A 115343-nucleotide genomic window follows, 5' to 3' on the forward strand; every position below is an offset into this window, starting at 1 on the left:
GGAAACCAAAGAAAATACCGCAGTGAATACCGTGATGAGCAACAGCTTTGGTTTTGGTGGCACTAACGCCTCATTGGTTCTGCGCCGCTGGCAAGCCTAAGCTAGGATTCGCACTGCCAACCAAAAAGCGCCTAAGGTAATTAGCCTTAGGCGCTTTTTTTATTCACTCAGTAACAGCAAACGATTACAGAGTTAATTCACGCGCTGAAGCCTTGATAAAGGCTTGCTTCAGATCATCAAAGGTATGTACCGCGGGGAACTGCGGAAACTCAGCAATCACATTCTCGGGGGCATGGAATAAAATACCTGCATGCGCTTCGGACAGCATGGTGGTGTCATTGTATGAGTCACCCGCAGCGATCACGCGATAATAGAGGCTTTTTAAGGCCACCACCGACTGACGTTTCGGATCTTTTTGGCGTAACTGGTAATCCACTACGCGCCCTGTTTCATCGGTAATCAGCTTATGGCAAAGCAAGGTGGGAAAGCCTAGCTGGCGCATTAATGGCTGAGAAAACTCATAAAAGGTATCGGATAAAATAATCACCTGAAAGCGCTCACGCAACCAGTTAACAAACTCCACCGCACCTTCTAGTGGTTTTAAGGTAGCAATCACTTGCTGGATATCATCCAACTTGAGGCCATGCTCATCTAAAATGCGTAAACGCTGTTTCATCAAAACATCATAGTCAGGAATATCACGGGTCGTTGCGCGTAATTCTTCAATTCCTGTTTTTTCCGCAAACGCAATCCAGATTTCTGGAACCAAAACCCCTTCAAGGTCTAAGCAAGCAATTTCCACAAATAATTCCTCATTAATGGTTTGAGTAAAATAGCGCATCAAGCAAACAGCCACCTGCGTGCTGCCAAGGATTATACAGAATCTGCCATGGACCACCATAAGGCCAACCGCTTTAAGCACTAAGCCAACCAATAATTAACAGCAGACGGCCCTTAGCAATGCTAAACTAATGGCCTGTTTCAACACTGTTATGCTGGATTTTGCTAGGAATAGTTATGAATTTTTATACTCGCAAATGGGTCAAGCCAGAAGATTTAAACCCTAACGGCACTTTATTTGGTGGCAGCTTATTACGCTGGATTGACGAAGAAGCCGCAATCTATGCGATTGTGCAGCTGGATAACTCCCATGTTGTGACCAAACTCATTTCTGAGATCAACTTTGTCAGCTCGGCTAAACAAAGCGATATTATCGAGCTGGGCATTCAAGCCACCGCCTTTGGCCGCACCTCAATCACTTTAAGCTGCATTGTGCGCAATAAGATTACTCAAAAAGAGATCTTAACCATTGACCGCATGGTGTTCGTTAATATGGGCCCGGATGGTAAGCCTGCACCGCATGGTAAAACTGAGATTACCTACACCGATCCACGTCTGGCACTGCCTAAGCAGCAATAAGCCAAACTTTCGAGAACCTGTTGTGATTTCTGAGCTGCTACTGAGCCACTCAACCTTAATTGTCTGCTGGTTACTCTATGCGGCGCTGTTAGGCAGCGCTGCTTGGTGCACCTTATGGGTCGAGCTAATCAGTGACTCACGCAAACAACACCTGCTATTTGGCACCGTATTTACCCTGTGTTTATTATGGTTGGTGCGGCGCGATTTTCCATCAGGGGTTTCTTTTCACTTTATCGGCATGACCGCAGTGACTTTGCTGCTCGGCTGGCCCTTGGCCGTTCTAGCGGGCTTAGCCGCTCAGCTCACCCTGGTCATCTTAGGCAAGCAAGCCTTACTGGCTGTAGGTGCCAATGGCTTACTATTGGTTGCATTACCGATCCTCATCGCTGAGCTTTGCGCCCGCGCTATTGAACGGCGGCAACCCGATAATCTATTTGTCTATATTTTTGGCAGCGGCTTTTTCCCCGCCGCCCTCACCGCTATCTGCTGCACCCTAGCCGGCAGCTTACTGCTTTGGTTTGAGGGCATTTACCAGTTTCCGCCTTGGCTAAGTGAGTACTTTGGTATGGTATTTTTAGTGGCCTTTCCAGAGGCCTTTATCAATGGCATGGTAATCAGTGCCTTTGTGGTATTTAAGCCAGAATGGTTAGAAACCTTTAATCGCTCGCGCTACTTGCAAGCCCCATGGAATCACCCCGATGACCCAGGCGATTAATCACTGCCAAGTTAATTTTTGCTAACAACTCCTACTCATTATTTATCCCAACCAAGGCTTTATGCGATGCAGCAACTGATGTGGTTTCGCCAAGATTTACGCACTGAAGATAACCATGCCTTAGCCAAAGCTACCGCCCAAGGCCCTGTGGTGGGTGTATTTATCATCTCACCGAAACAATGGCGCACCCATCACGAAGCGCCCTGCAAACTGGACTTCTGGCTACGTAATCTGCTGGCGCTCCAGCAGCAGCTGGCATTACGCAACATTCCCTTGGTGACCCTTACCTGCGATGACTGGCAGACTGTCCCCCAAGCCCTATTGCAGCTAGCCAAACAGTGCAAAGCCACCCAACTGCACTTTAATCAACAGTTTGGAGTTAACGAAAATCAGCGCGATGCCAAAGTCCAAAGCACTTTCCAGCAGGCTGGCATTGTCTGTCATAGTTATCAAGATTTTACTCTGCTGGCGCCTGGCAGCATTCATAACCAGTCGCAGCAACCCTATAAAGTGTTTACCGCATTTAAAAAGGCCTGTGCCAAGCGCTTGGAGTATCAAGCCCAGCCGTATTATTCATTAGCGCCAATTCAACCAAAACTGGCCATTGCCTCGAGCAATATTGCACAAGCCTTTCAACATGCAGGAATCCCCGTTGCCGCAGCACACTTTAGTCAACTCTGGCCAGCAGGTGAAACCGAAGCAACCCAGCGGCTGGAGGATTTTTTGGCCAGTGCAGTGTTAGCTTACCAACAACAGCGAGACTTCCCTGCTCTCAGCGGTACTAGTAGCCTCTCGCCTTACCTCGCGGCTGGAGTTATCTCAATTCGCCGCTGCTTTAATGCAGCCCTGCAACTGAATCAAGGTGAACTGCTCAGCGGTCAGCCAGGCCTTAGTACCTGGCTCAATGAATTGCTCTGGCGTGAGTTTTATTTACACCTAATGGCGGCTTACCCCAAGCTTTCCAAACAGCAACCCTTTCAAGCCCAAACTGAACAGGTACAATGGCGGCATGCGCCCGCAGACTTTGCTGCCTGGTGCCAAGGCCAAACGGGAATGCCAATCGTCGATGCAGCGATGCGCCAATTACTGGCTACTGGCTGGATGCATAATCGCCTGCGAATGATTAGCGCCTCTTTTTTAACCAAAAATCTACTCATTGATTGGCGTTTAGGTGAAGCATGGTTTATGCAGCACTTAATCGATGGTGAGTTAGCAGCCAATAATGGGGGTTGGCAGTGGTGCGCTTCAACCGGTACCGATGCAGCGCCTTATTTTCGTGTATTTAATCCCGTGACCCAAGCCGAGCGCTTTGATCCTGAGGCGCGTTTTATCCAACACTGGCTGCCTGAATTAACAGGATTAAGCAGCAAAGCCTGTTATCTACCAAAGCAAGAGCCGCAGCAGTTAGCGGCTCTGAACTACCCCAAGTTAATTGTGGAGTTAAAAATGAGCCGCCTGCGCGCTATTGAAGCTTTTCAGGATCTCAAAACAAAAACGACATTGTAGTTCATCTTTCCTATTGACATCCTCCCCGACCTAAAGGGCGGGGATTCCTACAGCTAGACGGCCATGCCCGACCGCGAGAATGTTCTTGGCCGCGTTTACATCGCGGTCGCTGTGCGTGACACCACACGCACTGCACATCCATTCTCTTATTCCAAGCCCTGCGATACCTCTCGGCCTGCTATCGGGCAGTGCGCCACAACAGCTACAGGTTTGGGTGGTGTATGCCTCGTTCACTTCCTTAAAAACAATGCCAGCGTGATCGCTTTTATACTTCAGCATTGTTTTTAATTGACCCCAGCCAGCGTCCAACACTGACTTGGCCATCTTGGTTTTAACGAGTTTTAAACTACTGACATTGCCGACATAGATTTCACCGCAGCGGTTGACCAACGTGCGACTGAACTTGTGCAGCGTATCTTTTCTACGGTTAGCAATCTTGGCGTGAATGGTTTTGACTTGAGTTTTATTTCTAGCCCGTTGTGCTATGGCTAATTTTTCCTCAAGACCGCGATAGAAGCGACCCGCCTCCAGCTTTGTGCCGTCCGAGCAGGTGGCTGTGTCGGTTAAGCCAAGATCAATACCGATACAGTCTTGTCCCTTGGGCATCACTACATCAACTTCAACCACCACATTGAAGTACCAGCGGCCACGGGCATCCTCGTTGAACGAGGCAGACTTGAACGTATACTGTGACAGACCGTAGCTGTCCCATACGTTGAAGTAGTGGCCGTTGTGATAAACCTGACCATTCTTCCATTTGGCCATGCCTGTATTGATCGGTATCCAGCCCAGTGAGCGGCGTACACCGCCAGACTTGCGCCAACTAAGGCGTGATTTCTTGAACTGTCTGCGGCGCGTAGCGTACTCAGCACCTACCTTCTGCACCGTGTGACTATGCAATCCCAGCTCTTTGTGCACACCCTGCGTGTACTTCTGGATAGTGTAGGCAGACAAAAACACGCCACGCTCTTTGATTGAGCGGTGACTAAGTTCGTTCACATAGTTCCAGACAAAGTTCACCGACCGCGCCATGTTATTTAGCAGTGGTCGGTGCTTATCTTTAACTCGAACTTTTAAAGTCTTGGTCTGCTTCATGCTTTCGATTATATTTGGTCTATGAGAAAAAACAATACATATAGAACAGGCTGACACTGCGTTTTTGATCTTCATGCTCACTTGGTCTTTATTACGAAGTACCGTGGCGCTGTGTTTGCCGATAATCATCTTAGGTCGCTGGAAAGTATCTTTCGCAGCGTGTGTACGGACTTTGAAACGGAGTTAGTGGAATTCAATGACGAAGCCGACCACGTTCACCTGCTGGTGAACTTTCCACCGAAAGTATCGGTATCGAAACTGGTGAATAGTTTGAAAGGGGTGTCGAGCCGGAGGCTCAAACTGTTACACCCTGAGCTGGTTAAACCTGCATACATGAAAAACGCGCTCTGGAGTCCCAGCTACTACGCGGGAAGTGTGGGTGGTGCTCCTATTTCAGTGATTAGACAATACATTGAGCAACAAGCCCGACCGCATTAAGGGAGGCTAACGCCTCCCAGCGCTATCCTTCCCTGCACTAGAAGTACGGGGCTTGTCACGCATTTTGGTCATAGACAGTTTTGGACTTAACGGGTGGCCGAACACCTATTTCTATTTTCAGCTGCTGGATAACACCTTGCTTTAAAACCTCCATGACCACTGTTTCGCCCGGACGGATTCTCGCTACCTGGTTCATAGATACTCGACCATCATTAGCTACTACACCGTCTATGCTCAAAATAATATCGCCTTGCTCTAAACCGCCCTTCGCTGCTGGACTGTTATCATAAACACGACTAACGATGACGCCCTCTCCCTGTCGTAACTGACGATCATTTTGAGTTTCTAGCGGAATATTTTTTACCTCTAAGCCCATCCAGCCACGCACCATACGACCGTGTTGAATAATCGACTCCATCACCTCTAAAGCCAGTTTGGCTGGAATCGCAAACCCTATCCCTTGTGAGCCACTGCCCCGAGAAAAAATAGCGGTATTAATCCCCACTAAGTGCCCTTGCATATCAACCAAGGCACCACCAGAGTTCCCTGGGTTAATTGCTGCGTCCGTTTGAATAAAGTCCTCGTAGGTATTAAGCCCTAGATGATGGCGCCCCGTGCCACTGACAATCCCATAGGTGACGGTTTGTCCCACACCATAAGGGTTACCAATGGCCAATACCCCATCGCCGGTACGCAGCTTTTCTGAGTCGCCAAAAACAATAGCTGGCAGCCCTGTGGCCTCTACTTTGATCACCGCCAAATCAGTTTCCGGATCACTGCCAATAATCTTGGCCTGCAAGGTTCGGCCATCTTTTAACGCCACAATAATACCTTGCTTGTTTGCCACCACATGATTATTAGTCAGCATAATGCCATTTTCGCTAATCAATACCGCAGAACCTAAACTGGATTTTGGTTGCTTAGTAGGAGGCATAGGCGCTTCTTGGCCATGCAAGTGCTTGAGCTCTTCATCTGGCACTTGCAGCTCTATCGCCTGCGCCTCACTGTTATGATCGCTACTAAATAAATTCACCACCGCAGGTGAGGCAATTTCCACTGCATCGGCAAATGAAAAGGCATTACTCTGCACTGACTGTGCGGCCACCTGCTTAACAGTCACCCGCGAGGTCGGTAAGCCAACCCACTCGGGAAAGAGTTCGATTAGTAACAGCGCGCCCAACAACCCCACCGCCACTGGCCAACCATAGGGACTGATTGCCTTATGCATTGCAAATACCTGCTAAGATTCTGCTAATAGAGAAAACCCACGCATTATAGAGTCAATCACAAAAGTTCCTAGTGTTAAAACTTCTTGTTACTTATGTCTATTTATGGAGAGCCTATGGCTATTTCACGCGATTCTTTACTTAAACGCACCGACGAGTTTCTCAACAGCGCCCGCATTTCCGACTACTGCCCTAATGGCTTACAAGTCGAAGGCCGCGCACAGATTAAAAAAGTCGTCTCAGGAGTAACGGCCTCGCAGGAATTAATTGAGCGCGCCATCGCCGAGCACGCTGATTTACTCTTAGTGCACCACGGCTATTTCTGGAAAGGCGAAGATCCGCGGGTGATAGGTATGAAGCAACGCCGGCTTAAAGCCTTACTCATCCACGACCTTAACTTAGTCGGCTATCACCTGCCCTTAGACATTCACCCGGAAGTAGGCAATAACGTGCAACTGGCTCAACGCCTAGGGATAACAATTGACGCCGGATTAGAGCCAGACAACCCCAACAGTGTTGGCTTAGTTGGTCATTTTCCCCAGGCGCTGAGCACTGCAGAACTTAGCGCCCGCATCTCAGAGCAATTACAGCGTGAGCCACTGGTGATTGATACCCAACGCCCAATCCAGCGAATTGGCTGGTGTACCGGCTCGGCGCAAAGTTATATTGAAAAAGCTTTAGCCCAGGGCTGCGACGCCTACATCACAGGCGAAGTCTCTGAGCCCACCGTGCACTTTGCTCGGGAGAATCACATCACCTTCTTCGCCGCCGGCCACCACGCCACCGAGCGTTATGGCGTACAGGCGCTTGGGCAGTGGATGAGTCAAGAATTTGATCTCGAGCATGTGTTTATTGATTGCGACAATCCAGTTTAAGGCCTGCTTACTTGGCTCGCGCAGCTGCTTCTTTAGCCAGTAGCTGCTGCTTGAGTGTTATGCCCCAGCGATATCCCGATAGACTGCCATCACTGCGCACCACCCGATGACAAGGTACTAACCAAGCGATCGAATTAGCGCCGCAGGCATTGGCTACCGCACGGTAAGCCCGTGGCCGTTGCAACTGCACAGCCAGCTGCTGATAACTACGGGTTTCACCAGGTGGGATGCTAAGTAGGGCTTGCCAGACCTGCTGCTGAAAAGCACTGCCCTGCCAAATAAAATCAGCCACCGTTAGTTGCTGTTGTTGCCAGCGTTTAATCAGTGCCTGCAAGTCAGCGTCTGGCTCAGTGATTAAGCGCTCAAGCACTGCAGTAGGAGAACAAGCTAAGTGCTCGGCTAATAATTGCTGCGCTGTCTCTGACGTTTGCGCCAGTGCCGCATAACTGACCTGTTGATCTTGTAACTCAAGGGCTAAGTAAAGTCCCTGAGCTGAATAGATAAAGTATTTAGTTTTCATCTGCCTGCCTTAACACCCTAAACGCTCGCTGCACGGTTTTTCCCTGGCTATCCATAACCCGTAACTGATGCCGTCCCGGCTGGGTAAAGTGTAACTCTTGCGGCGCATTGGCCAAGGTTTGCCCCAAATACTGGCCATCCAGGTACCAGTAGGCGCTATCGACTGCGCCTAGTAACTCTAGGCGTAAGGTTAACTGGGACTGCCCTGCCAATAAATAAACCCGCTCATGCTGCTCTAGCCCGTTAATCTGTAAATCTGCCGCTCCACTTGCAACCGCACTGCTGTGCTGCTTAACACAGCGGGGATCAAAGCTTGGCAGGCGTTGCTGGCGAGTTTCAGCCGGATCTAACCATGGCTCAAGCGCCGCAGGCCAGCCTATATAATTAACTACCCGCATCGCTTGGCATTCTGCTGTTGGCTCTGCAGCGAATTTGTTAGCAGGCACCCTCAAACCTTGCTCATTAAGCCAGAGCATTTCTTGAGCCGGCAGATCAAGACTCGGTGGCGCGGTATTGTCTAATAGCCATGCCAAATGGCGCACCCGACACATTTCCGGCTGCTCATCTTGCTCGCGCAAACCACTGGGCCAACAAATTCGCTGCCGACTCACGCTTGCTGGCGGCACTGACGCCTTTGCCACGCTGGCCGAAGAATGATGCTGCAGTAATTGATCTACTTGGCGTAGCAGTGGCATAGCCGAAGACACACCTACCTGATTTGGCACTGGCGTGCCATCGGGACGACCTAGCCAAACACCAATCACATATTGCTGATTAATCCCCAGCGACCACGCATCACGAAAACCATAGCTAGTCCCGGTTTTCCAAGCAAGCTTGCCCAAACTCAGCGGCTCATGCGCAGGATAGCGCTGTAACAACGTGCGGATAATCCAAGCCGCGCCCTCAGATAATAAGGGCCGATCTTGCAATGGCTGCTCTGGCAAATAACGTAAACGCCCTAGTCGCCCCTTGCGCGCCAAGCTGGTATAAGCAGCCACCAGTGACTCTAAGTTAGTCCCGGTACCGCCTAAGATTAAACTGAGATTAGGTTCACTGCCACTAGGAAATAGCAGCTGCCAACCGGCTGAACGTAAACGACTGGTAAAATGTTTCGCCCCATAATGACTCAGCAATTGCACCACCGGAACATTTAGCGATGCTTGCAAGGCTTGCTCAGCGGTTACTGCCCCAGTAAACGCTTGGTTAAAGTTTTGTGGCTGATAGGCCATGCCGGTGCGCGGAATATCTTGCAATAAGGACGCAGAATGAATCAGCCCCTGATCCAACGCCAGTCCATATAAAAAGGGTTTTACAGTAGAGCCTGGTGAACGTATGGCTTGCACCATATCAACATGGGCAAATCGCTCAGCATCATTAAAATCAAGCGAACCTAAGTAGGCCACTACTTCTAAAGTTTGATGGTCCACTACTAAGATTGCCGCTGAAGTCTTTTGCGGCAAACGGTGCTTCCAACCGGCTAACAAGGCTTCTAAACGTTGTTGCAACTCAATATTAATCGTGCTGCGAATAATCGGCTGCTTGTGGCGTTGGCTTAAACGCCGCGCCAATAACGGCGCCAACTGCGGTGCTTCGCGCGGGGCGATATACAGGGGTTCTGCGGCGGCTTCCTGTACTACTCGCTCTGGCCAAATACCTTGCTGCTGTAAGCGCTGTAACAGCTTATTACGAGCCTGCTCTGCCCGCTGCGGATGTCGGTCGGGGCGTAAACGACTAGGCGCCTGGGGTAAAACGGCCAGTAAAGCAGCCTCAGCATAGGTCAGCTGCTGCGGCCCTTTGCCTAAATACGCCCAACTGGCAGCAGCCACTCCTTCTAAAGTCCCGCCAAAAGGCGCTTGATTCAGGTACAGCGTCAGAATCTGCTCTTTTGAGTAATACCACTCCAGCTGTAAAGTACGCCCAATTTGCTTCAACTTGCCCGCCACTGTGCGTGAATGGGGATCAATTAACCGCGCCACCTGCATCGACAAGGTGCTGCCGCCTGAAACGACTCGCCCATACCGCAGGTTCAGCCACGCTGCACGCAGCAAAGCCAAAGGATTGATACCTGGGTGCTGATAGAACCAGCGATCCTCATAATTCAATAGCGCCTCTAGGTAACGCGGTGAAACCTCGGTCAGCTGCACAGGATAGCGCCATACTCCCTCGGCATCGGCAAAGCGCCAAAGTGGTACTCCCTCTTTGGAAACCACTACCTGCGCCTGCTGTTTATCCAGCACCGGCAGTGGAAAAGCAGCATTTAAAGCTATTAGACCCAACAGCCCACTCAGCACCAGGCTGCCCATTAGCTTTAGCCACGTCTTAGGCTGCATGCCTGTTACCCTGGATAGAAAATTGCATCGACACTCTTTAGCCGCCAGCCTTTTGATTAGGTACACTAAGTGCAAATTGATTTTGGAGTTTAGCGCAATGTTAATGGTGATTTCGCCGGCAAAAACCTTAGACTACAGCACCGCCCCGAGTACTCAGAGCTATACCTTACCTGAGCATTTAGAGCATGCCGAGCTATTGATTGAGCAATTAAAGCAGCTGACGCCGCAAGCTATTGCCCAGCTTATGAAAATTTCTGACAAGTTAGCTGGCTTAAATGCCGCACGCTTCAGTGACTGGCAGCCAAAGTTTACTCCGGAAAATGCCAAACAAGCTATTTTGGCCTTTAAAGGGGATGTTTATAGTGGATTAGATGCTGATTCCTTTAGCCAAACAGATTTTAACTTTGCCCAGCAACATTTGCGGATTCTGTCTGGCTTGTATGGCCTACTCAAGCCATTAGATTTAATGCAGCCGTATCGCCTCGAAATGGGCACTCGACTCGAAAATGCTCGCGGTAAAAACCTCTATGAGTTTTGGGGCGAGCGTATTACCCAATGGCTTAATCAAGCCATGGCTGAACAGTCCAGCGATATCTTGCTCAATCTTGCCTCGAACGAATACTTTAGTGCGGTTAAGCCTAAGCAATTACAAGGACGTGTAATTGACGTAGAGTTTCGTGATCAAAAAAATGGCGAGTATAAAATTATTAGTTTTTACGCCAAAAAAGCCCGCGGCTTGATGGCTCGTTACGTGATTCAACAACAGCTCACCGAGGTCGAGCAACTTAAGCAGTTTGATAGCGAAGGCTATTACTTTGTCGCTGAGCGCTCCACTGCCAGCAAGCTGGTCTTTTTACGCGACCACCCAGAGTCCTAAGCGCTAGCTTGATACAGTATCCGCCCGCCACTTAAAAGCAGCGGGCGAGATTCAACTAGTTTAAGCCAGCATCTGACTTAGCTTAACAGCTGCTGCAAACCTTTAATCAAGGCCGCATTTTCAGTATCCGTGCCAATACTGATGCGTAAGAACTGATCAATCCGTGGCTGATTAAAGTAGCGCACAATGATATTTTGCTCACGCAAGCCTTGGGCCAAGGCTGCAGCATCTTGGCTGCTATGGCGAGCAAATACAAAGTTAGCTGCCGAGGGTAAAACTTCAAAGCCAAGCCCTAACAAGGCCTCAGTGACTTGCTCGCGGCTCTCGATTACTTTGTTACAGGTTTGCTGAAAGTACTCAACATCTGCAAACGCCGCTGCCGCTCCAGCAATCGCAGCACGATCCAATGGATAGGAGTTAAAGCTATTTTTAATGCGCTCTAAGCCCTCAATTAGCTCAGGCTGACCAATGGCTAAACCGACCCGTAATCCGGCCAACGAGCGCGACTTAGATAAGGTTTGGCAGACCAGCAAGTTGGGGTACTGCGCCACCAAGCTCACCGCACTTTCACCGCCAAAGTCAATATAAGCTTCATCGACTAACACCACTGATTGTGGGTTGGCCTGCAAAATTTGCTCCACTGCCGTCAAAGGCAATAAGCAGCCGGTTGGCGCATTGGGGTTGGGGAAAATAATGCCGCCATTGTCCTGGCGATAATCTTCAGGATTAATCTGAAACTCTTCGTCCAGTGCCACAGGCTTTGGCTCAATGCCATACAGCCCACAATACACAGGATAAAAACTATAGCTAATATCGGGAAACAGCAGCGGCTTACCCTGCCGAAAAAAAGCATTAAAGGCATGGGCTAGCACTTCATCTGAGCCATTACCCACAAACACCTGACTCACTGGCACTTGGTAATACTCAGCAATCGCCTGCTTTAACTGATCACAATTAGGGTCAGGGTATAAACGCAGATTATCACCGATTTCTGCCTGCATCGCTGCCAGCGCTTTAGGTGATGGTCCATAAGGATTTTCATTAGTATTGAGCTTAACTAACTGAGTAACCTTGGGCTGTTCGCCTGGCACATAAGGCACCAGATTGTTAACAAAAGGACTCCAAAACTGGCTCATGTTATTGCTCCTGATCTGGTTGAATGCGGTACTCGGCAGACCGTGCGTGGGCGGTAAGGGATTCGCCACGGGCCAAAACCGAGGCAATTTTGCCTAATTCCGACGCCCCTTGCGGCGAGCAGTTAATAATTGATGAGCGTTTCTGGAAATCATAAACCCCTAACGGCGAAGAGAAACGCGCCGTGCCTGAGGTGGGTAATACGTGGTTAGGGCCAGCGCAATAATCCCCTAGCGCTTCAGCGGTGTAACGCCCCATAAAGATCGCGCCAGCGTGGCGAATCTGTGGCAATAAGCTTTCGGGGTCAGCAACCGATAACTCAAGGTGCTCTGGGGCAATTTGGTTAGCCACCTCAATCGCTTGTTGCATATCTTCAACCACAATCAACGCGCCACGCTCACGCACTGAAGTCCGTGCAATTTCTTCACGCTCTAGTGTTGGCAGCAAACGCGCCATGCTTTGAGCTACTTGTTCGATAAAGTCAGCATCAGGTGAAACTAAAATAGCCTGAGCATCTTCATCGTGTTCAGCTTGGGAAAATAAATCCATCGCAATCCAATCAGGATCGGTTTGACCGTCACATACCACTAAAATCTCTGAAGGTCCGGCAATCATATCAATGCCCACCTTGCCAAATACGTGGCGTTTGGCGGTGGCAACATAAATATTTCCTGGCCCAACAATTTTATCAACCGCAGGCACGCTCTCAGTACCGTAAGCCAGTGCAGCTACCGCTTGGGCGCCGCCAATGGTAAATACTCGATCCACGCCTGCCACGGCAGCAGCCGCAAGGACTAACTCGTTAATCTCACCACGGGGTGTGGGTACCACCATAACCACTTCAGGCACTCCAGCAACTTTCGCCGGAATCGCATTCATTAATACCGAGGACGGATAAGAGGCTTTACCACCAGGCACATAGAGACCCGCACGATCTAATGGAGTAACCTTTTGCCCCAGCACCGTGCCATTGGCTTCAGTGTATTGCCATGAGTCTTGCTGCTGATGCTCATGGTAACTGCGTACACGTTCCGCCGCTGCCTCTAACGCTTGACGTTGCTCTGGAGTGATTTTATCTAGGGCTGCCTCTAGACGCTCGCGGGGCAGAATCAAATCACCCATCTCGGCCACCTCTAAGCCATCAAACTGGCGAGTAAACTCTACCAGTGCGGCATCGCCCTGTTGGCGTACGGCAGCAATAATATCCAGCACGCGCTGGTTAACAGAATCATCAGAAACACTTTCCCAACTCAAAAGTTGCTCAAGCTGCTGAGAAAAGTCGGCATCGCTGGCATTCAAGCGACGAATAAATGCGGTATCGGTCATAGCTGGCCTCAGGTTATGGACTAACACTCAGGCGCCACACAAGCACTAACCTTCTGCGCGGGCACCCGAGTGATTTCGGCTATAACGCAGTAAGGCAGTGCGTACACAACGAGGTACGCACTGGATCAGTTAGTTGCAGTGTCGCTGATTAACCGCTTGTTCAAGCACCTTAAGCAGAGCCTGAATTTCAGCGTGTTTGATCTTCATTGAGGCGCGGTTGACAATCAAGCGTGAGCTAATATGAGCAATCAGCTCTTGCGGCTCTAAACCGTTGGCACGCAGCGTGTTACCGGTATCCACAACGTCAATGATTTTATCGGCTAGCCCCACTAACGGCGCTAACTCCATAGAGCCATACAGCTTAATGACTTCAACTTGACGCCCTTGTTCGGCGTAATAGCGCTTTGCTACATTGACGAACTTAGTCGCCACTCGCAGTCTACCACGTGGCTCAGGTGCACCGGTGACGCCAGCTGTCATCAACTTACATTTAGCAATTTGTAAGTCCAACGGCTCGTATAGGCCTTGGCCACCATACTCCAGCAATACGTCTTTACCGGCTACGCCTAAGTCTGCTGCGCCCTGCTCAACATAGGTCGGCACATCAGTGGCGCGTACGATTAGTAAACGCACATCATCACGGGTGGTGGGAATGATTAATTTACGACTTTTTTCAGGGTTTTCAGTGGGCACGATGCCGGCTTGTTCAAGCAATGGCAAGGTGTCATCTAAGATACGCCCTTTGGATAATGCAATAGTTAACATGTTCTACTAGCCCGGTACTCGACGGATTTTTGCACCTAACAACTGCATTTTTTCTTCAATGCACTCATAACCACGGTCAATGTGGTAAATACGATCAATTAATGTTTCACCATCTGCCATTAATGCGGCAATCACTAAACTGGCCGAGGCGCGTAAGTCAGTGGCCATTACCGGCGCTGCTTTTAAGCGCTCAACACCTTGTGAGATGGCAGTATTGCCTTCAATTTGAATTTTAGCGCCCATGCGTTGCATTTCTAATACATGCATAAAGCGGTTTTCAAAGATTGTTTCAATCACCGTGCCGGTGCCTTCAGCAACCGCATTCATCGCAATAAACTGCGCCTGCATATCGGTCGGAAATGCAGGATAAGGTGCGGTACGTAGGTTCACAGCCTTTGGCCGCTTACCTTCCATATCCAGCTCAATCCAGTCATCACCAGTGGTAATTTTTGCGCCAGCTTCTTGTAGCTTGACCAAGACGGCCTCTAGGATCGTCGGATCAGTATCTTTTAACTTAACACGGCCACCGGTTGCAGCTGCTGCCACTAGAAAGGTTCCGGTCTCGATACGGTCTGGCATGACCTGATAGGTAGCACTATGTAAACGCTCTACCCCTTCAATCACAATGGTATCGGTACCTGCGCCACTTACTTTAGCACCCATGGCGTTTAAGCAGTTGGCCAGATCGACAATTTCTGGCTCACGGGCAGTATTTTCCAGCACCGTGCGCCCTTTAGCCAAGGTGGCTGCCATCATGATATTTTCGGTTCCGGTCACGCTGACAATATCAAAGAAGAAGTTACCACCACGCAAGCCTTCTTTGGGCGCCTTAGCTTTGATATAGCCGTCCTCTACAACAATCTCAGCACCTAGCGCCTCTAGACCCCGGATGTGCAAATCTACTGGGCGCGAACCAATCGCGCAACCACCTGGTAGTGCCACTTCAGCCTGACCGAAATGAGCCACCATCGGGCCTAACACCAAAATCGAAGCACGCATGGTTTTAACCAGCTCGTAAGGCGCTACCAACGTAGTGATGCTGCGCGGATCAATTTCCACACTGAGCTTTTCATCAATCACAGGCTCAATACCCATGCGACCAAACAGCTCAATCATGGTGGTGATGTCATGTAGATGCGGCAGATTGCCAATGGTGACTGGCTCATCAGCCAACAGCGTTGCAGCTAGAATCGGTAAGGCCGCATTTTTTGCGCCAGAAATACGAATTTCACCATCAAGGCGACCACCGCCTGTAATCAGTAATTTGTCCATCAGGGTCTCATCTATGCCTTAGGCTCGGGATGCCCAAGCGTCTTTACTAAAAAATTTCATACTGACCGCGTGAACTCGGCCATCCGCAATCCATGGATTAATTACCGCATATACCGCTTGCTGACGTTTAACCGGACTTAATGCCGCCAATTCATCACTAATAATATTTAAGCAAAAATCACAGCCTGAACCATCTAGCACAACCTCTACGTTGTCGAGCTGCTGTTCAATGGCTTGTTTAACTTCTTGTGAGTACATGCGTTCCTCTACAGATCACTTAGTTGTTGCAGCCAATAATGGCGATAACTGACACACTTCGGCAATTTGTTGCATGTCTTTGGGTAAGCCGACAATCGACAACTGTTTATTGCCGCGTAGCCCTTCACGCATAAATGCCAACACCAAAGCCAATCCCACACTACTGGACTTACTAACCTCGGTGCAGTTGATTTCAAGGGTAGCACCTTCTGCCGAGGCAATCAGTGCTTTACCTTGGCGCAGCAGCGCTGGCGCCGTGCTATAATCTAGCACACCTCGCAAGCTAAGCTGCTGATTTTGCAAATTAATTTCTGCCGCTGCCATAGTTATTTGTGCTCTTCACGGGTTTTACCAATGATTTCAACCCAATCATCAATCACCTTATCAAGGTTGCCACCGTTTTTTTGCATCGCTTCAGCAAATTGATCACGGAACAACTTACCCACGTTAATTCCATTAATAATTACGTTGCGCATCATCCACTGATTATTTTTAATTACCATGGTGTAAGACAGCGGATAAACCACGCCTTTATTATCGGTTACTTCCATTTTCACTTCAGCACGCTTAGGGTCACGCTGCACTCCCATTGGCAATACTTTGATGTCTTGGTTGTCGTATTCAAGCAAGGCATTGCCATAGAACTGCATTAAACCTTGCTTAAAGTTTTCCTGAAATTTAGCCATCTGTGTAGGACTGGCCTGACGTGAATAGCGCACTGTCATTACACTGCGTGAAATTCCATCGGCATCCACTACTGGCCCTAAAATATTATCCATTGCCTGATAAAAAGCTTGCGGGCTATTTCTGTAGTGCTCTTTATTCGCTTTCAAATCCTGTAGCAATTTAGAGGTAGTTTCTTGTACTACTTGCTGCGGGCTTAATGGGGCGGCAGCAATGGCCAACAACGGCAAGCTAAGTAGCAAGACTAAAAAGCCACGACGCATCATCGTTATCATTGTTTTACTCACTCTTTATCCGATGAATTAACTGAGTTTAATAAAAATTTACCGATTAGTTCTTCTAGCACCAATGAAGACTGGGTATCAGTGATCACCGACTGATCTTCTAAGACCTCATCTTCACCACCGACACTGAGGCTAATGTACTTTTCACCGAGCAATCCTGCGGTCAAAATCGAAGCGGTTGTATCTAGCGGCAAGTTGTTGACCTTGCTATCAAGATCCAAGCTGACTTTACTACTAAAGCCCTCATGATCCAGCTCAATCGCAGCTACTTTTCCCACTGTGACTCCAGCCATAGTGACCTTAGCTCGAGTGGTTAACCCCGAGGTGTTATCAAAATAAGCATACACTCGGTAAGTGTCTGTATGACCATGAAAGGATAAACCACTGACCCGCAACGCCAATAACACCAGCGCCAGCACCCCAGCCAATAAAAATAAACCTACTGTAATTTCAAGCGTACGGCTGCGCATTAGAAATCTCCAAACATTAATGCAGTCAAAATAAAGTCAAAACCCAGTACCGCCAGCGAGGCGTACACCACGGTTCGTGTGGTTGCACGGCTAATCCCCTCCGAGGTGGGCTCGCAGTCATAGCCTTGGAATACCGCAATCCAGGTGACTAAAAAAGCAAAAACCACACTTTTAATCACCCCGTTTAATACATCTTTTTGAAACTCAACGCTGTTTTGCATATTGCCCCAGTAGGAGCCGTCATACACGCCCAGCCAATCCACTGCCACCATGGCACCACCCCAGATACCAACCACGGTAAAAATCGCAGACAGCAAAGGCATGGAAATAAACCCAGCCCATAGACGTGGCGCAATGATGTACTTTAGCGGATCGACCCCGATCATTTCTAAACTAGATAACTGCTCAGTGGATTTCATATTGCCAATTTCCGCGGTTAATGCCGAACCGGCACGCCCGGCAAATAGTAAAGCTGTGACCACTGGGCCTAGTTCGCGCAGCAAGGTCAGAGACACCATTTGCCCAACCGCCTGCTCTGAGCCGAAATCAACCAAGATGCTATAGCCTTGTAACGCTAACACCATGCCAATAAATAAGCCCGAAACCACAATAATGGCTAAGGATAAAACACCTACCGAATACAGTTGTTTCACTAGCAAGCGCCAACTGCTGCCAGCGCCCTTACGCCCTAGTAAGGCGTGCATTAAAAATACCGTAGAACGCCCTAACGCTTGAACCACATCGAGTCCAGAGCGCCCAAATAGCGCAATACGATCAAGCCAAGATTTTGCCGCCATGGATTATTTGCTCCCTAAGAATGCACTACGCAAGTCAGGCGCATTAAAGTGAAATGGCACTGGCCCATCCGGAATTCCCTGCATAAATTGTTTAACCTTAGGGTCCTCTGATTGCATTAGCTCTGCTGGGGTTCCCTGAGCCAACACTTGGGTATCTCCTACTAAATAGAGGTAATCCGAAATACTGGCGGTTTCAGCTAAGTCATGGGAGACTAAAATACTGGTAATGCCTAAGGCATCATTCAGTAAGCGAATTAATCGCACCAACACCCCTTTAGCAATTGGATCCTGACCAACAAAGGGTTCATCATAAATTAAAATATCTGGATCCAACGCAATCGCCCGAGCTAAGGCTACTCGCCGCTTCATTCCACCTGATAGCTCATCAGGCATTAAGTCCACCGCACCTCGTAAACCAACCGCTTGCAACTTCATTAATACCACATCATGAATCAACTCTTCAGACAGTGTGGTGTGCACGCGTAACGGAAAGGCTACGTTTTCAAAGACGTTCAGATCAGTAAACAGCGCCCCGCTTTGAAACAGCACCCCAAACTCTTTACGCATATCAAATAAATCTGCACGCGATAAGGTTGGCAGGTTTTTACCATTAACCCACACCTCACCCGCGGCAGGCTTTAATTGTGCAGCGATTAAGCGCATCAGCGTAGTTTTACCACAGCCTGATGGTCCCATGATGCCGGTAACCTTACCGCGCGGAATACTCAAATCGATATCTTTGAAGATATAGCGATCGCCGCGTTTAAAGCTGAGATTTTTTAGCTCTACGGCATATTCAGTCGATAACGACATCCAATCTCCTACTGCTTAAACAGTGTTTGAGGCAACCCAAATTAACGAATCACCCATAAATAAAAACGGCTCAATATACCATTGCCCAGCCTAACTTCCCAAGACAGCAGCTGAACAGTTATGAGTTCAGTGACAATTTTGCGTATAATCGGTTTTATTTTCTTCATTAAAAATAGAGAGCCAGCAATGTCGACCGCCTCTTCTTTGATTCAATCCGCAACCCAAGCCATCGCCTTAGAGGTGGAGGCCATTAATCACCTTAAACAACGGATTGATCAACGCTTCGCCGAAGCCTGCCAGCTTATTCTTAATTGCAGTGGGCGTGTAGTTGTGGTGGGGATGGGCAAGTCTGGACATATCGGGCGCAAAATTGCTGCCACCTTAGCTAGCACCGGCACCCCCTCGTTTTTTGTACACCCTGCAGAAGCCAGCCATGGCGATATGGGCATGATTACTGCCAATGATGTAGTGCTGGCCCTTTCTAACTCAGGCTCGACCCATGAAATTGTCACCTTATTGCCACTGATTAAACGCCTTGGGATTACCTTGATCAGTATGACCGGTAACGTAGAATCCCCTCTCGCTCAAGCCGCTGCGGTAAATTTAGATGCCAGCGTAGAACAAGAAGCTTGCCCCCTGAATCTTGCCCCTACCTCTTCCACCACTGTGGCTTTGGTATTAGGCGATGCATTGGCTATTGCCCTATTGGAAGCTAAAGGCTTTACCCCTGAGCAGTTTGCTTTTTCACATCCCGGCGGCGCTTTAGGTCGACGCTTACTACTTAAAGTCGAGCATGTAATGCACAGCGGCGAGGAACTGCCGTGCGTGGCCAAAGGTGTTGAACTGCGTCATGCCCTGTTAGAAATGACCCAAAAAGGCTTAGGCATGACACTGATTTTAGATCACCAAGGCCATTTAGCTGGCGTGTTTACCGATGGAGATTTACGCCGTGCTCTAGATAAAGGCATTGATGTGCGCACCGCTACCATTGATCAACTCATGACTACCCACCCTAAATCAGCACATCCTGAGATGTTGGCGGCCGAAGCCTTAAAAATTATGGAAGACCATAAAATCAGCTCACTGCCAGTGATTGATCAACAGGGATTAGCCATTGGCGCACTAAATATGCATGACCTATTACGCGCGGGAGTTATTTAATGTTTAGTCACCTACCACAAGATTTTGCCGAACGTGCACAACAAATTAAACTGGCCGTGTTTGACGTAGATGGCGTGCTTAGTGATGGCCAGCTTTATTTTATGGCCGATGGCAGTGAAGCCAAAGCCTTTAGCACGCTCGATGGCCAAGGAATGAAACTGTTACAGCAGTCAGGAGTCGAATTGGCGATTATTACAGGCCGCGCCTCGAAAGCAGTGGAGCATCGGGTAAAAAACCTAGGGATTAACTACCTTTATCAAGCCCGTGAAGATAAAATAACCGCCCTTAACGAACTGCTGGCTGATCTTGGTTTAAGTTACGCTCAGGTAGCTTATCTAGGAGATGACCTGCCAGACTTAGCAGTTATTCGCCGAGTAGGCATTGGCGCTGCGGTAAATAACGCGCACTTTTTCGTTAAACAGCATGCTTATTTCACCACCCATGCTAACGGCGGTTTTGGTGCTGCCCGTGAGTTTTGTGATGCACTGATGTATGGCCAAGGCACCTTAGATGCTGTACTGCAGCGCTATTTATAAACTCGCTGGCCTAACTCGACAGCTTAAAAGGTAACTGTTTGTGAAATTAACTCTGCCCAATTACTTACGGACTTTCTTGCTCGCAGTACTTATAATTGCTGTCTTTTTAGCCGTGGGTTACTGGAACTTTGAGCGCCGCCCTGAAGCAACCGTGGATCGTCCACTGGCGGTTGCCGCTGAGCAAACCATTGATTTTTTTGTAACAAATTCCCACACCTTACAGTTTCAAGAGGATGGCTCGGTTCGCTATGAACTGCGCTCAAAACAACTCGACCACCTTCAGCACAGTGATCAAACTTTACTGACTCAGCCTGATTTATTGTTAGTGCGCGGCACTGAATACCCTTGGCATATCACTGGCGACAAAGGTGAAGTGGCTGCCGAAGGTAAAGAAATCGAGCTGATTGATAATGTGCGGGTTGCCCGCACGGATGCTAAACAGCGTCCTACCATATTACAAACCACGCGTCTGACTTATTTTCCAGACGATGAAATTGCACAAACTCAACAACCAGTAGAAATTGAAGCAGCTAACGGCATCACTCACGCTACCGGTATGAAAATTTATTTTAAAGACAGTGTGATGCACTTACACTCAAACGTACGAGGCCAACATGAAGTTCGCTAGCCCTTCATCCATTTTTCTCGCTCTATCCCTTGCCTGCGCCAGTAGTGCTGCTGTAGCTTTACCTTCAGATCGTGAGCAACCAATCCGTATCCAAGCCGACAGCGCAGAGCTCGATGATAAACAAGGAGTTGCTGTGTATCGCGGCAATGTCATCATCACCCAAGGCAGCATGGTGGTTAAAGGCAATACCGTTACCATTACCCAAACCGCAGATGGCGAGATTGAAACCTTTACCTCAGTTGGTCGCCCAGCGTACTACGAGCAAAAACCAGAGCAAAACAAAGGTCTCGTTAAGGCCTATGGCTTAACTATTCAATACTTTGTAGCAAAAGACCGTATCGTTCTTACCGATCAGGCTAAAGTCACCCAAGACGGCAACACCTTTGAGGGTGAGAAAATTGTCTACGACACTCAACGCCAAATCGTAAATGCTGGCCGTGCTACCGACTCTAAGATCACCACACCACGTCCGCGGATTGATATGGTGATTCAACCGAAGAAGAAATAACGCCCATGAGCATACTTAAAGCCCAGCACTTGGCTAAAAGTTACAAAGGCCGCCAAGTGGTTAAAGACGTTAGCCTCAGCATTGAAAGCGGACAAATTGTTGGCTTACTCGGCCCCAATGGCGCAGGAAAAACCACCTGCTTCTATATGATTGTCGGCTTAGTTAAGGCCGATAAGGGCCAAGTCATGATTGACGATCAAGATCTTAGCTTTGCACCCATGCACGGCCGAGCTAAAGCGGGCCTTGGCTACCTGCCTCAAGAGGCTTCAATTTTTCGCAAGCTAACCGTAACCGACAATATTCTGGCCATTCTAGAAACCCGTAAAGAGCTTAATCAACAACAGCGCTTAACGGCCCTAGAAGAGCTATTGCAAGAGTTTAATATCACCCATATCCGTGACAGTCTCGGCATGAGTTTATCTGGCGGCGAGCGTCGCCGGGTTGAAATTGCCCGCGCCCTAGCCACCAATCCTAAGTTTATTTTATTGGATGAACCCTTTGCTGGGGTTGACCCAATTTCGGTGGGTGATATCAAACAAATTATTAAGCACCTCAAAAGCAAAGGCATTGGCGTACTGATCACCGATCACAACGTACGTGAAACCTTGGATATTTGTGAGCTGGCGTATATCGTCAGTGAAGGCACCATTATTGAAGCCGGAGATGCGGAGAAAGTGCTGTCGAATCAGCGCGTTAAAGAAGTTTATCTCGGCCATGAGTTTAGGCTGTAAGGAAGCGCCATGAGTAAAGTAGAGCAAATTGTCCGCCAAACCCGCGCCGAGCGTGAACGAGGCTACCGAGAAAAAGCCCTGCGCATGTACCCGCATTTTTGCGGACGCTGTGGCCGTGAGTTTAGTGGCAAGCGCTTAAGCGAACTCACCGTCCATCATCGTGACCATAATCATGACAACAACCCTGAGGACGGCTCAAACTGGGAGCTACTTTGCCTGTACTGCCACGACAATGAGCATCAGCGTCAAGTTGATTTGCATTACCAACGTGAAGAAGCGGCCGGACAAAAAGCTCCACAACAAACCTTTAAAGCCTTTGCCGGACTGGCTGATCTGCTCAATAAAGAGCATTAATCCCCAAAAGAGATATAAGCCCGACTAATGATGCCAACTGCCAACGCAACCACCCGCCTCCTCTATGTGATGGACCCTATGTGTTCTTGGTGCTGGGGGTTTGCCCCGGTGATCGCGCGGTTGGTTGAGTTAGCCGCTGACTATGGCGTTGACACTGAGATTCGAGTGGGTGGCCTGCGCCAAGAGTATCAACCTCTAAGCCCAGACAAACGGCGCTATATTTTGCAGCACTGGCAAACAGTCGCTGCTACCACCAAGCAACCATTTAACTTTGCCCAAGGCTTGGGGCCGGACTTTATCTACGATACCGAACCGGCTTGCCGTGCCCTACTTGCCGCACAACAGCTAGATCAAGCCAACAACACAGCTCAACGCTGGCACTACCTTAAGACCTTACAAACTGCCTTTTACTGCCAAGCTCAAACACTGACAGAAGCGGTGCTGATTCAGCTAGCCCAGCACTGCGGCTACCCCGCTGCTGAGTTTGCCACGTTATTCACCAGCGATTGCCTAAAACAGCGCACCGAACAACAATTTGCCTGGGTCAAGCAGCTGCCCGCTAGCGGCTTTCCTAGCGTGTTTATCAGCCATCAACAGCAATTATTGCTATTGACCAATGGCTACCAACCGGCAGAGCAGCTCGCTCCTCAATTACGCGCTTGGTTAATGGCCCATGCCTAATTTCGCACAAGATAAACTGCAGTGGCGCTACATTAAAGACTTAGCCTGGAAACAAAAAAAGTTTCTTGTGGTAGCGAACCTACTGGCGATTTTGGCCGCACTCTGCGCGGTTCCTATTCCGCTACTCTTACCACTTCTGGTCGACGAGGTATTGCTCGATCAACCAGCACAGGCCGTCAGTCTGATGCAAAGTGTGCTACCCAGCGCTTGGCAACAGCCCATCGGCTATATCGGCTGCATCCTGCTGGCAACCTTGGTGCTGCGCTTAGCCGCCTTACTGTTTAACGCGGGACAAGCTAGGCTGTTTGCTCAGCTGGCACAAAATATTATTTTTGCCATTCGTCAGCGCTTACTGCAACGCCTGCAGCGAATTTCGATGGCCGAATATGAAACCCTAGGCTCAGGCACGGTCACTACCCACCTAGTGACTGATATGAACACCTTGGATCAGTTTATTGGGGAAACCCTGAGTCGCCTGCTAGTTTCAGTACTGACCCTGGCCGGCACTGCCTCAATCTTATTTTGGATGCACTGGCAGCTAGCATTACTGATTTTAGTGTTTAACCCATTCGTGGTGTTTCTCACCATTAAATTGGGGAAAAAAGTCCGCCACCTAAAACGCTTAGAAAATGACAGCACCGCTATCTTTACCCAGGCTTTAAGCGAGTCACTGGACGCCATTCATGAACTACGGGCGAGCAATCGCCAAGCTTACTTTTTTCAAGGACTGACCGACAAAGCTCGCACTATTCGTGACCGCACCACCGCTTCGCAATGGCGCACCAATCTTGCCTCACGCCTGAGCGGCTTATTATTTCAGTTCGGCATCGACATTTTTCGCGCCGCCGCCATGTTGACCGTGCTCTTTTCTGATCTGTCGATCGGACAAATGCTCGCCGTTTTTAGTTACCTATGGTTTATCATTGGCCCCGTTGAACAGCTACTTAATTTGCAATATGCCTACTACGCTGCCGATGGCGCGCTAGCCCGGGTTAACCAGCTATTAGCTAAAGCCGATGAACCACAAGCAGCCAGTCAGCCCCTGCCAACTATTAATTGGCAGTCGCCACACATTAGTTTTGAGCAAGTCAGTTTTCAATACGCCAATCAACCACTTCTCAATAACCTTAGCTTTAGCATTAATCCTGGTGAAACCGTGGCCTTAGTTGGAGCCAGTGGCGGTGGTAAAAGCACTATTGCCCAATTACTGTTAGGCCTTTATCAACCAGACAGTGGACGCATTACCCTCAACCAGCAACCCATTGCCGCCCTTGGTTATTCGGCCATTCGCCAACACATTGCAATGGTAATGCAGCAACCAGCCCTGTTTAATAGTAGCGTGCGTGATAACTTGCTACTGGGTCGTCAAGCCACTGACAGCGACTGCTGGCAAGCACTTCGCATTGCACAATTGGCCGATACCGTAGAGCAGATGCCCGAACAACTGGATACCTTAATTGGCCGCTCTGGAATTAAGTTATCTGGCGGCCAAAAACAGCGTCTTGCCATCGCACGAATGATTATGAGCAATCCGGAAATGATCATTTTAGATGAGGCCACCTCTGCGGTAGACACGCTCACCGAACAGGCACTGCATCAGCAACTGAATCAATTTTTACAAGGTAAAACCACCTTAATTATCGCCCACCGATTAAGTGCTGTGCTGCAAGCCGATCGGGTATTGGTGTTAGCTGACGGGCAAATTGTGCAGCAAGGAACCCATCAGCAATTACTCCAACAACCAGGGCTGTATCAGCAGCTGTATGGCAGTTTGCAGCTCTAAAGCCGGCAATCTATAAAATAAATCAGCTAAAGGCTTGACAGCTAAGCGGCAAATCTCTATTATTCGCTCCGTCCTTAAATGGGGCTATAGCTCAGCTGGGAGAGCGCTTGCATGGCATGCAAGAGGTCAACGGTTCGATCCCGTTTAGCTCCACCAAATTCTTAGTTTTAAGTTAAGAATTGTATAATCGAAAGATTAAAGAAGGGTTTTGCGTCCCCTTCGTCTAGAGGCCTAGGACACCGCCCTTTCACGGCGGTAACAGGGGTTCGAACCCCCTAGGGGACGCCACATTTTTCTAGCTTTTTTATTAAAAAGTTAGTACCAGCTGTTGGGGCTATAGCTCAGCTGGGAGAGCGCTTGCATGGCATGCAAGAGGTCAACGGTTCGATCCCGTTTAGCTCCACCAATTCTCTGATAAGCACTGCTTATCAACGAAGGTTATGTCCCCTTCGTCTAGAGGCCTAGGACACCGCCCTTTCACGGCGGTAACAGGGGTTCGAACCCCCTAGGGGACGCCAATAAAAAAGCCAGCTTACCAAGCTGGCTTTTTTTTTAACTCGACACTGTGCTTATCACGCTCACGTACGCAGGCCTTTTGATGTTTCCACTTGAACTCGCCATTGATCCTAGCATTATACTCGCTTTAGCTGCGGTCGCTTTTATTGCCGGCTTTATTGATGCCATTGCTGGCGGCGGTGGACTCCTCACCATTCCAGCCTTACTAATGGCAGGCCTCCCCCCACACTTGGTATTAGGTACCAATAAGCTCAGTGCCACCTTTGGCTCTGCTACTGCAGCCCTGACCTTTTACCGCCGCAAACTCTTTAAGCCGGCCAAATGGCCCACCGGCCTACTCTTTACCTTTATTGGTGCAATTACTGGCGCAGTCATCGCTCAATACATGCCTGCCAGCTGGCTCAATCAAATGCTGCCGATCATTGTCTTTAGCTGTGGTTTGTATTTACTGTTTAATCCCACCCCCCCCATTATGGATAACGATGAGATTGAAATTAAAAAAGGCCGTCAAGCTCCGCAAGGTTTTACTCTAGGCTTTTATGATGGCGTAGCAGGACCTGGCACCGGCGCATTCTGGACCGTGAGCACCTTAATGCTCTATCCGATTGATTTATTACGTGCCAGCGGTGTTGCGCGCAGCATGAACTTTATTAGCAACATTACCGCGCTAACGATTTTTATTTTAGCCGGTCAGGTGGCTTGGGTATTAGGCATTAGCATGGGATTAGCGATGATGGGTGGCGCGATTTTAGGCGCCAAAGCGGCGATTCGCGGCGGCAACAAGTTAATTCGCCCAGTGTTTATTTTAGTCGTATTAGCCCTTACTGCACGCTTAGCGTGGCAGCACTGGGTTAGCTGAGCCCTGACCTTGGCGCTCCTCAAGGTAACTATCAATCAAATAACGACTGATAGTACCTTTATCGGGGAGTATTGGCAGCTGATCTAAGCTAAACCACTCGGCGCTGCGCAACTCATCTTGCTGAATGACAATGTCGCCAGCAACATAATCGGCAATAAATCCAAGCATCAGCGAATGCGGAAATGGCCAACTCTGGCTGGTTACATAACGTATATTAGTAATCTCTAACTGCACTTCCTCATAAACTTCACGCGCCACGCAGCACTCAATGGTTTCTGCAGGCTCGGCAAAGCCGGCCAGCACACTGTACATAGCGCTTTTAAAGCGCCGCCCTTGAGCGAGCAACAACTGATCACCTTTAGTGATCAACACAATCATGCTGGGAGATATCCGCGGATATTGCTGCAACTGACAGACAGGACACTGCATCAAGCGTTGCTCTGGCATCTGCCGCATAGGCTCTGCACAGCGTCCACAATACTGATGATCATTCAGCCAAGTACCAATCTGGCTTGCATAAGATAGCATCTGATAAAAATCAGGCGGATACAGATCAATATAATCTCGCACACTGACCCAGTCCGCCTGCCGCTTTTCTAACTCACCAGAGATCGGCCACTGCTTAAGTTGCAGCAAGTAGATCGCCTCACCCTTCAACCAGCCTAGAGGCTGCAAAGGCAACGCCAATGCTTGCAGCCATTGAGTCTCAGCGTACGAATGCAAAAGACCTTCCCCAAAAGATAAAAAGCGCGCCCCAAAGTGTACCAGAACACGCTTATTTTCTTTTGCTAGCGATGGGAAACCATTTCGCCAATTTATGGCAGGAGCATTCACGCCAAATAACTTTTTAACTGTTTAATGCTCTCTTGAGTGAGAGCCAACACTGAACGTCCATCCTGACTTAAAGCATTTATACCCCGCTCTAACATATACTCAACACCTGTTAAAGCATCGGCTAAAACCTGTAGAGATTCAGCTTCTGGCATTTGCTCTACCTCAAGCATATTCTCTGAAATAAACCGTGCACAAACCTGAATAAATTCTGCTAGTTGTGGCCGCTCAAGAAAACAAAGCCCTCCACTGGCGCCGCTTAATGCTACCGGGACTGCGGCCAAATACAACTTATCACCATTAGACTCTAAGTACCCAGTCACTGCTCGCTGAGCCATAGACAAAGCTATTCGTGCCTCATCATTAACAACTATTTTCGCTTCAGCTAACTGCTGAGTATAAAACACATCTTTTTCCGTTTCTTGAAGCTCAGAGTTACCTTTTTGTAATACTTTAACTGCTGCTTCCAGATCAAGAAATAAGCTAGCAATCAAATCAAGCTGCTGAAGGTCTTTCGTGTCACTCATCCAGCTTTTTATCAATACACTGGCTTTCTGTACTTTGTCTGCTGCCACTGACAGCCCAACAGTAAGAAATGTTTTTTCTAACCCATTTAAACGATTGAGTAGTTGTTCTGGGAGCCCCTCTGAAGCTGTGCCACGCTCAATTAAGTCAAGCTCATCTTTAGCGCTTGCTAGCTCTTCAAGCAACACCCCTGCTAAAGAACTATAAACGCGCAAACCTGGTCCTTTTAAAGCCTCACGCATAGCCAATAAATCAGCTTCTTGATACGTAAATAGTAATACCTCAAAATCCTGCTGCACTGCTGTTGCAAACTCTCCTTGAGTTTTAGCTAAAGCAATTACATACAGCAAATCCTTTACTAATCCAGTCTCAACCTTAACTCCACTCTCCGCCGTAATCTTTTTAATTTGTTGATCAACCCGCACCAATAAATGCTTACGCTCATAAGTGGATTTCAACTGTGCATGCTCAGCAGACTCCAAAGCAGCCGCTGCAATCCAAAAAAAATGACTCACGTCCTTTTCAGCGTACAAGCGATCCAACCGAGCTAAAGCCTTGTGCATTAAAGTTAAATTAGCATCTGGAGTTTCTCGCAAATAGCCAAGCAAACCTATTTGATACATTTGCCGTAAGCGTCTTGCCATCAGCTCTGGAGTTTTTGAAACTAATTGCTTAGCTGGTGTTGAGCGGACGCCCTGCACAGAACCATAATAAAAGTCACCCTCAGACAAAGGATTACGCCTTAATAGTTTTCGCAGCTCATTAATTTCAGGCAGTAAAACCTCAGGCGCCTTATGCTCATCTTGCTCAACACACTCTAAATAACGCTCCGTTACATAGAGTCCGCGCTTAATTGCATAAAAATACTCACTTAACTCTTCTTGAGATTGATTAGTGGCCTGCTCAACCAGTAGCAACACCTCCCCAATCAACAACTCTGCACCACCTAATTCGAGCAAACTTAACGTACTTGATAGCTGCTGCAAACGGTCTTTCGCTAACTGTAATGCTTGTCGATCCTCGCGACTTTCAAGGTATTGCCCAAGGCTTTGCTCGATTTCAGCGACTATATTAAAGAGTTCCTCACGCACCATGCCGAGGGAAGTAACAGCATTAGCCATGCTTTAGCATCCTATCTTAAATCTCTTAAGCAAATGCAGCGCACTGCATCCAATATGTTAGCAACAGAGCCTACAGCCAAAGGCTTGCAGACTCTGGTTTAAAACGACAGATTATACAATTCTGCACCTTTTTTTTCATTAACCAGTCGACTAATCTTTGAAATCAGGCTGTTGTTTCATCATTTGCGCTGCCATTGCTTGCTTTAAATCATCGGCTTGCAACATAGCTGCATTCCAGGTCGCAATATAATTTAAACCATCGGCCACTGAGTGATCACGGGCATAGAGAATCATTTCTTTGGTGCCTTCAATAGCTATCGGCGATTTACTGGCAATGGTCGCTGCCAGCGCCAGCACTTGTTCAAGCAGTGTGGCGTGATCTGGGTACACCTGATTCACCAAGCCAATTTGCTTGGCTTCTGTAGCGTCGAAATCCCTTGCGGTATAGGCCAGCTCGCGCATGACACCATCACCAATAATATGCGGTAGACGCTGCAAGGTTCCCACATCTGCCGCCATTCCGATGTCGACTTCTTTAATTGAAAATACTGCATCCGCTGCGCAATAACGCATATCACAAGCGGCAATTAAATCCACCGCACCACCAATGCAATAACCGTGGATTGCAGCTAGCACCGGTTTACTGCAATTTTCAACTGCACTTAGCGAGCTTTGCAAGTCTTGAATGGTAGCACGCAATAAGCGCGCATTGCGCCCCGCATCTTTTGCAAATTTAGCAGCAAAGCCTGCAAACATTTGCAAATCAATACCGGCGGAAAAATGCTTACCCTCTCCAGATATCACCACGGCACGCACTTCTGGAGTTTCAGCTACCCAGGCAAAAATTTGCTTAATTTCCGTCCAAAATGCCTGATTCATCGCATTCAGTTTTTCTGGGCGATTTAATTGAACATGTGCCACTTTATGCGCGAGCGAAAGTTTAAAAAACTGATAATTATCCATTTTTAACCTATTGTTTTTTCTAGTTTTATGAGTGCGTGCAAGCCTTAATACAAGCGTGTAACTATAACAACCCCAAGTAAAAAGTCGATGCATAGTTTAAAGGTGACCTACTCTAGACAGTAAACCTTGGCTCCGCTCAATAAAACTCGCTATAGCACTTGATATTTTCTGTTACAAAAGAGAAAGTGCGTTAACTTTTTGGGAGATCCACACATGTCTGCGTCATTTGCTGCCGCTTTTGGGCGTAATTTCTTAGGCCAGTCACCAAACTGGTATAAACAAACCATCCTGTTTTTCATTATTATCAACCCGATTGTACTGGTCAGCTTTGGCCCAGTAGCCGCAGGTTGGTTATTAGTGGCAGAGTTTATCTTCACCTTAGCCATGGCGCTCAAGTGTTACCCTTTGCAGCCCGGCGGCTTATTGGTAGTAGAAGCAGTTATCTTGCAGCTGGCCTCACCCGACGCCCTGTATGAAGAGCTGGTACATAACTTTCCTGTCTTATTGTTATTGATGTTCATGGTTGCAGGCATTTACTTTCTGCAAGATTTACTCTTAGTGGCCTTTTCTAAGCTACTTTTAGGAGTTAAATCTAAAACCACTTTAAGTGTTTTATTTTGTGCTTTATCGGCCGTACTGTCGGCATTTCTTGATGCCTTGACTGTCACCGCGGTCATTATCAGCGTCGCCGTAGGTTTTTATGCGGTGTATCACAAGGTGGCCTCAGGAAAGAACCCACAAGATGACAGCAACTACGGCTCAGACACTGAAGTAATTGAACTACACCGCGAGCATCTTGAAGAGTTTCGCGCATTTTTACGCAGTTTACTGATGCACGGTGCTGTTGGTACCGCGCTAGGTGGGGTATCAACTATTGTTGGTGAGCCGCAAAACCTACTCATCGGTAAAGAGATGGGCTGGAACTTCGCCGAGTTCTTTCAGCATATGATGCCGGTATCGATTCCTGTATTTTTTGCCGGTATTGCCACCTGCGTTCTACTCGAAAAAACCCACTGGTTTGGCTATGGCGCGCAATTGCCTGCCCCAGTACGCAAGGTGCTAGCTGATTTTGAGCGCACCCAAGCCGAGCGCCGTAGTGCTAGTCAAATTGCAGCGCTTTGGGTGCAAGGTATTGCCGCAGTTATTTTAATGCTAGGCTTAGCCTTTCACGTTGCTGAAGTCGGTTTAATTGGTCTGCTGGTCATCGTGTTAGTCACTTCTCTTACTGGGGTGACTGATGAGCATCAAATTGGCCGTGCATTCCAAGATGCCATGCCCTTTACTGCTTTATTAGTAGTTTTTTTTGCAGTAGTGGCGGTTATTCAAGAGCAAGCCTTGTTCGCTCCGCTAATTGACTGGGTACTCACTATGCCAACCGAACAGCAACCCAGCATGCTGTATATTGCCAACGGTTTACTGTCAGCAATCAGTGATAACGTATTCGTTGCCACCATTTATATTGGTGAGGTTAAAAAGGCCTTCGATGCGGGAAGCATGACTCGCGAGCACTTTGACCTACTGGCGATTGCGATTAACACCGGAACCAACTTGCCCAGCGTAGCTACACCGAATGGGCAAGCGGCGTTTTTATTCTTACTTACCAGTGCCATCTCACCGCTGATTCGCCTCTCTTATGGGCGCATGGTGTGGATGGCATTACCCTACACCATTGTCATGGGTACCTTAGGTTGGTGGGCAGTTAGCCATTGGGCCTAGCAGCTTAAACCATCTAAAACCCGGCCTAGCGCCGGGTTTTTATTTGACCGAAAAAACTGGAACCAACAACAGGTGCTGGCTCCAGTTTTTAATAGCAAGTTAGTAACCGTTAAGTTACGGACGCACCGCCGAGACCTCAATCTCAATCAGCCAACCTGGATTGGCTAAAGCTGCCACTTCTACTGCTGAACGCACCGGTAACTTAGGCTGAGCTTCAGTGCCAAAGAACTGAGTGTAACCTTTCATAAAGCCAGAAAAATCCACCTTGCCTTCCTCAGCGACTAAAAACACCTGCATCCGGTACACATCACCCATACTCAAGTTTAAGCTTTTGAGGTTGTTCTCAATCGCCTTAAGCACCGAGACTGTTTGTTCTTCCATCGAACCATAGGCTGCTAAAGAGGCTGCATCGGCTTTCGCATTAATCACCGTAGGCACTTGCCCACTTAAATGGACTAAGGTTTTATTAGCTGGTACTTCTACCGCTAACGAAATTGGAAAATCTGAGTCAGGCAACTTGTGACGAATCACCTCACCTTCAGCGGCATGCACCATGGAAGCTCCCATAATTGTTGCCAAGGCAACGCTAGCTATCTGTTTTTTCATTATCGTTTCCTTTAATTAATCACGCAGTATGGACCTAGCGGCCACTTAAGGCTTTTACATCATCCATTGTGGCTTGGGTTGGAAAACTATTACCTAGCTTATCACTACGAATATAGTTCACTACTTCTAGGATCTGCTCATCGCTTAAGTATTCCTTAAAGCTTGGCATGCCACCTAAACCGTTTAATAAGACAAAAATTGGGTAGGCCGGTGCCGTTAATGAAGGGTTACCCGCTAGTGCCGGATAAAAACCAGCCCCAGTGTTAGCTCCCTTACCTTGCTCCATGTGACAACCCTGACAGATACTATTAAAAATATCCTCACCACTTCTTTGCTCAAAGTTTCCACTTTCTGAAACTGTTGGGGTACCTGCCATTGCAGCCATCGAAAAAACTGAACTCAAGCTAAAGGTGAGCGCTAAACTAACAAACTTTTTCATTCTGAAGGCTCCCAATTAAGCTGATTTATTTTGCGTGGAAACGGCATGGGTATGCAGACGTTTGATCGCATCGAGTGATGATAAAATCGCCCCTTCTAACCAAGCAGGAATATGCGACGCATGCTCACCTGCAAGAACAATTCGGCCATCAATTTCACAGAGATTTTGATAATGCTCTTTACGCGACTCAGGCGTCCATAGACCATAGCAACCGTTAGTCCAAGGCACTCGGTGCCAACCAACAGCAATTCCGTTTTCAAACTCATCTTTATACTGTGGGTGAATTTTAGAGCCGTAATCTAAGACTTTCTGAATCCGCATTTCAGGCTGCATTGCGGTAAATTCATAGGCATTGGCACCCCACATGTAAGCACCTAGCAACACACCTTTTTTCGCAAAATAGTCAGTGCTCGGGTAGCTAATCAGCTCAATTGGCATATTGGTGTAACTTACGCCACCATAAATCTGGTCATCTTCTTCCCAGAAACGGCGCTTAAATTGTAGTCCCACTTTTAGTGACGCATCATAGGGTACCGCGCGAATCGCATTCTTCATCTTGTTGCTGAAGTTGGCTGGAATTTGCCCAAGAATCGATAGCGGAATGGTACAGACACACCAGTCAGCAGTTTCAGTTAAGGTATCGCCTGGGTTTTGGCTATCGACATAACTAACCGTCACGCCTTTATCATCCTGTTGGATTTTAGTGACCTTACTGCTGTAACGAATTAAGCTGCCGACTTCTTTTTCAAAGGCCTTAGCAATCATATCCATGCCACCAACAGGCTGGAAAATCGTGCTTTGGTATTCAAAGGCATGGCCGGTATTAAGGTGCTGCCAAAGACTAGAGTTCAGCAACTCAACACCCGCCATAGGTTCTGAGTACTGCTCTTCTGGCATCAGGCCGCCTCCTGGCATAACCTCATAACCGCGCATTAGACTGGCTTCTAATGACTTCACATATTTGTCTTGGCCATTGAGCGAACCCCATTGGCGCATTGCGGTGAGCAAACGCTCAGAGTCTTCTTTGGTTAACGCATCATCTAAGGCTTTTTGGTTAACACACTTAGCCAGCAACTCGGCAATGTGCCCTTGGAAGTCACCCTGCACTTCACGGTAACGCTTAGGTTTGCCGCCAAAGGCTTTGGTGTCATGGAAGTAAGCATTGTGGTTAATCTGGTTAAACACTTCTAACTTCACATCGAACTTTTTGCAGTAATGCAGTACCGCGTAGTGGTGATACGGAATACGCCACGGACCGGGGTTTAGATACAGACCTTTATCAAACTTACACTCTTGGGTGGCACCGCCTAGTTCGGTAAATTTATCACCCCCACGCAGGGTCCAGCAGCGACCACCGGCTTTAGCGTTGTATTCTAAAATTTTAACTTTATAACCCGCTTTACGTAGCTCGTAAGCAGCAGTCATTCCTGCCACTCCAGCCCCTAAAACTAGGACCGATGCCCCTTTAGGCGCACCGCTGATTTCATAATTTTCACCATCAAAGCTTGATTCGCTGGCAAAACCGAGCGTTGTCATTGCTTGATACATAGCTGCCGCGCCGGCGGTTTTACCGATCCACGACAGTAACGCACGTCGACTTAAACCTGGAGTAAAATCCATTCTTTCTTACCTCATGTGCAAGGCGTTGGCTGAAGACTACATGGGCAAGCGGGTAAGCTTGGCCACTGGTTCATCAGCACCTCATTATAATTGGCTGTCAAAAGACTTTTCTTAAGGGCAATTTTTTGCACTAAGAAAAAACCTTGTCACTATGACAGCTATCTGAGGCAAAATGTCGCAGCCTTGATACCCCCACCCGCATTATTTTCTCAGTTAGAGATGAGAATTATTCTAATTATGCGACACCCGGATAATTGTAGGGCAATTTGCAGTCACTTTTTTAAAGCTTTTTATATTAGACTTAACGCCATATTTAACCGATTTGAGGATGCTATGAAATCATCAGCCAGTAGCCGTTTCGTTTTCTCCACCGACCCCCAAGCACTGTGCCCAACCTGTCAGCAAGCGCCAGCGGCTTGCCACTGCAAAAGCGCCCCCACTTTTAGTGGCGATGGAACGGCACAGGTTCGCCGTGAAACCAAAGGCCGAGGCGGCAAAACAGTGACCACCATTAGCGGATTGCATTTAGATAAAGTTGCGCTGAAGAAACTTTGCGCTGAGCTAAAGAAGCGCTGTGGCGTGGGGGGTGCGGTAAAAGATGAGCAGGTGATTGAAATGCAAGGCGATCAAGTCGAGCTATTACTCAACGAGCTGAATAAGCGCGGGTTTACTGCGAAAAAAACCGGTGGTTAACGACATTGCCCCAGCCAGTGCTGGGGCAATTTAACCTCACTCAGTTAAGCCTGCTTAAACTCTTGCTCGGCTTGCTCAAAGCGCTGCTGAATCGTTTGGCTAGGGGCCTTATCACGCAAGCTCACTAACACAATGGCAATAATTGCTAAGGCAAAGCCTGGAATAATTTCATACAGGTTAGAGTCGATTAACTCCTTCCACACCACCACTGTAATTGCTCCAACTAGCATGCCAGCGAGTGCGCCATTACGGGTCATGCGCTTCCAGGTTACCGACAACAGCACCACTGGACCAAAGGCAGCACCAAAGCCAGCCCAAGCATAGGACACCAAACCTAACACCTTACTCTGCGGGTTAGCAGCAATAGCTACCGCAATCAGGGCAATGGCTAACACCATTAAACGCCCCACCCAAACCAGCTCAGCTTGTGAAGCATTCTTACGTAAAAATGCTTTATAGAAGTCTTCGGTTAAAGCACTGGAACACACCAAAAGCTGGCAACTAAGGGTACTCATTACTGCCGCTAACACACCAGCTAAAATGACACCTGCAACCCAAGGGTTAAACAAGATTTTGGCTAACTCCATAAATACCCGCTCACTATTACCGGTAACGGCACCGGCTTGCTCTGGGTGATTTTCAAAGTAAGCGATACCAAAGAAGCCCACTGCAACTGCACCGCCTAAGGTTAAAATCATCCAGGTAATACTGATGCGACGGGCTGCAGGGATACTCTTAACTGATTCAGCCGCCATAAATCGCACTAAAATATGCGGCTGGCCAAAGTAACCTAACCCCCAGCCAAACAGCGAAATCAGCGCAATAAAGGACACGCCATCAAACATATCAAAGCTTTTTGGATTAACCGCTTCAATAGTGGCAAAGGCAGTATCCAAATCACCCAAGGCTAAAATGACAAAAATCGGGGTAATTAAGAGCGCAAAAATCATTAACGTCGCCTGCACGGTATCCGTCCAGCTCACCGCTAAAAAACCACCAATAAACACATAAAGTACAGTCGCCGCTGCCCCTACCCATAACGCTGTGCTGTAATCCAGACCAAAGGTGCTTTCAAATAATCGCGCACCCGCCACTACCCCTGAAGCACAATAAATAGTAAAAAACAGCAAAATAACTAAGGCGGAAATAATCCGTAGTAAACGGCTATGATCTTCAAAGCGGTGGGTAAAGTAATCCGGCAGGGTTAAGGCGTTATTACTGTATTCGGTGTGTACCCGTAATCGTCCCGCGACAAATAACCAGTTTAAATAAGCGCCCGTGACTAGACCAATAGCAATCCAGCTCTCGGATAAGCCCGACAAATAAACCGCTCCGGGTAAGCCCATTAATAACCAGCCACTCATATCTGAAGCACCTGCAGACAAGGCGGTAACTACACTGCCTAGGCTGCGGCCGCCTAAAATGTAGTCTGAAAAGTTTTTCGTTGCGCGCCAGGCAATAAAACCAATTAAAATCATCGCACTGATATAGATGGTGAAGGTCACCAATGTCGGCGTTGAAATGCTCATACTCGTCCCCTAAAGATTAACTTTATAACGCTCAGCTCTCCACACCGAACCCTATAAACAAACGCGCAAGATTACCTGTTTAAGCAACTTTTTTGTAGCAATAGCCTGATTTAGCTTAAATTAAGCCCATTTTTCTAAGGGATTTGCCCCTAGTTTAGGAACTAAGGCTAGGCTTCGGCATCTGGTACAGGCACTCTACTGCATTTGATCAGGCAAACCATGGAGGTTACCCATGCCTTATCTTCGTTATGCTCCTTTCGTTATTACCCTACTCTTGCTATTCGCCAGTATCAGTTTATGGTCCCACAGTCTCTGGTGGCTGCTGGCTAGTCTTAGCTTAGCCGCACTGAGCATATTGGGCATTAGCGATCTGACCCAAACTCGCTCTGCCCTGCGTCGTAACTACCCTATCACTGCCCATATTCGTTATTTATTTGAATATTTGCGCCCCATGTTGCGGCAATACATTGTGGAGGATGATGATGAGGAGGTGCCCTTTTCCTTTGAGCAACGCTCGCTGGTCTATCAGCGCGCCAAACAAGCCTTAGAAACTCGAGCCTTTGGCACAGAGAAAAATGTTTATGCCGAGCAATACGAATGGATTAACCACTCGTTACAACCCAGCCTGATCGATAGCGCCGATTTTCGCGTCAGCATTGGTGGCCCTCATTGCAAGTTTCCCTACTCGGCCAGTGTCTTTAATATTTCAGCCATGAGTTTTGGTTCGCTCTCACCCAATGCCATTCGCGCACTAAACCAAGGTGCGAAACTGGGCAATTTTTATCACGACACAGGTGAGGGTTCGCTTTCACGCTATCACCAAGAACATGCCGGCGATGTAGTCTGGGAACTAGGGTCTGGCTATTTTGGCGCCCGCGATGCCCACGGCAATTTTAATCCTGAAGCCTTTGTTGAAAAGGCCACCTTGGCCCAAGTCAAAATGATTGAGCTCAAACTCTCCCAAGGCGCTAAACCAGGTCATGGTGGCGTTTTACCGGGCTCTAAAGTGAATAGCGAAATTGCCCTTACTCGAGGTGTGCCAGAGGGCATTGATTGTATTTCTCCTGCACGCCACTCGGCTTTCTCTACCCCAGAGCAACTGCTTGAGTTTATTGCCGAACTGCGTGAACTGTCAGGTGGTAAACCGACTGGTTTTAAGCTAGCCATTGGCCATCCCTGGGAATGGTTTGCCATTGCCAAAGCTATGCTCAGCACCGGCATTACTCCAGACTTTATTGTGGTTGATGGTGCAGAAGGCGGTACTGGTGCAGCGCCTTTAGAGTTTGCTGATCACTTAGGCACCCCAATGCGCGAAGGTTTGATGTTGGTGCACAACACCTTAGTGGGTCTAAATTTACGCGATAAAGTCAAAATCGGTGCAGCAGGTAAAATCATCACCGCTTTTGATATAGCCAAAGCCATTGCCCTAGGTGCCGACTGGTGTAACTCCGCCCGTGGTTTTATGTTTGCGCTAGGCTGTATTCAGTCGCAGTCTTGCCATACCGACCGCTGCCCCACAGGTATTGCCACCCAAGACCCTAAGCGCTGGCGCGCACTGGCTGTCACCGACAAAGCCCAGCGCGTAGCAAACTTTCAGCGCAACACACTACGCGCGTTACAAGAAGTCATCGCTGCTGCAGGTTTACAACACCCCAATCAACTCACTCCTGAGCATATTATTCAGCGAGTGGATCCGGTGACTGTACGCTCACTTGGGGCACAATATCCGTACCTCAATCCCGGCGACCTGTTACGTCCTGACTACCTACCTGAGCATGCCGTGTTTCAGCGCTTTTGGCGCGACTCCAGGGCGGATAGCTTTAGTTTTACTCCCAAACCACAAGGCAAATAAACGACTTAAGCTGGATAGATTTGCTTTTACAAAACAAAGCGGCTAAAGTCCGCAGCGTCTTGGGGGAGTAGTCTGCTAGTTGCTATAGGTAGCTAGTGCTTAGCGTCAACATACTTGGTCAACAGACCATGGCCTAAGCGACCATCGTAATGGTTTGACAAGACCCATGACATATACCCTACCCGGGGCGGGAAGGTGTGTATGTCATGGTTCGCAAATTCCCGCCCCTGAGGTATTTAATTATGTGGGAATCTCTCCTTGTTCCAACCGGAATTGTCACCCTCGCTGAAATTGGCGATAAAACACAACTCTTAGCCTTGATCTTAGCTGCACGCTATCGCAAGCCTATTCCTATTATTTTAGGAATCTTGGTGGCCACCGTGGCGAATCACTTCTTAGCTGCGGCCGTTGGTAATCAAGTCGCCAGCCTATTTAGCCCAACCACCTTAGCTTGGATTTTAGCGGCTAGCTTTGCGGCGGTTGCACTCTGGACTTTAATTCCAGACAAAATGGATGATGAAGACTCAACTAGCAAAAAGTACGGTCCCTTTGTTGCCACTCTGATCGCCTTTTTTATTGCTGAAATGGGCGATAAAACCCAAGTGGCTACGGTGATGCTGGCAGCGCAATACTCACATTTTACAATGGTGGTGATTGGTACCACCTTAGGGATGATGATTGCTAACGTACCGGTCGTATTAGCCGGTAACTTTGCCGCCGATAAACTACCGCTTGACTGGATCCGACGCATTGCGGCCTTGTGCTTTGCCTTACTGGCGGTTTACGCTGCCTACCAAGCATACAGCGGCAGTCTTGGCTAAATCTGTCCTGCGGCGCAATGTTCAGCGCCGCTTCCCCCTGTTTCTTCTGAAAGCTAGGCAGTAATCTGCTAGACTACTGCCCCTGCTTAAACCCTGTTGAGACTGTTTGACTATGTCATCTGATACCCCAGAAACACCCCGTCTTATTAAGAAGTACAGTAATCGCCGGCTCTATGACACCCATACCAGCAGCCATATTACGCTGGCCGATATTCGTGAGCTGGTGCTTAGTCAGGTGCCTTTTCAAGTGGTTGAAGTGCCCTCGGGCGATGACATTACTCGCACCATTTTACTGCAAATTATTCAAGAGGCAGAAAATGCCGGCGAGCCGATTTTATCTAGCGATATGCTTAAAAGTATTATTTGCGCCTACGGCCCTATGCAAACAATGTTTGCCGGTTTTCTTGAATCGAATATGGCCACCTTGCTCGAAATTCAACAAAAGGCTGGCAATCAGTCAGGCGAAGCGTGGATGCAGTTTATGCAAGGGCAAATGCCAGCGATGCAACAACTGATGTCGCAGTACTTAGAACAGTCCAAAAGCCTCTATTTGAATACACAAAACATGTTTGGCTTATTTAATCCCTTTAACAACAAACCCAAACAAGACTAGTCGGGCATTTATTGACATCCTCCCCGGCCTGAAGGCCGGAGATTCCTACGGCGCTCAGGTGCGGCATTGAGCCGCCTCTGAGTCGCTTCGGTGGGTTCCTGCTGCTGGCGACCTTACCGCATCGCTCACTTCACAGGCGAACCGGGCGTGTCCCGCCCTTAAGATATTGATCGCGCCGACCAGATCGGCGTTTTCCTCGAAGCCGCATTCCACGCAGGCGAACTTTGTCTGACTGGTGCGGTTCTCCGCCGACACATACCCGCAAGCCGGACAGGTGCGGCTGGTGTTCTGTGGCGGCACGACAATCAGATAGCCGCCACTCCAGGCCAGTTTGTAATCCAGTTGGCGGCGGAACTCGAACCAGCCTTGATCGAGGATGGACTTATTTAGGCCGGACTTGGCCCGAACCTTCTTACCCGGCTTTTCGGTGGTACCCGCCGCCGACTTGGACATGTTCCGTACCTGCAAATCCTCGATACACACCATCGCGTGGTTTTGGCTGATCGTGGTCGTGGCGTTGTGCAGGTAGTCGCGGCGGGCATTGCCGATGCGGGAATGGATACGCTGGACGCGGGCCTTCGCCTTCTTCCAGTTGTTGCTGAATTTGGTCTTGCGGCTCATCGACTGCTGCGCGCGGCGCAAAGCAGTTTCATGCCGTTTGAAGCTGTTGAGCGGCGCATAGCACGTGCCGTCCGAGAGCGTGGCGAAGCGGGTGATACCCATGTCGATGCCAACCGCGCCGCCTTGCGGTAGCGGTTGCTCAACCGCTCTCTCGGTCTGAATCGACACGAACCACTTGCCGCAAGACTGGCTGACGGTGATGTTCTTCACCGCGCCCAGCACCTCGCGGCTGTTGCGGTAGCGTAGCCAGCCCAGTTTGGGCAGGAATACGCGACTGTTCGCCTGATCGAGCTTGACTTGCTTCGGGTCGGGATAACGGAAACTATCCGATTGGCCTTTCTTCTTGAAGCGCGGGAAGTCGGCCCGCTTGGCGAAGAAGTTGCTATAGGCCCGCTCCAAGTCCTTGAGCGTCTGCTGTAACGGGTGAACGGGCGCATCGGCCAGCCAAGCCGTCTCTGAGCTGTTGCGCCACTCGGTAAGCAACTTGCACAAGCCCGCATAGCCGAGCTTCTTCTCGCCCTGCTCGTAGCGTTCCTTCTGCAACGCCAGCGCCTGGTTGAACACGAACCGACAAGAGCCAGCGAAGCGGCGCATTTGTCGCTCTTGCTGGCCGTCTGGCCGCAATTCGTATTTGTAGGCTTGAAGTCGTCGCATACCCAATTATACTCTTGGTCCATGAGCAATGACACCGATATTCGATAAGGACGGCACTGTGTTTTTAAGATACACGTCCACTTGGTCTTTGTGGCGAAATAGCGCCGCGGAGTGCTCGATGGCGACGTCCTCTGTCGGCTGCGCACCATTACTGGCGCGCCGATTTCCATCGTGCGCCAGTATATTGAACAGCAGCAGACTCCACACTAAGAACTAAGGACGGCTACGCCGTCCGCGCTATCCTTCCCCGCCCTGAACGACGGGGCTTGTCGCGCTCCGGGGTCAATCAATGGAAAAAACTGAGCTCGAGTTATCTGCTGCAAATCTGCTGCGGCTAACTCGAGCTCTAACCCACGTCTGCCGCCACTAATAAATAGGCTAGGCAATGTGGTAGCAGACTGATCAATAAAAGTGCGCAACGCCTTTTTTTGCCCAATCGGGCTAATTCCGCCGACTAAATAGCCCGTCACTCGCTCAGCTTCTTTGGGATCCGCCAATTGCACCTTTTTTACCTCTGCCGCCTGAGCAATGGCTTTTAAACTCAGTTGATGCGCAACTGGTAGCACTGCCACCAATAACTCCTCTTTATCGACTTTAACTAGCAGCGTTTTAAATACCCTAGCAACTTCCACTTGGAGCTTTTCAGCAGCCTCTAAACCGTAAGAGTTCACTGTGGGATCATGCTGATAACTATGTAAATTAAAGGCAATCCGATTTTTTTTCAGCAGCGTGACAGCAGGCGTCATAATTAAAGTCTAACCTAATCAAATTTAATCCTAGTAATTTACTCCCAGTTGGTTAGCCTTCCAAGTGATTAGGTTATGTTAACTGCCAGCCACTGATCATTTCTCTCCTTGCTTCTAGGATAATCTATGCTGAAAAAACTCATACTCAGTAGCTGTTTACTCACCAGCTCAGTTACTAGCTACGCAGCTGAACACTGGAAAGTGTTGGTCAGTCCTTTTATTTGGGGAGCTTCATTAAAAGGCGATCTCGCCTTAGCAGGCAAAAAGCCTGCTGTTGATATTCCTTTCTCAAAGCTGGTCAATGATGTCGACTCTATTTTTATGGGCAACCTTGAACTCACTAACGCTCATTACGGCTTTTATATAGACGCCATTAATGTTGACACCGATAGCAATGACCGTGTCATGGGGCAGAAAATCAGCTATAAAATTGATCAAACCACAGTGGCATTGGGTGCTTTTTATCGCGCATTTAACTACGAATTGGGCGGAAACCATTTATTTGATGAGCCAAGACGTATTGCTATCGATCCAACAATTGGTGCTCGCTGGACAAAGTTAACAGCTGAAGTCCAATCCAAACCCTTTGGCCTAAAACTATCTAAAAAAGCAGAATGGACTGATCCATTTGTCGGTCTGCGACTCACTGCTGACCTTACTAATAAATGGAATCTTTCGTTACTTAGCCAAGTCGGCGGCCTAGATACTGACAACAAAAAGACGCATAACCATGAAGCTTATTTGGGTTATCGGGTCTATCTGCTCGATCATCCAACCATTATTCGAGTGGGCTATCGTTCATTAAGCCAACGCTATACCTCCACCGACTTTACAGGACATCGTTTCAAGTACGACATACGCCAATCTGGCCCAGTTGTTGGAATGACCATGCGTTTCTAATCTATAGATAAGGAAAATAAACTATGCGTAGTTTGCTTAATAGACAACTCAAAAAAGCGGTTATGGTGCCGGCATTAATAGGCACTTTAGCTTTTTCAGCTATTGCCGATGCCTGTACGCGTGTGGTTTACCTAGGTGAAGGTAATCGCATTATTACAGCACGCTCAATGGACTGGAAAAAAGATATAGAAACTAATTTATGGATATTTCCACGTGGTATAGAGCGTACTGGAGAGGTCGGCCCAAACTCCATCAAATGGACCTCTAAATATGGTAGCGTCATTTCTTCAGGCTATGATATTGCGACCACCGATGGCTTGAATGAAAAAGGGTTAATGGCCAATGTGTTATGGCTGGTTGAGTCAACATACCCAACTTTTACTGAAAAAAGTAAGCCAGGGCTCACGTTAGCTGCCTGGGCGCAATATGTACTCGATAACTTTGCCACTGTAGAAGAAGCGGTGATTGCATTAAAACAAGAACCCTACACGATCGTTACTGCCGAGGTACCAGGGGAGACACGTTTAGCCACTTTACACCTATCACTCTCTGACGCTTCGGGTGATAGCGCGATTATTGAATACATTGATGGTAAACAAGTCATTCACCATAACCGCACCTACCAAGTAATGACTAATTCGCCAACATTCGAGCATCAACTTGCACTCAACGAATACTGGCAACAAATAGGTGGGGAAACCATGCTACCTGGCACCAACCGTGCTGCTGATCGTTTCGTACGTGCTTCTTATTATGTGAATCGTATCCCCCAAGCGGCATCCCCTGAAGAGTCCATAGCCAGTATGTTCGGGGTGATCAGAAACGCGTCTGTACCCTACGGCATAAGCACCCCAGATCAACCCAACATTTCTTCTACGCGCTGGAGAACGCTTGCTGATCATAAAAACCAGCTGTATTTCTTTGAGTCAGCACTGAGTCCGAGCATTTTTTGGGTGGACTTAAAAAAGGTTGATTTTTCATCAGTAACTGGCCAAACCAAGCAACTGAAGTTAGAGGCTAATCAAGCGCGAGTGCTCAGTGGCGAGGTTTCTCAACAGTTTAAACCTCACGCCCCTTTTAAATTCTTAGGGTTATAACGAATTCCACAGCCGTGCTGTCCAGCAAAGCTAGGCAGCACGGCTGTGGCTGCTATTAACTTAAACTTGAATCCAGCACCTCGTGCTCAGTGACGACCTGCTGCGCTTTAGCATAGCTTTCCATCAACAACTGATAGGCTGGAAAAATATGGGTGTAAGTTTCCGCCCAAGCCAGTGCATCAGCTCTATTCCATGTTTTCTGTAGCTCAGAAGCTACCGCCGCCGTGTCAATCGGCACAACACCTGCTTGTAACATGCGGGCCAAGGTGATTTCTTGCGCCATCTTGCTATAGGTACCTGAAGCATCAATCACCACAAATACTTTATAACCTTCAGCCACCGCGCTAATCGCTGGAAACGCCATACACACACTGGTAATGGTGCCAGCAATAATCAAGGTTTTACGGCCGGTAGCCTTTACCGCTTGAACAAACTCGGCATTATCCCAAGCATTAATTTCACCTTTGCGGCCAATATATTGAGCGTGGGGAGCATTTTGCTGAATTTCTGGAATCAAAGGTCCATTTGGGCCTTGAGGCACTGAGGCAGTAGTGATCAGCGGAATTTTCGCCAAGCTAGCAATGCTTGCTAAGGCACTGGCTCTTGCTCGTAATTCAGGCACCGACATATCACCTACAGTTTGAAATAAGCCGCTTTGATGATCAATCAATAACATTAACGCATCATCGGCCTGGATCACTGGCGCTTGGCCGTTAAAGTTTGCAGGAGTACTCATGTTATTTACCTCTTGGGATGATTAAATTAAACCAACGCTTTACACCAATCGATGATGCTGCAGGTCGGTTAAGGCTTGCTCTATTTGCTGCTCGGTATTCATCACAAAGGGGCCGTAGCCCACAATCGGCTCCTGTAATGGTTCGCCACTGAGCACCAGCAAATGGGTATGGTTATTAGTTTCTAGTTGAACACTGTCACCTTGCGCACTGAGCAGTACGGTTTGCCCTTCGCGCACCACACTCTGCTGATTAACCAGTAACGTGCCCTGCAGCACGACCAACATTACCGGCCAGTTAGCGACTAGCCCTAACTCAAACTCGGCCTGAGGCTCTAGTGACATATCCAATAGCTGTAATGGACTATGGGTTTTGGCAGGTCCTTGCTGGCCTGCATACTCACCGGCAATAACCCGTAAGCGACCTACTTGATCGGGTAATTCGAGCTGCGGTATTTGTTCGGCGGTAATCGCTTGATAACGTGCGGGAGTAAATTTGGCACGGGCGGGTAAATTCACCCACAACTGGACCATGTGTAATTCACCACCGGCTTTAGCAAACGGCTCGGAGTGATACTCTTCATGCAAAATTCCAGCGCCTGCGGTCATCCACTGCACATCACCCGGCCCAATAATGCCGCCTTGTCCCAAGGAGTCGTGATGAGCTACTTCCCCCTGATAAACCAAAGTCACCGTCTCAAATCCTCGGTGTGGGTGCTGACCTACACCTCGACGTGCCGTGGTGGGCTTAAAAATGGTCGGTGCGGCATGATCCAGTAATAAAAAAGGACTAATACGCTGTTCTTGCAGCTGATAAGAAAACAACGTTCGTACAGGAAAACCATTGCCCACCCAATGCTTTGGATTGGCATTTAACAGCTCAAGAATTGTTTTCATTACGTAGTTCTCCTTTATTACTCTGACTCATCCTAAAGTTAGCCTGTGCTCTGCAATAGCCCCTCAGAGCAATACGCTGTGTTCTACGCTTAGAACGAACTTATTAGCCTAGTGCTCTAGTAGGGTTTTGCTGCATAATCCGCTCCTACCCTTAATTACAATAAAAAAAGCTAGGTTTACCATGTTGTCACCTGAGTCACCCCAACACACGCTAACTGCCCGCTCAACCTGGTTAGGCTTTCAGCAATTACTGCCTATTTCGCTATTTGTCGCTGCATTTGGCACAGCCTTTGGTTTAGCTGCTACTCAAATGGGGCTAAGTAATAACAATATTTTGCTGATGAGTGCTTTCGTCTTTGCGGGCGCTTCGCAATTTGCCGTACTTGAACTATGGGGCGCACAGGTCTCGATAATCCCTGTGCTTGTCACTGTCTTTGCCATTAATGCACGGCACTTGTTGATGGGCGCCACCCTATACCCTTGGCTTAAAAACCTGCCCCCGCGCCAACGTTACGGCTCTATGCTGCTGGTTTCAGATGCTAACTGGGCCTTTGCCTTACAAGCCTTTAATCAGGGACGAACAGGTTTTGGCCTATTACTAGGCGGTGGTATCGCGCTCTGGCTCTTTTGGAGCCTAGGCACTTGGCTGGGAATTTATTTTGGCAACGTCATCACCGACCCCAAGGTATTAGGCTTGGATATGGTGATGGGCTGTTTTTTACTAAGCATGGTCATTGGCGGTGAAAAGAACCTACGTATGCTAATTATTTGGCTAGTGGCAGGCTGCACCTCATTGGGTGTCTATTATTTTCTGCCAGAAAACACCCATGTCGTAGTCGGCGCTCTCGCTGGCGGTGCAACTGGGGTGTTACTTGCAGAGGCTCGCCCATGAGTATTGCGACCACTGAGTGGGGAACCTTTTATCTTATTGTCCTGATGGCCATCGTGACCTTAATCACTCGCTGGGGTGGGGTTTATGTGATGGCCTTTATTCCTATTCGTTTAGGTGTGCGTCGGTTTATTGAAGCAATGTCCGGCTCGGTACTGATTGCACTGCTTGCCCCCATGGCCATTACTGGTGATCTTGCCAGTCAAGCGGCTTTAGCGATCACTGCCGTCAGTATGCTGTTAATTAAAAAGCCCTTAGTCGCGATTAGTCTAGGCGTTCTCACCACCGCACTGATTAGACAGCTTTATCTTATTTAGCTAATGCAGAGTTTAGCTAACGCCGTAACCTACACTGTCATCAGTTTGTCATCTGAATTAAGGAAACTAATAGTTGCTCACACTCACCTCAGCATAAGCTGCTGAGCTAATTTGCATAAAAAACGCTTAACAAGAGAACATTTTCCTAGAAAAGCCTCTAATAAGCGTCTATTTCAAACTATTTGGAGCAGGCTTTACCCCCTTGGTTGTATCTGGCACTGCCTTAACTACCTCGGTAAGACGGCAGTAATCCCTAGACCTTCTTGTATGGTACACGCCGATGACACTACTGAAGACAGCTATCGCTAACAACGAATCTAACCGTCAACTTCTAGCCCAACTTCAAGCCGAGTTTGAACAAAAGCATGGTGCTATTCAGACTCAACCATTAATTCAGCGCTGTATAAATGCCAGCTTTTATAATGGTAATCCCGTCGCATCCAAGCAAAAATCCAGTCAAGTGTAAGCGGTACAGCAACACTAGGTAAGACCATTCAGTACTTACCTAGTGCCTCTTTATAACTAAATAAGCGCAACATAAGAACAATTTACGCTATGGATAAAAACATTTGTTTTATTTTTCTGCCAGAGTCGATACAGTGCAAAAAGTTTACTATTTTACCCAAAAGTAAACCTCTTAGCGCCTAGCCATCAAACCCGATGCTAAATAGCTCTGCCTCATGGAGGAACCACATAATGATAAATAAAATTGTACTCGTCCTACCGCTGATAGTACTTGCCGCCTGCTCAGGAGAAAGCTGGCTCAATGCCCGCCATCGCCCTCAATCAAATACCACCACCCCAACAGAGCCGATCCACTTTACAGATACAATTAAAGCGCCTCAGGCCCAAACCTTAGGCAATAGTGGCGCGCTACCGCATACGACCAAACCTGCTGATTTTCCGGAAGCCTCCTACGACCCAAACGCCGAGTACACCTATACCTTTTAAAGGCAAGACGGCTTTGCACTCGCTTACGGCTGAAATGCCGTATTAGGCTTAAAGATGCACTTAATTAAAAACTGTGCTTTACTAGCACCCTCTTCTAGAAGTGAGGACGACCTCACCGCTCTTTCTCAGTTAGGGACGGCCCTAATTCGTCAGGAGCGTATCCTATGGCATGGGTTCTCTTAACTTTTGCTGGTCTTTTTGAAATTGTTTGGGTATTTGGCTTAAAGCACACCCAAGGTTTCACCCTACTTTGGCCCTCCATCTTCACCTTAGTGACTATGGGTATTAGTTTCTGGCTACTTAGCTTAGCCATGAAAACACTCCCCATGGGTACTGCCTATGGTGTCTGGGTGGGTATTGGCGCTGTCGGCACTGTCATCGTAGGTATTCTGTTTCTTAATGAAAGCAGCACTATTTGGCGCTTACTGAGTATTGCGCTAATTATTTCTGGCGTGGTGGGCTTAAAGCTCTCTTAGTCTGATGACTGATCACCTTTACTTCTATCCTTCATTGTCCATGCTAGCCACTCTATTGATTGGCTAGCATGTTATAGGAAGCAAAATGCACGATCTAAATGACCTGTATTACTTTGCAAAAGTTATTGAGCATAATGGATTCTCTGCTGCAAGCCGCGCCATTGGCATCCCCAAGTCGCGTTTAAGTCGCCGCCTTACCGCTCTAGAAGAGCAGCTAGGGGTACGCCTAATTCAGCGTAACACCCGTAGCATTAAAGCCACTCAGCTTGGTGAAGCCTATTACCTGCACTGCAAAGCTATTCTTGAGCATGCCGAAGCTGCTCAATCGTTAGTCGAACGCTCCCTTGCTCGCCCCAAAGGCAGTATTCGCTTATCTTGTCCGCAGCCATTAATTGATCTTCTAATCGCCAGCAAAGTTACTGAGTTTATGACGCTCTATCCCGACGTCAATATTGAGCTTACTCCTAGTGGCCGACGTACCGACCTAATTAAAGAGGGCTATGATCTAGCGATTCGGGTACGCTTTCCACCCTTTGCCGATAGCGATTTGGTCATCCGCCATTTATCACGCAGCCCACAACGCCTACTCGCATCGCCCGAGTTCATTAAGCAACATGGCCGCCCAAACACCCCTCAAGCGCTTTGGAATCTGCCTTCACTGGACTGGGAAAGACCAGGCAAGCAACATTGCTGGGATCTACAGCAAGCCAACACAGAAAAATATGTAATCAATCACACACCACGCTTCGTTACTGATGATTTAGTTGCCTTACGCAACGCGGCTATTTCTGGGGTTGGCCTAGTACAACTCCCTATGCTGATTGCCCATGAGGCAATCGCAGCTGGGCAACTAATCGAAATTTTGCCTCAATGGCAATTAACTGATGGAGTTATTCAAGCTGCTTTCACCTCGCGTCGCGGCATGCTACCTGCAGTTCGGGCTTTTATTGATTTTTTAGCCGATGCCTTCGCCGAAGAAGACTGGTTAACCACACCCTCTCACGCCAGCACACAACAAACAGCCCAACGCTTACGTTTGGTGCAAGGGTAATTGCACTGGCTAGGTAAATCAGCTAACTATTTAAGGCAGTTTGGTCAATGTAGGCGGCACTTACTCTTCAGCCTCGTCCACTTTGCATAACCCCATTTAAGCTAGCTGCTAAGGCGCATATGCAACATCAATAGAGACCAAACACAAATGTACTAAGCAATGTACTTCTTATGCGTGGCTAATGGCAATACAGTGCGAATGCTGGCGAAACGAAAAAATCCGTGAAACCCAAAGGGAATCACGGCTTTAATAGGCTTTTTGCATGACTACGAAAGTCATCGAAAGCTTTATATGGTGCGGACGGAGAGACTCGAACTCTCACACCTCGCGGCGCCAGAACCTAAATCTGGTGTGTCTACCAATTTCACCACGTCCGCAAAACTTGCAGGTTACCTGCTTGACGCAGATAACAAAAATATGGGGTGGACGATGGGAATCGAACCCACGACAGCAGGAATCACAATCCTGAGCTCTACCAACTGAGCTACGCCCACCATATTACTTTACCGCTACTTACCTAGATGCCTAACTTAAGTTGGCACGCCCGGCAGGGCTCGAACCTGCGACCACCCGCTTAGAAGGCGGGTGCTCTATCCAGCTGAGCTACGGGCGCCTTACTTAATCGTATGGCTTTCAGTACAGAATGCTTAGCATCTTTACTGTACCGCGCTGTTTCCAGCTCCAGGCTGTCTGGGTAAGCGGGGCGTATATTAGCATGCTTTTAATATCCGTCAACTGTTTTTTTTAAATTATTTTAAAAATAGTCTGTTAGCGGGCTTTTTTGCTTATTTAATGCACAAGGGATAAATGTTTAGCCCCATGACTTTGCTATCAGTAGCGTCCATGCGAGAATAGCCTCATTTTTCACTGTAATGGCTATTACTTCCCCTATGACTGCACACATTTTAGACGGCAAACAGATTGCCGCAAGCATTCGTCAAACCATCTCTGAACAAGTGGCTCAACGCCTAGAACAAGGCCTCCGTGCGCCAGGCTTAGCTGTCATCTTAGTCGGTAGCGATCCGGCCTCTGAAGTTTATGTTGCCCATAAGCGTAAAGACTGCGAGCAAGTCGGCTTTGTTTCTAAGGCCTATGACTTACCAGAAAGCACCAGCCAAGAAGAATTACTCAATCTGATTGAACAGCTCAATAATGATTCTGAGGTCGATGGTATTTTGGTGCAACTGCCATTACCGGCCCACCTAGACTCTTCAGTGCTACTAGAGCGCATTCGTCCTGAAAAAGACGTGGATGGCTTTCACCCGTTTAATATTGGCCGCCTAGCCCAGCGCATGCCATTACTACGCCCGTGCACCCCTAAAGGTATTATTACCTTACTGGAGCACACTCAAATTGATTTGCATGGACTTAACGCAGTCATCGTTGGCGCCTCCAATATTGTCGGTCGTCCGATGGCCCTAGAACTGTTACTTGCGGGCTGTACTACCACTATCACGCACCGCTTTACCAATAACTTAGAAGAGCATGTACGCCGTGCAGATTTAGTGGTGGTGGCCGTGGGTAAGCCTGGCCTAGTTAAAGGCGAGTGGATTAAAGACGGCGCCATCGTGATTGATGTGGGCATTAATCGCACTGCCGATGGCCGCTTGATCGGGGATGTCGAGTTTGAGGTGGCCGCCCAAAAAGCCAGCTGGATTACTCCTGTACCCGGCGGCGTTGGCCCCATGACTCGCGCCTGCCTCTTAGAAAACACGCTCGAAGCCTGTGAGCACTTAGAGCAACGCTAAGCAGCTATATGGCTGATACCAAGCTGAGTGACGGCAATGTTATTGAAAGTCACTCAGCGCTATCGACCAAGGAGCTTTTATGCCTACCCCTACGGTAACACCTTCCCCACCCCTGATTCGTGAAACTTTTCCCGTTGGGCCTTTACAGTGTAACTGCACGATTATTGGTGATCCCATCAGTAAAAAAGCCTTGGTGGTTGATCCAGGCGGTGATCACGCATTTATTTTACAGCGCCTTCAAGCGCTTAACTTAACCCTAGTCAGCATTATTCACACCCACGCTCACCTAGACCATTTTCTAGCTTCTGGCTTACTCAAAGAAAAAACCGGCGCTACTTTACACCTGCATAAAGACGATAAGTTTTTATGGGATAACCTAGAGATGCAGTGCAATCTATTTGGGGTTCCCTACCAGCCCGTGCCCGCACCGGATTTATGGATCAGTGACGATGAAGAGCTCAGCTGCGGTTGTGTTGCGTTACACACTCCTGGTCATACGCCAGGCTCTATGAGCTTTTGGTTTGCGCAAGACAAGCTCTTGATTGCCGGTGACACCTTATTTAAAGGCGGGATTGGCCGTACCGATTTATGGGGTGGTGATGCTAAGGCTATTCAGCGTTCCATTCGCCAGCGCTTATACACCCTAGACGAAGAAGCCGTAGTGGTTGCCGGTCATGGACCTGACACCACCATTGGCTATGAAATGCGGCAAAATCCTTGGGTAAAAGCCTAGCTTAGTACCCCTTACGGCCTATTGCGCCGTAAGGGGTCACTGTTTTTGCCTACGGACTTTACCTAAGGACTTAAGGACGCCGTGGCACGATGGTTAGCCACTTTGGCGTAGCTCCTTGTGCTTGTAGTTCTGGCCGATACATAGACTCCGCCCGCGGCGCCACCAAGCGATAAGCCCCGGGGGAGACAGCTCGAGCTAAGTACAGTAGATGCTGAGTGCTATCCGCCGACAAATTAAAAGATGCCACATAGCGATCATCTAAAGCGGCTTGATACTCAAGATAACTAGACTCCATGGCATTTAGCCACGTTTTTAGCTCGCCAGTTACCGAGTCCAGTGATGCACTTACTCGATCGAGATTTTGATTTTCAATTTCCAATCCAGCGGGCAGTAAATCCTCAACCAGCACATCGGGAATCGGCTGCGTACTGCGCACCGCTAAGTGCACTACCAGCAACTGCCCACTTTCCACCTGAGTTAAATCCAAAGGCTGGCCCGCCTGATCAAAATATTGGCGCTCAATGCTCAAGCTTTGACTCTGAACGGCTTGCTCAACACTTTTTGGGTAACCAGACAGCGCTAGCTGTAAATAAACTGCTTGCTCACTCCTATTGGTGACACTAAAGCCCTCCGTATAGGCAAAAACCTGTTCCAGACTACGCTGGGCAGGCAAGCTGTGGCTCTGCCCCGCTTGGGTAACGCTTAACTCAAAACCTGCGGCCTGATCCCGAGCGGATGGCAATAGGTTTAAACTGGCCGCTGCTTTAATAATGGCAGCGCGCTCTTGGGTTGAGAGCCATGACTGACGCATGAGCTGCGCTGAAAGCTGTTGCAGGCGCTGCCCAATCGCTGCAGAAGAAGCCTTGGCCTCCACCAATAATGGCAGCATAGTGGCTAAATCACTTAGCTCAGTACCGTAATCACCAAGCCATTGCCGCGCCGGACGCTGCAACTGCAGACCCAACGATAATGCTTCAAGCGCTCGATCCTGATCGCCCATCAAGCTAAGCGCCCGCGACAACTGCAGCAAAGGTACTGGCGCAACCGCCTCAGTTCGACGCTCAAATAACTCTCGTAGCTGACCTAGATTAACCTTGCCCTGTTGCGCTAACACATAACCGGCATAGGCCTGCACCGCAAAGCGATAGTGACTTAAGTTTTCGGTCGCCTCACTATCGATTAAATAACTCTCTTGAATATACCTAGCTAAACGCTGCTCAGCTTTAGTTAAGGCAGCGCTCGGTACTAAAGCCCCTTTGTTTTTCGCCAACTGCAAAAACTCGGTGGCGTAGACAGTTAACCACGGCTGTTCAGCGCCACTGCGGCTCCACATCGAAAAGCCGCCATTATAGTCTTGTAACGACAATAAACGCTCAACCCCATACTGCAACTGGGCTTGATAAGCATCCGCTTGAGTCACAGTTAATGCTTGCTCAAGATCAGCCCGCGATAGATACAATAAAGGCAATGCCCGGCTCACGGTTTGCTCAGCGCAATCATAGGGATACTCAGCCAGTTGCTTAATCTGCTGATTAATTTGTAGCGGCGGCTCTAATGCAGCGCTTAAGCCTAGCGTTGCACCCTGTAACAATAACCCTTGATGAGCATTTTCTGCCAGGGTCCAGGTTTCATCTGGCTGTAACAGCTGCCCATAGATTCGTTTTTGCTCCTTACTGTTCGGACGCACAGTGATCGGCCAGTATTTAGTTAACTGCGAGTAATCTTCATCGGCCAACTCAATACCAGACAGGATTAAGTTTACTGCCCCCTCGCCAAAGCCATAATGCCCTGTTAGCGCAACAGGTATTACCTGCCGTTGCTGAGGCTTTAAGGTCAGTTGCTGAACCTCTACAGCCGTTAGTTGCAGCAGCCCAGTAGCGCTTAACTGCAGCTGCACTTGCTGTGTCTCAGCACTTAAGTTAGTTAGCTCCAACATCGCTTGCACCTGATCACCACTGCCAATAAAACGCGGCATCGCTAACTCTGCTACTACGGGAGCGACCACTTTAGTTAAGCTGTCAGTTGCACCAAACTGATCTTCTTGCCAAGCTTGCGCCATTAAGCGCAGCTCACCATTAAAGTCTGGCATGGCTAAAGTAATAGTCGCTTGCCCTTGCTCATCTAATTGCACCACCTCATTTTGTAGCGAGACAATCACCGGTTTGGCTAAGGCCCGCATTGCACCTGCCTGATCCTCTTCTGCATCACCGCCAAACTTTAATTTAGCTAACTTACCTTGGCTGGCATCAATCAACTGATGGTATACATCGTACTGGTCAATGGCGTATTTTTTCCGGCCATAAAATCCAGCAAATGGATCCGGAGTATTAAAGTCAGTAATAGATAACACGCCACTATCTACCGCGCTTAACAATACCTTAGCCTGCCGTGCAGGTTGACCATCAGCCTGTAGCACCTGCACCTTAGTGGTCAGGTTTTGTAATGGACGCACCTGTTCTGCATGAGCAAGCTGCACCTGTAGCTGCCGATCAGCACGGGCTAAAGGTAAATGCATTAAGCCGATCGCTCGTTTTGGCGTTGCATCAGCTTTTTTTGCGCCTGGTCGCACCACTAAGGCGCTGATATATAAATCGTGCTGCTTCCACTGCTCTGCAATCGGCAGTTCAATCACCTGCACGTCAGTGGTTAAGCTAATCGGTTGTTGCCAGAGCACACCTTGCTGCGATTCCAACAATAAATAGCCTTGGCCTGCATGGGGCGACTGTACGCTAATCTTAGCCACATCGCCTACTTGATAGGCTGGTTGATCTAAGCTGAGCGCCACCTGATCGGGCTTTAAGCCCTGACTGTCTCCCTGCCAACGATAGCCGGCCCAAAACCGCTGACTGCTGCTCACTGAGCTGCCCTCAAGGGCCACCTCTAAACGATAACTGCCCCACTTGACCGGCAGCTTAATCGCCACTGGCTGAGCATCAGTTAGCTTGATTTGCTGGCGCTCCTGCAAAATATCTTGGGCATGATATTTACTACTCCAGCCCTGGCTTTCTGAGTAGCTCCAATAATAATCGCGGCGCTCCTGATATAGCTTTACAGTTAACTCGCCGCTATTGAGCGCCTGTCCTTCACGATCAGTGAGCAGCAGTTCAAACTCGGCTTCAGCGTTTTCTTCTAACTCGTTGCCTTGCAAGCTATGAATACCAATCAACTGCTCGGTTGGAAAAATGGGCTGCCGTAAGGTCCGCGTAAGGGCACGCCCCGAGCTTTCTAAAAGACTGACTTGCGTTTGTAATTGCGCTGGAGAGTCTAGGTTTTGCCACTGGGCATTTAGGCTCAACTGGCCTTGGCCTTGTGCATCTAAGCGCACACTATTTAGGGTGAAATTATCACTGGGTTTGGCATCAACTAGGCCAAACTCAAAGCCTTTAAGCTCGGCAAATGGCTGTCTTAATGGCACCACGCGAGCCTGCGCCTCGACACTATTACCATCCGCAGGAGCACCATATAAATAGCGCCCTTTAACAGCGATCACTAAATCCGTCTCCCCAGTCAGCACTGGTCGATCAGGCGTTAAATCCAAAGCCATCCGCTCGGGTAAAAAATCCTCCACGCTAAACTCATAGTGGCTTACTTGGCCATTACCTAACTCGGCCTCTAAAGCCCAGCGGCCGACAGGTGCACCCTGACTTAAGGCAATAGTTTCCTGTAAAAAACCCTTGCTAACGATGTAAGTTTTATCGGCGGTGACTAAGCCATCGGGGCGCTTAACCCGTAGCTTAATTGGCTGTTCACCGAGCAATTGACCATCACTATCACGCAATAATAAATTCACCGTGACCTGCTCACCGGGGCGATATAGATCGCGTGCAGCAAATAAATACAGCTGCATAGCGCCCGCTTCAGCCCCACTAAGATCAAAGGCGGATAAATCTAAAGCAGCACGATCTAAACGCACGATACTGGTTTGTTGTTGATAGGTAGCGATGACTGCCGCTGCTTTGGGCGCAGCATTTAATCGTAAAATGCCTTGGCTATCGGTCAGTCCTTGCTCAAGGGTTTTACCGGCCTGATCCAGTACCCGCACCTCAACTTTAGACATCCCAGCCCCCTGGGTTAGGTTTTGACTAAAGATATCTAAATACTGCGCCGACTGATGCACCGATAAGCCTATGTTGCTTATCGAGAACACTGTGGCTGGCAGACTGTAGCTGTAATCACCGGCTGGGCGCAGCACTGCAAAATACAAGCCAGCTTCAGACAACGGTTTGATGCCCGCTAACGGCAGTAAGCTTTGCTCACGTGTATTGGTCGTTGTTTCTAAGGCAAAACGGCCGCTATACACTAACTCGGCCATTTTTAATAAGGATTCTGCTTGCCATAGCTCAAGGCGATTATTGTCCGACCACTGACTAATAAACGGCAATAACTTATCGGCTTTGACCCGAAAAAAGTCTACTTCAACCTGATCCACATTCAGGCTAATAATGGGTAAGCCCTCCGCCATGGCTTCCGGCAGTAAACTGCCTTTACTGGCAAACCCAACGACCGCCTGTAAATCATTACTGGTTAATTGCTGTTGATACTCTTTATTTAAAATTTGCCCTGCTAAACCGGGTAACCCTGCTTTGATTTGTAGCTGTAATTTAGTCGCTGGTGGCAAATCAAGAAAGTAAGCTTCGGTAAGCGACTCAGCTAATACCCAGCTACTTTCTAAACGCCCTTGTTCACTGTCGGCTAACACCAAGTACTGAGCCAGATCCACAGTGTCTGCCAAGGGCGCGCTAAAACTGACTTGCAGCGCATTACTTCCTTGATACTGGGTTTCTTCTACATTTTGTACAGTCAATGGCTGCTGTTGGTACTCTGCTATTAAATGGGCACGGGCTTCAGCGGTCAGCGGCTGCCGTGGTTCCAGTAAGTCGTTAGATTTAGTTGTAGCGGCAGGCGTTGCCTGCTCAGAATCGCAGCCTTGGAGCACTAATAATGAAGCAATAAAGGTAAGGATTGCTAAGTATTTCATAAACCGCCCGCCAAAAAGAGTAGCCCCAAAACTGGGGTAGAAGGCATTCATCATAGCGGAATATCAGCCAGATCGCGCCCTCGTTTTCTCAACTGTGCGTTCCTGCCACTCACCCTCCTGTATAACCAAAGCATCTAGTTATAGCTTAATTTATTACTTCAGACTCTTAGCAGCCACTGCTAGCCTGCTGTATCTAATTAGTCAAAGCACCATGATTCGCTTCAATGGATATGCTAAGCAACACACTCTTTAGCCTGTGAGAATACAAGCACTATGTATAAATATGATCAGTATGATCAACAACTGGTTGAACAACGGGTGGCGCAATTTCGTGAGCAAACCGAGCGTTATCTTGCCGGTACCTTAAGTGAGGAAGAGTACCTGCCGCTACGCTTACAAAATGGGCTGTATGTGCAGCGTTACGCCCCGATGCTACGAATTGCTGTGCCCTACGGCTTAATGTCTAGCGCTCAGCTACGCATGTTGGCCACAATTAGTCGCCGTTACGATAAAGGCTACGCCCATATCACTACCCGCACCAACGTACAGCTCAACTGGCCAGAAATTAAAGATGTGCCCGATATTTTAGCGCAACTGGCCAGTGTGCAAATGCACGCTATTCAGACCAGTGGCAACTGTATTCGCAACACCACTACCGATCAGTTTGCAGGAGTAGCCCGCGATGAAGTGGTGGATCCACGGCCGTGGTGCGAGATTATTCGTCAATGGTCCACCTTCCATCCTGAGTTTTTACGCTTACCACGTAAATTCAAAATTGCCGTTAATGGCTGCGCCCAAGACCGGGCAGCCATTGAAGTACATGATATTGGCATTGAAGCCCTTAAAAATGCCCAAGGTGAACTCGGCTTTAAAATTTTAGTAGGGGGTGGACTTGGTCGAACGCCAATTATTGGTAGTGTAATTAATGAGTTTTTACCATGGCCGCATCTCTTAAGCTACTTAGAAGCAGTATTGCGGGTCTATAACCGCTTTGGTCGCCGTGATAATAAATATAAAGCACGTATCAAAATTTTAGTTAAAGCCTTAACCCCTGAAGGATTTGCCGAAAAAGTGGCCGCAGAATGGCAGCACTTAAAAGATGGGCCCATTACCCTCACTGAACAAGAAGTAGCGCGGGTTTCGGCACATTTTGTTGATCCGGCCTATCTGCCCCTTAATGACGAAGCTGAGCTACTGGCGCAGCAATTTACTGAGCACCCAGGTTTTCAGCGGTGGTACTCACGTAATGTGACTGCACACAAAAAGCCAGGTTACGTGGCTGTAACCTTATCGCTGAAAAAAACCGGTATTGCACCTGGCGATATTACTGCTGATCAGCTGGATGCGGTTGCTGAGTTAGCTGATCGCTATAGTTTTTCTGAGGTACGCAATACCCATGAACAAAATATGGTGCTGGCTGACGTCGAGCAGCGCCAGCTGTTTGCATTGTGGCAAGCATTAAAAAGTCTAGGTTTTGCTACGCCTAATATTGGTTTGTTGACCGATATTATTTGCTGCCCAGGTGGTGACTTCTGCGCCCTAGCCAATGCCAAATCAATTCCAATTGCCGAGGCAATTCAACAGCGTTTTGCTGATCTGGATTATCTATTTGATATTGGTGATCTTGATCTCAATATTTCTGGCTGCATGAATGCCTGTGGTCACCACCACGTTGGCAACATTGGCATTTTAGGCGTAGATAAAAAAGGCGCTGAGTTTTATCAAGTCTCTATTGGTGGCGAAAGTGGACGGCACGCCAAACTCGGTAAAATTCTGGGGCCTTCCTTTGCCCAAGAAGATATGCCCGACGTAATTAACAAACTGATCGACGTTTATCTTGAGCAGCGCACCGAGGAAGAGCTGTTTATTGATACCTACCAACGGATTGGCCTCAGCCCATTTAAGGAGCGTGTCTATGCAAGTGCTGATTAACCCGCAGCATCAGGTAATAGCGAACGACTGGTTACTACTCAGCGCTGAAGCCGAACTGACTGCTGAATACCTCGCTCAGTTGGCAGGAAACAACCTACTGGTGCCCAGTGCGCTGTGGTCTGTCGTTCACCAAGCCCTTGCAGGTAATGCTAACCTTGGATTGTACCTAGAAAGTCATGAGCTCATTGAACAGCTAATTGAAGAGTTAAAGCCTGCACTGCTGCGACAGCCACTGATTGCTTTGAACTTTGCCAGCTTTACCGATGGTCGGCACTTTACCAATGCGCGCTTGCTCCGTGAACGTTATCAGTTTAATGGTGAAATTCGCGCCATTGGCGATGTCGCTGTCGATCAGCTGTTTTATTTACAGCGCTGCGGCTTTAATAGCTTTACGGTTCAAGCCGCGGATCAAACGCTTGCTTTAACCCAGCTAAACGCTCATCAGCCTAGCTATCAAGCGGCTTGTGATGAGCACTTGCCGCTGTATCGGCGACGTCTGGCGCTCTAAAATAAAGGCCCCATTTGCTCTGCTTATGGGGCCTTTTGCTGCGCTTAAGCTATCTGCTCTTTACGTGTTAACGACGTTTCTTGCCGCCGGTTAAAGAACCTAAAATACCTCGCACAATTTGATTACTGATGCGGTTAACCGCTTGACGAATAGTGGTTTGCATCACCTTGCCGGCAAAGTCAGTCACGGCACCGCCCGCCACTTCAGCCAAGCTGCCAGACTTCGTTGCCTTGGAATTAATCGGTGGTTGCGCGGCTTGATCAGCAGCGGCTTGTTCAGCTCGGGCACTTAAAATCTCGTAGGCCGACTCACGATCAAAAGGCTTATCATAGCGTCCAGATAAAGGCGAACGGCGCATCACCTCACTGCGCTCCTGCTCGGTTAGCGGCCCAACCCGTGATTGCGGCGGCGCCACGGCTAACCACTGCACCCTAGTTGGCATCCCTTTCGGCTCTAAACTACCAAACAAGGCCTCACCAATCCCCAGCTCAGTTAGCATCGTTAAGCTATCAATTTCAGGGTTGGGGCGAAAACCATCAGCCACTGCCCGCAATGCCTTTTGCTCCTTAGCGGTAAAAGCCCGTAATCCATGCTGCACACGCATACCCAGCTGAGCTAAAATTTCATCAGGCAAATCTGCTGGCGACTGAGTAACAAAATACACGCCTACGCCCTTCGAGCGAATTAAGCGCACCACTTGCTCTAACCGATCACGCAATGCTTTTGGAGTGCCCTTAAAGAGTAAATGCGCCTCATCAAAAAATAGCGCTAATAGTGGTTTGTCTGCATCACCTCGCTCAGGTAGCTGCTCAAACAATTCAGCCAGCAACCAAAGTAAAAAAGTGGCGTACACCTTAGGCGCGTCATGAATTAAGCGTGCGGCATCTAATAAGTGGATACGTCCTCGCCCATCTGGATCAGGGCGTAGTAAGTCTTCTAACTCAAGGCCTGGCTCACCAAAAAAGTGTTCAATCCCCTGCTGCTCTAAAATCGCCACCTTACGCAGTAACGCATTGGCAGACTGACGCGTAAATAGCGCTTTATCTTCACCTAACGCTTCTGGCGTATCGAGCAAATAGTTCATTAGCGCTTTAAGGTCTTTCACATCCAGCAGCAATAAACCATCACGATCAGCAATCTTAAACACGGTGTATAGCACGGCTTGCTGGCTATCGGTTAACTCTAATAAGTTACCCAATAATAACGGCCCCATATCACTGAGCGTAGTGCGCATTGGGTGACCGCTTTCACCGTAGATATCCCACAGACTCACAGGATAGGCTTTAGGCGTGTGCTCTAGCCAAGGCATAGAAGCAATGCGCTCGGCAATTTTACCTTTAGGCTCACCTTGCGCCGCAATACCGCAGAGGTCACCTTTTACATCAGCCGCAAATACAGCCACCCCTGCCTCACTAAAAGCCTCGGCTAAGCGTTGCAAAGTAACGGTTTTACCGGTTCCAGTCGCCCCAGCAATAATGCCATGCCGATTAGCTAAACGTAATAAATGACCCAGCGGCTGATTGTGCTGATCTGCGCCTAATAATAGGATGTCTTCAGTCGGCATAAATAGGTGCTCCTGCTTGCAGTAAAAAGCCGCGATCAACGCGGCTTCTAAGGTACTGTGTTAATCAAATACCACTGTTTTGTTATCGTGAATAATAACTCGATCTTCCAAGTGATAGCGTAAACCACGCGCCAGCACCATTTTCTCTACATCTTTACCTTGGCGCACCATATCAACAATGGTATCGCGGTGACTGACTCGCGCCACATCTTGCTCAATAATTGGGCCCGCGTCTAAATCTTGGGTGACATAATGACAGGTTGCACCAATTAACTTCACTCCGCGCACTGCCGCCTGATGATAGGGCTTAGCGCCAATAAAGGAGGGCAAGAAACTATGGTGAATATTAATCACTTGGCCAGCATATTTTTCACATAAATCTGGCGGGAGAATTTGCATATAACGCGCCAGAACTACGCAGTCTGCCTGATGCTCATCAATTAACCGACTCACTTCATCAAATGCTGGCTGCTTATCTTTAGGATTCACCGGAACATGGAAAAATGGGATACCATGCCATTCCACCATGCTACGTAAGTCATCATGGTTGGCAATCACGCAAGGAATGTCACAGTCCAGCTCATTACGCGCCCAGCGGTGTAACAGATCAGCTAAGCAATGGGAGTCACGGCTTGCCATTAATACCACACGCTTTTTCACTGCCGAATCAGTCACATTCCACTGCATAGAAAATTCATTGGCAATCGGTGCAAAGGCTTGTTTAAAGCCTTCTAAATCAAATGGCAAAGACTCCGCGCGAATTTCATGGCGCATAAAAAACCAACCGCTTTGCTCATCTGAGTGGTGACTGGCTTGATGAATCCAACCATTATAGGTGGCTAAAAAATTACTCACCTTGGCCACAATACCTACACGGTCAGGACAGGCAATCGTCAAGCGAAACGTTCGCATGCACTATTACTCCAAAAACTATAATTAACTCAAATAAATCTTGATGACTGCAAAACGCTTAGCAGCGACAGCGCCAATGATTACTAAAAGTCATCCACTACATCGCCGTCATTCACTCGATATTCGCGGTTTTGCAAATAAGCGTTACGAATAAAGCGATAACGATCGCCAGTCATATAACGTTCTAATGGAATCAACTTGGCACGGGTATCTACCACATCTAATGCAAAGCTGCTATTGCGTACCGGAACATCATTAATGTAGCGATAAGGGCTGTTATAATTATCTGGCAATTTACCAAACGCATCACGTACTGTGCTGGGGCCAAAAAATGGCAACACCAGATAAGGACCACTGCTGACCCCCCACTTACCTAAAGTTTGCCCGAAGTCTTCTTGGTTACGCTGCAACCCCATTTTGGTTGCCACATCAAAAAAACCCAGTAAGCCAAAGGTGGTGTTAAATAGAAAACGCGCCGTATCGACACCGGCCTCGTGCATTTTACCCTGCACCAGGTTGTTAGCTAGATTACGAAATTCACCCACATTCTGAAACATATTGTGGATACCGTCCTCTACGGGATCCGGCGTAATTTTACGATACCCAGCAGCCAAAGGTCGTAGCGCCCAACGGTCTAAGGTGTCATTAAAGACAAATACCTTGCGGTTGAAGCTTTCCCAAGGATCAGCTGCTTTTTCTGCGGCCTCCCAAGGTAGATCTTGGTCCTCATCCCACTCTTCTTCTGCTAAGACTTGCGTACTGCTGAGTAAAGCAGCAGCGGCCAAGCTCAAACTTACACGGCCGAATCTATTACGCATGGTGCGTCTCCATTAATAATTAAATTGGTCTGCAGCCTAACGCTGACTGCAGACCCTCATGGTTACTCAGCTAAGCGCCAACCAGTACCGCCCTTTCCATCTTCCAGCACAACGCCCATGGCGGTCAGCTGGTCACGAATCCGGTCAGACTCAGCCCAGTCCTTAGCTTCACGTGCGGCAATTCTCTGCTCAATCAGCGCTTCTACGGCAGCAGCATCCACCTTATTAGCAGCGCCAGCTTTCAAATAGGCTTCAGGCTCCATTTGCAAGACACCCAAAACGCCTGCTAATTCACGCATACGTGCAGCTAATGCTGCCGCTGCTGATAGATCAGTGCTACGCAAACGATTGACTTCCCGAGCCATATCAAACAGAACCGCACAGGCTTCAGGCGAATTAAAGTCATCATCCATTGCCTGATTAAAGCGCTCAACAAAACTTTCACCACCGCTCGCTGGCACTTCAGGCAAGCCTTTTAGGGCATTATAAAAGCGTTCTAACGCTGAGCGCGCCTCACGCAGGCTATCTTCTGAATAGTTGATTGGACTGCGATAGTGGCTGGCCACCAATAAATAGCGAACTACTTCAGGGTGATACTTAGCCAGTACTTCACGGATAGTGAAAAAGTTGCCTAAAGACTTTGACATTTTCTCACCATCCACCCGTACCGCGCCGGCATGCATCCACGTTGCGGCATATTGTTTGCCGGTTGCTGCTTCACTTTGGGCAATTTCATTTTCATGGTGTGGGAAAACTAAATCTGGCCCACCGCCATGAATATCAAAGCTATCGCCAAGGCAGCAAGTAGACATCACCGAGCACTCAATATGCCAGCCAGGGCGTCCTTCTCCCCAAGGTGAAGTCCAACTAGGCTCACCGGGCTTAGCGGCCTTCCAGAGCACAAAGTCCAGTGGACTTTCTTTGGCTTCATCCACTTCAACCCGCGCACCACTTTGTAAGTCATCCAGTTTACGGCGCGACAGCTTGCCATACTCGGTGAACTTATGAACCCGATAATACACATCACCGTTGCCAGGCGCGTAGGCATAACCTTTATCAATTAGGGTTTGAATCATTTGAAACATGCCATCGATATGCCCTGTTGCTCGCGGCTCCTGATCAGGACGCAGGACATTTAAGCGTGCTTCGTCTTCATGCATCGCGGCAATCATACGCTCGGTTAAAGCGGTAAAAGGCTCACCATTTTCTACCGCACGCTGAATAATTTTGTCGTCAATATCAGTGATATTACGCACATAATTAACTTCATAGCCGCGGTGACGTAACCAACGGGTGACCACATCGAAAGCCACCATGACTCTCGCATGCCCAATATGACAGTAGTCATACACGGTCATACCGCACACATACATGCGCACTTGATTACCCACTAAGGGTTTAAATAACTCTTTTTGTTTTGTCAGCGTATTGTAAATCGCTAAACCCATTACTGCCCCCATGAATCACGCAAAGTTACGGTCCGGTTAAATACCAAGTGATCAGCACTGCTGTCTTCGCTATCTAAACAAAAGTAACCTTCACGCTCAAATTGGAAGCCTTGCCCTACTTCTGCGCTCGCCAATGAAGGCTCGGCGCGGCAACCGGTTAATACCGTTAACGAGTTAGGGTTGATATTGTCTAAGAACGACTCGGCATCGCTACCATCTTCGTTTTTATCAGGGTTAGCTGTTTTAAATAAGCGATCATATAAGCGCACTTCACACTCAACACTTTCTGCCGCCGGCACCCAGTGAATGACTCCCTTTACCTTACGGCCTTCAGGGTTTTTGCCTAGGGTGTTTTCATCATAGCTGCAGCGCAGTTCAATAATGTTGCCATCCGCATCGCGGATCGCTTCATCGGCGCGAATCACGTAACTGCCACGCAAGCGCACTTCACCGCCTGGGACTAAACGCTTAAAGCCTTTTGGTGGCTCTTCTTCGTAATCACTGGCGTCAATATACAGCTCGCGAGAGAACGGCAAGGTACGGGTTCCCATATCTTGCTTCGGGTGGCGCGGTAATTCTAGCTGCTCAACCTGACCTTCTGGGTAGTTAGTAATGACCACCTTAATTGGATTCAGCACACACATTGCACGACTGGCATTGGCATCAAGGTCCTCACGAATACAGAACTCCAGCATCCCCATATCGACAATACCGCCAGCACGGTTAACCCCGATCATATCGCAGAAATTCCGAATCGAGGCTGGCGTATACCCACGACGACGGAAGCCACTAATGGTGGACATACGTGGATCATTCCAACCATTCACATGACCTTCATCCACTAACAGTTTTAACTTGCGCTTACTGGTAATGGTGTAGTTCAAGTTTAAACGGGCAAACTCATACTGACGCGGATGTGCCGGAACCGGTAACTGCTCTAAGAACCACTCATACAATGGACGGTGATCTTCAAACTCTAAAGTACACATTGAGTGGGTGATCAACTCAATGGCATCAGATTGGCCATGGGTAAAGTCATAACTTGGATAAATGCACCACTTATCACCGGTTTGATGGTGATGGGCATGACGAATCCGGTAAAGGATTGGATCGCGCAGGTTCATGTTAGGCGATGCCATATCAATTTTAGCGCGCAATGCGCGCGCACCGTCTGCAAACTCACCGGCTTTCATCCGGGCAAATAAATCTAAGTTTTCTGCTACTGAACGCTCACGAAATGGGCTGTTTTTACCCGGCTCAGTTAGGCTGCCACGGTATTCACGTGCCTGCTCAGGTGAGAGATCACAAACGTACGCTTTACCTTGTTCAATTAAATATACGGCCCACTCGTGCAACTGATCAAAGTAATCAGAGGCATAACGCACCTCGCCATCCCACTGAAAACCTAACCAACGAACATCGTCTTTAATTGACTCGACGTATTCAAGATCTTCTTTAGCTGGGTTAGTATCGTCAAAACGTAAGTGACACACGCCGCCAAACTCTTCTGCCATGCCAAAGTTTAAACAGATAGACTTAGCATGACCGATATGCAAATAACCATTAGGTTCGGGTGGAAAACGCGTCACAATGCTTTGATGCTTTCCTGACTCAAGATCATCACGAATAATGGTACGAAGAAAGTTAGCGGCAACCGTTACAGTAGAATCTGGCTTACTCATGGGATTCCTAGCAATATCGAATTTGGCAGCCAAGGTAGGCTGAACGAAATAAAGGGCTTATCATACCTGAACAGGTCAGCATGCTGACAGTTCTATGTATCTTTTGACATTTTGGATTTTATTTACATGATTAAATTACACACCAATCACGGCGTTATCACGATTAAACTCTTTGCTGACCAAGCGCCTGAAACCTGCGCCAACTTTAGCCAATACGTCAAAGAAGGTCATTACGACAATACAATTTTTCACCGTGTTATCAATAACTTTATGATTCAAGGCGGTGGCTTTGAAGCTGGGATGGTGCAAAAAAACACCCGTGCCCCCATTAAAAACGAAGCCAATAACGGCCTCTCCAACAAAACTGGGACGCTTGCCATGGCACGCACCATGGACCCCCATTCAGCTTCAGCGCAGTTTTTTATTAACGTCAGCGACAACACCTTCCTTGACCACACCGCACCAACCACCCAAGGTTGGGGGTATGCAGTTTTTGGTGAGGTGGTTGAGGGCATGGACGTGGTCAATCAAATTAAAGCGGTTGAGACCACCACCCGCGCTGGCCACCAAGATGTGCCACGCGATGATGTAATCATTGAAAAAGCTGAGATTGTTGAGTGATTTTATTCATCTCTGATCTGCATCTGCAAGAACAACGCCCGGATATTAGCCGGGCGTTTTTCAACTTTCTCCAGCAACACGCCCGCGACGCTCAGCAGCTGTATATTTTAGGCGACTTTTTTGAGGTTTGGATTGGCGATGATGCCATGAGCGAATTTCAGCAACAGGTTGCCCACGCCCTGAAGCAACTGAGCCAACATGGCTGCCAAGTTTTTTTAATGCATGGCAACCGCGACTTTTTAATCGGCCAGCAATTTTGCCAGCTCGCAGGCTGTACTTTACTGCCTGATCCTAGCGTCATTCAGATTCAACAAACGCCTATTTTACTCAGCCATGGCGATCTGCTGTGCACCGAAGATGTGGAATATTTAAAGATGCGCCGTATTTTGCGCAACCCCCTAGCACTTTTTATTCTACGTCATTTGCCGCTAACCCTTCGCCATAAGCTCGCTCGCGGACTACGTAATCAAAGTCAGTCACGCACTTCAATGAAAGCGGCCAGCATCACCGATGTCACCCCCGAAGCGGTGGCACCTTTTATGCAAAAATATGGTGTTCACACATTAATTCATGGGCATACCCATCGCCCAGCCAAGCACGCAGTCATCCTAAACAATCAACAACCAGCCACCCGAATTGTGCTGGGCGACTGGGATAAAGCCCTGTGGTATCTGCGCTGCGATCCGCAACAAAGTCCTTTAACCTTTAGCTTGCAACAAACGCCAATCACTGCTTTACCTTAAGGTAAAGATACTCCCTAACGTATTGATTTATAGCGAGTAAAGCCATTAGTCGAATTGCCAGTTTTTTCCTAACTAGCGTATAACGTGGCCAACGCCATAGCAGTTTATGGCGACCTATAATAAGACTAAAAACCATGTTACGACTCTTATCTAAACCTGCGGTCAAGCTGGTAGAACGCTACCTGCCTGATCCTTATATCTTTGTGCTACTACTCACCATTGTGGCTGCCGTTTGTGCGCTATTTATTGAGCAAAGTTCGCCCATCCAGATTGTCCGTTATTGGGGTAACGGCTTTTGGAACCTGCTGTCTTTCTCCATGCAAATGCTTTTGGTACTGGTTACCGGGTTTATGCTGGCTAACTCACCACCGGTCAAAAAACTGTTAGTGGCAATCGCTAAAACAGCTAAAACCGCTGGCGGAGCTATTTTATTGGTGACCTTTATTTCCTTGGCTGCCAGCTGGATTAACTGGGGCTTTGGTTTAGTGGTTGGCGCCATTTTTGCTAAAGAATTAGCTCGCCAAGTTAAAGTGGATTACCGCCTACTGGTTGCCAGTGCTTATTCGGGATTCTTGGTCTGGCACGCGGGATTAGCCGGCTCGATTCCACTCACTATTGCCACCGAAAATCACTTCAGTGCTGCACAAATTGGGGTGATTGGCACGGATCAAACCATTTTCTCCAGCTTTAACTTACTGATCGTGCTGTGTATTTTCATTGCAGTACCATTGGCTAACCGTTTAATGATGCCTAAAGCTGAAGACAGTATTTATATTGACCCTAAGCTGCTAGAAGAGCCTGAAGAAGTTATCAGCAATGATCCTAACCGCCCTGCTGAGCGCTTAGAAAATAGCCGCACGTTAGCCTTACTCGTAGGTTTTTCTGGATTAATCTACTTAGTTGATTATTTCTTTAACAGTAGCGGCAGCCTGAACCTGAACATTGTTAACTTTATGTTCTTATTTTTGGCCATTATTCTGCACGGTACCCCACAGCGCTTACTCAATAGCCTGCAAGAAGCAGTGAAAGGCGGTGCTGGGATTGTGATTCAGTTTCCTTTCTATGCCGGCATCATGGGCATTATGATTGATTCTGGCTTAGCTAAAACACTCTCGGAGTGGTTTGTCTCCTTCTCTAGCGCCGCGTCTTTGCCATTTTGGTCCTTTATCAGTGCCGGTATCGTCAATATTTTTGTTCCCTCTGGAGGTGGCCAGTGGGCGGTACAAGCGCCGGTGATGCTGCCCGCAGCAATTGAATTAGGCGCAGATATTCCAAGGGTTGCTATGGCGGTTGCTTGGGGCGATGCCTGGACTAACTTACTGCAGCCATTCTGGGCTCTGCCAGTACTGGGTATTGCTGGATTAAAAGCCAAAGACATTATGGGCTTTTGTTTAATCTTACTGATTATTACTGGCGCGATTATTTCGCTGGGGCTTACCTTCTTTTAACCCCAATCCCTGATGATAAAAAATCCCACTGTAGTTAAAGCCACAGTGGGATTTTTCACATAACAATAGTTAGCCCTGCAAGCGCTGCAGCAACTCGATAAAAGCAGCCTCATCCAGCACCTTAACCCCTAACTCTTGAGCTTTAGTTAGCTTAGATCCCGCACTTTCACCCGCCACCACAGCACTGGTTTTACTCGATACTGATCCCGCCACCTTAGCCCCTAAAGCCTCCAAAGCCTGTTTACCTTGGGCTCGAGACAAACTACTTAAGGTACCGGTTAATACCCAGGTTTCACCCTGCAACGGTAAACTGGGTGCCTCTACAGACGGCTGTACGCTCCAGTGCATACCAAAGGCTAGTAACTGCTGCTCGAGCTGATCAGCCTGCTTGAGTTGCTCGCTATCGGCCAAAAACTCACGCAAGACCTGGGCAGAGCGTTCGGGAAAGCGCTCAATACTACGTAAATCCAGCCAGTCAGCCGCTTTTAACGCAGCAAAGCTGGTAAAGGCCGTGGCCAAGCGCTGAGCATTGGTTTTAGCAATACCCGGTAAATTAAAGCGCTCAATAAACTCAGCAAAACTTACCGCTCCGACTAACTCTGGCGCAATAGCCTCTGCCTTAGGTAACAGCACACCATTTGTTTGCAGCTGAGAAACAACAGCCAGATTATGCGCGTCTTGAAAAAAGTTATAAATTTCATGGGCTACTTCATTGCCCACTTCCGGCAACCAGCTAAGCAAACTAGGCAGTGCTTGACTAATACGAGTCAAACTTCCTAACGAGCGAGCCAGCAACTTAGCCGTTTCTTCACCCACATTCGGAATACCTAACGCATAAATAAAACGCGCCAGACTCGGCTGGGTACTGGCCTCAATCGCATTGAGTAGATTCTGCGTCGATAGTTCCGCAAAACCTTCAAGCGTCAAGAGCTGCTCGGCAGTCAGTAGATATAAATCCGCAGGCGATTTCACTAAACCACGATCGACCAGCTGATCAATAATCTTTTCTCCTAGCCCATCAATTTCCATGGCTTTGCGTGAGACAAAGTGCAACAAGGCCTGCTTGAGTTGAGCTGGACAGGTTAAGCGCCCGACACAGCGCCAGGTCGCCCCTTCACTACGAATGGTTTTTCCTTTGCTATGCCGCGCTAACTGGCTACGCTCTACTTCCGCACCACAAGCCGGGCACTCGCTTGGCATGCTGATCTCACGCGCGGCTGCAGGCCTGCGCTCTAGCACTACCTGGGTTACCTGTGGAATAACATCACCGGCCCGACGAATAATCACTGTATCGCCAATTTTAAGGCCTAAGCGCTGCACCTCATCCATATTATGCAAGGTTGCATTGGACACGGTTACGCCCCCCACATGCACTGGTTTTAGACGTGCCACCGGGGTAATCGCACCGGTGCGTCCGACCTGAAACTCTACATCTAACAGCTCTGTCAGCTCTTCTTGAGCAGGAAACTTATGGGCGATCGCCCAGCGTGGCTCTCGCGCCCTGAAACCCAATTGCTGTTGCAGGGCTAAGCGATCAACCTTAAATACCACCCCATCAATTTCATAGCCTAGCTCAGCGCGCTTAGCGCCGAGCTGGGCAAAATACTGATTACAGCCTGCAATACCTTGTACCACCTGCATTTCAGGACTGATTGGTAAACCTAACTGTTTTAATACCTGAAGTGTTTGACTATGGCTATCGGCTAAAGGTTGGCTGACTAAGCCAACGCCATAGGCACAAAAAGTTAGCGGCCTCTGGGCAGTGATGCGCGGATCTAACTGGCGCAAGCTGCCAGCTGCCGCATTACGTGGATTAGCAAAGGGTTTAGTATTAGTTTCCAACATGCGCTGATTCAACTCAGCAAAAGCAGCTAACGAAATATAAACTTCGCCACGCACCTCTAAGCGCTCGGGCACTGATTCACCCTGTAAGCGTAAAGGAATATTCCGAATCGTTCGTACATTACTGGTAATATCTTCACCTGTCGCGCCATCACCTCGGGTTGCGCCACGCACTAACTCACCCTGCTCATACAACAGACTCACCGCCAACCCATCGAACTTTGGCTCACAACAAAAACTTAACGGCTCACTGCTCGCCAATGCCTGTTCAATTCTGCGACCAAAGTCTTGCATTTCCTGCTCAGAAAATGCATTGCCTAGGCTTAACATCGGCAGCGCATGCTGCACTGTAGTAAAAGCTGCCAATGGCTGACCACCCACACGCTGGGTCGGTGAATCACGGCTGATTAACTCGGGGTGTGCTTGCTCTAGCTGCTTTAATTGATTAAATAATCGATCGTATTCACTATCAGGAACACTGGGCTGATCCAATACATAATATTGATAGTTATAGTCATTTAATTGCTGACGCAATTGCTCAACTTGATCCTGTAATGGATGTGTCGTCATGAATCAGTACTCACTCAGGTGATACAGCTACCACTAGCTGTCTTCTGTTGCTTTGAAACAAAAAGAGCAGCCAAAGCTGCTCTTATTAATACACAATACCCTTAAAGCTTTAATCAGCGCTGTGCTGCAGTTTATTACGCAATTGACGCTGCTTAAACTCAAAGTTGGCAATCCGCTGACGATAATGTTCAACGGTTTGAGTGGTTAATACACTGGCTTGATCATCTTTTAAATCACCGCCTAAGCTGGTAGCTAAATGGGTAGCTGCTTCTAGCATCAACTCAAACGCTTCAGCTGGCGCACTTGGGCCTGGCAACTGCATAAAGAAAGAAACGGCCGGTGTTTTAAAGTCGTTAATGGTTTCCAGATCAAAAGTACCAGGAGCAACAGCGTTAGCCATCGAGAATAAAGTGTCGCCATGACCTGTCATATTGGTGTAACGATGGAAAATATCCATATCACCATAACGCAGCCCATTAGATAAAATACTCTGTAATAAATCAGGGCCTTTAAAGCCTAGCGGCGAGCGCGCTAAAACAATAATCACTAACACTTCAGAGGGCTCTAAGGCTTTTTTGCTGGCGGCAGCTTCCGCCTCAGTCGCCGAAAAACTGGGCTCATCCTCTTTATCGGCAGTTAATCCTGAATCATCGGCATTGGTTTCAGTTGGTGTTATACGCTCAGACTGAGTGGCAGACAGCCTTGAGAAATCTTCGTTTGCATTGAGTGTGGGCTCATCCATAGCCAGATCATCTAGCGCTGAAAGTTTCGGCTCTGTTTTGGGCTTAACTACCCGAGGAGCGCTTAATATTTCAGACGAGGTACTATCACCCTCATCATCTTCAGGTGGTTTAGTCAGGTCAAACTTAAGCTTATTGCCGCTAATACGTCTCCAGCCATCAAATAGGATAGCGGCCATAGCGATCACGCCAATAATGATTAACCATGTATGTAGCCCTAACCCCATTACCTGAAACTCCAAAAATTAACCAATCAATAACAAAACACACCTTAAAGGCGGAACACCTAGTATAACTGAGATACAGATTAAGAAAATACTCGGTTGTTCCGTCTATTTACAATAAAAACTGCTTATTTAAACTTTTTCCGCTAATAGCTGCTGATAAGCCTCAATTTGCCGTGCAATTCCCGGCGCATCGAGTCCACACTCAGCCAACATTTGTTGTGGTGAGGCATGCTCTACGTAATAATCCGGTAAACCTAGCTGCAATACCGCAACATTCTGACCTTGGCTATGCAGATACTCGGTAACCGCACTGCCCGCTCCTCCCATAATCGCATTCTCTTCAATGGTTACCAGCAAACTATGCTGGCGTGCTAACTCTAGGGTCAAGGCGGTATCGAGTGGCTTAACAAAACGCATATCCACCACAGTGGCATCTAAATTTTCTGCTACCTCTAGCGCTGCGGCCAGCTGTACACCAAAGACTAAAATGGCCACGCCTGAGCCTTGGCGCCGCACCACACCTTTACCAATGGCTACGCTGTCTAAGCCGTCTTCAATCTTAGCTCCAGGTCCTGTGCCCCTTGGGTAACGCACAGCGGCTGGCCCGGCATATTGATAACCCGTGGTTAGTAATAAACGTAGCTCATTTTCATCACTGGGCGTCATAACCAACATATTAGGAATACAGCGTAAATAGGATAAATCAAAACTTCCGGCATGGGTCGGACCGTCTTCGCCGACTAAACCCGCACGATCAATGGCAAACAACACATCTAAATTTTGCAGCGCCACATCATGAATTAATTGATCATAAGCGCGTTGTAAGAAGGTTGAATAAATCGCCACCACCGGCTTAGTCCCTTCACAGGCCATACCCGCAGCAAAGGTAACAGCATGCTGCTCAGCAATCGCCACATCAAAATATCGCTCAGGATAACGCTGACTAAAGGCAATCAAGTCTGAGCCTTCTTTCATCGCCGGAGTAATCCCCATCAAACGTGAGTCTTCGGCGGCCATATCGCACAGCCACTGACCAAACACGTTAGAGTAGCGTGGCTTAGCTACAGTTTTAGGCGCTACTGCCGTCTGTGCTCCACTAATCGCATGATAGGTAATAGGGTCAGCCTCAGCAGGACTAAAGCCTTTGCCCTTTTTAGTTACCACATGTAGAAACTGTGGTCCCTTTAAATCTTTTACATACTTTAACGCAGCAACAAGTGCCGGAAGATCATGCCCGTCGATAGGGCCAATATAGTTCCAGCCAAGCTGCTCAAACATCACCGCCGGTGCTAACAACGATTTAGCTTTTTCTTCTGTTTTACGCGCAATCTCTAACGCACCTGGTAGCATCGACAGCAGCTTTTTCCCTTCTTCACGCACCGTGGTAAAAGGTGGGCTGGTTAATAAACGGGTAAGATGTTGAGACAAGCCACCGACATTATTTGAGATGGACATATCATTGTCATTTAGCACCACTAGCATATCGGCTTTAACTTCCGGCGCATGATTAAGCGCCTCAAAAGCCATCCCCGCGGTCATTGCACCATCACCAATAATCGCCACGGTTTTACGCTGCTCACCCTTTAATTTTGCGGCCACCGCCATACCTAAGGCAGCACTGATTGAGGTACTGGAATGCCCCACACCAAAGGTGTCGTACTCGCTTTCTTCACGCCGTGGAAAGGCTGCAATTCCATCTTTTTGGCGCAAACTGCTCATTTGCTCTAAACGTCCGGTGAGCATTTTATGCGGGTAGCCTTGATGCCCCACATCCCACACTAAGCGATCTTCTGGTGTGTTATAGACATGATGTAAAGCAATGGTCAGCTCAATCACTCCTAAACCTGCCGCGAAGTGCCCACCGGTTTCGCCCACTCGCCACAATAAATGCAAGCGCAACTCATCGGCTAACTGAGCAAGTTGCGGCTCGGTAAATAGGCGCAAGGTTTCCGTTTGCTGAACTTGATCCAGCAAAGGTGTCACTGGACGCGTTGTAGGAATTTCATGAAAAATTTTAGGCATTGCAGCATTCATAAAAAGTAAAAAGATGGCACAGTTTAACGTAAAGCGCAGTTTTAGCCCAATAAACTAGTACCCGTTATTATTGAACCCTAAATACTGCAAACTAAAAGCTGAGTCACTCACCGTTAAACGCAGAAAAGCCAGCAGTATAGCTGGCTTCTAACAAGAACAGGCGAATCCTTAAGCTTTTTTCATAAAGCAAGATTTCAGCATAAACTTCTGCCCATTCACTCGGCAATCAACGTCATGATCGCCCTCTACTAACTTAATATTAGTGATGCGGGTACCGACTTTTAATACGGTAGAGGTGCCCTTCACTTTTAAATCTTTAGTGAGGGTGACGGTATCACCATCATACAAAGGGGTGCCGTGGGCATCACGAAACTTAGACTCTTCAACGCTGCTTGAATCGTCTTGACCCGCTTCCATCGGCCATTCGTGACCACAGGTAGCACACACATAGTGGTCACGATCGGGATAAGTAATTTCTTCTGCACATGCAGGGCATGCTGGAAAATCTGCCATATTAACCTCAACTCAGACTAATTATTATTAGAACTGCCAAAGCAAACGAGCATTTCTGATCAGGATGAAACCTTATAAAACAATAAACCTCCCGAAGGAGGTTTATTGCGTAGCAGCTGAATAACCTAAAACTTAGTTTTGGTTTTCCATTTGCTGACGGATCAGGTCACCAATAGTGGTAGGACCTGCCGCTTCAGCGGCTGCAGTGTCTTGCTTACGCAATTCTTTCATCGCATCTTTTTCGTCTTCAGCGTCTTTAGACTTGATAGACAAGTTAATTACGCGTGCTTTACGATCAATATTGATGATTTTTGCTTCAACTTCGTCGCCTTCTTTCAACACGTTACGTGCATCTTCTACACGGTCACGACTGATTTCAGAGGCTTTTAACGTAGCTTCAACTTCGTCAGCTAAAGTAACGATGGCACCTTTAGCATCAACTTCTTTAACTACACCTTTAACGATGCTGCCTTTGTCGTTGATTGACGCGTAGTTAGAGAATGGATCATCTTCTAACTGCTTGATACCGAGAGAAATACGCTCACGCTCTGGATCTACCGAGAGGATTACGGTTTCTAGCTCGTCGCCTTTCTTGAAGTTGCGAACCGCTTCTTCGCCAGCTTCGTGCCAGCTGATGTCTGATAAGTGAACCAGACCATCGATGCCGCCTTCTAGGCCGATAAAGATACCGAAGTCAGTGATTGACTTGATGGTACCGGAGATTTTATCGCCTTTGTTGAACTGGCTTGAGAAGTCTTCCCATGGGTTAGTTTTGCACTGTTTGATACCCAGAGAAATACGACGGCGATCTTCATCGATGTCCAGAACCTGAACTTCAACTTCGTCACCAACGTTAACTACTTTAGATGGATGGATGTTTTTGTTGGTCCAGTCCATTTCAGACACGTGTACTAAACCTTCAACGCCTTCTTCTAATTCAGCGAAGCAACCGTAGTCAGTCAGGTTAGTTACACGGGCCATTACGCGAGTACCTTCTGGGTAACGCGCAGTGATTGCTACCCATGGATCTTCACCTAATTGCTTCAGGCCTAAAGATACACGGTTACGCTCGCGGTCGAATTTCAGTACACGTACTTCTACTTCGTCGCCAACGTTAACGATTTCTGATGGATGCTTGATGCGCTTCCACGCCATATCGGTGATGTGCAGTAAGCCGTCAACACCGCCAAGATCCACGAACGCACCGTAGTCGGTGAGGTTCTTAACGATACCTTTAACTTTCTGACCTTCTTGTAGGTTTTCAAGCAGTGCTTCGCGCTCAGCGCTGTTCTCTGCTTCAAGAACGCTACGACGAGAAACTACAACGTTGTTGCGCTTCTGGTCTAATTTGATCACCTTAAATTCTAGCTCTTTACCTTCGAGGTGAGTGGTGTCGCGTACTGGACGCACATCCACTAAAGAACCAGGTAGGAAGGCACGGATGCTGTTAACGTCAACAGTGAAACCACCTTTGACCTTACCATTAATAACACCAGTAACCACTTCCTCAGCGTTAAACGCAGCTTCCAGAACCAGCCATGCCTCAGCACGCTTCGCTTTCTCGCGGGATAGTTTGGTTTCACCAAAGCCATCTTCAACCGCGTCCAGCGCAACGGGAACTTCGTCACCCACTTTAATGGTCAGTTCGCCTTGTTCGTTTAAGAACTGCTCTACTGGGATTACACCTTCAGATTTCAGACCAGCGTGAACGGTTACCCAATCACCGTCGATATCAACAACTAAACCGTTGATGATCGAACCTGGTTGCATATCTAGGTCTTTTAGGCTTTCTTCAAAGAGTTCTGCAAAGCTTTCGCTCATGTTTATTCCTGCATGGATAGTGGGCTTAATTGCCCTAGCCACATTCCAGATCAATGTGGGTTCGTTAATTATAAAGTCAGCTAAAGTGCAGTGTCTGGGCTACTTGAGCTGCCTTGGCGAGCCTGATCTTAAAGCAGATAAGGACTCTACTAAACCAAGTGGCGCTCGGCCACTTGATCAAGAATGCGTTGCACCACCTGCTCAATGCTCAGCTGCGTCGAATCTAAGATTAACGCATCTGGCGCGGGCTTAAGCGGCGCCGTTGCACGACCCATGTCGCGCTCATCGCGCTCACGAATCTCTTGCAAAAGACTCGCAAGTTTAACCTCTTCGCCCTTGGCTTTCAACTGCAAGTAACGTCTTTGTGCTCGCTCTTCAACGCTTGCGGTTAAAAATACCTTAAGCTCGGCACTTGGAAATACCACGGTGCCCATATCGCGGCCATCACAGACCAAGCCTGGCGGTTGACGAAAATCATACTGACGCTGCAGTAAGGCGGTGCGCACTTCAGGAATCGCCGCCACCTGAGAAGCCAAGCCACCGACCTGCTCGGTACGAATGGTTAAGCTGACATCTTCACCGGCTAACAGCACCTGATCCTGCAAAAACTGTACCGGTAGATTTTTCGCCAAGGCAAGCAACTGCTCATTAGCACTAAAAGCCAACTGCTGTTGGCTAGCTGCCAGCGCCAGTAGTCGATACAACGCGCCTGAGTCCAACAAGTGCCAGCCTAGTTTTTTGGCTAAAATCCCAGCCACAGTCCCCTTGCCCGAGCCGCCTGGACCATCAATGGTAATCACCGGTGCCGCGCTGACTGCTGAGTTCATAGGCTGTGCTCTTCTCTAACATGCATACCGACTTTTTCACATAACTGTAAAAAATCAGGAAACGAGGTCGCCACATGAATCGCATCATGAATAATAATTGGCTGACTCGCACGTAATGCGGCAACACTAAAAGACATGGCAATTCGGTGATCGCCATGGGCCCAGACTTCGCCACCACCCATAGGCTGACCACCTTCAATCACGATACCATCCGGCAGAACTTCGGTTTTTACCCCTAGGGTAGCTAAACCATCGGCCATTACTTGAATTCGATCCGACTCTTTGACCCGTAATTCTTCGGCATCACGTAATACAGTTTTGCCTTCGGCGCAGGCAGCAGCGATAAATAAAACAGGGAACTCATCAATCGCTAGAGGAACTAGATCGCTAGGAATCTCAATTCCTTTTAGCTGACTGGAACGCACCCGAATGTCAGCGACTAGCTCACCACCCACCTCATGCACTCGCTCAAGGCTCAGATCAGCGCCCATTAAGCGCAAAATATCAATGACTCCAGTACGGGTTGGGTTGATGCCCACGTGCTCTAGCACCACTTCTGAATTCGGCGCAATACAAGCAGCCACCATAAAGAATGCCGCCGAAGAAATATCCGACGGTACTTCAATCTTGGTTCCGGTTAATTTGTGGCCACTTTCAACCTTAGAAATAGCACCATGCACTTCAACTGGGTAACCAAAACCGCTCAGCATCCGTTCGGTATGATCACGGGTCGGTGCTGGTTCTTCTACCGAGGTTTCCCCCCCTGCATATAAGCCCGCCAACAAAATACAAGATTTTACCTGAGCGCTGGCCATTGGCATCTGGTAATGCATACCCGTAAGTTTTTGTCCGCCACGAATGGTCAAAGGGGGTCGCCCCTCTGCAGCGGTTTCAATTACCGCACCCATTTCCCGCAACGGTTTTGCAATCCGGTTCATCGGCCGCTTAGATAAAGAGGCATCACCGGTCAAGGTGCTATCAAACGGCTGCGCCGCCAGCAACCCTGACAGCAAGCGCATGGTAGTGCCTGAGTTGCCCACGTAAATAGGGCCTGGCGCCGGCTTCAAACCATGTAAGCCGACCCCATGCACCACTACGCGTCCCTCTTGGGGGCCTTCAATCACCACCCCCATATCACGAAAGGCCTGGATGGTGGCTAAGGCATCTTCGCCCTCTAAAAAGCCTTCAATTTCGGTTTTGCCTTCGGCCAAGGAGCCGAGCATGATTGAGCGGTGCGAAATAGACTTATCACCTGGCACGCGAATTGTGCCCTGTACGTGTCCGCCTGGATTGGCAATAAATTTCAAATCATGATTCTGCATGGTGTCTACATAGGCCCTGCGAGCTAAAATTTTACTGAAATGTTCTCTGGCCATTTTGGCACGAGTGAAAACACCTAATAGATAATGTCCATCATGTTCTGCAACTGCCGTACGCAGTTGCTGCAAGTCATGGGTAAACGCATCTAACTGGGCTAATACAGCCTCTGAATTAGCTAAAAAAATATCATGCCACATCACCGGATCACTGGCTGCAATCCGGGTAAAGTCTCTAAAACCGCCAGCAGCATAGCGAAATATTTCTAAATTTTCATTACGCTTAGCCAAGGAGTCCACTAAGCCAAAGGCTAGTAGATGCGGCAGATGACTGGTGGCGGCGAGTACCTGATCGTGATATTCCACGTCCATAAACTCGACTTCAGCACCTAACAGCTCCCACAGTTGTTTAACGCAGGCTAAGGCCTGCGCTTGAGTATTCGGTTCAGGGCTTAAAATCACTTTATGCTGGGCAAAAAGCTCGGCATTGGCTGCGGTTACCCCGCTTTTTTCTGAGCCAGCAATCGGATGACCAAACACAAACTCAGGCGGCACCTCACCAAAAATCTCAAGTACTGCTTGGCGTAACTGTGTTTTACTGCTCCCAACATCAGTCACTATTACCTGCTGTAACTCCAGCTGATGTAACTGCTGCAGGGTTTTCTCCATTGCCAAAATCGGCACTGCCAACACGATCACATCTGCCGTGCGGCACACTTCAAGACTATCGCCCGCTTGATCGACAATCGCCAACTGTTCAGCCAAGCGGCAGGAGTTCTGATTAAGATCAACCCCTAGCACCTCGGAGAAATACCCCGTTTGCTTAACTCCCTTAGCAAAGGACGCGCCAATTAGTCCCAGGCCAACTACCACTAAACGCTGCATTGGCGCCGGATCGAATAGCCGCTTGCCCTTACTTGGCATCCGCAAGCACCTGCTCTAATACCTCAATAAAGCGTGCGTTTTCTTGCTCAGTACCCACAGATACACGCAAGAATGTCGGCATCGCGTAGCCGGCCACCGGGCGCACAATCACACCTTGCTCCAGTAACGCCTGATTGATCGGCGCCGCATCACGGGCAAAATCCACCGCAATAAAGTTACCACGCGATTCAATATAACTTAATCCAAGCCGATCAAAGGCCGTGCTGAGCTGCTGCAAGCCTTGCTTATTACTGGCTCGACTTTCTTGCAAATACTCTTCATCTTCCAGTGCCGCCACTGCCGCCACTAAGCCTAAGCTGTTGACGTTAAAAGGCTGGCGAATACGATTCAGCACATCTGCAATCATCGGCGAAGAAATCGCATAACCAATACGGAGCGCTGCTAAACCATAGGCCTTGGAGAAGGTTCGAGACACGATCAAGTTGGCATGCTTGGCCAAAAAATCCATGCCATCGGGTAACTCACCCGGCTCGGCATACTCAATATAGGCCTCATCTAGCACGACAATCACATGCTCAGGCACCTGGGCTAAAAAATCAGCCAATGCCTGTTGATCAAACCACGTACCCGTTGGATTGTTCGGGTTCGCAATAAATACCACCCGAGTATTGGCATCGATCGCAGCCAAAATAGCCGGTAAATCATGCCCATAGTTATTTGCTGGAATTTCACGACACTCAGCCCCCACTGCCATCGTCGCAATCGGGTAGACAGCAAACGCATGCTGACTAAACACCGCATTTAAACCAGGAGCCAACCAGGCTTTAGCCACCAACTCCAAAATATCATTGGAGCCATTGCCTAAGGTGACTTGCGCCGGCTCAACGGCGAACTTTTGTGCCAGCGCTTGCTTTAAAATAAACCCATTACCATCGGGATAACGCGTTAACTCAGGCACCGCCTGACTAATCGCCGCAATCACTTTTGGACTCGGGCCTAATGGGTTTTCATTACTGGCTAACTTAACAATTGAATCAAGCGGCAAGCCTAGCTCACGGGCTAGCTCATCAGCGGGTTTACCCGGCACATAAGGCGCTAACTGCTGCACGCCAGGTAACGCTTGGGCTAAAAAATCAAAACTCATGACTGTCCCCCTAAGTAAAACGACCTCATTACTGAGGTCGTTAAACTGTATCTAACTCATCAAAGGATTAAAGTACCGCTTTTGGGTAGGAACCCAAGACTTTGACCCCAGCACTGCCCTGGGCAATTTTTTCCAGCGCTGATTTCACCAGCGGGTCGGACTGATGCCCAAGCAGATCAATAAAGAACACATAGGTCCATTTACCACTGCGCGACGGACGCGTTTCAATTCGCGTTAAGTCAATCCCATGCACATGAAATGGGATCAACAGCTCATGCAACGCGCCAGGTTTGTTGTTCACAGAGACAATAACTGAGGTTTTATCGTCACCCGTAGCCGGTACATGCTGATTACCAATGATTAAAAAGCGCGTGGAGTTATCAGGACGGTCTTCAATTTTCTCATCGAGAATTTTCAACCCATACAGCTGCGCCGCCATATCACCTGCAATTGCGGCACTGTTCCACTCACTTTTCACCCGTTTCGCTGCTTCAGCGTTACTGGCTACAGCCACGCGCTCGACATTTGGATAATGGGCATCAAGCCACTTACGGCACTGCGCTAGCGACTGGGCATGGGAATAAATACGTGTAATATGATCAGTTTTAGTGTTTTCACCCACCAATAAATGATGGTGAATACGCAGCTCAACTTCACCACAAATAACCAGATCGTGCTCTAAAAAGCTGTCGAGGGTATGGTTAATTGCCCCTTCAGTGGAGTTTTCTACCGGAACCACACCAAACTGCATTGCCCCAGCTGCTACTTCACGGAAAATCTCATCAATCGCTGCCATCGGCTTGCTGGTTACCGCTTGGCCAAAGTGCTTTAAAGCAGCGGCTTGGGAGAAGGTTCCTTCAGGTCCCAAATAAGCCACCTTGACTGGCTGCTCTAATGCAAGACAGGTTGACATGATCTCGCGAAACAAGCGCGCCATTTCTTCATTATCAATCGGCCCTTGGTTTAGCTGCATGATACGCTTGAGCACTTGCGCTTCGCGCTCAGGACGATAGAAAATAACTTCTTCGCCCTCTTGCTGCTCACGGGTTTTAATATGACCCACTTCTTGGGCACAACGCGCACGCTCACTGATCAGCTCGAGAATTTTCTCATCCAGCTGATCAATCCGAATACGTAACGCGTGTAACTCTTGCTCACTCATTTACGCTTGTTCCTTTTCAAATTCACGCATGTAATCCACTAAGGCTTGCACCGAGTGAATATCCACTGCGTTATAAATCGAGGCACGCATGCCACCGACCGAACGATGGCCTTTTAGGTTTAGTAAGCCACGGGCTTCAGCACCGACTAAAAACGCTTTATCTAAGCGCTCATCGGCTAAACGAAACGGAATATTCATCCACGAGCGCGCATTCAGAGCCACTGGGTTGTTATACAACTCACTTTGATCAATAGCACTGTAAAGCAGAGCTTGCTTTTCGCGATTTCGCGCTTCCATTGCCGCCACACCGCCTTGCTCTTTGAGCCACTGGAAAACCAAGCCTGCTAAGTACCAAGCGTAGGTTGGTGGTGTGTTATACATTGAACCGTTATCGGCAGCGGTTTGGTAATTAAGCATGGTTGGACAAATTGCCCGCGCCTGCCCCAGCAGGTCTTCACGGATAATCGCCACCACTAAGCCACTAGGACCAATATTTTTCTGCGCGCCCGCATAAATCATGCCAAAGTCGGCCACATTGATTTGGCGTGACAGAATATCCGAAGACATATCCACCACTAACGGCACTTCTCCGGTTTGCGGCACCCAATTAAACTGTACGCCACCAATGGTTTCGTTCGAAGCATAGTGCACATAGGCCGCATCTGGCGTTAACTGCCATTGGCTCTGTTCTGGAATTCCAAAGTAATCCAACTCTTTACCGCTGGCAGCGATATTGATTTGCCCAAAACGAGCCGCTTCTTGGCTACTTTTGCGTGACCAAATTCCGGTATCAATGTAATCCGCCACCTTACCTTCAGGCAGTAAGTTCAGAGGAATCTGAGCAAACTGCTGGCTGGCACCGCCTTGCATAAACAACACTTTATAGTTATCTGGAATCTGCATTAAATCACGCAGATCTTGCTCCGCCTGCTCAGCAATGGCTACATAGTCGGCACTGCGGTGACTCATTTCCATCACCGATAAACCTTTGCCTTGCCAATCGAGCATTTCCGCTTGGGCGCGCTGCAATACTGCTTCGGGGAGCGCAGCAGGTCCTGCGCAAAAGTTATGGGCTCTACTCACTTAGCTTCTCACTCTTCACTGTCTGCGTCGTCGGCTGTAGGCTCAACACCCGCAACATCGGCGATCTCTGGGTTATCTATTAACTCCGCTGACTCAGCGGCACTGTCTAGCTCATCCTCAACATCATCCGGCTCTTGCACACGCTCAAGACCTACCAGCTTCTCTTCATTGCCAAGCTTAATTAAGGTGACGCCTTGGGTGTTACGCGACTGCGAAGAAATCTCATCAACACGGGTACGCACCAAGGTCCCCTGATCAGAAATCAGCATAATTTCTTCGCCATCCAGCACCTGAATGGCGCCAACCAGCTTACCATTACGCTCGTTAGTCACCATGGCAATCACACCCTGACCACCACGTCCACGTACTGGGAACTCTTCAATCACGGTTCGTTTACCGTAACCATGCTCAGAGGCGGTCAGAATTTGAGTTTCAGGCTCGGGGATTAACATTGAGATTAACTGTTGCTCATCTAGTAAGCGCATCCCACGCACTCCGCGAGCGGTGCGCCCCATAGAGCGGACTTTACGTTCGTTAAAGCGAATTACTTTACCGCCATCGGAAAACAGCATGACATCTTGCGCGCCATCGGTAATGGCTGCAGCAATTAAGGTGTCGCCCTCTTCTAAACGTAACGCAATCAGACCGGAATTACGTGGACGACTGAACTGGCTCAACGGGGTTTTTTTCACTGTTCCTTTAGCTGTAGCCATAAAGACATAAGCACCCGTTGGCTCTTCCGCCTCCTCCTGCTCCTGCTCTGTCTCAGACTCTTCAGTCTCATCTAAGGCAACTAACTCGCCCTCTAAAATACTGTCGTCCTGCTCATCGAGCAGCTCTTCATCTTGCCCCAGCGACTCTAAATCAACCTGCAGCATGGCGGTGATACGCTCACCCTCTTCTAGCGGCAGTAAGTTAACTAAGGGACGGCCACGGGCAGTACGTGACGCTTCTGGAATTTCAAAGGTACGCTTCCAATACACTTTCCCTTTGCTAGAGAACAACAATAAGGTGGCATGACTGTTAGCCACCAATAGGTGCTCAACAAAATCTTCGTCTTTAACCCCTGTAGCCGCCTTACCGCGTCCACCACGGCGCTGTGCATTATAGGCCGATAATGGTTGACTCTTAGCGTAGCCACCATGGGAAATCGTTACCACGCGCTCTTCTTCAGTGATCAGATCAGCAATGGTTAAATCAACTTGTGAGGCAACAATTTCTGTGCGTCGCTCATCGCCAAAATCTGCCTTAACTTTTTCTAGTTCTTCGCGGATCACTTCCAGCAGACGCTCAGGACTGGTAAGAATATGAATCAGCTCACCAATTTGCTCAAGAATTTCTTGATACTCAGTTAACAGTTTTTCATGCTCAAGGCCGGTTAAGCGGTGTAAACGCAACTCGAGAATGGCTTGTGCCTGCTCTGGCGATAAATAGTAGCGCCCATCACGCATCCCATATTGCTCATCCAAACCTTCAGGACGGCAAGACTCAGCTCCGGCACGCTCAACCATGGCGGCAACTGCGCTAGACTCCCAAGCTGTGGCCAGTAATCGCTCACGGGCTTCGGCTGGGGTTGGTGAGGCTTTAATTAACTCAATAACTGGATCAATGTTAGATAACGCAACCGCTTGACCTTCTAAGATATGTCCACGCTCGCGTGCTTTACGCAGCTCATACACCGTACGTCGAGTGACCACCTCACGGCGGTGACGCACGAACACCTCAAGCATATCTTTCAGGTTTAACAAACGCGGACGGCCATCAACTAGAGCCACGTTGTTAATCCCGAACACGCTTTGCATCTGGGTTTGCGCATACAGGTTATTAAGAATCACCTCAGGCACTTCGCCACGACGCAATTCAATCACCACCCGCATACCGTCTTTATCCGACTCATCGCGCAGCTCAGTGATGCCTTCAAGCTTCTTCTCTTTTACCAGCTCGGCGATTTTTTCAATTAAACGCGCTTTATTGAGCTGATACGGTAACTCAGTAATAACAATCTGCTGGCGAGTTCCAGCTTTATCAATATCTTCAAACTCTGCGCGAGCGCGCATATAAATCCGCCCGCGACCGGTGCGGTAAGCTTCAATAATACCCGCACGGCCATTAATAATTCCCGCAGTTGGGAAATCAGGACCTGGAATAAACTGCATCAGCTCATCAACGCTGAGCTCTGGGTTATCAATTAAAGCCAAGCAACCGTTGATTACTTCGGTGAGGTTATGGGGCGGAATATTGGTTGCCATGCCCACCGCAATCCCTGAGGAGCCATTCACCAACAAACTTGGAATTTTAGTCGGTAGGACCGCCGGAATTTGCTCAGTACCATCGTAGTTAGGCACCCAGTCAACGGTTTCCTTTTCTAGGTCAGCCAGCATTTCATGGGCAATTTTATCCATGCGTACTTCGGTATAACGCATCGCAGCGGCATTATCACCATCTACCGAACCGAAGTTACCCTGTCCATCAACCAGCATATAACGCATAGAGAATGGCTGCGCCATACGCACAATGGTGTGATACACCGCAATGTCGCCATGGGGGTGATATTTACCGATTACATCACCGACCACCCGGGCAGACTTCTTATAGGGCTTATTCCAATCGTTACCCAGCTCACGCATGGCGAAGAGAACCCGGCGATGCACCGGTTTTAAACCATCTCGTGCGTCAGGTAAGGCGCGCCCTACAATCACACTCATTGCATAGTCAAGGTATGACTGACGCATTTCATCTTCGATACTAATCGGAAGGATTTCTCTAGCCAATTCACCCATGGAAGCTTGGTTCCTTTATAATTTCGTTGCTTTAATCAAGCTGTAAATACTACCACAAGGCGCTGCAAGGCGCTCTAACGCTTTTTTGCGCTTTATTAATGGAGTGCTGTTCTACCCATTAACACCTGCATTTTCGCCAAGTTTGGCTGTTCTACTACGCCAAGTTCAGTCACAATCGCATCGATTAGCTTCGCCGGTGTCACATCAAACACCGGGTTAAACGCTGGCACTGCTGCTGCCACAGGCTGCCCAGCAACCTGCAATAGTTCAGCGGCAGCGCGTTGCTCAATGGGAATATCGGCTCCGCTTTCAATACTCATATCAATGGTTGAGCTCGGTGCTACCACCATAAACTTAACGTCATGATAACGTGCTAATACTGCCAAGGCGTAAGTGCCAATCTTATTGGCTACATCGCCAGCGGCCGTGATTCGATCAGCCCCGACAATAACCCAAGTAATATCACCTTCACGCAGCAAGTGCGCGGCAGCGCCATCAATATTGAGACTAACCGGAAGTTGCTCCTGCGCCAGCTCCCAAGCAGTTAAGCGCGAGCCCTGCAACCAAGGCCGAGTTTCATCCACATGCACCAAACTAACTAAACCGGCATGATAAGCCGCGCGAATCACCCCCAACGCCGTACCAAAACCACCGGTTGCCAGCGCTCCGGTATTACAGTGGGTCAGTAATTGCTGCGGTGCATCACACCCCTGTTGGATTAATTGCAAGCCCAGCTCGGCCATACGCAAATTAGCTTCGCGGTCCGCCTGATGAATGCCCAGCGCCGCCGTTAAACACAACGACTCTGCCTCAGCTGCAGTAGCTGCTGGCAACAGAGCAGCTTGCATTTTCTCTAGCGCCCAAAACAAGTTAACTGCGGTAGGCCGTGATGCAGCAAGCTGCTGAATATCAGCCGCTACGGCGAGCTTCCAGTCTGGGTTAGTGCGCTGTTGCTGCACCGATAACAGCACACCATAGGCTGCTGCAATACCAATAGCTGGTGCACCACGTACCACCATATCACTGATGGCTTGCGCCACCTCAGTTGCCGACTGATAAGATAACCAGGACTGACTCAGAGGTAAGACTCGCTGATCCAATAACCACAACTGCTTATCTTGCCATTTCAGAGCGGTAATTTGCTCGGCTGCCAACATTTTTTCACGCACGCTTAGTTCTCACTTCAACATTGAGCCAATCTGACTTAAGTCCAACTTAAGCATCCTGCACCGCTTGCTGCTCAGACTCTAACTGGGTGCTGTGCAACTTGGTGTAATAGCCATTCATCGCCAACAACTCTTGATGGGTTCCGCGCTCAACAATCTCGCCTTTATCCATCACTAAAATCAAATCAGCTTTTTCAATGGTAGATAACCGGTGAGCAATCACCAGCGTCGTACGCCCTTGCACGGCATGATCTAATGCCGCCTGAATATGCCGCTCTGACTCAGTATCTAAAGCCGACGTCGCCTCATCCAAAATCAGTACTGGGGCATTTTTAAGCAATGCCCTGGCAATGGCTAAGCGTTGCCGCTGACCACCAGAAAGCAAGACGCCATTTTCCCCAACCAGCGTTTGATACTGCTCGGGCATGCGTTCAATAAACTCTGCCGCATAGGCAGCCTCGGCCGCAGCTTTCACTTGCTCAAGGCTAGCACCCGCCAATTCACCGTAGGCGATATTATTTGCCACCGTATCGTTAAATAGGGAGACCTGCTGACTCACTAACGCTAAATGATGACGCAAATTTAGCAAATCAAATGCCTCAATCGGTGTGCCATCAAGCGTGATGCGTCCTTGCGTATGGCTATAAAAGCGCGGCAATAAATTAGCCAAGGTTGACTTACCACTACCTGACCGCCCAACTAAAGCCACCATCTTGCCGGCGGGCGCAACAAAACTGATATTTTTTAATACCGGCTCTTGGGTACCTGGATAGGTAAAACTCAGGTTTTCAACCACCAAGTCGCCCTGCACCTGGGTTTTAACTACCTGGCCTTGGTCTTGCTCTGCTGGCTCATCAAGCTGCTCAAAGATACTCTCAGCACCTGCCACACCTTTTTGTACGGTTGAACTCACCTCAGACAACTGGCGAATCGGCTTAGGCAACAACCCCGCTAAGGTGATATAGGCCACCAAGTCACCGGCGGAAGAGTCGCCACGCAAAAACAATACTAAAAACAACAGCACCGCCATTGCGCTATAAATCACTAGTTGTAGCGACGGCGTATAAATCGCATTGGTTTTAACCATCTTTAACTGGCGCTCGGTGTTTTTTTCACTGGCCTCTAAAAACCGTTGTTTTTCATACTGCTCACCACCAAAACTGCGCACCACCCGATAGTTTTGAATGGTTTCAGAGGTCACATGGGTCACATCACCCATAGCAGACTGAATTTTCTTACTTTGTTTACGAAACTTCTTACTGGTAAAGGTCACCATGGTGGCAATTAATGGTAAAACCGCAACCATAACCAGGGTCAGTTTCCAGTTCATCCATAACAAAGTGGCAAATAAGAAAATCACCGTCATCCCTTCGCGCACTATGACTTTGACCGCATCGGTGGCCGCTCCGGTCACCATGGTCACGTTATAGGTAATCCGTGAAATCAAATGCCCAGAGTTATGGTTATCAAAATAGCGGTTAGGCAAGGTCAGCAAATTATTAAATAACTGCACCCGAAGGTCATGCACCAACCCTAAAGAAACCTTAGCTAAAAAATAGTTACCAAGAAACGAGCCGATGCCCTGCCATACTGCAATCAACACCACTAATGCTGGCACTGCTTGCAGTAAACGAATATCTGCCAGAAACGGCACCTGCGGAAATAACACCGCGCTAGGATCGGTGAGTCCATCAACAAAGAATTTCAACATATAACCCAGCATCGGCTGAGCTAAGGCGAATAATAGAAACCCCAATAGGCTCAGAGCAAACCAGCCAATATAGGGCACCACGTACTTTAATAAGCGAAAGTAAATTTTTAAGCTAGAGTCCTCAGCGGTAGCCGCCGACTCAGGAAGAGGTTTCGGGTTAGTCATAACAACTCAGTCACTGATAAATACTGCCGAAGTGTAGCAGACAACCGCTACCAGTTGAGCGTTGCTTTAATGAAAGGAATCGTTAATTTACGCTGCGCCTGCAAAGAGGCCTGATCCAAGCATTCAAGATGGGCAAATAACTGACTCATGCTACGTTCACCACGGGTAAGTAGATAGCGCCCAGCCTCTTCTGAGAGCTGCAAACCACGCCGTGACGCCCTCAGTTGCAGTGCTCTTAATTTATCCTCATCACTTAGATCATGTAATTGAAAGACTAACGCTAACGATAAACGAGACTTTAAGTCCGCTAACTTAACCGGCAACTCTCGAGGCGCGGTATTCGCTCCAAGCAGTAAATTTTTGCCCGAGTCGCGAATTCGGTTAAACAAGTGAAATAAGCCTTCTTCCCAGGCAGGATGCCCAGCAATCACTTGAATATCATCAATACATACCAGGTCACAATACTCTAAGTTATCCAATAACTGAGGGCCATACTTAGCCACTTCTGCCAGCGGCAAGAAGATAGCCCGAGCGCCACGCTCTTGTACCCTAATGCAGGCCGCCTGCAATAAATGACTGCGCCCTACACCTGGCGCCCCCCATAGATACACTAAACTTTCAACCCAGTTGGCATCGGCCTCAGAGATACGCTCTACGTAGCCCAACGCCACTGCATTGGCCCCAGGGTAGTAGTTGGCAAAGGTTGCGTCATCGCGCAACCGAATACCCAAAGAAAGCTGTGATGGATTCATGCCGTTACTAATCGCTTATCATTATGTGCATTGTCATCAGGATCACTCGGCAGCGTTAACCACCTGGGTACTATCCTGCGTTTCTTGCTTAATCAAGCAATACTCACCTTCAGCGGTTACTGACAACCCCTGAGCGGGCTCATCATACTCGTCCGCAGCCGATTGTTCAGTATAAAGATCAGAATCCTTATACATTTCATGCACATGGCGCAACAACACCATAATCACCGCTGCCGCCGGCAAGGCTAACAGCACGCCGGTAAAGCCAAATAACTGCCCGCCCGCCATGATTGCAAAAATCACTGCCACGGGATGCAAGCCAATGCGATCCCCAACCAATAATGGTGTTAACACCATCCCCTCAAGCGCCTGCCCTAGGGCAAATACTCCAACAATGCCCAATAAGGGATACAACTCAAAACCAAACTGAAACACGCCGGCTAACAGCGCCGCCGTAATCCCCACGGCAAACCCCATGTAGGGCACAATACTGGCCAAGCCGGCCAATAGCCCCACTAACAAGCCTAAATCTAAACCTAAAAGCATTAGACCGGTGGCATAAATCCCACCTAACGCCAGCATGACCAATAACTGACCACGAATAAAGGCCCCCAGCACTTCATGGCACTCTTTAGCCATTTTCACTACCGCACCCTCACCGCGTCGTGGTAACAGTCCACGCACTTTGTCGACCAAAATATCCCAGTCTCGTAGTAAGTAAAAACTCACCACAGGAATCAGCACAAAGTTCGCCACAAAGCCAAACAACGCCATGCCCGAAGCCGTCACTTTAGCCAGTAAAAAGCCAGCAGCACCTGAAGTTTTATCCAGATGCTCACTAAAGGCTTGCTTTAACTTATCACCATCTAAAATATCACTGGGCACCCCTAACTTGGTGTGCAACCAAGGCACTGCTGTGTGCTGCACCCAGTCCACCATTTGCGGCAACATGCCATATAATTTCACCAACTGCTTAGAGATGAGTGGCACTAAAAACGCCAGCACACCGGCTAATATCAAGACAATGACCGCAAATACCACTATCACGCCCAAGGTACGCGACAGGCCTCTTTCCTCTAACTTATCAACGAGGGGATCGCCCATATAAGCAATCAACAGACTGACTAAAAAAGGCGTTAAAATTGGCATTACCGCATATAAAAAAGCCAATAGCAGGGCAAGCGCTGCAAACCACGGCCAGTTTTTAATTACACTCATCGTCTTCCCCTCTGTTCCAGGCGTAGTTGCGACTAACCCGCTCGGTCCGCCCTCGTTGCAATAAATTTTTGACTCCAGAGCACCACATAGGCCACCCCACTAAACAGCGTGACGGCCCCAGTGAGATAAACCAAAGCGCTTAGCCATTGCGTTAACTGCAACAACTGTGCAGCCTGCAGGATGCTAAAAAAACCACACAGCACTTGCAGCAGGGTCGACAGCTTACCTAAGACTAATGGCTGCATCCTTAACTGTTGTCGCCACCAATAATACAGCGCAGCGCCTAAGGTAATCACTAGATCACGAATCACCACCAGCAGCACCAACCACCACGGCAAGGCCTCAATTACCGCCAGTACAATAAAGCTGCTGACTAACAACAGCTTGTCAGCTAACGGATCTAACCAAGCGCCTAAACGACTTTGCCAGTTAAAGCGCCTAGCTAAAAAGCCATCCAGTGCATCCGTTACCCCAGCCACAGCAAATAAGGCTGAGGCCGAAGAAAACTGTCGTTCTAGCAACGCCCAAACAATCGGCAACACCAACACTATGCGCAAACAGGTCAATAAATTTGGAAGATGATGCATAGTGTTTGACTCAATCTCATATTCAATAAACTACAGGTTAGTAAGAAAACCAGTGATTTAAGTTCAGCCAAGTCTTAGGTTATTTTAAATCATGCAAACTGCCGCCCTTACACGTCGGCGAGGCTGGCGCTTGGCCTTGCCACTCTTGCTCGGTATACAGATGTAAAGCCAGCGCATGAAATTGCGTCATTAACTCGCCGAGCGCCGCATAAACAGCCTGATGGCGGCGTACCCGCGATAAACCGGCAAAGGCCTCACTGACCACAATGGCTTTGAAGTGTGACTCAGCCCCTCGGCTGTGCATATGGCTTTCATCCAGCACTTCTAACTGAGTTGGCTGAAACTGCTGCTGTAAGACCTGATAAATTTTCTGCTGCATACCACTACTCCCAGTAAATTTTTCCAGTATCTTAAACGAAAAAAGCCCACCATGCAGGTGGGCTTTTAGTGCAAACGTTAACGCTGCTACAACTTACATTAACGGCAAGGTGTAGTTAACAATCACGCGATTTTGGTCAATGTTGCTAACCTTGTCACGTTTCGCATTAGAGCGGAAAGTTGCGTTACGGTAAGACAGGGTCACGTTCTTAAAGGTACCTTCTTGAACGGTGTAGTCTAAGCGTAGGTCACGCTCCCACTCTTTCTCAGTTGAAGAGTTCTTAGCTTGGATATTGCTACCGCGTAGGTAAGCCGCACCAGCTTTCAGACCAGGTACGCCTAAATCAGCAAAGTCATAGGTGTAATCAACAAAGGTAGTGCGCTCACCGGCTTTATTAAAGCTGTTCGCTAAGCGGTCAGTATGCAGATAGAGCGATGCACCGCCAGCCCCTTCATCTGTACTGCCTTGGTTGAGTTGTACAAAGTTACTGCCAGTAGATACCCGCTGATGACCTAGCATTAACGCATGGGCATCCATCTTATAGGTGAAGGCTAAGCTCCAAGTATTGTTGTCGATTTTACCATTTTTGCTGTAGCCACCCACGGTATGCTTATTTTGGAAGCCTAGCGCCTTATCGTTAGCGCCCGTAGCACGGGTGCGGAAGTAACGTAAGTCCGTGTTTAAGCTACGTTTCTCGCCCAGTTCCCAGTTGTGGTTTAAGCCTAAGAAGTTTTGCTTGTAGTAATCTTCTAATTTAGCAAAGTAGTACTGCGCTTTTAGGTCAGGCATTGCTTGCCAATCACCACCAGCGAACCAGAACTTATTGCTCTCAGCGCTACCGCCAGCTACGGCCAAGCCGCTGCGGTTAGTAGATGAACGCCCCACTGCGTGGTTAATTAAACCGCCGGTTAAGGTCAGGTTATCGATCTCTTTAGAAGTGATCTGACCACCTTCAAACATTTGCGGCAGTAAACGGCCATCGTTATTAATCAAGATCGGCAGTTTTGGCTGTAAAGTACCGACACGTGCCTCGGTTTCAGAAACACGCATTTTTGCAGTTAAACCTAACTTGCTGTATTCGCTGCGGGCTTTACCATTGCTCTTGGTTGGGAACAACTGACCAGGCTGACGCGTCTGGCCAGCTTTATCTTCTTTGCCGCCACCGTCTAAACGCAGGCCCAACATAGCCACTGCATCTAAACCAAAACCTACAGTACCTTCAGTAAAACCAGACTGTACGTTTAATACAAAGCCTTGGCCCCACTCTTTGTGCTGACCGGAGTTGCCTTGACGATTATCATGATCGAAATACAGATTGCGCATCTGTAGATCAGCTTTAGTATCGTTTACAAAGTCGGCTTGCGCCACGCTTGGGGCAACAAGTGCTACGCCAGCTGCTGATAAAGCAATCATGCGAGCAAGAGGTTTAATATCCATCAGTTTCTCCCTGGGTTTAACACGGGCTTATTAAGCTTGCGTCAGCTTTATAAGCTGCTTGCTTTTCTATAGTTATGTCGCTTAAAACGCGCACACTGTACTTTTTTTTCAGTAATTTCGCCAGCATTAAGTCAGGCGCATGACCATAGGATGACATTTGTGTGATTTCATCTAAAAACATTATTAGCGAGCCAAGCTCTTAAGCCATTGAGCTAAATCAACGGAGCTAAGTTTTCTCAAGCGCTGTCCAAGACTACGTTTTACCTAGGCAGTTTGCTACTATACCAAGCCTTAGATTAGGGGCTTTACATGCAGATTCTTTCAGCAGCTGACTACTTACAATTAACACAAGATGCACGGATTCTTGAGCAAGATGGATTTGGGGTAAAGGTACTGGCCTTAACCGATGGCAATATCCTTAAGTTGTTTCGGCGCAAACGCTTGATTACTTCAGCCGCGCTTTGGCCCTATGCCAAGCGTTTTGCCACTAATGCCACAAAACTTAAGCAGTTGGGCGTACCCAGCCCTGATATTTTGCAGCTCTATAAGGTGCCCCATATAGAGCGCGATGCGGTATATTATCGACCGCTCCCCGGGCTGACTCTGCGCCAATTACAGTCCAGCGAGCACACAGCACAGGTGCCTGATAATCTATTTGTATTACTGGCTGAGTTTGTCGCCAAACTGCATCATAGCGGGATATATTTTCGTTCAATCCACTTCGGTAATATTGTACTGACCCCCGAGCAGCACTTAGGCTTAATTGATATTGCCGATCTAAAAACCCAAAGACGCGCACTGTCAGGCCATCAACGGCAGCGTAACTTTAAACATATGCTGCGTGATACTGAGGATCGTGCTTGGTTAGCTAGCGCCAAGTATGGTGATTTCGCCCAGCATTATCAGGACTTAACCGGCTACCCTGTGCCTACACTAGGCCTGAACTAACCCTAAAAGCGCTACTCTACTTAATCTTCATTTTCCAACTTTGCGTTAACTTAAGGAGCTGACCAATGCTCAACTGGAAACATCGCACCAAAGATCAGATTAATAACTCCGCCGAGGGCGTGAGAAGTTATCTCAAAGGCATTTGGTTTAGTCGTGCCGTCACTGGCACCTTGGTCTTACTGTTAATCGTTAATATTGCTGTTGGCTGGTACTGGAGCCAAGAACCCGATAACTTTCCAGTTAAGCAAACCACTCAAGCCGCTGCCGAAGCCGCTCAGCGAGAAGTCGTGGTTGGCTACACCACCGTCGAAACCGTCAAGCAAATTACCCAAGTGTTGCTTAATAAACCCGGTGGTTATCTAAGTAATGACGTTACGCCACCGTCAATTTTTTTAGATAATATTCCTTCTTGGGAATATGGCGTGATTGTACAAGTACGGGATATTTCCCGCGCCTTGCGCAAAGATTTTGCTCGTTCGCAGTCACAATCCACCGAAGACCCAGATCTTGCTAAAGCCGAACCAAAATTTAACTTTGATCATAAAAGCTGGGCCTTTCCAGCCACCGAAGATGAGTATCGGATGGGGATTAAATACCTTGATCGTTACTTGAAAAATTTGGCTGACCCCAGCAAAGATAAAGTACAGTTTTATGCCCGCGCCGATAACCTCAATAACTGGCTAGGCGATGTAGCTACCCGTCTTGGTTCTTTATCCCAACGTTTATCTTCAAGTATTGGTAAGGCGCACCTACAAACCTTGCAAAGTCAGCCTTCTTCAATAGAAACCGCCAACCTTGGTAGCGAGGCCTTAACCAAAACCCCGTGGATGCAAATTGATAACGTGTTCTACGAAGCCCGCGGCCAAGCCTGGGCACTAGCCCATTTATTGCGGGCGATTGAAGTGGACTTTGGCGATGTACTGGAAAAGAAAAGCGCCCTCACCAGCCTGCGGCAAATTATTCGTGAGCTGGAAGATGCCCAAGAGCCACTGTGGAGCCCGATGATCTTAAACGGTGATGGGTACGGTATTTTAGCCAACCACTCACTGGTGATGGCCAACTATATTTCACGGGCGAACGCCGCCATTATCGAGCTGCGCCAGCTACTCTCTCAAGGCTAAACGCTAAATCAAGTAACCACAAAAAACGCCCGATTCTTAACGAGAATTGGGCGTTTTTTATTACCGTGGGTTTCATCCAACTCAACTAAGGAGTCACCTGTGGCTTTAACCAGCGCTCTAACTCTGCGATAGCTGCTACTTCTGCCCCCTGCTGCTTGGCCTTAACTAGCGCTTGCTGCCCCAACTCCAGCTGATCAACTTGTAAGGCTAACTGCGCTACCGCTAACCAATCCTCAGCTTGCTGATAAGTTTCGGCCAGTTCACGAAATAAGCGCAACGCTAACTCTCGCTCTTTAGCCTGCCAATACAAGTGAGCTAATTGGGTTTGACTGGCTTGTGTTGAAGGAACCTGCTGTCGCTCTAACAGCCCTTGCAATAAGTGCGCTGCCTGCCATGGCTGACCACTTACCTGAGCGAGCTCCACCATGCGCTGCCAATCTTCTGCAGTCAGTGGCAACTGTTTGAGATAAGCGGCATGCAAGGTACTAAACGCCCCCAGCCAATCTTCGGCACGCTGCTGGATCGCTGCTAATTGCCGCCAGTGGGCGGTATTCTCTGGCGCTTGTAGCAACAATTGCCGCTGCCAAATAGCAGCCACCGTGTAATCTTCTTGTTTAAGCGCCGCAGCCAATAGGGACTGAAGCGAATCCAACGTTAGGTTTTCTGCACTTAACTGCTGCGCTAACTGCCTAACCGCCTGGGTTTTACCTAACGCTTGCAGCGCTTGAATCTCTAGCAATTGGCGCTGAGGCGTCACTGGCAACAGAGCCAATTGCGCTAAAGCGGCTTGATAACGGCCTTGGGCCAGCGCTAACTCGACAAAATTTTGCCGATCTTCACTGGCTTGAGCGGCTGTTAGCTGACCGCTTTGCAGGGCTTTTTGCAAGTAATCCAAGGTGGCGGCATAGTCTTGCTCGCTCCAACTTAGATAGGCCAAGCTACGCCAAACCAGCGCTTGCTCGGCGCTCTTGGCCTTCAACTGCAGACGCTCAAGCAACTGCTTAGCCGCTGCGGTTTGCCCTTGTTGCTGCTGAGCTTGGGCCTGCTGCAAAGCGTTCAGCACCTCTGGCTGAATGACTTGAGCCGACCAGGCACTAGCGCTAATCACTGTTAAACAAGTAGCCGCTAGCCAAGCTTTGATTGCCATTTATCGCCCTCTGCCTTGAATTTTAAACTCAATGACTTTTTCTCCCCGCTGCTCGACCGGCTGCCCTTGCTGGCGACCTGGGGTAAATTTCCATAAAGCGGCTACTCGTTTAGCCTCGTTATCAAAGATGTTCTTAGGTGACGCCTCTAAAATCTTAATATCGCGAGTAGCTCCGGTTTTAGTGATCACAAAGCCCACTTTTACATAGCCTTGGATTCCACGACGTTGCGCCATTTTCGGATAATTAATTTTTACCGCATTAGTCGGCTGGGCATTCTTACTAACACCTAACGGTTGCTCTGCAGCAGGAGCGCTAGGCGCCTGAGCCTTACTGTCAACCGTCGCCTGACTACTTGAACTAGTCGTGCTACTGGAGGATGGCGTAGCCGCGGCTTTCGGTGCCTCAGTTGCTGGTTTAGGCTTTACTTGGGGCTTGGATTTCGGTTCGGGCTGTTTCTTTGGCTCCGCTTTCACCCCTTCTAAGCTGGGAGTGGGTGCGGTTTTAATCTGTACCTTGCTGGCCACAGGTACTGGCTCCACATCCACCACTGCTTTTAACGCTGTAGGCGGCTCCGGCTGCAACACCTCAGGCACCTCCGTCGGAGGTGGCGGTGGCTCAGGCAAATTGGGACGCACTTTAGCAGGAGGCTCAGGACTACTGCTGGGCATCGCTATAAACTGCGCCATCTGCACCGGCGGCTGACTTTGCTCATGGGTTGCCGGAGTAATCATAATTAACATCAGCACAAAACTGGCTAAGACAATAGCCACTGCCACCAACAGCGATACAGTCCAACGCATAATTACCGAGACTCCGTTGAGGCAGCTAAGGCAACATCGGTTACCCCAGCTAAACGCGCCTGATCCATCACCTGCACCACCAAACCTGTTCGCGCCTCTTGATCAGCTTGTACCACCACTAAGCCTTCAGGGTGTTCTTGGCGTAAGCGTTCAACATGGCTGCGCACACTGCGCACATCCACCGCTTGCTTATCCAACCAAACTTGGCCATCTGCAGTCACCGCAATCAAAATATTAGCATTATCTTGGGCACTTGCTGAGTTGGCCTGTGGACGATTGACCTCAACTCCAGACTCTTTAATAAAGGTGCTAGTCACGATAAAGAAAATCAGCATGATAAACACCACATCCAGCATCGGGGTTAAATCGATGCCGGTGTCCTCTACCGCCTGATCACTGTAACGACGTCTTCTCATATTCTGTTCCTACTACTCCGCCCGCAACTGATCGGCTAATTGCGCCAAGGCACGACGCGCATTGCGCTCTAAGCGCGCCAAACTAAATAACCCACCAATGGCTAATACCATGCCAGCTAAGGTAGGCAGGGTTGCCTGCCACACGCCTGCCGCCATTGCTCGCGGATTACCAGCGCCATTAATTGCCAGCACATCAAATACCGCAACCATGCCCGTGACCGTACCCAGCAGCCCCAGCAAAGGAAACATCGCTACCAAGGTTTTAGTCACTGTTAATGGGGTTAGCAGCTGCAAGTGCGCCTGCGCCAACCAAGCACTACGCACCGAGCGCGGCCAGTATTGATGCTCGGCGTCTAAACATAGTTGCTGCCAAGCCTGTTTGCGCTCTTTAGCCCAGGTTGGAAAAATGCGTTGGGTATACCACAAGCGCTCCAGCACCAGTGTCCAAAACAATACACACAACGCAGCCAGCACCCACATCACAAAGCCGCCCGCTGCCATCAGATCTAATAGCTCATGACTACTATCAATTAACCAAAACCAAAGGCTTTGCCAATTACTCACGGGATTTTTTTCCTGATAAATGCAGAGCTAACAAGCCAACCGACTGCTGCTCTAGTAATTGCACTAAGCCTTTGCTGCGTGCAGCCAAAATGCTATGCAGGAACAACAGCGGAATCGCTACTACTAAGCCCTCTACAGTCGTTACCAGCGCTTGGGAAATACCGTCAGCCATTAAACGCGAATCACCGCCACCACTTTGGGTAATGGCTTGGAAGGTAATAATCATCCCGGTTACCGTACCCAACAGCCCCAGCAAGGGTGCAACGGCTGCAAGTAGCTTTAATAAACCCTGACCACGCTCTAAACGTGGCGTCTCACGCATTACTGCTTCATCAAGCTTTAACTCTAAGGTTTCTAAGTCTTGCTCTGCAGGCTGCTCACCCAATGCACCCAGTACGCGACCTAAAGGGTTATTGGCTTGCGGTTGAGTGAGTTGCTGCATTTGCTTTTGCACGCTACGGGTCACTGCTTGTAACTGCAATAAACGCACTATCGCCAACAACAGGCCAAAGGCGCCCAGAGTTAGAATCACCCAACCAACTAAGCCGCCATGTTGCAATCTATTCCACAAGGTCGGCTGCTGCTGCAGCTGCTCAACCAAGGAACCGCGGGTCGGATCTAAAGGAAACACCGCCAGGGACTCTTGGCTATTTTTCCAAGCCTGCGCCGCTTTAACCACCTGCGGCTGACGGGGTAATAACTCAAAGGCCTGCTCACCGGCTTTATAGCTGAGATACCCCTGCTCGCTATAGGCTGAAAATGGCCCCACGCGAACAGCCGATTGCTGATGCTTATTACCCTGGCCATCAATCACCGGCGCCATAAACTGGGCCACCTGTCCACTGGCGGTTAGGTCTTGCACTAAAAGCATCCAATACTGCTCGATTTGCTCTGGGCTCAGCACCTTCTGTGTTTTGTTTAACTGCTCTAGCTGCGCAATGCGCTCGGGATACTCAATATTTAATAAGCTGTCTTGCCACTGCGCAGACATATCCCCAGCACTTTGTTTAATTGCCGCAAACACGTCACCTAGCTCCCCCACTTGCTGCTTTAGCTGCTGTGCTTGCTCGGCCAATTGCTGCTCATTGTGCTCAAAGGTTGTTTTTAACTTATCAGAGCTGGCTTGTAACTGTGCTAGCTGCTGTTTAGCTTCAGCGAGGATGCTGGCCTGCTGCTCTTTAGCGGCAATAAATTGCTGCTCACGGACCTGCATTTGCTGCTGCTCGTGCTGTTTAGTTTGCTGAATTTGCTCAAGCAATTGCTCGGGGCTAAGCGGTGCAGCTACTACCAAGCTACTAGCCAACAAGGCACTGACTGCCAAGACTAAGCGCTTCATGGCTGATCTCCTTGGGTGGCTAAGGTAGTCACTGGCAACATCAGCCAGTCCGGTGATTTTTGTTGACGGGCAATGCCTAAAGCCGCGGTCAATGGACGACGAGCGCTACTGGGCAACTCTTCCCAACTTTGCTTCTGGCGGTTCCACCAGCCACTGGTGTGGCCATCTGCGGTTTGGTAATACAGCATGCTGCGTCCCACCCGCAAAAACTCAACGGTTTTCTCTTCGCTGCCTTGCTGTAACTCACCACGCCAGGCCTCTAAGGTACGGCCGTAATCGCTTTCAATTTGATAGGCTTCCAGCACCCGGCGATATTTCTCTGCTAGCGAAACATCGGCCCGCGCCACCAGCTGCTGCAAATGCGTGATTCGTTCTTGACGTTCTTGGGGTAAAAAGGGCAAATCTGCCGCTATAAACTGTTCAAGTACCTGTAGCATGTGCTGTAAGTGCGGCGTCACAAACTCTTCAGCCGCGGCTAAATCAGCTAACTGCTGTGCATGGGTACTTTGTTCTTGTTGCTGCGCTTTAAGCAGATCTTCAAGCTGCTGATTGTAAACCGTTAACGATTGAATTTGCTTCAGCGTTTTACGGTAATCATTCAGCGCTGACTGAGTTGCACTGTCTAGCTGATCAATCTGCTGTTGGGATTGCTGCGCTGCTTGCGACAGCGTTTGAGTATCGGTTAACGCCTTATCCAGTGGATTGGCCAGCGCTAGCGGAGAACAGAGCGCTAAGCCCGCCAGCCAAGCACGAACACGTTTTTGCTGCATTAGAGAGTATTCCTTGATCGACAGTCGCCTTAAAGAGAATGATTATCATCTTCTAGTGAGATTTAATCAAGCCTCAATCGCACTCTGCCGAGCAAGTAGGCCCTCAAATGCCTAAGCGTTGCTTAACTGCCCCTCAGCTACACATTCACCGGCTTGCCACAATCGCCACTCTAAAGGAGCATAAGTATGCCACTGCTCGTTATGGGTCAGAGGATCAGTGGCAAACACACTGACCACATCATTGGCGGTGGTTTGCGAGGCAAAATCAACGCTCACATCGGCGTCTTTCAAGGTTGCCGGACCAAAGGGCGCGCGCCGTGTAATGTAAGCCAGTTTGGTGCTACAAAAACTAAACAACCACTCACCATTACTCAGCAAGCAGTTAAATACCCCTAAGGCCACATAATCTGCACAGGCGACCAATAACACCTCAAGCATTTGTTGCACACTGGGCTCTTGGGTAAATTGCTGACGCAGGCGATTTAACATATCGCAAAAGGCGCGCTCGCTATCGGTATCTCCTACTGCCTGATAAAATCCTGGCTCTGGAGAAAAATCCTTTAACTGCCCGTTATGGGCAAAGCACCAGCGCTTACCCCACAATTCACGAGTAAAGGGATGGGTATTAGCTAAATTAACCTCACCTACGTTGGCTTGGCGGATATGGGCAATCACGTTAGTACTTTTAATCGGATAGCCCTGTATCAGACGGGCAATTTCTGAGTCAGAGGATGGCGCTGAATCCTGAAAAATCTGCAAGCCCTTGCCCACATAAAACCCCACGCCCCAACCATCACGATGCGGCCCGGTCTTACCGCCACGCTGCATTAAGCCGGTGAAGCTAAATACAATATCCGTTGGCACATTGGCGCTCATGCCTAATAACTCACACATCTTTACTGCTTCCTGCTCCCATATTGTCACATAAGACCGGCTCAATTCGTTGTTTTTGCTCAGCGGCTAGCCGCTCACCCAAGGTCATATCGGCTGACTTAGTTTGACTGGTACGGCCAATACCTTCATCGGCCGTCACCGAAAACGACTCCACTGGCTCTACCTCTGCCGCCTCGATTGCATCATTTTTCGCCGCTGGCGTTACCTGTTTAGCGCGGTATTTATGCCAGCCCCAACGCAGCAAGGCAAATAGCACATAAGCCCCCAAACCAAGGATCAAATAAGTGAGTAAGCTAGTGACTGATATTAGCTCAATGCTTTTATTTAAAAAGTACTCAATCGAGGCAATAACAAAGGCTGGCGCATATAAGGCTTTTTCTGCCATAACCGCTGAAGGTGTTAATAGTACCACCGCAACCACCACGCGAATCGGTTCACGCAAGTAGCGCCACATCCAGCGAGTAAAATAAAAACTAGCGCCAATACATAACAGCGCAGCGGCCAAATAAATCATCCAGGCCAGTTGATAGTCAGATTCGCTCATTTACCTATCCAAAAATAAATTACCCGCCCATAGCGGGAGCTGATGGTTGATGCAAAGGGCGAAGAATATCGCTTTCTATGCTGCCTTCGCTAGTGCTTCAAGCTTAACTGCGGATAGCCAGCACTATTTTGCTCAAATAATTCGAGCTGCGACATGCGATTTAGATCCACCAAACGCACGCCCACTCCCAATAAGCGCACCGCTTTATTGCCCCGCTCATACGCTTTTTCTAGTAAGTTTTGGTAGCTGTTTAAGCTCAAAGGCAACCCTACTTGCTCTAAGGTGGTTTGGCTAAAGTCATTAAACTTAATTTTGACAAAGGGTTTATCCGGACGATAATTATGCGCTGCTAGCCGCTGCAAGCGCCGCTGTAACTGCTCAAGTAAACTTGGCAACTCGGCTAAACAAGCCGCAAGATCAGGTAGATCATAGGTAAAGGTTTCTTCCACACTAACAGTTTGCCTACGCACATCAGCCTGCACTGGCCGCTCATCAATGCCGTGGGCGAGCTGCCACAAACGCTCGCCAAAGCGGCCAAAGTGTTTATGCAGCAGCAGTCGATCGGTTTCACGCAAGATGGCGCAGGTAGTAATGCCTAAAGCACTTAGTTTATCGGCAGTCACCTTACCTACACCATGCAGTTTATTGACTGGCAAGTTTAGAACAAACTGATCCACCTCATCGGGCGTGATCACAAACAAACCATTGGGCTTGCGCCAATCTGAGGCGATTTTTGCTAAGAATTTATTCGGGGCGATACCGGCCGACACGGTAATGTTTAGCTCAGTCCAGATTTGCTGGCGAATGGCTTCTGCAATCCAAGTTGCGCTGCCTTGGCAGTGCTCTGCCTCGGAGACATCTAAAAAGGCCTCATCCAGCGATAAGGGTTCAATTAAGTCGGTGTATTGGGCATAAATTTGCTGCATCTGCTGCGAGGCTTCACGGTACACCTCCATCCGTGTTGGCAGTACGATCAGCTCAGGACATAAGCTTAAAGCGCGACTGGTCGACATCGCTGAGTGCACTCCCCAGCTACGCGCCTCGTAATTACAGGTAGAAATCACCCCACGCCGCGCAGCGGCGCCGCCAACCGCTACTGGCTTGCCAATTAAGCGAGGATTATCCCTCAGCTCAATCGATGCATAGAAGCAATCCGCATCAATATGGATGATTTTCCGCGGCTTCATCGACTCACCGACCCTTTTTCCTTTTCAAAAAAAGTTACCTTACGCCATCTTTAACCTATGCTTCACTACTTAAAGCATTTTTTTAAAAATATTTTTATATTATTTAATTTCAGCCAAAGCAGCTAACCACAAGGGCTGCAGCCACCAACAGCTCGGCTACAGCGGCTTTATTTTAACTTATTTAGATAATTTCTTTGACAACTTTGTTTTAGCCCCTATAATGATCGCCGCGGGATGGAGCAGCTTGGTAGCTCGTCGGGCTCATAACCCGAAGGTCGTCAGTTCAAATCTGGCTCCCGCAACCAGATTCATCAATAAAGCCTCAAGCATTTAAGTGTTTGGGGCTTTTTTGTATCTGGACTTCCTGTAACCCTTTTCTCATGCGCCTTACAGCGCTCTTCTCTTAGCTGTACAGGGCTTTTTTTAAGATGCTTTTAAAGCTGTTTTGGCCGCATAAAATGCCATAAAAGCGCATCTCTTAAACACTCTAAAAATAGCGTGCTGACCATATGCTGACCAAATCCTGCCACTTTGCTGACAAAATGCTGACCATTTTATTGGTCAGCGGCTATAAATTTTGACCTTCGGGCACCAGTAGAAAAATATTTTTTAATGGGGTTTGGTCAGCAAAATTATCTCCCCTGAGCGCCTAGCGCGTACTCAAAAATGGATCAATAAAGCACTCGAATAGCTCGCTTAATCTAACCATTGTAATTAGATCAATGTGCCTAGTTTGCTCTTCACAGAGCGCTAAAGTAGCGTTACAAGTCAGACCAGCTCTTCAGGCTCAACCTTGCTATTAGGTATGTACTCAAAAATCTCACCCACTTCACAGTTAAAAAGCTCACACAGTTTATCAATTGCATTTAAGTCAATTCTGATAGCACGCTCGTCGTAAAGCGCAGTAACTGTATTTCGGTGCAAACCCGTTTCCCTCGCTACATCAATAATCTTCATTTTGTGCATACCCATGAGGGTAGATAGATGGCACTTAATCATTTTACTCTCCTTAAAAAGCCTTACAGGAAGGCATAAAGACTTGAATTAGTGCTAAAAGTACATATAATCATCTTGCAGTAAGGCATAAAGCCTTCCTTTTGTATGTAGCGCCTAGTTATAGGTCTTTTAATTAATCAGCAGGTGATTCTACCTAGGAGTTAGAAAAATGTCTCATACGTTCTTAACCACCGATCAGCTCTCTGAGCGTATCCACTACAACGCACGCACTATTCGTCACCAGCTGGTGGATAAGTGCCTGTTTGAAGGCCGTCACTATGTGCGTCCTTTTGGTGGCCGCAAGTACTTGTTTATTTGGGAAACCATTAAAGAAGACTTGCTTGCCTCGTACAGCGACAGCGTCGCAATGCCTTTCCAAGCGGAGGCTTAATCATGGCTAACGTTCGTGTAGATGAGCGCACCGACAGGCTCTATTTAGATTTTCGCTACCAAGGTAAGCGTTACCGTGAGTTTTCAGGATTAAAAAATACGGCCACCAACACTCGCAAGCTGGAAAAACTGGGCGAAAAGATTGAGCAAGAGATTGTTCTGGGTTCTTTCAAGTATCACCATCACTTTCCAGAGTCAGCAGCAGGCAAGCGTTTTGCTCAAGAAGAGCTGGAGCAGATTAAACAGGCTACAGCCATTACAGCAGCAGTCACCTCGGCACTAAAGGTTGAATCAACCAATACGCCACTGTTTAAAGATTTTGTTGAAGAATGGATCATGGAGAACAAGATCTCTTGGCGGGATTCTCATTTGAGCAATATGCGCAACATCGTCAAATGCCATTACTTACCGCATTTTGCAGACAGAGAAGTCGGCAGCATCACTCGTGCTGAATTGTTAAAGTTTCGATCAGATCTCGCCAAAGTTCCAGGTCGAACTGTTAACAAGGGACTCTCAGCAAACCGTATCAACAAGATCATGGATCCGTTGCGACGTGTTTTTGAGGAAGCCGCCGACCGTTATGAATTTAACACACCTTTTATCCGCATTAAACCACTGCGTATTCAGAAAAGTGACGTAGAGCCTTTTACGTTGGCGGAAACACTGCGCATTATCGCAGCAGCACGTCCTGACTATAAAAACTATTACATAGTGCGCTTTTTCACCGGCATGCGCACTGGTGAAATTGATGGCCTCAAGTGGAAGTATGTAGACTTTGAGCGTCGCCAGATCTTGATACGAGAAACCATTGTTGCGGGTAAAGAAGACTATACCAAGACCGACTCGTCACAACGTGAAATTCAAATGACAGATGCTGTTTACCGTGCTTTAAAACACCAGCATAAAGCTACGTCATTGGTATCAGAATTTGTCTTCTGCAATCTCAAAGGCACACCGCTGAATCATAACAATGTGACTAAACGTGTCTGGTATCCGCTATTGGCCAAACTCAAGCTTGAAAAGCGTCGCCCTTATCAAACACGCCACACTGCCGCCACGCTCTGGCTCGCAGCAGGTGAAGCACCAGAGTGGATCGCCCGGCAAATGGGCCATGCCAGCACCGAAATGCTGTTCAAAGTGTATTCACGCTACGTGCCCAACCTTACTCGCAAAGATGGCTCAGCCTTTGAGCGCCTGTTAGATGAGCAAATGAGTCTGCTGGAGAAATAACCATGCAAACGATTCTATTGAAAACAGAGCAGCAGAAGTTGATCACGCCACGCAATGTGACGATCTGGTTGATTAACTATTACAAGATTCCGCGTAGTAATGATTTGTCGTTGCACTGGGGCTTACCGTACTGGATCGACAACTACACCGCTATCAAATATTGGGTTGAGAGCGTCATGAGCGAAAAGCCCTATAAGGGTCGCGTACTAGGTGATCTTCGCCGCCGCTTTGAAGAGCAATTACCTATTTAAAACGACAAAGCAGCACTCAACTCACTGCTAACCGTAGATAATAATGATCAACTAAAGGATACATGATATGGAAACTTTTGATGTAGATATCGCTTGGATAAGTCTACTCGATAGAGCGAATGACATCTGGAGCGTAGAAACACGCGATAAACGATTTTACCAGGAAAGCTGTAACTTGAGGGGACTGCAACATACTGATGGCTATATTGCTTTGATTGAAATTCACAGCAATCAGCTTGCTCGAGTGCTGGACATGGAGTGAACCCCTTTTCTTGGACTCTTAAGCCACGCTTTTACTTAGGTACTGAGCTCTGTATTGAGCAGGGCTCATCTTTAAATTAAGCATGATTCGTTCGTTGTTATAGTAGCTAATGTAATCTTTTATTTCCTTCATCAGTGATTTTTCTGATTTGCCCTTGAAACGATAAAAGAACTCTTTTTTAAAGGTAGCGAAGAAACTTTCCATGGCTGCATTATCGTAGCAATTACCTTTGCGAGACATGCTTTGAGTGATGTTGGCGTTAGCCAACGACCTTTTAAAGTCATACATGCGGTAATGCCAACCTTGATCTGAGTGCAGAAGCGTTGTCTTGCTGCTATCAAGCTGCGGTATTACTTGGTTGAGCATCTCCTCTACAAGGCTATAGGTAGGCCGTTTTGAGATCGTGAACGCTGTTATTTCACGATTAAACAGGTCCATTATCGGCGATAGATAGTATCTTTTACCCTTGAACTTAAGCTCTGTAATGTCTGTGGCAAGCTTGGAGTCAGGCTCTTTCGCTTTAAACTTTCGAGCTAAAATATTTTTGACTGCAGCACCTTTAGCTGAGCCTTGCAGGTAAATATATTTACGTTTGGGGCGGACAGCTTCTAGATTAAGTTCGTTCATAAGACGCAGCACTTTCTTGTGATTAACGATTAAGTTTTTCGCTAAGCGTAAAGCCATCGTTATCCTACGGTAGCCGTAGCGCTGCTTGTGTTGCTGGTAAAGCTCGCTGATATCTACCTTTAGCTGCGCATCTTTATCGTGTCGCTGCAAACACTGCAACTGATAATAGAACGTGCTTTTCGCAAGCTGTGCTGCACGCAGCAGCAGTTTTAAAGCATGCTCCTGCCTTAATGCATCAACAATTATCGTTTTTTCTTTGGCGCTGACTTTTTGCTTTGCATTAAGGCGTCCAACTTTTTTAGATAAGCATTCTCCGCACGCAAGTACTCTATCTCTTCAAGCGCTTTAGCCAGGGCCTGCTGCTCTGGAGTGCGTTTTTCATCAGCGTTAGAGTCTTTGGGTTTATTTACCTTCGCAGCCATACGCTCACCTTTTGATTTAAGAGCATGAATGCCACCTTGCTCGTAAAGCCTCTGCCAGCGCTTCACGGTGCACTGACTACCCAGGTTAAATAAAGCGGCAGTAGCAGAATAAGTTAGCTCATCTTCTTCCATTCTCTGCAAGACAGATCGCTTAAAGTTAGCATCATATCGGGTTGATACCTTCAGTTCGACATCAAAAGCAGACTTACCATGCTGTTTATAACGATCAGCCCATCGCTTTAATGTTGCGTCATTAAGTAAGTATTTTTTTGAAAACTCAGCACTACTTAAATGCCCTTTAAGGTATTTTCGTACCGCGTTTATTTTAAAAGCTTTGGTGTGTTTCGGTCTTTTCATTGTGAACCCTTCCAGTTGAAAGTTTAGTCCAACTTTAGGGGTTCACTCCAGACACCGAGATGTGGAGTGAACCCCTTTTCTTGGACTCTTAAGCCACGCTTTTACTTAGGTACTGAGCTCTGTATTGAGCAGGGCTCATCTTTAAATTAAGCATGATTCGTTCGTTGTTATAGTAGCTAATGTAATCTTTTATTTCCTTCATCAGTGATTTTTCTGATTTGCCCTTGAAACGATAAAAGAACTCTTTTTTAAAGGTAGCGAAGAAACTTTCCATGGCTGCATTATCGTAGCAATTACCTTTGCGAGACATGCTTTGAGTGATGTTGGCGTTAGCCAACGACCTTTTAAAGTCATACATGCGGTAATGCCAACCTTGATCTGAGTGCAGAAGCGTTGTCTTGCTGCTATCAAGCTGCGGTATTACTTGGTTGAGCATCTCCTCTACAAGGCTATAGGTAGGCCGTTTTGAGATCGTGAACGCTGTTATTTCACGATTAAACAGGTCCATTATCGGCGATAGATAGTATCTTTTACCCTTGAACTTAAGCTCTGTAATGTCTGTGGCAAGCTTGGAGTCAGGCTCTTTCGCTTTAAACTTTCGAGCTAAAATATTTTTGACTGCAGCACCTTTAGCTGAGCCTTGCAGGTAAATATATTTACGTTTGGGGCGGACAGCTTCTAGATTAAGTTCGTTCATAAGACGCAGCACTTTCTTGTGATTAACGATTAAGTTTTTCGCTAAGCGTAAAGCCATCGTTATCCTACGGTAGCCGTAGCGCTGCTTGTGTTGCTGGTAAAGCTCGCTGATATCTACCTTTAGCTGCGCATCTTTATCGTGTCGCTGCAAACACTGCAACTGATAATAGAACGTGCTTTTCGCAAGCTGTGCTGCACGCAGCAGCAGTTTTAAAGCATGCTCCTGCCTTAATGCATCAACAATTATCGTTTTTTCTTTGGCGCTGACTTTTTGCTTTGCATTAAGGCGTCCAACTTTTTTAGATAAGCATTCTCCGCACGCAAGTACTCTATCTCTTCAAGCGCTTTAGCCAGGGCCTGCTGCTCTGGAGTGCGTTTTTCATCAGCGTTAGAGTCTTTGGGTTTATTTACCTTCGCAGCCATACGCTCACCTTTTGATTTAAGAGCATGAATGCCACCTTGCTCGTAAAGCCTCTGCCAGCGCTTCACGGTGCACTGACTACCCAGGTTAAATAAAGCGGCAGTAGCAGAATAAGTTAGCTCATCTTCTTCCATTCTCTGCAAGACAGATCGCTTAAAGTTAGCATCATATCGGGTTGATACCTTCAGTTCGACATCAAAAGCAGACTTACCATGCTGTTTATAACGATCAGCCCATCGCTTTAATGTTGCGTCATTAAGTAAGTATTTTTTTGAAAACTCAGCACTACTTAAATGCCCTTTAAGGTATTTTCGTACCGCGTTTATTTTAAAAGCTTTGGTGTGTTTCGGTCTTTTCATTGTGAACCCTTCCAGTTGAAAGTTTAGTCCAACTTTAGGGGTTCACTCCAGACACCGAGATGCTACAGCTCCCACAGGATGTCGTTCGTACTCATTTTGCTTGGCGACAACCGGATCAATTGGATGCACAAGGTGCGCTCTGGTATTACGCTGAAACGATAGAAAATCCTGTCTTAAAAGAGTTCATCACTAATATATTGAGCGATGCCAAGATCATGCATCCTTTTTACATAGCTCGAGCTAGCCAAGATTATCATCACAATGAAAAAGGCGGTCTTTTTAAACACAGTGTGCAAGTTGCTTTAACTGCCATTCACCTAGCGTGCAATCACGAACTCGAAGAAGATGAAGTTGAGTGCGCATTTGTCTGTGGTTTGCTGCATGATATTGGCAAGATCATGATGTTTTATAACACTGATAAAAACCAACAAAAAGGCGTAAATGGTCAACATGAAGCTTTTAGCTTTATGGTGCTTGCCGAGCATCTTAAGCGCTTAAAAGCTCAGGATAAAACTCTGTTTGAAGCTGTTTCAGCAACGCTATCGGCTAATGTAAACGGGAAAAAGCATTGCGAATACGTGATCGAAACTATTGTCCGTGCTGCCGACCTTGTTTCGGCTGAAGCTTATCAAAGCCGTGCCGCATTCAAAGGCAAACCGGCATCACTTCTGCGTGCTAGTTTTCACTCTGGCAAACACTATAAGCGCCTAAAGCAAATGTAAAGTAATGTAGCTGCAAAACACGCATAGGCCAGCAAGGTTGTTTTGTACTTGCTGGCCTTTTGGTATCTAATATCCAATTTTTTATTCTTCTTATACCAACATGCCACCCTAGAAATATTACTTTCATTCTAGGCCAGCACTCCCTATTTAAGGCATCAACATGAACCACAGCGCACACAATAAACTCATTTCTTTTATTTAGAGCATTGCCGACGACTGCCTGCGTGATGTGTATGTACGCGGCAAGTACCGTGATGTCATTTTACCTATGGTAGTGCTACGTCGTTTAGATACTTTGCTTGAGCCAAGCAAACAAGCCGTCTTGGATGAAGTGAAGTTCCAGAAAGAAGAAATGGATGCCATTGAGCTGGATGATGCTCCGCTGATGGCTGCGTCCGGTTATGTGTTCTACAACACCTCTAAGTGGACGCTAAAATCAATCTACAGCACGGCGACCAACAACCAGCAAATCCTACTGGCAAACTTTGAAGAATACCTACTGGGCTATAGCGATAACGTTAAAGAGATCATTGAGTGTTTTAACCTGCAAGCGCAGATTCGTCACATGGCATCCAAGCAGGTATTACTCGATGTGGTGGAGAAGTTTGTCTCGCCCTATATCAACCTCACACCCAATGCAGTTGCTGATCCTGACGGCAATCTGATGCCTGGCCTCAGTAATCTGGGCATGGGGTATGTGTTTGAAGAACTGATCCGTAAATTTAACGAAGAAAATAACGAAGAAGCCGGTGAACACTTCACGCCACGTGAAGTGATTGAGCTGATGACGCACCTGGTGTTCGACCCAGTGAAAGACCAGTTACCGCTTACTATGACAGTGTATGACCCTGCTTGCGGTAGCGGTGGTATGTTGACTGAATCTCAAAACTTCATTGAAGAAAAGTACCCGAACGACAATCGTGATGTGTACCTCTACGGTAAAGAGATCAACGACGAGACTTACGCTATTTGTAAGTCTGACATGATGATTAAAGGCAACAATCCAGAAAATATTCGTGTTGGCTCAACTTTATCTACCGACGAGTTCGCCGCACACCGTTTTGATTTTATGCTTTCTAATCCGCCCTATGGCAAAAGCTGGGCTTCAGAGCAAAAGCATATTAAAGATGGCAACGACGTTATCGACCCACGTTTTAAAGTGAAATTAAAAGATTACTGGGGCGTAGAAGCAGAAGTGGATGCCACACCACGCTCTAGCGATGGCCAGCTACTCTTCTTAATGGAAATGGTCAACAAGATGAAAGATCCGAGCGTAAGCCCATTAGGCAGCCGGATTGCTTCTGTTCATAACGGCTCATCGCTCTTTACCGGTGATGCGGGCGGTGGCGAAAGTAACATTCGTCGCTTTATCATTGAAAACGACATGCTAGATGCCATCGTTCAGTTACCTAATAACTTGTTCTATAACACCGGTATTACCACTTACATTTGGGTGTTGAGTAACAATAAACCTGAGGCACGCAAAGGCAAGGTGCAGCTGATTGATGCCAGTCTGTTATTCCGTAAGCTGCGTAAAAATCTGGGTAATAAAAACTGCGAGTTCTCACCTGAGCATATTGAAGAGATTGTCCGCACCTATTTAGATTGCGCCGCAGTCGAGCGCCAGCTAGATAACAATGGTGACCCCACCGGCATGGCCAGCCAAGTGTTTGATAACGCAGACTTTGGTTATTACAAAGTCACTATCGAGCGCCCAGATCGCCGTAAAGCGCAATTTAGTGCTGAGCGTATTGCCAATCTGCGCTTTGATCGACAGCTGAGCGAAGTCATGCAGCACTTGTACAGTGAGCATGGCGAACAGGTATATGCCGCGACAGGCTTTGGTGAAAATAATAAAGTCAGCTTCTTAAAATCCATCGAGAAAGATATTCTTAAATGGTGTGAAGACAACGACATCAGCCTGAATGCCCGCGCTAAAACCAAGCTGTTGGATGTTAAGCAATGGCTGGCGCTGCAAACCTTGCACGCAACCGCTGAGCAGTTAATGCAGGCGATGGGTGATGACGAGTTCGATGACTTCAACCAGTTTAAAGCCAAGGTTGATGCACAACTAAAAGCCGATAAAACCAAACTCACAGCGTCAGAAAAAAACGCCATTTTAAACAGTGTCAGCTGGTACGACGAAAACGCCGCCAAAGTGATTAATAAAGTAGTCAAGCTCAGTGGCGATAAGCTCGATGAACTGCTAGAACGTTTAGGCTGCAGCGAAGCGGATTTGCCTGACTTTGGTTACTACCCACGTCCAGCCACCGAAGGCGGCAAACAAGGCGAATACATCACTTACGAAACCAGCGCCGATTTGCGCGATAGCGAGTCAATCCCCGTTAAAGACAGCATCCACCAGTATTTTCGTGATGAAGTGCAACCGCATGTGAATGAGGCTTGGATCAATCTGGACTCAGTTAAAATCGGTTATGAAATCAGCTTTAATAAATACTTCTACCGCCATAAACCCTTGCGTGCGCTGGAAGATGTGGCGGCCGACATCATTAGTTTGGAGCAACAAGCCGAAGGCTTAATAGCGCAGATTTTAGGTATGAGTGGCTTTGATGCAGCAGTTAAAGAGGTGCAGAGCTAATGGTTAAATTTGCACAGCTGCCTAAGTATGAGGCGTATAAGGATTCAGGAGAAGGCTGGATTGCTGAGGTACCGGCTCACTGGGATGTTAGGAAATTAAAGCATTTGTTTTTTGAAAAAAAACATACTAAGAATATGAGTCTGAACTCTGGTGCTATCAGTTTTGGCAAGGTTGTGGCTAAAGATGACGACAAAATTTTACAAAGCACGAAGGCTTCGTATCAAGAGGTTTTGACAGGTGAGTTTTTAATCAACCCTTTGAATCTTAACTATGACTTGATTAGCTTGAGGATAGCATTATCAGAAATAAATGTTGTAGTAAGTGCCGGTTATATCGTAATCAAAGAAAAAGAACAGATTAGCAAAAAGTACTTTAAGTATTTTTTACACATGTATGATATTTCATACATGAAGCTACTCGGGTCTGGCGTGCGTCAGACAATTAGTTTTAATCATATTTCTGATAGCTTATTGTTATATCCTCCACTAGAAGAGCAAACCTTAATCGCCAATTTTCTCGACCAAAAAACCACTCAAATCGATGCTGCCATTGCCATTAAAGAGCAGCAAATTGAGCTGCTAAAAGAACGTAAGCAAATCATTATCCAGCAAGCCGTCACCCAAGGCCTCGACCCTAATGTGCCAATGAAAGACTCAGGCGTAGAGTGGATTGGGCAGATACCGGAGCATTGGGAAATTAAACGCATTAAGCATGTGACTTCAAAAATTGGTAGCGGTGTAACTCCTTCTGGTGGTGGTTCTACTTACTTAGATGAAGGTATCCCATTGCTCAGAAGTCAAAATATTCATTTTGATAGAATCGACTTGACCGATGTAGCAAGAATATCAAGAAAAACTTATCAGGATATGTCAAACAGCCAAGTAAAAAAGGGAGATGTGCTTCTTAATATTACTGGCGGTTCTATTGGACGATGCTATTTTGTTGATACAGATGAAGATATGAACGTTAATCAGCATGTTTGTATAGTTAGGCCCATGAAGAACATTGAAACAGTATTCTTGAATGCGTTTTTAGCATCAGAGGTTGGTCAAGGGCAAATATGGTTTTTTCAGCAAGGTGGCGGACGTGAAGGTTTAAACTTTCAAGCTTTAAAAAACTTCTCATTAGCTCTTCCTCCTACGGCAGAGCAAAAAAAAATAGTATTTTTTATTGAGAAAGAATCAGCAGAGTTAAATGAATTAATAGAGTTGCAGCGTAAACAAATCCAAAAACTCAAAGAATACAAAACCACCCTAATCAACAGCGCCGTTACCGGCAAAATAAAAATCACCCCAGATATGCTGCAAGCTTAAGCAAGGAAGCGCTATGTTCACCATTAATCGTCAAGACAACCGCATCAAACCGGTGAAGGCCAAAAGCTTTAATGAACTGGGATTTTCTGAGCGTAAGCACTTGCAAGAATGGCTGGCGCATCAGCCCAATGCTTTGGGTGCTGAAGAGCTACTGATTATTCAAAAAGAGTTTGCAGGTTTTGACGAAACTCGTGAACGCCTTGATCTGCTGGCGCTGGATAAAGACGGTAATTTAGTCATTATTGAAAACAAACTGGATGACAGTGGCCGTGATGTAGTGTGGCAAGCAGTCAAATACGCCTCCTATTGTGCCAGCCTCAGCAAAGCGCAAATTGTTGATATCTACCAACAATATCTCGATCAGTATGAACCTGTTACCGCTGAGACTGATTCGCCGGCTACGCCCACTAATGCCGCAAGTCGCATCTGTGATTTTTTAAATGCGCCCGACTTAGATGAAGTAAAGCTTAACCTTGGTAACAGCCAGCGTTTAATTTTGGTCGCGGCTAATTTTCGTAAAGAAGTCACCAGCACCGCCCTCTGGCTGCTCGGCCAAGGTATTAACATTCAATGTTTTAAAGTCACGCCCTATGCGTTGGGTGAGCAACTGCTGATTAATATCGACCAGATTATCCCCACGCCAGAAGTGAAAGAACTGATGATCGGCATCAGCGCCAAAGAAGCCGAAGAAAAAAGCACCGAAGTGGTGCTGAAAAATCGACACAACGTGCGCCGTGAATACTGGGAACAAGCGCTCGAAGTATTTCAAAAGAGCCCTTGCAAGCTGTACAACAATATAAGCCCTAGCAAGGATCACTGGCTTTCTGCTGGCTCGGGTGTAAGCGGCTGCCCTTATAACCTGATTTTTTTGCAAAAAGAAATTAGAGTAGAGCTATCGATTAGCCGCAGCCACACTGAAGAGAACAAGTTCATCTTTGACTTTTTGTATCAGCTAAAACAAGAGATAGAGCAACGTTTTGGTCAGCCACTTCACTGGATGCGTTTAAATGACAAGAAAATGTCCCGCGTGCAGTTTGGCGCAGAGGCTGATGGCTATAATCAAGAAACTTGGCCACAGTCTATCGCGTGGCATATTGAACATATGAGTAAGCTGAATGCAGCTTTTAAAGAGCCACTGCAAAAAGCATCAGAAGCATTGAAGCAAACGAAATTTGAGTAAGGAACACTTGAATAATGGGCAGACAAGCTAAATTTAAACTGCAGGTCACTCAGCAACAGCATTCTTTATTAGGCGCTGCGAGTGACGTTGTCTGCTCAGCCTACAGCACCTGGCACTTAATACTTAGAGCGTCTGCTCGTAGGAAAAACGCTGTGATGGCTTTACAAGCTGCGCTGACTGGTTTTATACTCGGCCATAATACACCCGCCATGCCTATGACTTGTTCGCAAGTTAAGCACAAATCGAGCGGGTTTTTTATTTCTAGGCTGCAGAAAAAATCTGCACCTCAGTACAACGCCCCTCGTACTGGAGGCTGGCGTGATGCGTAAATTTACTAAGCCCGTTATTGATATAGAGCAGCAAGTTGCGGTACTAAAGCAGCGTGGCTTGAGTATTCAAAACGAAGAAAAAGCTAAGTTGTTTTTGCAATCAGTAAGCTTTTTTCGTTTAAGCGCCTATATGCGCCCCTACCAAATCAATCACGACCCAGAACATCGCTTTAAACCAGCGGCAACCTTTAAACAGATCACACAAACCTACGAGTTTGATCGCAAGCTCAGGCTGTTAGTGATGGCAGCTATTGAGCGTGTTGAGGTGTCTGTACGCGCAGTGATGAGTAACTATTTAGGTCCTAAATATAACAATGCGCACTGGTATTTAGACCGTCAGCTGTTCAAACAACACTATGCCTATTACCGCCTCTTGCAGACCATTGACCGCAAACAATCCGATGCACTGCAAAGCTACCAAAAAGAATCACAACGCATTGATAAAGCCCGCGATAAATCAACGCAGAATAAAGAGACTTTAAAAGCACGACGCGCCAAAGAAAGTTACGCCCGTCACTACCCTCTGACTTATTCAGAGCCTGACCTAATGCCCGGCTGGGCGATGCTGGAAGAGCTTACCCTGGGTGATCTATCGCACCTCTATGCGGGCTTGGCTAAAGATGCTGATAAAAAAGCAATTGCACGAACACTTAATTTGTCCATGCCGTTATTGGAATCTTGGCTTAAAACATTAACCACAATTCGTAATATCTGCGCGCATCACAGCCGTTTATGGAATAGAGAGT

General features: G+C 48.0%; 109 protein-coding genes, 8 tRNA genes, 2 pseudogenes and 1 riboswitch (2 of these 120 cut by a window edge). Of the genes and pseudogenes, 52 read left to right on the forward strand and 67 right to left on the reverse strand.

The window, feature by feature from the left end:
• A protein-coding gene (gene fabB / locus AC2T15_RS05920) for a beta-ketoacyl-ACP synthase I (RefSeq protein WP_486778989.1) crosses the window boundary here: on the forward strand, nucleotides 1-100 show its 3' portion. 1118 nt of this gene lie to the left of the window's left edge; 100 of the gene's 1218 nt are visible here — the last part of the coding sequence; the start codon falls outside the window, past its left edge; its stop codon occupies nucleotides 98-100.
• A gap of 84 nt (nucleotides 101-184) precedes the next feature.
• Here the strand turns inward: fabB and thrH are convergent, their stop codons facing one another.
• Nucleotides 185-802: a bifunctional phosphoserine phosphatase/homoserine phosphotransferase ThrH gene (gene thrH, locus AC2T15_RS05925; RefSeq protein ID WP_053101868.1), complete on the reverse strand. Its 618-nt coding sequence runs from the start codon at nucleotides 800-802 to the stop codon at nucleotides 185-187.
• Nucleotides 803-1017: 215 nt separating this feature from the next.
• Between thrH and AC2T15_RS05930 the strand changes: the two genes are divergently transcribed.
• The 3 genes from AC2T15_RS05930 (at nucleotide 1018) to phrB (ending at nucleotide 3640) form a co-directional block, all read left to right on the forward strand.
• Nucleotides 1018-1419 carry an acyl-CoA thioesterase gene (locus AC2T15_RS05930; RefSeq protein WP_053099600.1) on the forward strand — a complete coding sequence of 134 codons (402 nt, stop codon included), beginning with the start codon at nucleotides 1018-1020 and terminating at the stop codon, nucleotides 1417-1419.
• Between the two features lie 22 nt (nucleotides 1420-1441).
• Nucleotides 1442-2134, forward strand: coding sequence for an energy-coupling factor ABC transporter permease (locus AC2T15_RS05935; RefSeq protein WP_486778990.1), 693 nt, complete (start codon nucleotides 1442-1444; stop codon nucleotides 2132-2134).
• A gap of 66 nt (nucleotides 2135-2200) precedes the next feature.
• The gene (gene phrB / locus AC2T15_RS05940) at nucleotides 2201-3640 is read left to right on the forward strand and encodes a deoxyribodipyrimidine photo-lyase (protein WP_486778991.1); all 1440 of its coding nucleotides are present in this window, start codon (nucleotides 2201-2203) and stop codon (nucleotides 3638-3640) included.
• A 30-nt stretch (nucleotides 3641-3670) separates the two neighbouring features.
• Here phrB and AC2T15_RS05945 read toward each other — a convergent pair whose 3' ends face one another.
• Nucleotides 3671-4735 (reverse strand): RNA-guided endonuclease InsQ/TnpB family protein, encoded by a 1065-nt coding sequence (locus tag AC2T15_RS05945; RefSeq protein ID WP_053099499.1) that lies wholly within the window; start codon nucleotides 4733-4735, stop codon nucleotides 3671-3673.
• A 21-nt stretch (nucleotides 4736-4756) separates the two neighbouring features.
• Here AC2T15_RS05945 and tnpA point away from each other — a divergent pair.
• Nucleotides 4757-5173: pseudogene (gene tnpA, locus AC2T15_RS05950) on the forward strand (IS200/IS605 family transposase).
• Nucleotides 5174-5228: 55 nt separating this feature from the next.
• Here tnpA and AC2T15_RS05955 read toward each other — a convergent pair.
• Nucleotides 5229-6401 (reverse strand): S1C family serine protease, encoded by a 1173-nt coding sequence (locus AC2T15_RS05955; RefSeq protein WP_373332681.1) that lies wholly within the window; start codon nucleotides 6399-6401, stop codon nucleotides 5229-5231.
• Nucleotides 6402-6515: 114 nt separating this feature from the next.
• Between AC2T15_RS05955 and AC2T15_RS05960 the strand changes: the two genes are divergently transcribed.
• The gene (locus tag AC2T15_RS05960) at nucleotides 6516-7274 is read left to right on the forward strand and encodes a Nif3-like dinuclear metal center hexameric protein (protein ID WP_486778992.1); all 759 of its coding nucleotides are present in this window, start codon (nucleotides 6516-6518) and stop codon (nucleotides 7272-7274) included.
• A 7-nt stretch (nucleotides 7275-7281) separates the two neighbouring features.
• On the opposite strand, the gene AC2T15_RS05965 is transcribed toward AC2T15_RS05960, so the two are convergent.
• The gene (locus tag AC2T15_RS05965; RefSeq protein ID WP_486778993.1) at nucleotides 7282-7794 is read right to left on the reverse strand and encodes a methylated-DNA--[protein]-cysteine S-methyltransferase; all 513 of its coding nucleotides are present in this window, start codon (nucleotides 7792-7794) and stop codon (nucleotides 7282-7284) included.
• Nucleotides 7784-10123 (reverse strand): penicillin-binding protein 1C, encoded by a 2340-nt coding sequence (gene pbpC, locus AC2T15_RS05970; RefSeq protein ID WP_486778994.1) that lies wholly within the window; start codon nucleotides 10121-10123, stop codon nucleotides 7784-7786. The genes AC2T15_RS05965 and pbpC overlap by 11 nt, the downstream gene beginning before the upstream one ends.
• Nucleotides 10124-10220: 97 nt before the next feature.
• On the opposite strand from pbpC, the gene yaaA reads away from it, so the two are divergent.
• A complete protein-coding gene (yaaA, locus tag AC2T15_RS05975; RefSeq protein ID WP_053105370.1) occupies nucleotides 10221-11000 on the forward strand; it encodes a peroxide stress protein YaaA in 780 nt (259 codons plus the stop codon).
• Between the two features lie 77 nt (nucleotides 11001-11077).
• On the opposite strand, the gene hisC (AC2T15_RS05980) is transcribed toward yaaA, so the two are convergent.
• The 10 genes from hisC (AC2T15_RS05980) to AC2T15_RS06025 form a co-directional block, all read right to left on the reverse strand.
• Nucleotides 11078-12136 carry a histidinol-phosphate transaminase gene (hisC, locus tag AC2T15_RS05980; protein WP_053102457.1) on the reverse strand — a complete coding sequence of 353 codons (1059 nt, stop codon included), beginning with the start codon at nucleotides 12134-12136 and terminating at the stop codon, nucleotides 11078-11080.
• A 1-nt stretch (nucleotide 12137) separates the two neighbouring features.
• Complete coding sequence (gene hisD / locus AC2T15_RS05985; protein ID WP_053105374.1) at nucleotides 12138-13460, reverse strand: histidinol dehydrogenase; 1323 nt, start codon at nucleotides 13458-13460, stop codon at nucleotides 12138-12140.
• 129 nt (nucleotides 13461-13589) lie between these two features.
• Nucleotides 13590-14225 (reverse strand): ATP phosphoribosyltransferase, encoded by a 636-nt coding sequence (hisG, locus tag AC2T15_RS05990; RefSeq protein WP_053099609.1) that lies wholly within the window; start codon nucleotides 14223-14225, stop codon nucleotides 13590-13592.
• Nucleotides 14226-14231: 6 nt separating this feature from the next.
• Nucleotides 14232-15497 carry a UDP-N-acetylglucosamine 1-carboxyvinyltransferase gene (gene murA, locus AC2T15_RS05995; protein ID WP_286596443.1) on the reverse strand — a complete coding sequence of 422 codons (1266 nt, stop codon included), beginning with the start codon at nucleotides 15495-15497 and terminating at the stop codon, nucleotides 14232-14234.
• Between the two features lie 18 nt (nucleotides 15498-15515).
• Entirely contained in the window at nucleotides 15516-15755 is a 240-nt protein-coding gene (locus AC2T15_RS06000) for a BolA family protein (protein ID WP_053099611.1), read from the reverse strand.
• A gap of 15 nt (nucleotides 15756-15770) precedes the next feature.
• Nucleotides 15771-16079, reverse strand: a complete 309-nt coding sequence (locus tag AC2T15_RS06005) for an STAS domain-containing protein (RefSeq protein WP_053107823.1) — start codon at nucleotides 16077-16079, stop codon at nucleotides 15771-15773.
• A 2-nt stretch (nucleotides 16080-16081) separates the two neighbouring features.
• The gene (locus AC2T15_RS06010) at nucleotides 16082-16714 is read right to left on the reverse strand and encodes an MlaC/ttg2D family ABC transporter substrate-binding protein (RefSeq protein WP_286596539.1); all 633 of its coding nucleotides are present in this window, start codon (nucleotides 16712-16714) and stop codon (nucleotides 16082-16084) included.
• A gap of 8 nt (nucleotides 16715-16722) precedes the next feature.
• Nucleotides 16723-17193, reverse strand: a complete 471-nt coding sequence (gene mlaD / locus AC2T15_RS06015; RefSeq protein WP_053099614.1) for an outer membrane lipid asymmetry maintenance protein MlaD — start codon at nucleotides 17191-17193, stop codon at nucleotides 16723-16725.
• Nucleotides 17193-17990: a lipid asymmetry maintenance ABC transporter permease subunit MlaE gene (gene mlaE, locus AC2T15_RS06020; protein ID WP_053099615.1), complete on the reverse strand. Its 798-nt coding sequence runs from the start codon at nucleotides 17988-17990 to the stop codon at nucleotides 17193-17195. Before mlaE ends, mlaD begins: the two co-directional genes overlap by 1 nt.
• Nucleotides 17991-17993: 3 nt before the next feature.
• Nucleotides 17994-18803, reverse strand: coding sequence for an ATP-binding cassette domain-containing protein (locus AC2T15_RS06025; RefSeq protein WP_053099616.1), 810 nt, complete (start codon nucleotides 18801-18803; stop codon nucleotides 17994-17996).
• Between the two features lie 186 nt (nucleotides 18804-18989).
• Here AC2T15_RS06025 and AC2T15_RS06030 point away from each other — a divergent pair, with 186 nt between their 5' ends.
• The 13 genes from AC2T15_RS06030 (at nucleotide 18990) to AC2T15_RS06090 (ending at nucleotide 26560) form a co-directional block, all read left to right on the forward strand.
• Entirely contained in the window at nucleotides 18990-19964 is a 975-nt protein-coding gene (locus tag AC2T15_RS06030) for a KpsF/GutQ family sugar-phosphate isomerase (protein ID WP_053099617.1), read from the forward strand.
• Nucleotides 19964-20500, forward strand: coding sequence for a KdsC family phosphatase (locus tag AC2T15_RS06035; protein WP_053107824.1), 537 nt, complete (start codon nucleotides 19964-19966; stop codon nucleotides 20498-20500). The genes AC2T15_RS06030 and AC2T15_RS06035 overlap by 1 nt, the downstream gene beginning before the upstream one ends.
• 34 nt (nucleotides 20501-20534) lie before the next feature.
• On the forward strand, nucleotides 20535-21128 hold the full coding sequence (gene lptC, locus AC2T15_RS06040; RefSeq protein WP_434060775.1) for an LPS export ABC transporter periplasmic protein LptC: 594 nt from the start codon (nucleotides 20535-20537) through the stop codon (nucleotides 21126-21128).
• Nucleotides 21115-21636, forward strand: coding sequence for a lipopolysaccharide transport periplasmic protein LptA (lptA, locus tag AC2T15_RS06045; RefSeq protein WP_486777778.1), 522 nt, complete (start codon nucleotides 21115-21117; stop codon nucleotides 21634-21636). The genes lptC and lptA overlap by 14 nt, the downstream gene beginning before the upstream one ends.
• 5 nt (nucleotides 21637-21641) lie before the next feature.
• Nucleotides 21642-22367, forward strand: a complete 726-nt coding sequence (gene lptB / locus AC2T15_RS06050) for an LPS export ABC transporter ATP-binding protein (protein WP_486777779.1) — start codon at nucleotides 21642-21644, stop codon at nucleotides 22365-22367.
• A gap of 9 nt (nucleotides 22368-22376) precedes the next feature.
• Entirely contained in the window at nucleotides 22377-22721 is a 345-nt protein-coding gene (locus tag AC2T15_RS06055; RefSeq protein WP_053099621.1) for a YajD family HNH nuclease, read from the forward strand.
• Nucleotides 22722-22748: 27 nt separating this feature from the next.
• Complete coding sequence (locus AC2T15_RS06060; RefSeq protein WP_486777780.1) at nucleotides 22749-23402, forward strand: DsbA family protein; 654 nt, start codon at nucleotides 22749-22751, stop codon at nucleotides 23400-23402.
• Nucleotides 23395-25185 carry an ABC transporter ATP-binding protein gene (locus AC2T15_RS06065; RefSeq protein ID WP_486777781.1) on the forward strand — a complete coding sequence of 597 codons (1791 nt, stop codon included), beginning with the start codon at nucleotides 23395-23397 and terminating at the stop codon, nucleotides 25183-25185. Before AC2T15_RS06060 ends, AC2T15_RS06065 begins: the two co-directional genes overlap by 8 nt.
• Nucleotides 25186-25265: 80 nt before the next feature.
• Nucleotides 25266-25341, forward strand: a tRNA-Ala gene (locus AC2T15_RS06070).
• Nucleotides 25342-25397: 56 nt separating this feature from the next.
• A tRNA-Glu gene (locus AC2T15_RS06075) sits at nucleotides 25398-25473 on the forward strand.
• 42 nt (nucleotides 25474-25515) lie between these two features.
• Nucleotides 25516-25591: transfer RNA gene (locus AC2T15_RS06080), tRNA-Ala, on the forward strand.
• A 36-nt stretch (nucleotides 25592-25627) separates the two neighbouring features.
• Nucleotides 25628-25703 (forward strand) — tRNA-Glu (locus AC2T15_RS06085).
• 80 nt (nucleotides 25704-25783) lie between these two features.
• Entirely contained in the window at nucleotides 25784-26560 is a 777-nt protein-coding gene (locus AC2T15_RS06090; RefSeq protein ID WP_486777782.1) for a TSUP family transporter, read from the forward strand.
• Here AC2T15_RS06090 and nudC read toward each other — a convergent pair.
• From nudC to AC2T15_RS06105, 3 genes are all read right to left on the reverse strand, one after another.
• Nucleotides 26534-27394 (reverse strand): NAD(+) diphosphatase, encoded by an 861-nt coding sequence (nudC, locus tag AC2T15_RS06095; protein WP_486777783.1) that lies wholly within the window; start codon nucleotides 27392-27394, stop codon nucleotides 26534-26536. The two genes, AC2T15_RS06090 and nudC, sit on opposite strands and share 27 nt — an antisense overlap.
• Nucleotides 27391-29037, reverse strand: coding sequence for a FimL-related protein (locus AC2T15_RS06100; RefSeq protein ID WP_286593530.1), 1647 nt, complete (start codon nucleotides 29035-29037; stop codon nucleotides 27391-27393). Before AC2T15_RS06100 ends, nudC begins: the two co-directional genes overlap by 4 nt.
• Nucleotides 29038-29187: 150 nt before the next feature.
• Entirely contained in the window at nucleotides 29188-30000 is an 813-nt protein-coding gene (locus AC2T15_RS06105; RefSeq protein WP_486777784.1) for a crotonase/enoyl-CoA hydratase family protein, read from the reverse strand.
• 213 nt (nucleotides 30001-30213) lie between these two features.
• Here AC2T15_RS06105 and nhaB point away from each other — a divergent pair, with 213 nt between their 5' ends.
• Nucleotides 30214-31716, forward strand: a complete 1503-nt coding sequence (nhaB, locus tag AC2T15_RS06110; protein WP_053102471.1) for a sodium/proton antiporter NhaB — start codon at nucleotides 30214-30216, stop codon at nucleotides 31714-31716.
• Nucleotides 31717-31830: 114 nt separating this feature from the next.
• Here nhaB and AC2T15_RS06115 read toward each other — a convergent pair whose 3' ends face one another.
• From AC2T15_RS06115 to AC2T15_RS06125, 3 genes are read right to left on the reverse strand one after another with little or no spacing between them, the layout of a single operon-like run.
• Nucleotides 31831-32322, reverse strand: a complete 492-nt coding sequence (locus AC2T15_RS06115; RefSeq protein WP_053099628.1) for a RidA family protein — start codon at nucleotides 32320-32322, stop codon at nucleotides 31831-31833.
• A 34-nt stretch (nucleotides 32323-32356) separates the two neighbouring features.
• On the reverse strand, nucleotides 32357-32761 hold the full coding sequence (locus tag AC2T15_RS06120) for a c-type cytochrome (RefSeq protein ID WP_053099629.1): 405 nt from the start codon (nucleotides 32759-32761) through the stop codon (nucleotides 32357-32359).
• Between the two features lie 15 nt (nucleotides 32762-32776).
• Complete coding sequence (locus AC2T15_RS06125) at nucleotides 32777-34381, reverse strand: flavin monoamine oxidase family protein (RefSeq protein WP_231692786.1); 1605 nt, start codon at nucleotides 34379-34381, stop codon at nucleotides 32777-32779.
• 333 nt (nucleotides 34382-34714) lie between these two features.
• Here AC2T15_RS06125 and AC2T15_RS06130 point away from each other — a divergent pair, with 333 nt between their 5' ends.
• Entirely contained in the window at nucleotides 34715-35074 is a 360-nt protein-coding gene (locus AC2T15_RS06130) for a translation initiation factor Sui1 (protein ID WP_053099630.1), read from the forward strand.
• A gap of 44 nt (nucleotides 35075-35118) precedes the next feature.
• Here the strand turns inward: AC2T15_RS06130 and putP are convergent, their stop codons facing one another.
• Nucleotides 35119-36603 (reverse strand): sodium/proline symporter PutP, encoded by a 1485-nt coding sequence (gene putP / locus AC2T15_RS06135; protein WP_286593526.1) that lies wholly within the window; start codon nucleotides 36601-36603, stop codon nucleotides 35119-35121.
• Nucleotides 36604-36835: 232 nt separating this feature from the next.
• Here putP and AC2T15_RS06140 point away from each other — a divergent pair, with 232 nt between their 5' ends.
• The 3 genes from AC2T15_RS06140 (at nucleotide 36836) to phaR (ending at nucleotide 39889) form a co-directional block, all read left to right on the forward strand.
• Complete coding sequence (locus AC2T15_RS06140) at nucleotides 36836-38455, forward strand: FMN-binding glutamate synthase family protein (RefSeq protein WP_486777785.1); 1620 nt, start codon at nucleotides 36836-36838, stop codon at nucleotides 38453-38455.
• 49 nt (nucleotides 38456-38504) lie between these two features.
• Nucleotides 38505-38668, forward strand: a riboswitch (yybP-ykoY riboswitch).
• A 29-nt stretch (nucleotides 38669-38697) separates the two neighbouring features.
• Complete coding sequence (locus AC2T15_RS06145; protein WP_053099633.1) at nucleotides 38698-39276, forward strand: TMEM165/GDT1 family protein; 579 nt, start codon at nucleotides 38698-38700, stop codon at nucleotides 39274-39276.
• A gap of 112 nt (nucleotides 39277-39388) precedes the next feature.
• Nucleotides 39389-39889 (forward strand): polyhydroxyalkanoate synthesis repressor PhaR, encoded by a 501-nt coding sequence (phaR, locus tag AC2T15_RS06150; protein ID WP_053099634.1) that lies wholly within the window; start codon nucleotides 39389-39391, stop codon nucleotides 39887-39889.
• 54 nt (nucleotides 39890-39943) lie between these two features.
• On the opposite strand, the gene AC2T15_RS06155 is transcribed toward phaR, so the two are convergent.
• Complete coding sequence (locus AC2T15_RS06155; RefSeq protein WP_486777786.1) at nucleotides 39944-41164, reverse strand: RNA-guided endonuclease InsQ/TnpB family protein; 1221 nt, start codon at nucleotides 41162-41164, stop codon at nucleotides 39944-39946.
• 287 nt (nucleotides 41165-41451) lie between these two features.
• Nucleotides 41452-41910 (reverse strand): annotated as a pseudogene (gene ybaK / locus AC2T15_RS06160) (Cys-tRNA(Pro) deacylase); the annotation flags it as partial.
• A gap of 126 nt (nucleotides 41911-42036) precedes the next feature.
• Here ybaK and AC2T15_RS06165 point away from each other — a divergent pair.
• Both AC2T15_RS06165 and AC2T15_RS06170 read left to right on the forward strand, forming a co-directional pair.
• Nucleotides 42037-42810 (forward strand): hypothetical protein, encoded by a 774-nt coding sequence (locus tag AC2T15_RS06165; protein WP_486777787.1) that lies wholly within the window; start codon nucleotides 42037-42039, stop codon nucleotides 42808-42810.
• Between the two features lie 62 nt (nucleotides 42811-42872).
• Nucleotides 42873-43907 carry a linear amide C-N hydrolase gene (locus AC2T15_RS06170; RefSeq protein WP_486779026.1) on the forward strand — a complete coding sequence of 345 codons (1035 nt, stop codon included), beginning with the start codon at nucleotides 42873-42875 and terminating at the stop codon, nucleotides 43905-43907.
• Between the two features lie 55 nt (nucleotides 43908-43962).
• Here the strand turns inward: AC2T15_RS06170 and AC2T15_RS06175 are convergent, their stop codons facing one another.
• Together AC2T15_RS06175 and AC2T15_RS06180 are read right to left on the reverse strand one after the other, a co-directional pair.
• On the reverse strand, nucleotides 43963-44643 hold the full coding sequence (locus AC2T15_RS06175; RefSeq protein ID WP_486777788.1) for a hydrolase: 681 nt from the start codon (nucleotides 44641-44643) through the stop codon (nucleotides 43963-43965).
• Nucleotides 44644-44682: 39 nt separating this feature from the next.
• Nucleotides 44683-45537 (reverse strand): pirin family protein, encoded by an 855-nt coding sequence (locus AC2T15_RS06180; RefSeq protein WP_486777789.1) that lies wholly within the window; start codon nucleotides 45535-45537, stop codon nucleotides 44683-44685.
• A 181-nt stretch (nucleotides 45538-45718) separates the two neighbouring features.
• Here AC2T15_RS06180 and AC2T15_RS06185 point away from each other — a divergent pair, with 181 nt between their 5' ends.
• From AC2T15_RS06185 to AC2T15_RS06210, 6 genes are all read left to right on the forward strand, one after another.
• The gene (locus AC2T15_RS06185) at nucleotides 45719-46429 is read left to right on the forward strand and encodes an AzlC family ABC transporter permease (RefSeq protein ID WP_486777790.1); all 711 of its coding nucleotides are present in this window, start codon (nucleotides 45719-45721) and stop codon (nucleotides 46427-46429) included.
• Nucleotides 46426-46743 carry an AzlD family protein gene (locus AC2T15_RS06190; RefSeq protein ID WP_053099641.1) on the forward strand — a complete coding sequence of 106 codons (318 nt, stop codon included), beginning with the start codon at nucleotides 46426-46428 and terminating at the stop codon, nucleotides 46741-46743. The genes AC2T15_RS06185 and AC2T15_RS06190 overlap by 4 nt, the downstream gene beginning before the upstream one ends.
• A gap of 280 nt (nucleotides 46744-47023) precedes the next feature.
• Nucleotides 47024-47209 carry a hypothetical protein gene (locus AC2T15_RS06195; RefSeq protein ID WP_053099642.1) on the forward strand — a complete coding sequence of 62 codons (186 nt, stop codon included), beginning with the start codon at nucleotides 47024-47026 and terminating at the stop codon, nucleotides 47207-47209.
• Between the two features lie 230 nt (nucleotides 47210-47439).
• Entirely contained in the window at nucleotides 47440-47694 is a 255-nt protein-coding gene (locus AC2T15_RS06200) for a hypothetical protein (RefSeq protein WP_486777791.1), read from the forward strand.
• Nucleotides 47695-47858: 164 nt separating this feature from the next.
• Nucleotides 47859-48170 carry a DMT family transporter gene (locus tag AC2T15_RS06205; RefSeq protein ID WP_053105415.1) on the forward strand — a complete coding sequence of 104 codons (312 nt, stop codon included), beginning with the start codon at nucleotides 47859-47861 and terminating at the stop codon, nucleotides 48168-48170.
• 85 nt (nucleotides 48171-48255) lie between these two features.
• Nucleotides 48256-49221, forward strand: a complete 966-nt coding sequence (locus tag AC2T15_RS06210; RefSeq protein WP_486777792.1) for a LysR substrate-binding domain-containing protein — start codon at nucleotides 48256-48258, stop codon at nucleotides 49219-49221.
• Nucleotides 49222-49513: 292 nt separating this feature from the next.
• On the opposite strand, the gene AC2T15_RS06215 is transcribed toward AC2T15_RS06210, so the two are convergent.
• The 3 genes from AC2T15_RS06215 to AC2T15_RS06225 all read right to left on the reverse strand — a co-directional run bounded on the left by AC2T15_RS06215 (nucleotide 49514) and on the right by AC2T15_RS06225 (nucleotide 49834).
• Nucleotides 49514-49598, reverse strand: a tRNA-Leu gene (locus tag AC2T15_RS06215).
• Between the two features lie 41 nt (nucleotides 49599-49639).
• Nucleotides 49640-49715 (reverse strand) — tRNA-His (locus tag AC2T15_RS06220).
• A 42-nt stretch (nucleotides 49716-49757) separates the two neighbouring features.
• Nucleotides 49758-49834 (reverse strand) — tRNA-Arg (locus tag AC2T15_RS06225).
• Nucleotides 49835-50111: 277 nt separating this feature from the next.
• Between AC2T15_RS06225 and folD the strand changes: the two genes are divergently transcribed.
• Nucleotides 50112-50969: a bifunctional methylenetetrahydrofolate dehydrogenase/methenyltetrahydrofolate cyclohydrolase FolD gene (gene folD / locus AC2T15_RS06230; RefSeq protein WP_053099647.1), complete on the forward strand. Its 858-nt coding sequence runs from the start codon at nucleotides 50112-50114 to the stop codon at nucleotides 50967-50969.
• Nucleotides 50970-51048: 79 nt separating this feature from the next.
• Complete coding sequence (locus AC2T15_RS06235; RefSeq protein WP_486777793.1) at nucleotides 51049-51702, forward strand: MBL fold metallo-hydrolase; 654 nt, start codon at nucleotides 51049-51051, stop codon at nucleotides 51700-51702.
• A gap of 70 nt (nucleotides 51703-51772) precedes the next feature.
• Here AC2T15_RS06235 and AC2T15_RS06240 read toward each other — a convergent pair whose 3' ends face one another.
• The gene (locus tag AC2T15_RS06240; RefSeq protein WP_486777794.1) at nucleotides 51773-56680 is read right to left on the reverse strand and encodes an alpha-2-macroglobulin family protein; all 4908 of its coding nucleotides are present in this window, start codon (nucleotides 56678-56680) and stop codon (nucleotides 51773-51775) included.
• A 273-nt stretch (nucleotides 56681-56953) separates the two neighbouring features.
• Here AC2T15_RS06240 and AC2T15_RS06245 point away from each other — a divergent pair, with 273 nt between their 5' ends.
• A complete protein-coding gene (locus tag AC2T15_RS06245) occupies nucleotides 56954-58612 on the forward strand; it encodes a nitrite/sulfite reductase (RefSeq protein WP_053105597.1) in 1659 nt (552 codons plus the stop codon).
• Complete coding sequence (locus AC2T15_RS06250; RefSeq protein ID WP_486777795.1) at nucleotides 58596-59120, forward strand: DUF934 domain-containing protein; 525 nt, start codon at nucleotides 58596-58598, stop codon at nucleotides 59118-59120. Before AC2T15_RS06245 ends, AC2T15_RS06250 begins: the two co-directional genes overlap by 17 nt.
• Nucleotides 59121-59187: 67 nt before the next feature.
• On the opposite strand, the gene AC2T15_RS06255 is transcribed toward AC2T15_RS06250, so the two are convergent.
• The 5 genes from AC2T15_RS06255 to AC2T15_RS06275 all read right to left on the reverse strand — a co-directional run bounded on the left by AC2T15_RS06255 (nucleotide 59188) and on the right by AC2T15_RS06275 (nucleotide 65544).
• Nucleotides 59188-60684 (reverse strand): helicase HerA-like domain-containing protein, encoded by a 1497-nt coding sequence (locus tag AC2T15_RS06255; protein WP_053099652.1) that lies wholly within the window; start codon nucleotides 60682-60684, stop codon nucleotides 59188-59190.
• Between the two features lie 60 nt (nucleotides 60685-60744).
• A complete protein-coding gene (purU, locus tag AC2T15_RS06260) occupies nucleotides 60745-61596 on the reverse strand; it encodes a formyltetrahydrofolate deformylase (RefSeq protein WP_053099653.1) in 852 nt (283 codons plus the stop codon).
• Between the two features lie 83 nt (nucleotides 61597-61679).
• Nucleotides 61680-62414 (reverse strand): MlaA family lipoprotein, encoded by a 735-nt coding sequence (locus tag AC2T15_RS06265; RefSeq protein ID WP_053099654.1) that lies wholly within the window; start codon nucleotides 62412-62414, stop codon nucleotides 61680-61682.
• A gap of 62 nt (nucleotides 62415-62476) precedes the next feature.
• On the reverse strand, nucleotides 62477-63862 hold the full coding sequence (gene cysS, locus AC2T15_RS06270; RefSeq protein WP_053099655.1) for a cysteine--tRNA ligase: 1386 nt from the start codon (nucleotides 63860-63862) through the stop codon (nucleotides 62477-62479).
• Nucleotides 63862-65544 (reverse strand): glutamine--tRNA ligase/YqeY domain fusion protein, encoded by a 1683-nt coding sequence (locus tag AC2T15_RS06275; RefSeq protein WP_053099656.1) that lies wholly within the window; start codon nucleotides 65542-65544, stop codon nucleotides 63862-63864. The genes cysS and AC2T15_RS06275 overlap by 1 nt, the downstream gene beginning before the upstream one ends.
• Nucleotides 65545-65670: 126 nt before the next feature.
• Between AC2T15_RS06275 and AC2T15_RS06280 the strand changes: the two genes are divergently transcribed.
• From AC2T15_RS06280 to AC2T15_RS06290, 3 genes are all read left to right on the forward strand, one after another.
• Nucleotides 65671-66165: a peptidylprolyl isomerase gene (locus tag AC2T15_RS06280; RefSeq protein WP_053099657.1), complete on the forward strand. Its 495-nt coding sequence runs from the start codon at nucleotides 65671-65673 to the stop codon at nucleotides 66163-66165.
• Nucleotides 66162-66908 (forward strand): UDP-2,3-diacylglucosamine diphosphatase, encoded by a 747-nt coding sequence (locus tag AC2T15_RS06285; RefSeq protein WP_486777796.1) that lies wholly within the window; start codon nucleotides 66162-66164, stop codon nucleotides 66906-66908. The genes AC2T15_RS06280 and AC2T15_RS06285 overlap by 4 nt, the downstream gene beginning before the upstream one ends.
• A 134-nt stretch (nucleotides 66909-67042) precedes the next feature.
• Nucleotides 67043-68356 (forward strand): short-chain fatty acid transporter, encoded by a 1314-nt coding sequence (locus AC2T15_RS06290; protein WP_486777797.1) that lies wholly within the window; start codon nucleotides 67043-67045, stop codon nucleotides 68354-68356.
• A 69-nt stretch (nucleotides 68357-68425) separates the two neighbouring features.
• On the opposite strand, the gene ligA is transcribed toward AC2T15_RS06290, so the two are convergent.
• The 18 genes from ligA to AC2T15_RS06380 all read right to left on the reverse strand — a co-directional run bounded on the left by ligA (nucleotide 68426) and on the right by AC2T15_RS06380 (nucleotide 92715).
• Complete coding sequence (ligA, locus tag AC2T15_RS06295) at nucleotides 68426-70768, reverse strand: NAD-dependent DNA ligase LigA (protein WP_486777798.1); 2343 nt, start codon at nucleotides 70766-70768, stop codon at nucleotides 68426-68428.
• A 109-nt stretch (nucleotides 70769-70877) separates the two neighbouring features.
• Nucleotides 70878-71735: a cell division protein ZipA gene (zipA, locus tag AC2T15_RS06300; protein WP_053102495.1), complete on the reverse strand. Its 858-nt coding sequence runs from the start codon at nucleotides 71733-71735 to the stop codon at nucleotides 70878-70880.
• Nucleotides 71736-71864: 129 nt separating this feature from the next.
• Nucleotides 71865-73757, reverse strand: a complete 1893-nt coding sequence (dxs, locus tag AC2T15_RS06305) for a 1-deoxy-D-xylulose-5-phosphate synthase (protein ID WP_486777799.1) — start codon at nucleotides 73755-73757, stop codon at nucleotides 71865-71867.
• A gap of 180 nt (nucleotides 73758-73937) precedes the next feature.
• Entirely contained in the window at nucleotides 73938-74282 is a 345-nt protein-coding gene (locus tag AC2T15_RS06310) for a zinc ribbon domain-containing protein YjdM (protein WP_053099663.1), read from the reverse strand.
• A gap of 132 nt (nucleotides 74283-74414) precedes the next feature.
• On the reverse strand, nucleotides 74415-76103 hold the full coding sequence (rpsA, locus tag AC2T15_RS06315) for a 30S ribosomal protein S1 (protein WP_053099664.1): 1689 nt from the start codon (nucleotides 76101-76103) through the stop codon (nucleotides 74415-74417).
• Between the two features lie 149 nt (nucleotides 76104-76252).
• The gene (gene cmk / locus AC2T15_RS06320) at nucleotides 76253-76930 is read right to left on the reverse strand and encodes a (d)CMP kinase (RefSeq protein ID WP_486777800.1); all 678 of its coding nucleotides are present in this window, start codon (nucleotides 76928-76930) and stop codon (nucleotides 76253-76255) included.
• Nucleotides 76927-79170, reverse strand: coding sequence for a bifunctional prephenate dehydrogenase/3-phosphoshikimate 1-carboxyvinyltransferase (locus AC2T15_RS06325; protein ID WP_486777801.1), 2244 nt, complete (start codon nucleotides 79168-79170; stop codon nucleotides 76927-76929). Before AC2T15_RS06325 ends, cmk begins: the two co-directional genes overlap by 4 nt.
• Nucleotides 79160-80275 (reverse strand): histidinol-phosphate transaminase, encoded by a 1116-nt coding sequence (gene hisC / locus AC2T15_RS06330; RefSeq protein WP_486777802.1) that lies wholly within the window; start codon nucleotides 80273-80275, stop codon nucleotides 79160-79162. Before hisC (AC2T15_RS06330) ends, AC2T15_RS06325 begins: the two co-directional genes overlap by 11 nt.
• Nucleotides 80276-80342: 67 nt before the next feature.
• Nucleotides 80343-81437 (reverse strand): prephenate dehydratase, encoded by a 1095-nt coding sequence (pheA, locus tag AC2T15_RS06335; RefSeq protein ID WP_053099668.1) that lies wholly within the window; start codon nucleotides 81435-81437, stop codon nucleotides 80343-80345.
• On the reverse strand, nucleotides 81438-82520 hold the full coding sequence (serC, locus tag AC2T15_RS06340) for a 3-phosphoserine/phosphohydroxythreonine transaminase (protein ID WP_053102500.1): 1083 nt from the start codon (nucleotides 82518-82520) through the stop codon (nucleotides 81438-81440).
• 8 nt (nucleotides 82521-82528) lie between these two features.
• Complete coding sequence (gene gyrA, locus AC2T15_RS06345; RefSeq protein WP_486777803.1) at nucleotides 82529-85300, reverse strand: DNA gyrase subunit A; 2772 nt, start codon at nucleotides 85298-85300, stop codon at nucleotides 82529-82531.
• Between the two features lie 95 nt (nucleotides 85301-85395).
• Nucleotides 85396-86469: an S-methyl-5-thioribose-1-phosphate isomerase gene (gene mtnA, locus AC2T15_RS06350; protein ID WP_286593504.1), complete on the reverse strand. Its 1074-nt coding sequence runs from the start codon at nucleotides 86467-86469 to the stop codon at nucleotides 85396-85398.
• Nucleotides 86470-86515: 46 nt separating this feature from the next.
• On the reverse strand, nucleotides 86516-88342 hold the full coding sequence (msbA, locus tag AC2T15_RS06355) for a lipid A export permease/ATP-binding protein MsbA (protein WP_053099672.1): 1827 nt from the start codon (nucleotides 88340-88342) through the stop codon (nucleotides 86516-86518).
• A 47-nt stretch (nucleotides 88343-88389) separates the two neighbouring features.
• Entirely contained in the window at nucleotides 88390-89094 is a 705-nt protein-coding gene (gene hda, locus AC2T15_RS06360; RefSeq protein ID WP_486777804.1) for a DnaA regulatory inactivator Hda, read from the reverse strand.
• Between the two features lie 42 nt (nucleotides 89095-89136).
• Complete coding sequence (locus AC2T15_RS06365) at nucleotides 89137-90312, reverse strand: AI-2E family transporter (protein WP_064502516.1); 1176 nt, start codon at nucleotides 90310-90312, stop codon at nucleotides 89137-89139.
• Between the two features lie 32 nt (nucleotides 90313-90344).
• The gene (locus AC2T15_RS06370; protein WP_286593501.1) at nucleotides 90345-90899 is read right to left on the reverse strand and encodes a CDP-alcohol phosphatidyltransferase family protein; all 555 of its coding nucleotides are present in this window, start codon (nucleotides 90897-90899) and stop codon (nucleotides 90345-90347) included.
• A 79-nt stretch (nucleotides 90900-90978) separates the two neighbouring features.
• A complete protein-coding gene (locus tag AC2T15_RS06375) occupies nucleotides 90979-91278 on the reverse strand; it encodes a BolA family protein (RefSeq protein ID WP_053099675.1) in 300 nt (99 codons plus the stop codon).
• A 93-nt stretch (nucleotides 91279-91371) separates the two neighbouring features.
• On the reverse strand, nucleotides 91372-92715 hold the full coding sequence (locus AC2T15_RS06380; RefSeq protein WP_286593500.1) for an OprD family porin: 1344 nt from the start codon (nucleotides 92713-92715) through the stop codon (nucleotides 91372-91374).
• 309 nt (nucleotides 92716-93024) lie between these two features.
• Here AC2T15_RS06380 and AC2T15_RS06385 point away from each other — a divergent pair, with 309 nt between their 5' ends.
• Complete coding sequence (locus tag AC2T15_RS06385; RefSeq protein WP_286593499.1) at nucleotides 93025-93663, forward strand: BUD32 family EKC/KEOPS complex subunit; 639 nt, start codon at nucleotides 93025-93027, stop codon at nucleotides 93661-93663.
• 65 nt (nucleotides 93664-93728) lie between these two features.
• The gene (locus AC2T15_RS06390) at nucleotides 93729-94784 is read left to right on the forward strand and encodes a DUF2333 family protein (protein WP_286593498.1); all 1056 of its coding nucleotides are present in this window, start codon (nucleotides 93729-93731) and stop codon (nucleotides 94782-94784) included.
• 85 nt (nucleotides 94785-94869) lie between these two features.
• Here the strand turns inward: AC2T15_RS06390 and AC2T15_RS06395 are convergent, their stop codons facing one another.
• The 9 genes from AC2T15_RS06395 to dinB all read right to left on the reverse strand — a co-directional run bounded on the left by AC2T15_RS06395 (nucleotide 94870) and on the right by dinB (nucleotide 102443).
• Complete coding sequence (locus AC2T15_RS06395; RefSeq protein WP_286593497.1) at nucleotides 94870-95931, reverse strand: tetratricopeptide repeat protein; 1062 nt, start codon at nucleotides 95929-95931, stop codon at nucleotides 94870-94872.
• Entirely contained in the window at nucleotides 95932-96732 is an 801-nt protein-coding gene (locus AC2T15_RS06400; protein WP_286593496.1) for an energy transducer TonB, read from the reverse strand.
• Nucleotides 96733-96734: 2 nt separating this feature from the next.
• Nucleotides 96735-97148 carry an ExbD/TolR family protein gene (locus AC2T15_RS06405; RefSeq protein ID WP_053099681.1) on the reverse strand — a complete coding sequence of 138 codons (414 nt, stop codon included), beginning with the start codon at nucleotides 97146-97148 and terminating at the stop codon, nucleotides 96735-96737.
• Nucleotides 97149-97160: 12 nt separating this feature from the next.
• Nucleotides 97161-97649, reverse strand: a complete 489-nt coding sequence (locus tag AC2T15_RS06410) for a MotA/TolQ/ExbB proton channel family protein (protein WP_373332739.1) — start codon at nucleotides 97647-97649, stop codon at nucleotides 97161-97163.
• Between the two features lie 55 nt (nucleotides 97650-97704).
• Nucleotides 97705-99048 carry a MotA/TolQ/ExbB proton channel family protein gene (locus AC2T15_RS06415; protein WP_286593495.1) on the reverse strand — a complete coding sequence of 448 codons (1344 nt, stop codon included), beginning with the start codon at nucleotides 99046-99048 and terminating at the stop codon, nucleotides 97705-97707.
• Complete coding sequence (locus AC2T15_RS06420; RefSeq protein ID WP_286593494.1) at nucleotides 99045-99818, reverse strand: DUF3450 domain-containing protein; 774 nt, start codon at nucleotides 99816-99818, stop codon at nucleotides 99045-99047. The genes AC2T15_RS06415 and AC2T15_RS06420 overlap by 4 nt, the downstream gene beginning before the upstream one ends.
• A gap of 111 nt (nucleotides 99819-99929) precedes the next feature.
• Entirely contained in the window at nucleotides 99930-100712 is a 783-nt protein-coding gene (locus AC2T15_RS06425; RefSeq protein ID WP_286593493.1) for a class II glutamine amidotransferase, read from the reverse strand.
• The gene (locus AC2T15_RS06430; RefSeq protein WP_286593492.1) at nucleotides 100705-101256 is read right to left on the reverse strand and encodes an MFS transporter; all 552 of its coding nucleotides are present in this window, start codon (nucleotides 101254-101256) and stop codon (nucleotides 100705-100707) included. The genes AC2T15_RS06425 and AC2T15_RS06430 overlap by 8 nt, the downstream gene beginning before the upstream one ends.
• Before the next feature lie 89 nt (nucleotides 101257-101345).
• Entirely contained in the window at nucleotides 101346-102443 is a 1098-nt protein-coding gene (gene dinB / locus AC2T15_RS06435; RefSeq protein ID WP_286593491.1) for a DNA polymerase IV, read from the reverse strand.
• A 228-nt stretch (nucleotides 102444-102671) separates the two neighbouring features.
• Between dinB and AC2T15_RS06440 the strand changes: the two genes are divergently transcribed.
• Nucleotides 102672-102748: transfer RNA gene (locus AC2T15_RS06440), tRNA-Met, on the forward strand.
• Between the two features lie 463 nt (nucleotides 102749-103211).
• Here AC2T15_RS06440 and AC2T15_RS06445 read toward each other — a convergent pair.
• Nucleotides 103212-103442, reverse strand: coding sequence for a helix-turn-helix domain-containing protein (locus AC2T15_RS06445; RefSeq protein WP_053101535.1), 231 nt, complete (start codon nucleotides 103440-103442; stop codon nucleotides 103212-103214).
• Between the two features lie 166 nt (nucleotides 103443-103608).
• Between AC2T15_RS06445 and AC2T15_RS06450 the strand changes: the two genes are divergently transcribed.
• The 4 genes from AC2T15_RS06450 (at nucleotide 103609) to AC2T15_RS06465 (ending at nucleotide 105572) form a co-directional block, all read left to right on the forward strand.
• Complete coding sequence (locus AC2T15_RS06450) at nucleotides 103609-103830, forward strand: hypothetical protein (protein ID WP_053101536.1); 222 nt, start codon at nucleotides 103609-103611, stop codon at nucleotides 103828-103830.
• 2 nt (nucleotides 103831-103832) lie between these two features.
• Complete coding sequence (locus tag AC2T15_RS06455; RefSeq protein ID WP_053105479.1) at nucleotides 103833-105059, forward strand: tyrosine-type recombinase/integrase; 1227 nt, start codon at nucleotides 103833-103835, stop codon at nucleotides 105057-105059.
• A 2-nt stretch (nucleotides 105060-105061) separates the two neighbouring features.
• A complete protein-coding gene (locus tag AC2T15_RS06460) occupies nucleotides 105062-105310 on the forward strand; it encodes a hypothetical protein (protein WP_053101538.1) in 249 nt (82 codons plus the stop codon).
• A gap of 67 nt (nucleotides 105311-105377) precedes the next feature.
• A complete protein-coding gene (locus AC2T15_RS06465; RefSeq protein ID WP_486777805.1) occupies nucleotides 105378-105572 on the forward strand; it encodes a hypothetical protein in 195 nt (64 codons plus the stop codon).
• A gap of 18 nt (nucleotides 105573-105590) precedes the next feature.
• On the opposite strand, the gene AC2T15_RS06470 is transcribed toward AC2T15_RS06465, so the two are convergent.
• The 4 genes from AC2T15_RS06470 to AC2T15_RS06485 form a co-directional block, all read right to left on the reverse strand.
• The gene (locus tag AC2T15_RS06470; protein WP_350325120.1) at nucleotides 105591-106445 is read right to left on the reverse strand and encodes an IS3 family transposase; all 855 of its coding nucleotides are present in this window, start codon (nucleotides 106443-106445) and stop codon (nucleotides 105591-105593) included.
• Entirely contained in the window at nucleotides 106442-106978 is a 537-nt protein-coding gene (locus tag AC2T15_RS06475) for a helix-turn-helix domain-containing protein (RefSeq protein WP_373331822.1), read from the reverse strand. Before AC2T15_RS06475 ends, AC2T15_RS06470 begins: the two co-directional genes overlap by 4 nt.
• A gap of 88 nt (nucleotides 106979-107066) precedes the next feature.
• On the reverse strand, nucleotides 107067-107921 hold the full coding sequence (locus tag AC2T15_RS06480; RefSeq protein ID WP_350325120.1) for an IS3 family transposase: 855 nt from the start codon (nucleotides 107919-107921) through the stop codon (nucleotides 107067-107069).
• Entirely contained in the window at nucleotides 107918-108454 is a 537-nt protein-coding gene (locus AC2T15_RS06485) for a helix-turn-helix domain-containing protein (RefSeq protein ID WP_373331822.1), read from the reverse strand. The genes AC2T15_RS06480 and AC2T15_RS06485 overlap by 4 nt, the downstream gene beginning before the upstream one ends.
• Nucleotides 108455-108513: 59 nt before the next feature.
• Here AC2T15_RS06485 and AC2T15_RS06490 point away from each other — a divergent pair, with 59 nt between their 5' ends.
• From AC2T15_RS06490 to AC2T15_RS06510, 5 genes are all read left to right on the forward strand, one after another.
• Entirely contained in the window at nucleotides 108514-109176 is a 663-nt protein-coding gene (locus tag AC2T15_RS06490; RefSeq protein ID WP_486777806.1) for an HD domain-containing protein, read from the forward strand.
• A 205-nt stretch (nucleotides 109177-109381) separates the two neighbouring features.
• Nucleotides 109382-111775 (forward strand): type I restriction-modification system subunit M, encoded by a 2394-nt coding sequence (locus AC2T15_RS06495; protein WP_486779027.1) that lies wholly within the window; start codon nucleotides 109382-109384, stop codon nucleotides 111773-111775.
• The gene (locus AC2T15_RS06500; RefSeq protein ID WP_486777807.1) at nucleotides 111775-113088 is read left to right on the forward strand and encodes a restriction endonuclease subunit S; all 1314 of its coding nucleotides are present in this window, start codon (nucleotides 111775-111777) and stop codon (nucleotides 113086-113088) included. The genes AC2T15_RS06495 and AC2T15_RS06500 overlap by 1 nt, the downstream gene beginning before the upstream one ends.
• Before the next feature lie 13 nt (nucleotides 113089-113101).
• On the forward strand, nucleotides 113102-114268 hold the full coding sequence (locus AC2T15_RS06505) for a DUF4268 domain-containing protein (RefSeq protein ID WP_486777808.1): 1167 nt from the start codon (nucleotides 113102-113104) through the stop codon (nucleotides 114266-114268).
• 321 nt (nucleotides 114269-114589) lie between these two features.
• Nucleotides 114590-115343, forward strand: partial view of an Abi family protein gene (locus tag AC2T15_RS06510; RefSeq protein ID WP_286594476.1) — the 5' portion only. The gene runs 251 nt beyond the window's last position; only the first 754 of its 1005 coding nucleotides appear in the window; the start codon lies at nucleotides 114590-114592; the stop codon falls past the right edge of the window.

The sequence above is a fragment of the Thiopseudomonas sp. SA1F2-1K genome, from assembly GCF_057443035.1.

Bases quoted from the DNA above. Each gene is read 5' to 3' on its own strand.
- AC2T15_RS06465 (WP_486777805.1), top strand. From the start codon at position 105,378: ATGGAAACTTTTGATGTAGATATCGCTTGGATAAGTCTACTCGATAGA.
- AC2T15_RS05960 (WP_486778992.1), top strand. From the start codon at position 6,516: ATGGCTATTTCACGCGATTCTTTACTTAAACGCACCGACGAGTTTCTC.
- gyrA (WP_486777803.1), bottom strand. From the start codon at position 85,300: ATGGGTGAATTGGCTAGAGAAATCCTTCCGATTAGTATCGAAGATGAA.
- AC2T15_RS06445 (WP_053101535.1), bottom strand. From the start codon at position 103,442: ATGATTAAGTGCCATCTATCTACCCTCATGGGTATGCACAAAATGAAG.
- AC2T15_RS06250 (WP_486777795.1), top strand. From the start codon at position 58,596: ATGCAAGTGCTGATTAACCCGCAGCATCAGGTAATAGCGAACGACTGG.
- pheA (WP_053099668.1), bottom strand. From the start codon at position 81,437: ATGAGTGAGCAAGAGTTACACGCGTTACGTATTCGGATTGATCAGCTG.
- AC2T15_RS06120 (WP_053099629.1), bottom strand. From the start codon at position 32,761: ATGAAAAAGTTTGTTAGTTTAGCGCTCACCTTTAGCTTGAGTTCAGTT.
- AC2T15_RS06380 (WP_286593500.1), bottom strand. From the start codon at position 92,715: ATGGATATTAAACCTCTTGCTCGCATGATTGCTTTATCAGCAGCTGGC.
- AC2T15_RS06010 (WP_286596539.1), bottom strand. From the start codon at position 16,714: ATGATAACGATGATGCGTCGTGGCTTTTTAGTCTTGCTACTTAGCTTG.
- AC2T15_RS06385 (WP_286593499.1), top strand. From the start codon at position 93,025: ATGCAGATTCTTTCAGCAGCTGACTACTTACAATTAACACAAGATGCA.
- AC2T15_RS06475 (WP_373331822.1), bottom strand. From the start codon at position 106,978: ATGAAAAGACCGAAACACACCAAAGCTTTTAAAATAAACGCGGTACGA.
- AC2T15_RS06485 (WP_373331822.1), bottom strand. From the start codon at position 108,454: ATGAAAAGACCGAAACACACCAAAGCTTTTAAAATAAACGCGGTACGA.
- AC2T15_RS06240 (WP_486777794.1), bottom strand. From the start codon at position 56,680: ATGAAATACTTAGCAATCCTTACCTTTATTGCTTCATTATTAGTGCTC.
- AC2T15_RS06455 (WP_053105479.1), top strand. From the start codon at position 103,833: ATGGCTAACGTTCGTGTAGATGAGCGCACCGACAGGCTCTATTTAGAT.
- hisC (WP_053102457.1), bottom strand. From the start codon at position 12,136: ATGAGCCAGTTTTGGAGTCCTTTTGTTAACAATCTGGTGCCTTATGTG.
- AC2T15_RS06055 (WP_053099621.1), top strand. From the start codon at position 22,377: ATGAGTAAAGTAGAGCAAATTGTCCGCCAAACCCGCGCCGAGCGTGAA.
- AC2T15_RS06450 (WP_053101536.1), top strand. From the start codon at position 103,609: ATGTCTCATACGTTCTTAACCACCGATCAGCTCTCTGAGCGTATCCAC.
- AC2T15_RS06505 (WP_486777808.1), top strand. From the start codon at position 113,102: ATGTTCACCATTAATCGTCAAGACAACCGCATCAAACCGGTGAAGGCC.
- AC2T15_RS06005 (WP_053107823.1), bottom strand. From the start codon at position 16,079: ATGGCAGCGGCAGAAATTAATTTGCAAAATCAGCAGCTTAGCTTGCGA.
- AC2T15_RS06365 (WP_064502516.1), bottom strand. From the start codon at position 90,312: ATGAGTGTAATTAAAAACTGGCCGTGGTTTGCAGCGCTTGCCCTGCTA.
- AC2T15_RS06325 (WP_486777801.1), bottom strand. From the start codon at position 79,170: ATGCCAAGTAAGGGCAAGCGGCTATTCGATCCGGCGCCAATGCAGCGT.
- mlaE (WP_053099615.1), bottom strand. From the start codon at position 17,990: ATGGCGGCAAAATCTTGGCTTGATCGTATTGCGCTATTTGGGCGCTCT.
- AC2T15_RS06170 (WP_486779026.1), top strand. From the start codon at position 42,873: ATGGTGCCGGCATTAATAGGCACTTTAGCTTTTTCAGCTATTGCCGAT.
- AC2T15_RS06410 (WP_373332739.1), bottom strand. From the start codon at position 97,649: ATGGCAGCGGGCGGCTTTGTGATGTGGGTGCTGGCTGCGTTGTGTGTA.
- AC2T15_RS06155 (WP_486777786.1), bottom strand. From the start codon at position 41,164: ATGCGACGACTTCAAGCCTACAAATACGAATTGCGGCCAGACGGCCAG.
- zipA (WP_053102495.1), bottom strand. From the start codon at position 71,735: ATGGGGTTAGGGCTACATACATGGTTAATCATTATTGGCGTGATCGCT.
- AC2T15_RS06235 (WP_486777793.1), top strand. From the start codon at position 51,049: ATGCCTACCCCTACGGTAACACCTTCCCCACCCCTGATTCGTGAAACT.
- mlaD (WP_053099614.1), bottom strand. From the start codon at position 17,193: ATGCGCAGCCGTACGCTTGAAATTACAGTAGGTTTATTTTTATTGGCT.
- AC2T15_RS06245 (WP_053105597.1), top strand. From the start codon at position 56,954: ATGTATAAATATGATCAGTATGATCAACAACTGGTTGAACAACGGGTG.
- AC2T15_RS06370 (WP_286593501.1), bottom strand. From the start codon at position 90,899: ATGCATCATCTTCCAAATTTATTGACCTGTTTGCGCATAGTGTTGGTG.
- cysS (WP_053099655.1), bottom strand. From the start codon at position 63,862: ATGGGTTTAGCGATTTACAATACGCTGACAAAACAAAAAGAGTTATTT.
- AC2T15_RS06275 (WP_053099656.1), bottom strand. From the start codon at position 65,544: ATGAGTAAGCCAGATTCTACTGTAACGGTTGCCGCTAACTTTCTTCGT.
- AC2T15_RS06195 (WP_053099642.1), top strand. From the start codon at position 47,024: ATGACACTACTGAAGACAGCTATCGCTAACAACGAATCTAACCGTCAA.
- phrB (WP_486778991.1), top strand. From the start codon at position 2,201: ATGCAGCAACTGATGTGGTTTCGCCAAGATTTACGCACTGAAGATAAC.
- hisG (WP_053099609.1), bottom strand. From the start codon at position 14,225: ATGTTAACTATTGCATTATCCAAAGGGCGTATCTTAGATGACACCTTG.
- AC2T15_RS06415 (WP_286593495.1), bottom strand. From the start codon at position 99,048: ATGAAGCGCTTAGTCTTGGCAGTCAGTGCCTTGTTGGCTAGTAGCTTG.
- AC2T15_RS06280 (WP_053099657.1), top strand. From the start codon at position 65,671: ATGATTAAATTACACACCAATCACGGCGTTATCACGATTAAACTCTTT.
- AC2T15_RS06425 (WP_286593493.1), bottom strand. From the start codon at position 100,712: ATGTGTGAGTTATTAGGCATGAGCGCCAATGTGCCAACGGATATTGTA.
- AC2T15_RS06205 (WP_053105415.1), top strand. From the start codon at position 47,859: ATGGCATGGGTTCTCTTAACTTTTGCTGGTCTTTTTGAAATTGTTTGG.
- AC2T15_RS06145 (WP_053099633.1), top strand. From the start codon at position 38,698: ATGTGGGAATCTCTCCTTGTTCCAACCGGAATTGTCACCCTCGCTGAA.
- yaaA (WP_053105370.1), top strand. From the start codon at position 10,221: ATGTTAATGGTGATTTCGCCGGCAAAAACCTTAGACTACAGCACCGCC.
- AC2T15_RS06035 (WP_053107824.1), top strand. From the start codon at position 19,964: ATGTTTAGTCACCTACCACAAGATTTTGCCGAACGTGCACAACAAATT.
- AC2T15_RS06405 (WP_053099681.1), bottom strand. From the start codon at position 97,148: ATGAGAAGACGTCGTTACAGTGATCAGGCGGTAGAGGACACCGGCATC.
- AC2T15_RS06180 (WP_486777789.1), bottom strand. From the start codon at position 45,537: ATGAAAACAATTCTTGAGCTGTTAAATGCCAATCCAAAGCATTGGGTG.
- AC2T15_RS06375 (WP_053099675.1), bottom strand. From the start codon at position 91,278: ATGCAGCAGAAAATTTATCAGGTCTTACAGCAGCAGTTTCAGCCAACT.
- AC2T15_RS06100 (WP_286593530.1), bottom strand. From the start codon at position 29,037: ATGGCTAATGCTGTTACTTCCCTCGGCATGGTGCGTGAGGAACTCTTT.
- AC2T15_RS06125 (WP_231692786.1), bottom strand. From the start codon at position 34,381: ATGGATTTTACTCCAGGTTTAAGTCGACGTGCGTTACTGTCGTGGATC.
- AC2T15_RS06500 (WP_486777807.1), top strand. From the start codon at position 111,775: ATGGTTAAATTTGCACAGCTGCCTAAGTATGAGGCGTATAAGGATTCA.
- AC2T15_RS06190 (WP_053099641.1), top strand. From the start codon at position 46,426: ATGAGTATTGCGACCACTGAGTGGGGAACCTTTTATCTTATTGTCCTG.
- phaR (WP_053099634.1), top strand. From the start codon at position 39,389: ATGTCATCTGATACCCCAGAAACACCCCGTCTTATTAAGAAGTACAGT.
- AC2T15_RS06265 (WP_053099654.1), bottom strand. From the start codon at position 62,414: ATGCGTAATAGATTCGGCCGTGTAAGTTTGAGCTTGGCCGCTGCTGCT.
- hda (WP_486777804.1), bottom strand. From the start codon at position 89,094: ATGAATCCATCACAGCTTTCTTTGGGTATTCGGTTGCGCGATGACGCA.
- AC2T15_RS06090 (WP_486777782.1), top strand. From the start codon at position 25,784: ATGTTTCCACTTGAACTCGCCATTGATCCTAGCATTATACTCGCTTTA.
- AC2T15_RS06000 (WP_053099611.1), bottom strand. From the start codon at position 15,755: ATGTACTCACAAGAAGTTAAACAAGCCATTGAACAGCAGCTCGACAAC.
- AC2T15_RS05955 (WP_373332681.1), bottom strand. From the start codon at position 6,401: ATGCATAAGGCAATCAGTCCCTATGGTTGGCCAGTGGCGGTGGGGTTG.
- AC2T15_RS05965 (WP_486778993.1), bottom strand. From the start codon at position 7,794: ATGAAAACTAAATACTTTATCTATTCAGCTCAGGGACTTTACTTAGCC.
- lptA (WP_486777778.1), top strand. From the start codon at position 21,115: ATGAAGTTCGCTAGCCCTTCATCCATTTTTCTCGCTCTATCCCTTGCC.
- msbA (WP_053099672.1), bottom strand. From the start codon at position 88,342: ATGACTAACCCGAAACCTCTTCCTGAGTCGGCGGCTACCGCTGAGGAC.
- AC2T15_RS06400 (WP_286593496.1), bottom strand. From the start codon at position 96,732: ATGCGTTGGACTGTATCGCTGTTGGTGGCAGTGGCTATTGTCTTAGCC.
- hisC (WP_486777802.1), bottom strand. From the start codon at position 80,275: ATGAGTTTTGATTTTTTAGCCCAAGCGTTACCTGGCGTGCAGCAGTTA.
- AC2T15_RS06130 (WP_053099630.1), top strand. From the start codon at position 34,715: ATGAAATCATCAGCCAGTAGCCGTTTCGTTTTCTCCACCGACCCCCAA.
- AC2T15_RS06460 (WP_053101538.1), top strand. From the start codon at position 105,062: ATGCAAACGATTCTATTGAAAACAGAGCAGCAGAAGTTGATCACGCCA.
- folD (WP_053099647.1), top strand. From the start codon at position 50,112: ATGACTGCACACATTTTAGACGGCAAACAGATTGCCGCAAGCATTCGT.
- AC2T15_RS06060 (WP_486777780.1), top strand. From the start codon at position 22,749: ATGATGCCAACTGCCAACGCAACCACCCGCCTCCTCTATGTGATGGAC.
- AC2T15_RS05945 (WP_053099499.1), bottom strand. From the start codon at position 4,735: ATGAAGCAGACCAAGACTTTAAAAGTTCGAGTTAAAGATAAGCACCGA.
- AC2T15_RS06025 (WP_053099616.1), bottom strand. From the start codon at position 18,803: ATGTCGTTATCGACTGAATATGCCGTAGAGCTAAAAAATCTCAGCTTT.
- purU (WP_053099653.1), bottom strand. From the start codon at position 61,596: ATGCGAACGTTTCGCTTGACGATTGCCTGTCCTGACCGTGTAGGTATT.
- AC2T15_RS06390 (WP_286593498.1), top strand. From the start codon at position 93,729: ATGCTCAACTGGAAACATCGCACCAAAGATCAGATTAATAACTCCGCC.
- AC2T15_RS06290 (WP_486777797.1), top strand. From the start codon at position 67,043: ATGTTACGACTCTTATCTAAACCTGCGGTCAAGCTGGTAGAACGCTAC.
- AC2T15_RS06255 (WP_053099652.1), bottom strand. From the start codon at position 60,684: ATGCCGACTGAAGACATCCTATTATTAGGCGCAGATCAGCACAATCAG.
- AC2T15_RS06030 (WP_053099617.1), top strand. From the start codon at position 18,990: ATGTCGACCGCCTCTTCTTTGATTCAATCCGCAACCCAAGCCATCGCC.
- AC2T15_RS06490 (WP_486777806.1), top strand. From the start codon at position 108,514: ATGCTACAGCTCCCACAGGATGTCGTTCGTACTCATTTTGCTTGGCGA.
- AC2T15_RS06175 (WP_486777788.1), bottom strand. From the start codon at position 44,643: ATGAGTACTCCTGCAAACTTTAACGGCCAAGCGCCAGTGATCCAGGCC.
- AC2T15_RS06310 (WP_053099663.1), bottom strand. From the start codon at position 74,282: ATGGCAGATTTTCCAGCATGCCCTGCATGTGCAGAAGAAATTACTTAT.
- cmk (WP_486777800.1), bottom strand. From the start codon at position 76,930: ATGAACTCAGCAGTCAGCGCGGCACCGGTGATTACCATTGATGGTCCA.
- lptB (WP_486777779.1), top strand. From the start codon at position 21,642: ATGAGCATACTTAAAGCCCAGCACTTGGCTAAAAGTTACAAAGGCCGC.
- AC2T15_RS06200 (WP_486777791.1), top strand. From the start codon at position 47,440: ATGATAAATAAAATTGTACTCGTCCTACCGCTGATAGTACTTGCCGCC.
- AC2T15_RS06210 (WP_486777792.1), top strand. From the start codon at position 48,256: ATGCACGATCTAAATGACCTGTATTACTTTGCAAAAGTTATTGAGCAT.
- putP (WP_286593526.1), bottom strand. From the start codon at position 36,603: ATGAGCATTTCAACGCCGACATTGGTGACCTTCACCATCTATATCAGT.
- pbpC (WP_486778994.1), bottom strand. From the start codon at position 10,123: ATGCAGCCTAAGACGTGGCTAAAGCTAATGGGCAGCCTGGTGCTGAGT.
- AC2T15_RS06420 (WP_286593494.1), bottom strand. From the start codon at position 99,818: ATGCAGCAAAAACGTGTTCGTGCTTGGCTGGCGGGCTTAGCGCTCTGT.
- dinB (WP_286593491.1), bottom strand. From the start codon at position 102,443: ATGAAGCCGCGGAAAATCATCCATATTGATGCGGATTGCTTCTATGCA.
- rpsA (WP_053099664.1), bottom strand. From the start codon at position 76,103: ATGAGCGAAAGCTTTGCAGAACTCTTTGAAGAAAGCCTAAAAGACCTA.
- AC2T15_RS05930 (WP_053099600.1), top strand. From the start codon at position 1,018: ATGAATTTTTATACTCGCAAATGGGTCAAGCCAGAAGATTTAAACCCT.
- AC2T15_RS06115 (WP_053099628.1), bottom strand. From the start codon at position 32,322: ATGAAAAAACAGATAGCTAGCGTTGCCTTGGCAACAATTATGGGAGCT.
- AC2T15_RS06065 (WP_486777781.1), top strand. From the start codon at position 23,395: ATGCCTAATTTCGCACAAGATAAACTGCAGTGGCGCTACATTAAAGAC.
- ligA (WP_486777798.1), bottom strand. From the start codon at position 70,768: ATGACGACACATCCATTACAGGATCAAGTTGAGCAATTGCGTCAGCAA.
- murA (WP_286596443.1), bottom strand. From the start codon at position 15,497: ATGGACAAATTACTGATTACAGGCGGTGGTCGCCTTGATGGTGAAATT.
- AC2T15_RS06140 (WP_486777785.1), top strand. From the start codon at position 36,836: ATGCCTTATCTTCGTTATGCTCCTTTCGTTATTACCCTACTCTTGCTA.
- AC2T15_RS06185 (WP_486777790.1), top strand. From the start codon at position 45,719: ATGTTGTCACCTGAGTCACCCCAACACACGCTAACTGCCCGCTCAACC.
- AC2T15_RS06395 (WP_286593497.1), bottom strand. From the start codon at position 95,931: ATGGCAATCAAAGCTTGGCTAGCGGCTACTTGTTTAACAGTGATTAGC.
- AC2T15_RS06430 (WP_286593492.1), bottom strand. From the start codon at position 101,256: ATGAGCGAATCTGACTATCAACTGGCCTGGATGATTTATTTGGCCGCT.
- dxs (WP_486777799.1), bottom strand. From the start codon at position 73,757: ATGCCTAAAATTTTTCATGAAATTCCTACAACGCGTCCAGTGACACCT.
- AC2T15_RS06105 (WP_486777784.1), bottom strand. From the start codon at position 30,000: ATGGATAATTATCAGTTTTTTAAACTTTCGCTCGCGCATAAAGTGGCA.
- hisD (WP_053105374.1), bottom strand. From the start codon at position 13,460: ATGACCGATACCGCATTTATTCGTCGCTTGAATGCCAGCGATGCCGAC.
- AC2T15_RS06165 (WP_486777787.1), top strand. From the start codon at position 42,037: ATGCTGAAAAAACTCATACTCAGTAGCTGTTTACTCACCAGCTCAGTT.
- nhaB (WP_053102471.1), top strand. From the start codon at position 30,214: ATGTCTGCGTCATTTGCTGCCGCTTTTGGGCGTAATTTCTTAGGCCAG.